This window comes from Microcella sp. (assembly GCF_019739195.1).
In the GTDB taxonomy this organism is placed as follows: Bacteria; Actinomycetota; Actinomycetes; order Actinomycetales; family Microbacteriaceae; genus Microcella.
This window is the reverse complement of record NZ_JAHHDS010000003.1, coordinates 398,249-513,591: the sequence shown is the minus strand read 5'-3', so window position 1 is coordinate 513,591 and position 115,343 is coordinate 398,249. Positions and strand designations below refer to the sequence as shown.

The window sequence follows — 115,343 nt, the reverse complement described above, 5'->3', positions numbered from 1 at the left end:
ACGGCGTCGAGGGCGGCGGGCCGCGCGTTCGTTGCCTCTGAGCGGATGCGCACCCACTCCTCGCGCGAGATCTCAGCCCCGATCACGCCTGCCACGCGAGCGAGGTATTCGTCAGGGTCGCTCGGGTCGCCGGCTTCGGCCTTCCACTCCAGGCCGCTGATCCACCATCGTCGGCGCAGCTCGTGCAGGTCGTGGCCGGTGATCTCGGTGAGCTCTGCCATGCGCGCGCGCCAGTCGTAGTCGTAGAGAACGTCGTCCATGTCGAACACGAAGAGCAGGGTCACGCCCCTCAGTCTGCCCCAGTACGATGAACGCATCATGACCGCCGTGTACGACTGCTCGATCGAGAGCGAGCTGCTCGAGGGTCTGCGGGCGGCACGTGGCGCCATCGGCCGGGGCGAGCTCGTCGTGCTGCCGACCGACACCGTCTACGGCCTCGCGGCCGATGCCTTCCGCGCCGAGGCCGTGCAGAGGTTGCTCGATGCGAAAGAGCGGGGCCGCGATGCACCGCCGCCCGTGCTCATTCCGGGCATCCCGACCCTCAACGCACTCGCCGAGAACGTGCCCGAGGCGGTCGAGAAGCTCGTGAAAGAGTTCTGGCCGGGCGGTCTCACCGTCATCGTCGAGGCCCGCGAGTCTCTGCTGTGGGATCTCGGCGAGACCAAGGGCACCGTCGCCCTGCGCATGCCCGACAACCGCCACGCCCTGCACCTGCTCGCCGACACCGGCCCCCTCGCCGTCTCAAGCGCCAATATCAGCGGGATGCCCGCCGCCCGCACCGCGGCTGACGCGCTGACGATGCTCGGCGACCGGGTAAGCGTGTACCTCGACGGCGGCACGGTCGGTGTCGAGGTCGAGCCGGGCGCCGACCAGGCCTCGACGATCGTCGACGCCACCAACCTGCATCTGCCCGAGGGCAAACTGCGCATCGTGCGGCAAGGCGTTATCCCCGCCGACGAGATCGCCCGCGTCGTCGGCGCGGAGCTTGTGGCGTGACTTTCTATCTGCTCGTCGCGCTCATCGCCGCGCTGGTGAGCTTCGCGGCGTCGTGGGCCGTGCTGCGGCTCGGTCACCGCTACAAGCTGTACCCGGGTATTCGCGATCGCGATGTGCACACCTCGCCCACGCCGCGCCTCGGCGGCATCGCGATCGTCGTCGGCATCGTCGTCGCCCTCTCGATCGCCTCGCAGATCAGCTGGTTCAACCTGGTCTTCGCCGATCCGTTCCCCGTCATCGCGATCGTGCTCGCCGCGCTCGTCATGCTGACCATCGGGGTCATCGACGATCTCTACGACCTCAACTGGATGACGAAGCTCGCCGGCCAGCTGCTCGTCGCTGGGTTTCTCGCCTGGTCGAGCCTGCAGCTGACGTCGTTGCCGATTGGGCCCAACAACGGCATCACCGTGCTCTCGCCGACGATGTCACTCTTCATTACGGTTCTCGCAGTCGTGCTCGTGATGAACGCTGTCAACTTCATCGACGGCCTCGACGGTCTCGTCGCAGGCGTCACGATCATCGCCGGCACGGTGTTCTTCATCTACAGCTATCTACTCTCGATCGACACGGCGCAGACCGCCTTCAACCTCGCCTCGCTCGTCATGGCCGTGCTGCTGGGCGCCACGGCGGGCTTTCTGCCGTTCAACTGGCACCCCGCGAAGATCTTCATGGGCGACGGGGGAGCCCTCGTCATCGGCATGCTCATGGCGGTGTCGACGATTTCGGTCACCGGTCAGATCACGCCCAACATCGACCCCAGTCAGCTCGTCACGGCGTTCCTGCCGCTCATGCTGCCCTTCGCCGTGCTTGTTGTGCCGCTGCTCGACTTCGGGCTCGCCGTGCTGCGGCGCCTGCGGGCGGGCAAATCTCCGTTCAGCGCCGACCGCAAGCACCTGCATCACCGACTTCTCGACATGGGGCACTCGCACTTTCATGCCGTGCTGATTTTCTACGGCTGGACCACCGTCGTGGCCTTCGGCACTCTGCTGTTCCTGTTCGTCGCCTGGTGGTGGGCGCTCACGGCGATCGTCATCGGGCTCATCGTCTGCACGGCGTTCACCCTCGCGCCCCTCAGCCGCCGCAAGCGCATCGAGGCGGCTGCGCAGTCGGCGCGCGACAACGAGATCACCCTCGCCCGGTTCGACCCGCTGGATGCTGCTGCCCCCGATGCCCTCGATGACAGCGAACTCTCCGATGAGTTGACCGTTCCCCACCAGGAGGAAACCCGATGACGAGCTCGACCGCATCCCGCCCCTCAGACCCGCGCCCCTCGAGTGCTGCCCCCGCGCTGCGCCTCTCGCTCATCTACGGGGGAGCCCTGACGTTCGCGATCGCGATCATTGGCAGCGTGGTCGGAGCGCTCGTCGCCGAGCTGCCCGGTCTGCTGAGCGCCCTCATCGGCGCCGGAATGGCGTTCGTGTTTCTCGGGCTCACCGCTGCGAGCATCCTCGTCGCTGATCGCGTGACCGGCAGCGACCTTCTCTCGCCCGCCTACTTTGGCATCGTGATCGGGTCGTGGATCCTCAAGTTCATCGCGTTCCTCGCTCTCGTGATCACTTTGCGCGATGCCCCCTTCGTCGAGCCGACGGTGCTGTTCGTGACGCTCGTCGTCGCTGTCGTCGGCGGGCTCGTGACCGACATCATCGCCGTCACGAGGTCGCGCGTGCCTTACGTGAGCGACGTGCGCCTGCCGAGCAAAGACGAGATTCCCGACCTGTGATCGGGGGCCCGTCGACCGGGTCTCGCGGGCCCTTCGACGCCTGAGGCACGGTTCATCGATCGCCCGTTCTCTTGGTAGGGTGGAACCACCGCCGCCAATCGCCGCGATGCCACTCGTATCGCCCCGATGCTGGAGACTCCCCTGAGCGCTGTTGCCTTGATCCCCATTCTCGCTTTCGCGACCGCTCCTGCGACAGACGCTCCGGAGTTCAAGGGTCCGTCGATCCTCGACTTCTTCCCGCCTGCCATCTTCTTCGAGGGCAACGAGTTCTTCGAGATGAACCGCATCATGCTGTTGCGGCTCGTGATCGTGGCGCTCATCTTCCTGCTCTTCTGGCTCGGCACGCGCAAGATGCAGCTCGTGCCCGGTCGCTTCCAGGGCACGATCGAGATGGGTCTCGAGTTTGTGCGCAAGAGCATCGTCGAAGACCTGCTCGGGCAGAAAGACGGCAAGCGCTTCTTGCCGCTCATCACCACGATCTTCTTCCTCGTGCTGTTCATGAATCTCACCGGCATCGTGCCCGGTATCAACATCTCGGCGAACTCGGTCATCGGCATGCCACTCGTGCTCGCGATCGCTGCGTACATCGCCTTCGTCTGGGCCGGGCTCCGCAAGCACCCGTGGACCTTCTTGCGCAACGCGCTCTTCCCGCCCGGGGTGCCGCCCGTGCTCTACATCATCGTGACCCCCATCGAGTTCGTCTCGATGTTCGTGCTGCGACCGGTCACGCTCACCTTGCGACTGCTCATGAACATGATCGTCGGCCACCTGCTACTCGTACTGTTCTTCTCGGCCACCGCGTTCTTCATGGTCGAGCTGGGCGGTTGGTGGATCGCCGCAAGCGCCGTGACGCTCGCGTTCGGCACCGCCTTCACCTTCTTCGAGATTCTCGTCTCGGTGCTGCAGGCCTACGTCTTCGCCCTCTTGACCACTGTCTACATCCAGCTCGCGCTGGCAGACGAGCACTAACGACCCGGAGCCGGGCAGCCGCTCGGCTCACTTCGCAACGGAAGGAAACACCCCTCGTGGACGCAAACACGGTTCTCGCCGAGATCAACGGCAACATCGCGACCGTCGGCTACGGCCTCTCGGCCATCGGTGCCGGTATCGGCGTCGGCATCGTCGTCGGCAAGACGATCGAGTCGGTTGCCCGCCAGCCCGAGCTGCAGGGCCGCCTGACGGTGCTCATGTACATCGGTATCGCCTTCACCGAAGCACTCGCGTTCATCGGTATCGCGACGTACTTCATCTTCACCAACTAAGAGAGCCCCTCATGCTCGCAGAGCTCATCATCGCGGCCGACGAGACGCCGAACCCGCTGCTTCCGGCGTGGTACGACATCGTCTACTCGCTCATTCCGTTCATCCTCGTTCTGCTGCTGTTCTGGCGCGTCGTGCTGCCGCGCATGCAGAAGACGCTCGACGAGCGAGCCGCGCTCATCGAGGGCGGCATCGAGAAGGCCGAGTCGGCTCAGGCCGAGGCGAAGGCTGCGCTCGAGGAGTACAACAAGCTGCTCGCCGAGGCGCGCGCCGAAGCTGCGACGATCCGCGAGAAGGCTCGCGCCGAAGGCGGCGTGATCCTCGCCGAGCTCAAAGAGCAGGCGCAGGCCGAGGCCGCCCGCGTCACGGCGACGGCTCAGCAGCAGATCGAGGCCGAGCGCCAGGCGGCTCTCGTCTCTCTGCGCGCTGAAGTGGGCACCCTCGCCCTCGACCTGGCCAGCGGTGTCATCGGCGAGAGCCTCACTGACGACAAGCGTGCTACCTCGCTCGTCGACCGCTTCTTGGCCGACCTCGAGAGCGACTCGACCGCATCGACGAAGGCGGCCAAGTAACGATGGGCTCTGCGACGCGCAGCGCGCTCGAGTCGGCGCGCACAGCTCTCTCGGCCGCGAAGGGCATCGACCTCGCTGCCGGAGAGCAGCTGCTCGCCGCCGCGCGCACGATCGGCTCGTCGCCGCAGCTGCTGAACGCCCTGTCGAACCCCTCGGCGAACTCCGCGGGCACGACGGCGCTCGTCGACACCGTGTTCTCTGAGCTCGGTGCTCCGGCACGCGGCTTGCTGCACACGATGGTCGCGAGCCGCTGGTCGAGCGGGGACGACCTGCTGGCCGGCATCGAGCAGATCGGCATCCGCGCGATCGCCGCGAATGCGCCCGCCGACGGCGTCATCGAGGCCGAACTGTTCGAATTCGGTCGTGCGGTCACCTCACACCCTGAGCTCGAGCTCGCGATTGGCAGCAAGCGCGGCACTGCCGCCTCGAAGCTCGCGCTCGTCACCGACCTGCTCGGGTCGCGTGCCTCGGCGCACAGCCGCGCAATTGCCGGCCACCTCGTGCAGCAGCCTCGCGGCCGCCGCATCGGTGAGCTCGTGCGCAGTGCCGCGACCACGGCCGCCGACACCGCGGGCAAGGGCATCGCGACCGTCACGGTCGCCGCGCCGCTCACGGCCGAACAGCGCACGAACGTCGCCGAGTCGATCGCGACTCGCTACGGTCGCGAGCACGTCATCAACCAGATCGTCGACCCGTCGCTCATCGGCGGCGTGCGCGTGCAAGTCGGTGATGAGGTCACCGACGGCAGCATCGCCGCACGACTCAACGACTTGAAGCTTCAGCTGGCCGGCTAGGTCCGGCTCACGACAACCAGCCGAGAGCCCGCACGGGTTCTCGAACGAAAAGGGAAGAACATGGCAGAACTGACGATCAGCCCGGATGAGATCCGCGACGCGCTGAAGAACTTCGCGAAGTCGTACGCCCCCGGCAAGGTGGCGGCGACCGAGGTCGGCCACGTCATCGACGCGGCCGATGGCATCGCGCACGTCGAGGGGCTTCCCGGCGTCATGGCCAACGAGCTCATCCGTTTCGCCGACGGCACCCTGGGTCTCGCCCAGAACCTCGACGAGAACGAGATCGGCGTCGTCGTGCTCGGCGAGTTCACCGGCATCGTCGAGGGCATGGAGGTCACTCGTACGGGCGAGGTGCTCTCGGTTCCGATCGGCGACGGCTACCTCGGCCGCGTGGTCGACCCGCTCGGCGCGCCGATTGACGGCCTCGGCGAGATCGCCACGGAGGGCCGCCGCGCTCTCGAACTGCAGGCGCCCGGAGTCATGCAGCGCAAGAGCGTGCACGAGCCCCTGCAGACCGGCATCAAGGCGATCGACGCCATGATCCCCGTCGGCCGTGGTCAGCGCCAGCTCATTATCGGTGACCGCCAGACCGGCAAGACGGCCATCGCTATCGACACGATCATCAACCAGAAGGCCAACTGGCAGTCGGGCGACACCAACAAGCAGGTGCGCTGCATCTACGTCGCCATCGGCCAGAAGGGCTCGACGATCGCCGCCGTCAAGGGCGCGCTCGAAGAGGCCGGCGCCATGGAGTACACGACGATCGTCGCTGCCCCCGCCTCCGACCCCGCGGGCTTCAAGTACCTCGCCCCGTACACGGGCTCGGCCATCGGCCAGCACTGGATGTACGGCGGCAAGCACGTTCTCATCATCTTCGACGACCTGTCGAAGCAGGCCGAGGCCTACCGCGCCGTGTCGCTGCTGCTGCGCCGGCCGCCGGGGCGCGAGGCCTACCCGGGCGACGTCTTCTACTTGCACTCGCGTCTGCTCGAGCGTTGCGCGAAGCTCTCCGACGACCTCGGCGCCGGCTCGATGACCGGCCTGCCGATCATCGAGACCAAGGCCAACGACGTCTCGGCCTACATTCCGACCAACGTGATTTCGATCACCGACGGCCAGATCTTCTTGCAGTCCGACCTCTTCAACGCCAACCAGCGCCCCGCTGTCGACGTCGGCATCTCGGTGTCGCGCGTCGGTGGTGACGCCCAGGTGAAGAGCATCAAGAAGGTCTCAGGAACCCTGAAGCTCGAGCTCGCGCAGTACCGCTCGCTGCAGGCCTTCGCCATGTTCGCGAGCGACCTCGACGCTGCCAGCCGTCGTCAGCTCTCGCGCGGCGCCCGACTCACCGAGCTGCTCAAGCAGCCCCAGTACTCGCCCTACCCGGTCGAAGAGCAGGTCGTTTCGATCTGGGCCGGCACGAAGGGCAAGCTCGACACGATCGACGTCGACGACGTGCTGCGCTTCGAGAGCGAGCTGCTTGACCACCTGCGCCGCAACACCTCGATCCTGACGACGCTGCGCGACACCAACGTGCTCGACGACGCCACTGAAGCTGAGCTCGAGAAGGCTGTCGACGCGTTCGTCGTGGCCTTCCAGGGCGGCGAAGAGGGCGGTGTGCACGCCGGCAACGAGCAGTTCGAGGCCGTCGAGGCCGAAGACATCAACCAGGAGAAGATCGTTCGCCGCAAGAAGTGACGTCGGCGCGCTGAGCGCGCCGCATCCTTCTCGACCGACTGATCATTCGAGCACCGACCAAGAAACGGAAACCAACCATGGGAGCGCAACTTCGGGTCTACCGGCAGAAGATTCGTTCTGCCCAGACGACCAAGAAGATCACGCGCGCGATGGAGCTCATCTCCGCCTCGCGAATCCAGAAGGCGCAAGCGCGCATGGCCGCCTCGGCGCCGTACGCGCGCGCCGTCACGCGAGCGGTGTCGGCTGTGGCCACGTACTCGAACGTCGACCACGTGCTGACCACCGAGCGCGAGAACCCCACGCGCGCGGCCGTCGTCGTCTTCACGTCTGACCGCGGCCTCGCCGGCGCGTTCAGCTCGCAGTCGATCCGCGAGGCCAATGAGCTGCGCACCCGACTCGAAGACGAGGGCCGCGAGGTCGTCATCTACGTCGTCGGGCGCAAGGCCGTCTCGTACTACGCCTTCCGTCGACGTGCCGTCGAGAAGCAGTGGACCGGCAACACCGACCAGCCCGAGTTCGCCACCGCGAAAGAGATTGCCGACACGCTCGTCGAGGCATTTGTGCTCGGCGGCGCACAGGGCGGTGTCGACGAGATCCACATCGTCTACAACCGCTTCGTGAGCCTCGTCACGCAGACGCCCGAGATCGTGCGCGTGCTGCCGCTCGAGGTCGTCGACGGTGTCGATGAGCCCGGCGACACCACCGTGCTGCCGCTATACGAATTCGAGCCCGAGGTCGATGATGTGCTCGACTCGCTCTTGCCGGTGTACATCGAGAGCCGCATCTTCAACGCGATGCTGCAGTCGGCCGCATCGGAGCACGCAGCCCGTCAGAAGGCCATGAAGTCGGCGAGCGACAACGCCGACAAGCTGATTCTCGACTACACCCGCCTGGCGAACAACGCGCGCCAGGCCGAGATCACCCAGCAGATCTCTGAGATCGTCGGCGGCGCCGACGCCCTCAGTACGAAGTAGCGCGGCTCACTCGCGCACCCAGACGCACAGCACAGACGATAGGAAGAGAAACCATGGCTACCGCAACCAAGAAGGCACCGGCCGCGAAGGCGGCTCCGGCAGGAGTCGGCCGCATCGCCCGCGTGACCGGACCCGTCGTCGACATCGAGTTTCCGCACGACGCGATCCCCGGCATCTACAACGCGCTCTCGACCACGATCACGATCGACGACGTGTCGACCGAGCTCGTGCTCGAGGTCGCTCAGCACCTCGGTGACGACCTCGTGCGCGCCATTGCGCTGAAGCCGACCGACGGTCTCGTGCGCGGGCAGGAGGTGCGCGACTCGGGCTCGCCGATCACGGTGCCCGTGGGCGACGTCACCAAGGGCAAGGTGTTCAACGTCACGGGCGACGTGCTCAACGGTGCCCCCGGCGAGAAGATCGAGGTCAGCGAGCGCTGGCCCATTCACCGCAAGCCCCCGGCATTCGACCAGCTCGAGTCGAAGACCCAGCTCTTCGAGACCGGCATCAAGGTCATCGACCTGCTGACCCCCTACGTGCAGGGTGGCAAGATCGGCCTCTTCGGCGGTGCCGGTGTCGGCAAGACCGTGCTCATCCAAGAGATGATCCAGCGCGTGGCGCAAGACCACGGCGGTGTCTCGGTCTTCGCGGGTGTCGGTGAGCGCACGCGTGAGGGCAACGACCTCATCCACGAGATGGAAGAAGCCGGCGTCTTCGACAAGACCGCTCTCGTGTTCGGCCAGATGGACGAGCCGCCCGGAACCCGTCTGCGCGTGGCCCTGTCGGCGCTGACGATGGCGGAGTACTTCCGTGACGTGCAGAACCAGGACGTTCTGCTCTTCATCGACAACATCTTCCGGTTCACTCAGGCCGGCTCCGAGGTGTCGACGCTGCTCGGCCGCATGCCCTCGGCGGTGGGCTACCAGCCCAACCTCGCCGACGAGATGGGTATTCTGCAGGAGCGCATCACCTCGACCCGTGGTCACTCGATCACCTCGCTGCAGGCCATCTACGTGCCCGCCGACGACTACACCGACCCGGCACCGGCCACGACCTTCGCGCACCTCGACGCGACGACTGAGCTCAGCCGTGAGATCGCGTCGAAGGGTCTGTACCCGGCCGTCGACCCGCTCACCTCGACGAGCCGCATCCTCGACCCGCTCTACATCGGCGACGACCACTACCGCGTCGCGACGACGGTCAAGCAGATTCTGCAGAAGAACAAAGAGCTGCAAGAGATCATCGCCATCCTGGGTGTCGACGAACTCTCGGAAGAAGACAAGATCACCGTCTCGCGTGCACGTCGCATTCAGCAGTTCCTGTCGCAGAACACCTACATGGCCAAGAAGTTCACGGGTGTCGAGGGTTCTACGGTTCCCCTGAAGGAGACCATCGAGTCGTTTGACGCGATCGCCAAGGGCGAGTTCGACCACGTGGCCGAGCAGGCCTTCTTCAACGTCGGCCCGATCAGCGACGTCGAAGAGCGTTGGGCGCAGATTCAGAAGGAGAACGGCTAGTCATGGCCGAGCTCACGGTGAGCGTCGTCTCGGCCGACCGAGAGGTCTGGTCGGGGCGCGCGAAGCAGATCGTGGCGCGCACCACCGAGGGTGAGATCGGAATTCTGCCGGGCCACGAGCCGCTGCTCGGAATCCTGAGCGCGGGTGAAGTGCGCATCACGCCCACCGAAGGTGCGGTCATCGTCGCGCAGGCTGAAGACGGCTTCCTCTCGGTCGAGAACGACACCGTCACGATCGTCGCGGGCGCCGCCGCGCTCGCGTAGTCCGTGCTCATCGCGATGGCCGGCCTTCCGGGGTCGGGCAAGAGCACGGTCGCTGAGCAGCTGGCGCGGCAGTGGGGCATCGCCGTCGTGTCGGTCGATCCTCTCGAGTCGGCCATTCTTCGCGCCGGTATCGACGACGACCAGCCGACCGGCCTCGCCGCGTACCTCGTGGCCGAGACGATCGCCGACGCGGTGCTGCGCGCCGGGCAAAGCATCATCGTCGACGCCGTGAACGCCGTTGCGCCAGCCCGCGACCAATGGGTGTTGCTCGCAGACCGTATCGGCGTCGAGGTGCGCTTCATCGAGACCTTCTGCAGCGATGCCGCCGTGCATCGTCAGCGGCTCGAAGAGCGTCGCCGAGATCTCGTGCACCTCGCGGAGCCCACGTGGCATGCCGTCGAGCAGAGCCTCGACGAGTACGACGCGTGGTCGGGCCTCGCTGGAGCGCGGCCGCGACTCACCCTCGACACCATGGCGCCGCTGCCCGAGCTCGTCGAACGCGCGGCGACGTTCCTGCGCTCCTGATGCAGATTCTGCTGCCGCCCTCGGAGACCAAGCGAGAGGGCGGAACGGGTCACCCGCTTGTCTTCGAGGCCCTGTCGTTCGCGTCGCTTACCGACACTCGTCGCGACCTCGTCGCGGCTGTCATCGAGTTGAGCGCCGATGACGAGCAAGCGGCCCGGGCCCTCAAGCTCGGCTCTACGTCGGCCGCTGTTGAGCTCGAGCGCAATCGCACCCTGCTGTCGAGCGGCACCATGCCGGCCATCGAGCGGTACACCGGAGTGCTCTACGACGCGCTCGATGTGCGATCACTGCCCGCTGCGGCCCGTCGACGGGCCTCGGCCTCACTCGTCGTGCATTCGGCGCTCTTCGGCCTTCTGCGGGCCGACGACCCGATTCCGGCGTACCGTCTCTCGCACGACAGCAGGCTTCCGGCACGGCCCCTCAAGCGTGCGTGGGGCGGAGTGATTTCAGAGGCACTCGCCGAGTTGCCAACACCGATCATCGATCTGCGGTCGGCCGGCTACGCGGCCCTGGGGGCTCTCCCCGAGCGTGCGAATGCTGTTGGGGTCTCGGTCGTCGCGGTCGGTGACGACGGCGTGGCGCGGGCGCTCAACCATTTCAACAAGAAGGGAAAGGGCGAGTGGGTGCGCGCTCTTCTGAACGCCGGAGCCCTTCCGAGAACGATCACTGCGCTGTGCACGAGATCGACCGCGCTCGGCTGGCCGCTGCGCCGCATCGATGAGCGGATGCTCGAGCTCATCGTGCCGGGAACTCTGCCTGCGCGCGCCAGCACCCGCTGACGTGGTCGTCGACAAGGCCCGCTGACTGCATGAGGGCGTAGGCGGTCGTCGGGCCCACGAACCGCAGCCCGCGATCTTTGAGTGCACGGGCGAGTGCGCGAGACTCGTCGGTCTGGGCAGGAATCTCGCTGAGCGAGTCGGGCCGTCGATCGCGCGCGGGCGGCTGGAACGACCAGATGAGCGCATCGAGGGCTCCGGGCTCAGCACTCGTCCACTCGTTCAGCACGCGGGCGTTCGCGATCGTCGCCTCGACCTTGGCGCCGTTGCGAATGATGCCGGCATCGCCGAGCAGACGCTCGACATCACGGTCGTCGAAGGCGGCGACGCGATCGATCTCGAAGCCCGCGAACGCGTCGCGAAAGCCGTCGCGTCGACGCAGGATCGTGATCCACGACAGGCCGCTCTGAAAAGCCTCGAGGCTAAGCTTCTCGAACAGGGCGCGGTCGCCGTGCAGTGGCACGCCCCACTCATCGTCGTGATATCGCTGATAGAGCGGGTCGTTGCCCGCCCAGCCGCAGCGCGGCCGGTCAGTAGCTGGGGGCGCAAGTTCGGCCGAGTCGGTCATCGGTGCGTGATGCCCTCGTGGTCGAGCAGCCAGACCTTCGTCGGAATGCCGTCGCCCGCGCTGTAGCCCGTGATGCGGGCATCGCTCGCGAGCACGCGGTGGCAGGGGATCAGCAGTGGCACGGGGTTCGCGCCGACCGCACCACCGACCGCACGGCCCGCGGTAGGCCGACCCGTGGCGCGCCCGAGCTCGCCGTAGCCGCGCACCGCGCCGAACGGAATCTCTTGCAACTGCTGCCAGATGGCCTGTTGAAACGGCGTGCCCACCACGCGCACGGGCACGGTGAACGAGCGACGTCGACCGGCGAAGTACTCGGCGAGTTCTTTCGCGGCGCGCGTGAGCACCGGCGTGGGCGCATCGGGAGCACCGTCGCTCGACAGCGCGCCCTGCGTGGCGATCTCGACCCGGGTGACGGCGCCGCCGTCGCCGTGCAGGGCAATGCGCCCGAGGGGCGAGTCGATCGTGAGCAGGCCTGCTGCAGAAGTCGTGGGGGGAGTCATGCACGTCAGGCTAGCGCTGGCGAGCATCCGGCCGCTGGCGGTTTCGAGACACGGGGATAGCCCTCGCTCAGGCGCGGCGGGGGAGGATAGGCATATGACATCGATGCCGCTGCGCCCTCTGGGCCGATCTGACCTGCTTGTCTCGGCCGTGGGACTCGGCTGCAACAACTTCGGCCGCCCCGGCAGCCCGACCGAGGAGCAGGCTGGCACCTCGCGCGTGCTGCACGCCGCGATCGACCACGGCATCACCCTGCTCGACACCGCCGAGATGTACGGCTACAGCCACGGCCGCAGCGAGACCATGATGGGCGTGGCGCTGGCCGGGCGCCGTGACCAGGTCGTGCTCGCGACCAAGTTCGGCAACGATGGCGCGAAGAACCCCGAGCTGCTTGATGTTCCTCACGGTTCTCGCCGGTACATTCGCGCCTCGGTCGAGGGCTCGCTGCGGCGGCTGCGCACCGACCACATCGATCTCTATCAGCTGCACACCCCCGACCCCGAGACACCGATCGACGAGACACTCGCTGCCCTGCACGAGCTCATCGATGCGGGGCTCGTGCGATACATCGGCCACTCGAACTTCTCGGCCGCCCAGCTACTCGAGGCCGAGGCCACGGCCACCACGAGCGAGCATCCGCGATTCATCTCGGCGCAGAACGAATACAGCCTGCTCGTGCGCGACGCCGATGCCGAGCTGCTGCCGGCCGCCGCGCAGACAGGCATCGGTCTGCTGCCGTACTACCCGCTCTACAACGGTCTGCTGACGGGCAAGTTCTCACGCGACGGCGGCCCCGTCGATACGCGCATCATGCGGCAGCGCCCGCACCTCGCGACCGACGCGCCGTGGGACCGCCTCGAGGCCTACGCCGCTTTCTGCGCCGATCGCGGCATCGGGATGCTCGAGGCGACGATCGGCTGGCTGCTGAGCCGCCCTGCCATGGGCTCGGTCATCGCCGGCGCGACGACGGTCGAGCAGATCGCCCAGAACTCGGCGGCTGCCGGAGCGTGGCAGCCGACTGCTGACGACCTCGGCGAGATCGACGACCTTTTCCCCCCGGTGGCCGCTCCGGCGCTCGACGACGAGGCGTGAATCGCTAGTCGCTTGTCTCGATCGGCTGCGGATCGATGTTGAGCGAGCGGTTGAGTGCTGCTGCCTGCTCGTTGAGCGCATCGAACTCGTCGAGCAAGGCGTTGTAGGCATCGATTGTCGCGTTCGTCGCGTCGATCTGGGCGTTGAGCGCCTTCTGGCGGGCGAGCAGGGCATCGCGATCGCGCTCGAACGCCGACTGGCTGGTGTAGCCGCCCGGCCGCTCGGCCCGCGCATTGAAGGCACTGATGTCTGCTTCAAGCGCGGTTGCGTCGCGCTCGGCGGCCTCGCGCTCGGCGTCGATCTGCGCCGCGAGGGCCTCGAGTTCGGCGCCCAACCGCTCGAGTTCGGTCTCGAGCTCGACGAAGATGGCCTCGATCTGCTTCCAGACGCCCACGACGACCGACCGGTCGTCGAAATACTCGGCGTAGTGAAGCTCGAGCGCCTCAGGAAGCTCGGCGATCTCGGTGCCGATGATGGCGTAGAGCTCGGGCACGCGCGAGGTCGGGTCGAAGGCCTCGTACGACGCGATGCGCTCGACCAGCTCGTGGTCGGGGCCGAGCTCGGCGAACACCGCCTCGAGCGGCGCCGCGAGGGCCAGCTGCTCGTCGGCGCTGAGCCTGTCCCACGCCGCATGCAGCATCTCGTGCGCGGCGACCACGACCTCGAAGGGCTCGAGGTCGGCATCGGTGATGTCGTAGAGAAAGATGCGCCCCTCGGCGAGCGTGAAGCAGCCGAGCACCCCGATGCCGGGCTCATCGCGCGAGCAGAACAGGTCGAAGCTTTCGGCTGGCACCAGCTCGGGAACGCTCGCGTAGAAGACGAAGCGACCGCGCTCGCTCATGTCGGCGTCGGTCGCGAGGGCCGAGATGGCGACCGGCGGATCGAAGCGGTGCACGGTGACAGCGTCGCCGACGAGTCGCGGGTTCGCAGCCGCCCAGCCCGCGCCCGCGAGTACCGCGCCCTGAGCGACGATGCCGACTGCGGCGAGGCCGATGAGCACGCCGCGCCCGATGCGCGAACCGCGCGAGCGCGCGGGCACGGCGGCAGAGTCAGCGAACGTCACGATGCAACGGTATCGGGCGACACCCGACTATCGGGCGAGCACGGCGATCGCCGCGTTGAGCGTCGTGGCGAACAGCGCCCAGAACCAGTACGGAATGAGCATCCACGCCGCCACTCGGCTGACATCGGAGAACCGGATGATCGCCGCGAGAATCGCGAAGTCGAGAGCGACGATGACACCGAGGGCGAACCACACACCGGCCGAGCCGATGAGGGCGCCGAGCCCGAAGAAGGCGGGACTCCACAGCGCGTTGAGCGTGAGCTGCACGATGTAGGCCCGCAATGCTCTCGTGCGCTCGACCGAGTCGGGTCGACGCCACACGAGCCACGCGGCCACGGCCATCGTGAGGTAGAGCACGGTCCAGACCGGACCGAAGACCTCGTTGGGCGGGTTCCACATGGGCTTCGGCGTGCTCTCATACCAGCCCGAGATCGCACCGGCAGAGGTGAGCGAGCCGAAGGCGGCGACCGCGGCGACGATGGCGACGAACCCGGCGAGGGCGAGCAGCTGGTGAGCACGCGACCCGGTCGGGGCGGTCGACGACGACACGATCATGGTCGATCGACTCGTCGTAGACACGGCACCTCCCTCGCGCTCCGCCGAGAGTAGATGCCGATGCTCCGAGCCTCCTGCGTGTCGACTGCGAGCCGAGCGAGCGAGATCAGTGCCCGATGAGCCCGCCCATGGCGCGAGCGATGAGCGACGCGCGTCCGGTCGCCCGCTCTTCGGCGTCGGCAGCCGTCATGGCGACGAGCCCTGCGTTCGCTCCGATGAAGCGCAGCGGCTCGGGCTCCCACGATGGCGAGCGATGGCCCACCCACGGCAGCCGCGTCAGCTCGGTATCGCGCCCTGTGACGAGATCGGCGAGGGTGCGGCCGGCGAGGTTCGTGGTCGACAGCCCATCGCCGACATAGCCGCCGGCGCCGCCGAGCCCCGAATCGGGGTCGTAGGTCACGCTCGCGTGCCAGTCGCGCGGCACCCCGAGCGGTCCGCCCCAGGCGTGCTCGACCTCGAGCGGCGGCAGCTGTGGAAAGAGCTCGTGCAGAGTGGCGACGAGGTGCTCGAATACGCGCTCGACGCGGTCGTACTCGCTGCGGATCGCGCTGCCCCAGTGGTACCGAGCGCCGCGCCCGCCGAAAGCGATGCGGTTGTCGGCGGTGCGCTGACCGTAGATGACGAGGTGCCGCCCGTCTGAGAAGGTCTGGCCGTGCGCGATGCCCATTGCCTGCCACACCTCGTCATCGAGCGGCTGCGTCGCGACCATAAGCGAGTAGAGCGGCAGGATGCGCCGCTTCGACTGCGCCACGGTGGCACCGTAGCCCTCGAGCGCGGTGATGATGTAACGGGCGCGCACGGCGCCGCGGTCGGTGCGCACCAGGCCCGGCTGCCAGCTCTCGACCGTCGTCTGCTCGTGGATGACCGCACCCTGCTGCTCGACAGTGCGAGCGAGCCCGCGCACGAGGGCGGCCGGATGCAGGCGGGCGCAGGCCGGGTCGTAGACCGCACCCCGGGCATCCCGTGCATGGACGCGCTCGGCGCCCCAGAGCTCGAGGGCATCGACGCCGTAGCCGCGCGCCACGTCGACCTCGTGCTGCGCGGCGCGCCACTGGGCATCGCTGCGTGCGAAGACGATCGTGCCGCCGCGCTCGTAGTCGCAGTCGATGCCCGCGGCAGCGGCCACCGCGCCGACCTCGTCGACCGTGGAGACCATCGCGCGCCGCATGGCGAGCGCGGCCTCGCGGCCGTGCTTCTTCTCGAGCGCGGTCGTCGATGCGGGGAACAGGGCGCTGCACCAGCCGCCGTTGCGACCCGACGCGCCGAAGCCCGCGATGTTCTTCTCGAGAACGGTGATGCGCAAGCCGGGATCGCGCTTGAGCAGTTCGTGCGCCGTCCACAGGCCGGTGAGACCTGCGCCCACGATGGCGACGTCGGTGTCGAGGTCGCCATCGAGGGCAAGGCGGGGCGTCAAGTCGTCCTCGACCGTGGCGTGCCAGTAGCTCAGGCCCCGGTAGTCGATGCTTCTACTCTCATCAGCGCGGCGGGCAGGGGAGTTCGTGCTCAGAGCAGTGTTCCCGCTTCGGTCAGCACGCGACGCAGAATGCCCTCGATCTCGTCGAACTCGGCCGGCCCGATCGTCAACGGGGGAGCGAGCTGAATGACGGGGTCGCCTCGGTCGTCGGCACGGCAGTAGAGCCCGGCGTCGAAGAGCGCCTTCGAGAGGAAGCCGCGCAGCAGGCGCTCGGACTCGGCCTCGTTGAAGGTCTCTTTCGTTTCTTTGTTCTTGACGAGCTCGATGCCGAAGAAGTAGCCCTCGCCACGCACGTCGCCGACGATCGGCAGGTCTTTCAGTCGCTCGAGAGCCGCACGGAACTTGGGCGAGTTCTCGCGCACGTGCTCGAGAATGCCCTCTTCTTCCATGATGTTCAGGTTCTCGAGGGCGACGGCGGCCGACACCGGATGCCCGGCGAAGGTGTAGCCGTGATAGAACGCCGTCTGCCCGTGCTTGAAGGGCTCGTAGAGCCGGTCGCTCACGATCATCGCGCCGAGTGGCGAGTAGCCGCTCGTGAGGCCCTTGGCCGAGGTGATGATGTCGGGCACGTAGCCGAGGGCCGTGCACGCGAACATCTCGCCGATGCGGCCGTAGGCGCAGATGACCTCATCGCTCACCAGCAGCACGTCGTACTTGTCGCAGATCTCGCGCACTCGGGAGAAGTAGCCGGGGGGAGGCGGGAAGCAGCCGCCCGAGTTCTGCACCGGCTCGAGGAAGACGGCCGCGACGGTGTCGGGGCCCTCGAACAGGATCGCCTCTTCGATGCGGTTCGCGGCCCACTGCCCGAACTCTTCGAGCGAGCCGTGGAAGCCCATCTCTTCGGCTCGGTAGTAGTTGGTATTCGGCACGCGGAAGCCACCGGGGGTGAGCGGCTCGAACATCTCTTTCATGCCGGGGATGCCCGTGATCGCGAGGGCGCCCTGCGGCGTGCCGTGGTAGGCGATGGCGCGCGAGATGACCTTGTGTTTCATGGGCTTGCCGGTGAGCTTGAAGTACTGCTTCGCGAGCTTCCAGGCAGACTCGACGGCCTCGCCACCACCGGTGGTGAAGAACACGCGGTTGAGGTCACCAGGCGCGTAGTCGGCAAGTCGGTCAGCGAGCTCGATCGCCGTGGGGTGCGCGTAAGACCAGAGCGGGAAGAACGCGAGTTCTTCTGCCTGCTTGCGTGCCGCCTCCGCGAGGCGCTCACGGCCGTGACCGACCTGTACGACGAAGAGGCCCGAGAGGCCGTCGATGTACTTCTTGCCGTGCGAGTCATAGACGTGGTGGCCCTCGCCGCGCACGATGATGGGCACGCCGTTGCCGGCCTCCATGCCCGACTGGCGGGCAAAGTGCATCCAGAGGTGGTCTTTCGCCTTCTGCTGCAGGTCTGCCTCGGTGGCGGCGTCGAGCGCGACGCCCGAGGGTGCCAGCGCGGTGTCGATGGTCATGGTGTGCTCCTTCACGGCCTTGTGGGCCTTGGCGTTCTTCTTGGTGCGGAAAATGCTCATCGGGTCCCCCAGTTGTAGAACTGCTTCTGCAAGCGCAGATAGACGAATGTCTCGGTCGAGTGCACGCCCTCGATAGTGCGGATCTGATGGTTGAGCAGATCGATCAGGTCGTCGTCGTTCTCGCACACGACCTCGGCGAGAATGTCGAAGCTTCCCGCGGTGAGCACGACGTAGTCGACGGCGCGAATGTTGCTGAGCTTCTCGGCCACATGGGCGGTGTCGCCGACGACGCGCACTCCGATCATGGCCTGCCGATAGAAGCCGAGCTGCATCGGGTCGGTCACGGCCACGACCTGCATGACGCCGGCGTCGGTGAGCTTCTGCACCCGCTGGCGCACGGCAGCCTCGCTCAGGCCGACGGCCTTGCCGATCTCGGCGTACGAACGGCGGCCATCCGTCTGCAACTGCTCGACGATCGCTTTCGAGACGTCATCGAGGTGCACGGGCTTGGAACGGGTGGCCATGAGGTGATTCTGTCAGTGATCGTCAGCCTTGACAAGCGATTCCGCAGATATTGCGGGTCTTGAACGACGAAATCCGTCGCCAGGTCTCCTTCACGAGCCCGGATGCCGCGCTATTGTGTCGGCATGACCGTACGCACTCTGCACAACGTGATCGGGGGCGAGGCCGTGCCGAGCGCGGCCGAGACCCACCTCGAGCTGATCGACCCCGCGACTGAGCAGGTCTATGCCCACGCGCCGGTCAGCACACCGGCCGAGATCGATGCCGCCTACGCCGCTGCTGACTCAGCGTTTCGCTCATGGGGGCGCACTACTCCGGCCGAACGTCAGCTCGCACTGTTCCGCCTCGCCGACGCCATGGCCGACCATGCCGAAGAATTCGCCGACCTCGAGTCGCGAGATACCGGCAAGCCGCGAGCGACGCTCGTCGCCGACGAGATCGATCAGTCGATCGACCAACTGCGCTTCTTCGCCGGAGCGGCACGCGATCTCGACGGCCGCTCGGCCGGTGAGTACCTTGCCGACCACACGTCGTTCGTGCGGCGAGAGCCGATCGGCGTCATCGGGCAGGTGACGCCCTGGAACTATCCGCTCAACATGGCCATCTGGAAGATCGCGCCGGCCATCGCGGCGGGCAATACCGTGGTGCTCAAGCCCTCAGACACGACACCGCTCGCCACGGTGCGCCTCGCCGAGCTCGCGGCGGGCATCCTGCCCCCCGGCGTTCTCAATGTCGTTCTCGGTGATCGCACCACAGGCGCGGCTCTGCTGCAGCACCCCACACCCCAGATGGTGGCGATTACCGGGTCGGTGCGTGCGGGCATGGAGGTCGCGAAAGCCGCCGCGAGCGACCTGAAGCGCGTGCACCTCGAACTCGGCGGCAAGGCGCCCGCGCTCGTGTTCGCCGATGCCGACCCGCAGAAGGTCGCCGAGGGTCTCGTGCTCGCCGCCTACTTCAACGGCGGTCAAGACTGCACGGCGGCGACCCGCGTCATCGTGCACGAGTCGGTGCACGACGAGCTCGTCGCGGCGCTCGTCGAGCGCGCTCGCAGTCATGGCCGCACCGGCGGCCCGCGCGAGGATGGCATGCTCTACGGCCCCCTGAACAACGCACATCAGCTGGAGAGGGTCAGCGGCATCGTCGACCGGCTGCCCGAGCACGCGCAGATCGTGACGGGCGGCGCTCGACAGGGAGACGTCGGCTATTTCTGGCCGGCGACGATCGTGACGGGCATGCGGCAGGACGACGAGGCGGTGCAGGAGGAGATCTTCGGGCCCGTGCTCACGGTGCAGACCTTCCGCACCGAAGAAGAGGCGCTCGCGCTCGCGAACGGAGTGCGTTACGCCCTCGCCGCCTCGGTGTGGACAAGCGACCACGGCCGCGCGATGCGGTTCAGCCGCGACCTCGACTTCGGCTGCGTGTGGATCAACACGCACATTCCCTTCGTGAGCGACATGCCGCACGGCGGCTTCAAGCACTCCGGCTACGGCAAAGACCTGTCGCACTACGGCTTCGAAGATTACACGCGCGTCAAGCACGTGATGTCGTACATCGGCGGATAGCGCAGCTGCGCGGCGGGGGGAGCGATCGTGGCGACTGAGAGCGGCGATCTCGACGACACCATCATTCGGCTCGTCGAGCCGGCGCCTCCGATCGCGCGGCCGTTGCCCGGCGGTGGCGAGTCAGGGCCCGAGCCGACGGTGCAGTGGTCGGTGAGGGTGCGGGGTACCTCGACGGTCGTCGCGCTCGACCGGCCGGTCGACATCGGCCGAAACCCGAGCCTCAGCCGCATCGACGAGCACCCCGCGCCTCGGCGCGTTGCCATCCCTGCCGATCGGGGCGAGGTATCGGCACGCCACGTGCGCGTCGAGCAGGTCGGCGAGACACTCGTCGTTCACGACCTCGGGTCGACCAACGGCGTGGTCGTACACTGGGCTTCGGGGGCATCACGACGCCTGCGTCGCGGCGAGTCGATCGCGGTGCTCTCTGACGCGGTCATCGCGCTGGCAGACGGGGTCGAGCTCGACTTCGTGAGCGAGGGCGATCCGACCAGCGGCTGAGCTCGCCCGCCCCGCACCCCACCCTTCGCCCAGAGACTCGGAGCCCATCGTGACCGCCCTCGGCCGCAGCAGCGTTCGTCACATCGTGACGATGCCCGACCACGGCGAGGCGATCGAGCTGTCGTGGCATGGCGTGACGCATACGGGATACCGCCGCACGGCCAATGAAGACAGTTACCTCGCCGACGTGCCGCTCTTCGCCGTGGCCGATGGCATGGGCGGGCACTCGCACGGCGACCGGGCGAGCGATGCCGTCGTGCGGCGCCTGCAGGCCTCTGTCGACACCGAGTTCATCGAGGCCGCCGCGATCGTCGATGCGCTCAACCTCGCGACCTGGGATATCCATCAGCTCGACGAAGCCGATCTCGGCATCGGTACCACCGTCACCGGCGCTGCGCTCTCGCTTGTCGACGGCCGCGCGATGCTCACGGTCTTCAACGTCGGCGACTCCCGCGTCTACAGGTTCGTCGGCAACGAGCTCACGCAAGTGACCACCGACCACTCGCTCGTGCAAGAGATGGTCGACGCTGGGCAGTTGAACGCCGATCAGGCCGACAACCATCCCGAGGCCAACGTCATCACGCGCGCCGTCGGGTTCTCGATCGAGCCCGAGATCGACATGACTCTCTTGCCGTTGCAGTCGGGGATGCGCCTGCTGCTGTGCTCTGACGGTCTCACGAAAGAAGTACCGCTCGAGCGACTGCGTCTTCACCTCGCCGCGAGGCTGAGCGCTCGAGAGACGGCGAACGCGCTGGTGGATGCTGCGCTCGCGCAGGGCGGACGCGACAACATCACCGTGATCGTCGTCGACGTGGTGCACGCTCCCGACGCCTGACCCGCCCACTCTCTACACTGAGGAGATAGCTGCGGGCTCGCTGCGGAAGGGGGGATTCCATGGCGCAACGCCGACCGTCGGAACCTCCTGTGCTGCCCGGATTCAGTCACGTTCGCCTGCTGGGCAGTGGTGGCTTCGCCGACGTCTTCCTGTACGAGCAGAACATGCCGCGGCGGCAGGTGGCGGTCAAAGTGCTGCTCTCGGCCGTCGTGACCGATCAGGTGCGGCAGATGTTCCAGGTTGAGGCGAACCTCATGGCGCAGTTGTCGTCGCACCCGGGCATCTTGACGGTCTATCAGGCGAGCATCTCGGCAGACGGCCGCCCCTATCTCGTCATGGAGCTCTGCTCGGCGAAGCTCGGCGCGAGGTACCGTACCGAGCAGATTCCGGTCGCTGACGTGCTGCGCATCGGCGTGCAGATCGGCAGCGCGATTGAGACAGCCCACCGCAGCGGAGTTCTGCACCGCGACATCAAGCCGTCGAACATTCTCACCACCGCCTACGGGCATCCGGTACTCAGCGACTTCGGCATCGCCTCGACCCTGGGCTCGGCCGGCTCGACCGACAGCGTCGGCATGTCGATTCCGTGGTCGGCGCCCGAAGTGCTGCTCGACGACACGTCGGGCTCGGTGCAGAGCGAGGTGTGGTCTCTCGGTGCGACCCTGTTCACTCTGTTGGCCGGCCGCTCGCCCTTCGAAGTGCTCGACGGTTCGAACAAAGCCGACGACCTCATCGGGCGCATCGCCCGCGCACGCGTGCCGTCGATCGACCGCGACGACGTGCCGGCGTCGCTCGAGGCCGTGCTCAAGCGCTCGATGAAACGCAATCCTGAGCAGCGGCAGCAGTCGATGCTCGAGTTGGTGCGCGACCTGCAGCGCGTCGAGGCCGAGCTCGGTCTTGTCACGACTCAAGCCGATGTCGCCATGGACGACTGGGCGCTCGCGACCATCGGCGACCCGGGTGACCGCACGATCGTGCGCGCCGTCTCGCCGCGAGCGCCAGGGTCGGCGGCCGATCGTCGTCGACGACGTCGCAGCGCGGCCGCCATCGCCGCACCCTTCGCCGAGACTCCCGATGAGGCACCCACGGCGGCGACCGCATCGGCACGCCGAACGAGACTGATCGCCGCCGTGCTCGTGCTGGTGTCGCTCGGTGTCATCGCGCTCGGAGCGACGGCGACCCTGCTGGCGATCCAGGGAGGAGACCGCGAGCTGCCGCGCGTCGCCAACGTCGACGCGCAGCTCGACGGCTCGGCGATCGTGTTCTCGTGGTCCGACCCGGGACTCGCGGTCGGAGACACCTACCAGGTGCAGCTCTCCGACGGCTCCGAGGCTTTCCAGCGCAGCAGCGAGTTCGTGGTGGCGGCGAATCCTGGCGACCGAGTCTGCGTGACCGTGCGCGTCGTTCGCGAAGGCCGACTGGGTCAGCCGAGCGACGAGAAGTGCGCCGAGACGGTGGGGGAGTGAGCGGATGATCCGCCGCTGGTTCTCCCGCCACCGCTCCGTTGCTCTGACCGCTGTCAGCACGGGCGTTGTGGCGACGGTCGTCGCGACGATCGCGATCATCTCGGCCGGGTTCGAATCGCAGCGCCTCGATCTCAACGATGGAGCGGTGTGGGTGGTCAACGAAGACCGCCAGGCAATCGGCAGAGCCAATGTGCAGATCGGCATGCTCGATTCGGTGATTCCGGGTGAAGGGTCGCGGCTCAGCGTGCTGCAGCGGGGAACTGATGTGATCATCATCGACGAGGCGAACGCCACGGCTGAGGTGGTCGACGCGGCTCGATCCGAGGTCGTCGAGTCTGTGGCACTGCCGCCGGACGAGCCCACGGTTGCCCTCGCAGCGGCCTCGGTCGTGGTGCACAGCGCCGGCACAGGAGAAACCTGGGTCACGCCGCGGCCGGCCTTCGAGTCTTTCGATCCGGCGACCGTGGCCGCGTTCCAGTTCGGGCCTCGCAGCGCGATCGCGACGACCGATCGTCTGGGCCTCGTCGCCGTGTCACCGGGTCTGGGCGAGGTCTACCGGGTCGCACCTGATCGCGCCGATCGCGTCGACGCGACGTGGTCGATCGATCTGCCGCAGACCGCCGAGGTGCAGGTCAGCATCGCGCAGGGGCGCTGGGCCGTGCTCGAGGTCGCGACCCGGCTGCTGCACACCGAGGCAGGGGTCATTGACCTGTCGACGGTCATTCCGCCCGGCGCGGCGCCCGTGCTGGCCGAGCCCAGCGACGACGCGGAGGCGCTGCTTGTTGCCCACCGGGGAGGGCTCGTGTCGGTCGCGCTTGACAGCGGTTCGCTCGACGAGATCGTCATCGATCGCCAGGGGAGCCCGGCACCCCCGGTCACCGTCGACGGATGCTCGTACGCGGCCTGGACCGACGGCCTCGCGTGGCGACGGTGCGGCTCGACCGTGCAGCAACTCGTGCTCGATCAGGTGCCAGCGGCGGGCGAACTCGTGCACGTCGTTCGCGATGACCGCGTCGTGCTCAACGATCGAGGCGCAGGAGCCGCATGGGCGGTTCAGGACGACGGCCGTTTGATCGACAACTGGGACGAGCTCATCGTCGATGAAGAAGATGAGCGTGAACAGCAGGTCGACCTGCTGGACACTCCACCCGAGCTGGAGCGCACGCAGCAGCCGCCCGTGGCTCTCGATGATGAGTTCGGTGCTCGACCGGGCCGCGCGAGCACCCTGCCCGTGCTGCTCAACGACAGTGATCCGAATGGCGACGTGCTCGTGATCAGCGAGGTCGATCAACTCGATGAGCGCGTCGGCAGGCTCGATGTCATCGCCGACGGGCAACTTCTGCAGCTCACGCTGGAGAGCTCGGCGGCCGGAAGCATCGCCTTCGCGTACACGATCACCGACGGCCGCGGCGGGTCTGACACCGCGATCGTGACGGTCACGGTGCGCAGCGCGGGCGAGAACTCGCCGCCCGTGCAGGCCAGGGTCAGCAAGACGACGGTCGCGCAGGGCAGTACGGCGACCTCGGCGGTGCTCGGCGACTGGATCGACCCCGACGGAGACCCCATCTATCTCGAGCAGGCCACGGTCGCGCCTCCCGACCGTGCCACCTTCCGGCCCGACGGTCGTGTGACCTTCGCCGAGAGCGGAGGAGTCGGCGAGCTGCGCACGGTCGTGCTCGCGGTCAGCGACGGCGCGGCCGTCGGCCTCGGTGAGCTCGCTGTGACAGTGCGCCCTGCTGGCCAGACGCCCATCATCGCCGAGCCGTTCGTCGTGCTGGCCTACGCCGGTCAAGAAGTGCGCATCGAACCTCTCGTGCACGTGCGGGGCGGCAACGGCACCGTCCGCTTGTCGGCCGTGCCGGAGAAGAGCGGTGCAACGATCACCCCGAGCCTCGATCGCGGAGTGTTCCGCTTCTCGAGCCTCGAGGTGCGCACGCACTACCTCGAGTACGTGGTGACCGATGGAACGACGACGGCGACCGGCATCGTCAGAGTCGACGTCGCTGCGCCGCCTGAGGCGGGCTCGGCACCGATCACGGTGCCGAAGACGCTTTTCGTTCGCACGCTGAGCAGCGCGACCATCGCCGTCGCGAGCGCCGATATCGACCCCGCCGGTGGCGTGCTCGTCGTCACGGGCGTTGTCGGCATCTCTCCGGCGAGCGGCATGCGGGCAGAAGTGCTCGATCAGCGCGATGTGCGCATCTCACTCGGCCGCCCGCTGACTGGCCCGCAGTCGGTCGAGTACCGCATCAGCAACGGGCTCGCCGAGTCGACGGGCACGATCACCGTGATCGAGATTCCGCGCCCCGATCGCCTGCAGCCTCCCGTTGCGATCGACGACACGATCACGGTGCGCGTCGGTGACGCGGTGAGCATTCCGGTGCTGGCGAACGACGAGCATCCTGACGACGAGCCGATCACCCTCAACCCTGTGCTGGTGCAGGGCCTTACGGGAGACTCGGGTCTGCTCTTCGTCGCGGGCGACCGTCTGCGCTACCTCGCCCCCGACCAGCCCGGAGACTTCACGGCCGTGTACGAGGTGCTCGGGCCGCTCGGGCAAGAGCGTGCGCAGGCGACGGTGCGCATCAGCGTGCGCGAGGTCAACGAGGCGACCAACCAGGCGCCCATTACCCGCACGGTCACCGCCCGGGTGATCGCGGGAGACACCGTGCGCATCGCGATTCCCGTCGACGGCATGGATCCCGATGGAGACTCGGTGCAGGTGATCGGGCAGGAGTCGAGCCCGCAGAAGGGCTCGGTCGTGGAGACCGGCCTCGACTTCATCGACTACCAGGCGGGCAGCTACGCGGCGGGCACCGACGAGTTCCGCTACACCGTGGTCGACGCGCTCGGTGCCCGGTCGACCGGCCTCGTGCGGGTCGGCATCAGTCCCCGGCTCGAGGGTGCGCGCAACCCCGTCGCGAACGACGACCAGGTGCTGATCCGTCCGGGATTCAGGGTGCTCGTGCCCGTGCTCGAGAACGACACTGATCCTGACGGCACCGCGTTGACGGTCACGGGTATCGAGGCCAACGACGAGGCCGTCGTTGCCGAGGTGGTCGACGGTCAGTTCGTGCGCGTGACGCCGCCGAGCACGCCGGGGCAGTACGGGCTCGTCTACACGATCGAGAACGAGCTCGCGGGTGCATCACAAGCGTTCGTCACAGTCACGGTCGGCCCGGATGCCCCGCTCTCTGCACCCGTCGCACGCGATACTGTGCTCTCGCTCACCGACATCCTCGACCGCGACGAGATCGCTGTCGATGTGCTCGCCCGTGTTTTCTTCGCCGAGGGCGATGTCTCCGACCTGGGTCTGCAGCTCGTGCCGGGTTACGAGTCGGGGGCGAGTGTGCAGCCTGATCGGCGCGTTCTCGTCACGGTCGGCGAGCAACGGCAGATCATCCCCTTCCAGGTCGTGCACCCGGCTGATCCCGATGTGCGTTCGACCGCGTTCATCTGGGTGCCGGGTACCGATGACGCGCTACCTCAGCTCGACCGGCGCGCCGAGCGCGTCGAGGTGATCAGTGAAGAGACCGTCACCATCGACATCAATGACTACGTGCTCGCCGTCGGGGGGGCGTCGGTGCGGTTGACCGACTCGGCGACCGTGAGCGCCACCCAGTCGAACGGTGACGGCCTCGTCGTCGACGACGACACTCTGCGCTTTACCTCGGCCGACCTCTACTTCGGCCCGGCCTCGCTGACTTTCGAGGTGACCGATGGCGAGTCAGCAGATGACCCGGAAGGCAGAGTCGCGACGATCGTTCTGCCGATCGACGTGACCCCTCGCGAGAACCAGCCGCCCGCGCTCGTCGGGGCCACGCTCGAGCTTGAGCCCGGGCAAGAGCGGCTTCTCGACCTCGTGCGTGTCACGGCCTACCCGTACCCCGATGACGTCGACGAGCTCGCCTATTCGATCATCGATGGCCCCACGCCGGGTCTCGAGGTCGAACTGTCGGGGCAGTCTCTGCTCGTGAGGGTGCCGCCGAGCACGCCCCGCGGCTCGACGACGGGCGTCACCCTGGGTGTGCGAGACGACGCCGCGCAGGGCACTGCGGGCCGCATCCAGGTCTCGGTCGTCGCCTCGACGCGCCCGCTCGCTCGACCCGCCCCCGACGCCATCATCGCGCCTCGCGGCGAGACGACGACGATCAGGGTGCTCGACAACGACCAGGCCACCAACCCGTTCCCCGGCCAGCCGCTGCGCGTCGTCGACGTGCGCGGCCTCGATCAGGGCAGCCTGCCGGCGGGGGTCAGCATCGTACCGAGCGCCGACGGTCAAACACTGCTCGCGACGATCAGCGAGACAGCCGCCCCCATCGACACGAATCTCGAGTACCAGGTGGCCGATGCGACCGCAGACCCGGAGCGCTTGGTGTGGGGCGCGGTGCGCATCTCGGTGCAAGATGTGCCCGACCCGGTCACGTCGCTACGCGTGCAGTCGTATGCCAATCGCAGCCTGACGATCGCGTGGTCGCCTGGCGCGTCGAACAACGCCCCGATCGAGCGGTTCGACGCGACCGTGACGCGAGTGAGCGACGGTTCATCGACCACGACGTCGTGCCCGTCATCGCCGTGCAGCGTACCCACGCCGGGCAACGGGCCAGACAACAGAGTGCGGGTGAGCGTCATCGCCGTCAACGCGCAGGGTCCGTCGGCGCCCACCGCGATCGCCGAGGCCGTCTGGAGCGACCTCGTTCCCCCCGCCCCGACGATCGTCGGGGTCTCGCCGCTCGACGGCGGATTGCGCATTGGCTGGAGCAAGCCCGGCCAAGACAGTGCTGCGAGCCCCATTCGCAGCTATCGCATCACGGTCGGCAGCGTCTCGCGCACGCTCACCGTCTCGGCCGATGATGCAATCGGGACCGTCTATTGGCTCAATGTCGTGGATGCCGGGGCGCTCGCCAACGGTACGTCGTACTCGGTATCGGTCAGTGCGCGCAACGACTCATTCGAACCCCTGACGAGTTGGAACGCCGCCACCACCTCAGGGGTGCCCGCGGGAGCACCGTTGGCCCTCACGGCGCCAAGCGCGGTCGGATCGACCACGGAGTCGGGCTCGGGCGACAACTCGGTGAGCGTCTCGTGGAACGGTGCCTTCGCCGCGAACGGCCGGTCGATCACGGCGTACTACCTCTGGATCTCCAGCAGCGGCACAGCGCCTGCCTGCACGGTGACGGGCGTCGAGTCGGGGGAGCCCACGCACTCTCCGCCCTCCGGCGTTACTCAGTTCGCACCGACGTCGACGTCGACGGTGGTCGACGGACTCGCGGTCGACACCACCTATCGCGTCGTGGTTTACGCCTACAACGGCCAGGGCTGCACCGCGAGCGCCGAGGTCACGGCGACGCCTCGACCACGGCCGACCGCTGTTTCGGGCATCACCACCACCGGCCCCGAGGCAGTCGACACGGGTCGATGGGACTTCAGGCTGACGGGCGTCTCGACCGCGGGCGGAGACCCGGTCGATGTCGTGCAGTACCAGTTGGTGGATGCGGTCTCGCTCGCGCCGATCGGTGACGTCTCGGCACCCACGGCGCTGCCGATTCTGCTCACAGCCGGCGGGCTGCAGTACGGGCGCGATCTCGCCGTCGAGGTGCGCGGCTGCCGGCAGTACGAAGAGCTGCTGTGCGGTGCCTGGTCGTCGGCGATCGCAGTCGGCGTCGCGGTGCGCATTGACCCCTCCGTGACGATCACCGAGAGCGGCGGACCCCCCGACGACCGCATCGTCGAGATCGCCTGGACCCCGATGGATGCTGGCGCCTACTCGAGCGTCGGCTACGAGTGCCTCGGCGGCATCGTGCAAGGGGATCCCGCCACGTCGCCGTGCACCATCGCAGCAGACCCACCCGACGATCCCCGACTGGTCATCACCGTGACCGTCGGCTCACTCACCTACACACGGGAGTATCGACCATGACCATGACCCCCGAGCAGGCGACCTGGTTCGCCGAAGTCGTCGACCGCATCGTCTCGAACGTCGAGCGGGTCGTGCTGGGTAAGGAGTACGTGATCAGGCTCGGCCTCACGGCCCTGCTGAGCGAAGGGCACCTGCTGCTCGAAGACGTGCCGGGAACGGGCAAGACGTCGATGGCGCGCGCACTCGCGCAGAGCATCCGGGGCACGACGACGCGCGTGCAGTTCACGCCGGATCTGCTGCCCGGCGACATCACGGGCATGACGGTCTACGACCAGCGCACGGGCGAGTTCGAGTTTCACCCCGGACCCGTCTTCGCCACGATCGTGCTCGCCGACGAGATCAACCGGGCGAGCCCCAAGACGCAGTCGGCCCTGCTCGAGGTCATGGAGGAGGGACACGTCACGATCGACGGCGTCACGCATCCTGTCGAGGCTCCGTTCCTCGTCATCGCGACGCAGAACCCGATCGAGCAGGCGGGCACCTACCGATTGCCTGAGGCTCAGCTCGACCGATTCCTCATGAAGACCGCGATCGGCTACCCCGACCATGCGGCCACCGTGCGCATTCTCGACGGCGCGGGCGGACCGCGGGCCGAGGTCGTCGAGCCGGTCGTCGGCCTCGATGCCGTGCGCGACATGATTGCCGTCGCGCGCACCGTTCACGTCGACCCCGTGATCACCGATTATGTCGCTCGACTGGTCGAGGCCACGCGCACGAACGCTGATGTGCGCCTCGGGGCGAGCGTGCGCGGGGCGCTGGCGCTCATCCGCTGCTCCAAGACGTTCGCGGCCATCAACGGCCGCCACTACGTGGTTCCCGACGACGTGAAGGCGCTCGCCGAGCCCGTGCTCGCGCACCGCCTCGGGCTCGACCCCGAGTCGGAGTTCGACGGCGTGACCTCCGGTGCGGTCATCGCCCAGGTGCTCGTCGAGACGCCGCCGCCGAGCGATCGGGTCGCCGTGTGACGACCCCGGTATCTGACCGCTCTCCTCGCACGACGTCGGGCGAGCGGCATCGTCGCGCGCCCGACGAGTCGACGCTCGCCTCGACGGTCACGACGGCACGCACGCGCATCGTGGGCGAGCGCACGGGGGTCGTGGCTGATCTCGTCGTCGTCGTCGTACGCGCCCTGCGCACGGTGCGAGCGGCACTCGCATCGGCCGTGCGCGCTGCCTCGTCGGTCATCACACCACTCGGCTGGACGGTCGCGGTGCTCATTCCGCTCATGCTTCTCGCGGGGTACGCCTGGGGCTGGGTCGAGCTCATCGTGCTCGGAACCATCGGGGCGACGCTCGCGGTCGTCGCTGCGCTTTACCTCGTCGGCCGGGTGCGGCTGGCGATCGAGCTGAGCCCGCCGCCCAGCCGGGTCGCGGTCGGCGATGAAGCGTCGGCCGTGCTGAGGGTGACGAACCCGACGGGTCGACGCTCGTTCGCCCAGGTGATCGACGTGCCCGTCGGCACCGTCATCGTGCCCGTGAGCATTCACGGTCTCGCGCCCGGTCACGTGGTCGAGCGCGAGCTGGCAGTGCCCACTCAGCGGCGCGGCCGCTTGGCCCTCGGGCCGGTGCGAACTCTGCGAGCCGATCCGATCGGCCTCGTGCGCCGTGAGCTGATCTGGACCGACCCGCTCGAGATCATCGTGCACCCGCGAACAATCGACATCCCGTCGACCTCGAGCGGCCTCGTGCGCGACCTCGAGGGCCAGCCGACGCGTGATCTGACGCCGAGCGATCTGGCCTTCCACGCCTTGCGCGAGTACGTGCCTGGTGACGACCGCCGCCACATCCACTGGAAGTCGACGGCGAAGACGGGTGCCCTCATGGTGCGCCAGTTCGAAGAGACTCGACGCAGTCACCTCGTGGTCGCACAGAGCATCGCGAGCATCGATTTCGGGTCTGACGCGGAGTTCGAGCTCGCCGTGAGTGTCACCGCGAGCCTCGGTGCTCGGGCGATTCGGGATGCTCGCGAGGTGTCGGTCGTCGTGAGCGCCGTCACGCCCGACTTCGCGAAGCGCGCCGTGGTCGCGCTGCGACCGCTGTCGACCCTGACGCCCACTCGATTGCTCGACGAGCTGGCGCTCGTCGAGCACGGCCCTGCGGCACTGGGAATCCTCGATGTGGCGCGGCTCGCCGGTGAGGGTACGAGAGGCGTCTCGGTGGCTTTCCTCGTCGTGGGTTCGACCGTGACCGCCGCGAGGCTGCGCACGGCCGCCGCGGGCTTTCCGCCGGCCGTCGCGGTCGTCGTGCTGCAGTGCGACCCGGAGCGCGTGCCCGGGCGGCGCCGACTCGGCTCTTTCTCGGTCGTCACGATCGGCTCGCTCACCGACCTTCGTCATGCGATGCGGGGCGGCGATTCCTGATGCGAGCATCCGCACCCCATCGCGCCGCGTCGAGACCGGCGACGCGTCGTCCGACCCCGCGCACCTCGGTGCTCGTCTCGGCGACCGTCTTCACGATCGCGGCGTGGAGCCTCATCGCGGCGGTGCTCTGGCCGATCTATCGCGACCCGTCCTTCGTCATTCTCGCGGTCGTCGCCATCGTCATCGCGACGACCCTCGGTCTAGTGTCGACGCTCGGGCACTGGCCGGCGTGGGGCGTGATCCTTGCCGCCAGCGCAGCCTTCGTCGTGGTCGGTGTTCCGCTCGCCGTGCCGTCGCGCACCGTGTACGGCGTGCTTCCCGAGCCGCAGGGCCTGCTCGACCTCGTCGCCGGGGTCGCCCTCGGCTGGCGTCAACTCGTCACGATTGACCTGCCGGTCGGCAACTATCAGGCGCTGCTGGTCCCCGCTCTCGTCATCCTGTTAATCGGGCCACTGCTGACCCTCTCGATCGCGCTGCGCACCGAGGTGGGCGAGCTCGCCGCAGCCGTGCCGCTGGCAGCGCTGCCGCTGGCGATCGGGCTCGGCCCCGAGCGAGTCGAGCTGCCGATCTCGACCGCGATCTCGCTGGCAGCGGTGCTGCTGCTGTGGATGGCGGTCTGGAGACGGCATCGGCGTCGCGCCTTACTCGGCGCGGCGGCCTCCGCTGCCGATTCGCGATGGGCTGGTACTCGAGCGATCGCCACCGCCCTTGCCCTCGTGCTCGTCGCCGGCGGCGCGGGCGCGGGGGCGGTCGCGATGCTGCCGCCGGCGGGGGAGCGCACGGTGTTGCGCACGGTCGTGGAGCGACCCTTCGATCCGCTCGAGCAGCCCAGCCCGCTCGCCGCCTATCGCGCCTCGTTCGCCGAGGAGGTCGTGGGGGCGCCAGCGTTGACCATTGCGGGGGCTCCGGCGGGCAGTCGCGTTCGCCTGGCCGTGCTCGACAGCTACGACGGGGTCGTGTTCGCGGTGGGGAGCGACAGCGTCGACAGCGAGTCTGGCCGGTTCGTGCGCATTCCGACGCAGCGCGACCTCACTGGCATCGACGGAGAACGGGTGCAGATCACTCTTCGACTCGAACGGGCGACCGGCGTCTGGCTTCCGATCATCGGCGAATTCGGCGCGATCGAGTTCGCGGGCGACGAGGCCGCCGACGTGCGCGACCAATTCGTGTTCAACGCCGTGACGGGCTCGGCCGCGCTCGTGGGCGGCGCCGACGCCGGTCTCGAGTACACCCTCGAGTCGGTCGTGACCGAGCGCGCGCCCGCGACGCTCTCGACGGCTGTGCCGGGTGACGCCGAGGTGCCCGGCATCATTGCGGTTCCGGAATCGCTGCGCGAATGGCTCGACGCCGTCGCCCCCGTCGACCAGGCTGCGGGTGCTCGACTGCAGCGCGCAGTCGCCGCTCTGCAGCGCGATGGCTACCTCAGCCACGGCGTGGCCGACGACGAGGCGCCGAGCCGCTCGGGCCATTCGATCGAGCGCCTCGATGAGCTCTTCACTCAACGACCGATGATCGGTGATGCCGAGCAATACGCCGCGGCCGCCGCCCTCATCGCCCGCGAGCTCGGATTCCCCTCGCGCGTCGTGCTCGGATTCGGGCCAATCGATGGCGGAGCAGAGGTCACGGTGCTCGAGGGCGAGCGCACGGCGTGGGTCGAGATCTCGACCGGGTCGTCGGGGTGGGTGCCTGTCGACGTCGTTCCTGATCGACGTGAACTGCCACCGATCGAGCCGGATGACCCGACTCCCGTCTCGCGGCCCCAGAACGCACCGCAGCCGCCCGTCGATGACCCGCCGGCCCTCGACGAGCTCGCGCCGCCCGAGATCGAGCAGGCCGATGATCCCGCGATCGACCCGTTCTGGCAGGCCGTGCTGACTGTCGTCTCCGTGCTCGGCTGGGTGCTGCTCGTCGCCGGACTCATCGCGTCGCCGATGCTCGGAGTCGTGGCGGCCAAGCTGCGGCGCCGCCGACGTCGCCGCACCGCAGCAGACCCCACCGCGCGCATCTTGGGCGGGTGGCGCGAGCTGATCGACGAGGCACGAGACTTCGGAGTCGAGCTGCCGCGGGCGGCGACCCGATCAGAACTGGCGACCGTGCTCGATCGACCACAGGCGCTCGTGCTCGCACGCGTCGCAGACCGCGCGGTGTACGCGCCCGAAGAGCCCACGAGCTCTGAGGCCGACACCGTGTGGGTCGCGGCTGACGCCGTGCGGGCATCCCTCGCCGATGGCCGCTCGCGACGCGACCGGTGGCGGGCCGCGATCTCGCCCGCGTCGCTGCGTCGGTATTCTGGGGCGATGCCAGCGTCGACGGGGGGCCGGAGGGCATGAACTGCCAGCACTGCGGTGCCGATCTGCCGCCCATCGCGATGTTCTGCGGCGAGTGCGGGCGATCAGTATCGGCGCGATCAGTCGTGCCCCCGGTCGACGGAAGGCCGGAAGCGCCGGTCAACGCGCGCATCGAGTTTGAGCCTGTCGCGGAGCCCGCGCCGGAGCCGGAGCCGGAGCCGGAGTCTGAGTCTGAGTCTGAGTCTGAGTCTGAGTCTGAGTCTGAGCCTGAGCCGGAACCTGAGTCTGAGTCTGAGCCTGAGCCGGAGCCCACACCGGAGCCCGAGCCCGAGCCGCCCCCGTCACCGGCAGTAGCGTGCACCGCGTGCGGCACGCCCGCAGAATCAGACGATCGATTCTGCGCCGGATGCGGCCAGCGGCTTGCCGCTGAGAGTGCCATCGCCGCTCCACCCGCCGGCGAAGGCGAGCGGTTCGTGCTGCAGTTCAGCACGGGCGAGAGCTACACCGTGATCGGGTCGGGGCTCGCCGGACGCAACCCTCGACCCGAGCCGGGCGAAGTGGTCGATCACGTGGTGACTATCGTCGACCCCGGGCGCTCCGTCTCCAAGACGCACCTCGAGTTCGGCCATAACGACGGCGTGTTCTGGATCAGCGATCGGCACTCCGGCAACGGCACGGTGATCCGAGAACCGGGCGCCGAGCCCCTGCCGTGCGTGCCGGGCCGGCGGTATCCGGTCGAGCGCGGAACCCGGGTCGACCTGGGCGATCAGTACCTGCTGCTCAGTTAGCGGCTCCTCCCCACCGTCCATCACCGCTGACTCCGGCACGAAACCGGCCGCCCACGAGGGCGAGTGCCTCGACGTGCGGTGTCATGGGGGCACGATGCCTCTGCCGCCGATGCCCGAGCCCCCTCGCCCGCCCAGCACTGCGCCTTTCCCGGTGGTCGCCGTGGTCGCACCCATGATTGGTGCCGTCGTGATCGGCATGGTGCTCGCCTCCCCGTTCATGCTGCTCTTCGCCGCGCTGGGTCCCATCGTCGCCGTCGCGGGCGTCATCGATGGCCGTCGGTCGGCTCGCCGACATCGCCGTGCCGAGGCCGAGCGGTTCGACCGCGAGTGCGCGCTGTTCGAGCAGGCGATCGATCATGCCCACGCGGTCGAGCGGCGCGAGGCCGAGCGCAGCACCCCGCATCCTCCCCGCTCGCTCGCCGACGGGGGAGCGGCAGCGGCGCTGCGCATCGGCACTGGGTTCGGCCGCAGCTCGGTCGCGATCGAGTCGGCGCATCGCGTCGGCGACTCCGATGACGATCGGCGCCTGGGGCGGATGCTCGCGCGAGCCCAGCAGAACCCTGAGCTTCCCGCCCTCATCGCTCGTGGGCACCTTGTGGTCGAGGGCAGTGGCCTTGTCGCCGAGGTGCTGTGCCGTCGACTCTCGCACGAGCCGGGGGTGACGCTGCATCGCGCCGCGCGCGGCGGTCATGCCGATGGGTCTGACGGGCCGCCCGTCGGTGCCTCCGTGATCACCGTGATCTCTGCGACCCTGGTCGAGGTGCGCGAGGCGGGCCGCCCGGTACGTCGGATGAGACCTGAATTCGTCACCGGGCGACAACTCGAAGCGGCTCGATCGTCGACAGCCTCTGAACGACGTCTGCCGACCGCTGTCTCATGGGGCACTCTCTCGCGGCATGGTGAAACCGCGACCGGCCTTGTCGGCGTGCCGATCGGCGTCGGCGAGTCAGGCGTCGTCGCGATCGACCTCGTCGGGTCGGGGCCGCACGCCCTCGTGGGCGGCACGACCGGCAGCGGCAAGAGCGAGCTGCTGCGCGCGCTCGCACTCGGCTGGGCCGCGGCCGAGCCCCCGAGCGCGGCGCAACTGCTGTTCATCGATTTCAAGGGCGGGGCCACCTTTGCGCGCCTGACCGAGCTGCCCCACTGCATCGGTCTCGTCACCGACCTCGACCCGGTCGTCGCGCAGCGGGCGATGCGCTCGCTGCGCGCTGAGCTGCGGCACCGGGAACGGGCACTGAGCGACGCCGGCGCACGCGACATTCGCGAGCGACCCGATCTGCTGCCCCGACTACTCCTGCTCGTCGACGAGTTCGCCACCCTGACCGCGACTTTTCCCGAGCTGCACGGTGTGTTCGCTGACATCGCGGCCCGAGGTCGCTCGCTCGGCATGCACCTGGTGCTGTGCACGCAGCACCCGGCGAGCGTCGTGCGCGACGCCATCGCGGCCAATTGCCCGGTCAGGCTCTCATTCCGGGTCACCGACGCCGCTTCCGGAGGCATTGTCGGTGAGCGCGCGCGAGAACTCATCGCTGCGCCGCCCGGTCGAGCGATGCTGGTGGGTGAGAACGGCACCCATCCCCTGCAGGCGGCCGTCATCGACGACGACGACATCGACCAGGTGCTCGAACGGTGGAGCGCGCACGAGGCGGGCGGCAGCACGTGGTGCCCGCCTCTCCCCGAGCGGCTCGCCGTCGATGACCTTCCCCCGAGCGAGCGCCCGTCGCCCGACCACGGCGATCCTGCACCGCCGCGCTCCCTGATCGACAGCATCACTTTCGGAGTACTCGATGATCCGGATGAGCGCGCACGGTACCGTGCGCAGTGGCACCCGCCCCGCGACGGTTGCCTCGTCGTGCTCGGCGCATCGAGCAGCGGCAAGTCAACGCTGCTCGCCGCACTCGCCGCAGGCGTCGGTGACGACACATCGTGCGTCGTGGTGCCGCCGACGCTTCCCGAAGCATGGTCTGTGCTCGAGCAGCTCTCCGTACGCCCGCCTGCGGCCACACTACTGCTCTGCGACGGCCTCGATCTTCTTCTGGCAGCCGCGGGCGACAGGTCGTCCGAGCTGCTAGCGCGATGGGATTCCGCGGTGCGAGCGATGCGAGCAGCCGGAGGTGCCGCGGCGGCATCTGCGTCGTCGTCGAGCGCTGGCAGCTCGGTGCTCGGCGGGCGCTTCGAGAGCCGTGTGCACCTGCGGTGCGCCGACGCAGACGAGCACGCGATGGCCGGAGCACCGCGCGGTCTCTTCGATCGCCGCGCACCGGCCGGGCGCGGGTGGTGGCGCGATCTGCAGCTTCAGGTCATCGAGCCCACCACGACGTTGCCAGCTGCTCGCGCCGCACCCGCACCGCCCTGGTTGCCCGACTCTGATCGCGACGCGATCATCATCGCGGCGCGCATCGACTCCGTTGCTGAGCGCATCGCGGTCGCGCAGCTTCCGCATCAGGTCATCGGCGACGTCTCGGCCGCCGCGGCGTCGACCGCACCGCCCGACCGCAGTGTGGCGATTCAGCCGCGCATCCTTCTTGCGACGCCCGCGCACTGGCAGTCGGCGTGGTCTTTGCTGAGTGCCGCTCGAACGCAGGTTCCGATCGCCATCATCGGTTGCGACGCGGCCGACGTGCGCAGCTTGCTCAGTCACCGCGACCCACTGCCGCCGATCGACCCGGGCCGCGCCGAGTTCTGGCTTGCGGAGCCGAACGGGTCGATCAGCCGCGCGGCCTCGCCGCTCGCCGCCGACCCGCCCCGTGAGAGTAGCCTTCGGCCTGCTCGCTAGGCCTAGTCGAGCACTGAGACGAGGGGCACCGAGGCGAGACCGTGTGCTGTACCGACAGGCTCATTGGTGACCGAGCCAGCGTGGGTGTTGAGACCGAGCGCCAGCGCGGCATCCGACCGCAGGGCGGCCTTCCAGCCGAGATTGGCGATCGCGCGCACATACGGCATGGTCGCGTTGGTGAGCGCGTACGTCGACGTCGCGGGCACCGCGCCCGGCATGTTCGCGACGCAGTAGAAGATGCTGTTGTGCACCTCGAAGGTCGGTTCGGCGTGCGTCGTGGGTCTCGAATCGGCGAAGCATCCGCCCTGGTCGACGGCGATGTCGACGAGCACACTGCCCGGCTTCATGCGTGAGACGAGCTCGTTGCTGATCAGCTTGGGAGCCTTCGCGCCGGGAATGAGCACCGAGCCGATAAGCAGGTCTGCCTGCATGGCGGCGCGCTCGATTTCGAAGCCGTTCGAGGCGATCGTCCGGATGCGTCCGCTGTACAGGGCGTCGAGCTCGCGCAGACGCTGAATGTTGGTGTCGAGCACCGTCACCTCGGCACCGAGGCCGACCGCCATCGCGACCGAGTTCGTGCCGGCGACACCGCCGCCGAGCACGACGACGTTCGCGGGGTGAGTGCCGGGAACCCCCGGTACCAGCAGGCCGGGGCCGCCGTTGGGGCGCAGCATGGCATTGGCGCCGACGATGGGGGCGAGGCGACCGGCCACTTCACTCATCGGAGCGAGCAGGGGCAGGGCGCGAGACGGCAGCTGCACGGTCTCATAGGCGATGCCGGTCACCCCCGCCGCGAGCAGTGCCTCCGTCAGTGCCTTCTCAGCCGCGAGGTGCAGATAGGTGAACAGAACGAGCCCGTCGCGGAAGTGCCCGTACTCCGAGGCCACCGGCTCCTTGACCTTGAGCAGCAGCTCGGCCTCGCCCCAGACGGTGTCGGCGTCGGGCACGATGCGTGCGCCCTGTGCGGAGTAGTCGTCGTCGGTGATCGACGAGCCCGTGCCGGCGCCCGCCTGCACGAGCACCTCGTGGCCGTGGCTCACCAGGTCGTGCACGCCAGCGGGCGTGATGGCGACTCGGTACTCGTTGTTCTTGACCTCGGCCGGAACGGCGATTCTCATGGCGTCTCCTCGCGGTGAATGCGCGCCGGAGAAGAGGCACCGCCGCGCTGCGTTGCTCGATCAGCGTAGCGCGCCGAAGCGATGGATTCCGCACCGTTCTTTACCTGGAAGTGCTGATTTCGTGACATTTGTGTTTCAGAATCGACGAATCGGGCCCTCAGGGGTGCGAGCACGACTAGGCGTATGACAGTATCGACCCACCGTCACCGCGCGGTATCGGACACCGTCGTACCGGCAATCGCTAGAAGGAGCCCGCCATGAACCGACCTCTTCCCGAAGACCCGATGATCCGCAGCCTCATCGCCCAAGCGAAGCGCGCGCAGGTGAGCCGCCGAACCATGCTGGCCGGTACCGGTGCCGGAGCGACCGCCCTCGCGCTCGCAGCCTGCACGACGGATGCTGCACCTGCGGGCCCTGCAGAAGACAACTCGGCGAACGACCCCACCCTCAACTGGGCCAACTGGCCGTTCTACATCGACGAGGACGACGACGGAAACTACCCCACCCTGCTCGCCTTCCAAGAGCAGTTCGGCATCGACGTCAATTACCTCGTCACGGTCGACGACAACAACTCGTACTTCGCCACGGTGCGCGACCAGCTCGCCCTCGGTCAAGACATCGGGGCCGACACCGTGTGCCTCACCGACTGGATGGTGAACCGCTGGATCCAGCTCGGCTACACACAAGAGCTCAACAAGGCCAACATCCCCAATGCCGCCAACCTCGTGCCGAGCCTGCAGAACCCCGCGTTCGACCCGGGCCGCGTGCACTCCCTGCCGTGGCAGGGCGGCTTCGCCGGCATCTGCTACAACGTCGAAGCGACGAGCGAGGTGCGGTCGGTGAGCGACCTGTGGCGTCCCGATCTCACGGGCCGCGTGGGTGTGCTCTCCGAGATGCGCGACACGATCGGCGTCATCATGCTCGAGAACGGCGTCGACATCTCGGGTGACTTCACGGCCGACGAGTTCAACGCTGCTCTCGACATCTTCCGCACCCAAGTCGAGTCGGGCCAGATCCGCAACGTGCGCGGCAACGCCTACACCGAAGATCTCGTCAACGAAGACACGCTCGCCGCGATCTGCTGGTCGGGTGACATCACCGTGCTCAACTTCGAGGCCGGTTACGAGAAGTGGAAGTTCCTGCTTCCCGAGGGCGGAGCCACGCTCTGGAACGACAACTTCCTCATCCCGATCGGCTCGCCGCGCAAGACGAACGCCGAGACGCTCATCAACTACTACTACGAGCCTGAGGTCGCTGCCGAGGTCGCCGCGTGGGTGAACTACATCACCCCCGTCGCCGGAGCACAGGAGGCCGCCGTGGCCATCGACCCCGAACTCGCGGAGAACCAGTTGATTTTCCCGAACGACGAGACCCTCGCGCAGTCGAAGATCTTCCGCGGCCTCACCGCGCAGGAGGAGAACGAGTACCAGGCCGCCTTCCAGGCGATCCTGCTCGGCGCCTGATCCCACCCCACCAGAAGGAGATCCACCGAGGTGACGAACAACGATGTTCCGCAGGGGGGTTTCGCTGAAGCAGGTGCTGACCTCGAGCTGGTCGGCATCACCAAGCGATTCCCAGGCTTCACAGCGATCGAAGAACTCGACCTGACCATTCCGGCCGGTTCGTTCTTCGCTCTGCTGGGGCCCTCCGGGTGCGGCAAGACGACCACCCTGCGGCTCATCGCCGGTCTGGAAGAGCCCACGGCGGGCCGAATCCTCATCGGCGGCAAGGACGTCACGGCGACGAAGGCGTTCCAGCGCCCCGTCAACACGGTGTTCCAGAGCTACGCGCTCTTCCCGCACATGACGATCCTCGAGAACGTCGCGTTCGGGTTGCGCCGACGGGGCATCAAGAACGCCGAGCCGCTCGCGCACGAGGCGCTCACGCTCGTCGAGCTCGATCACCTCGCCACTCGCAAGCCGGGGCAGCTCTCCGGCGGGCAGCAGCAGCGTGTCGCGCTTGCGCGCGCCGTGGTCAACCGACCCGCGCTGCTGCTGCTCGACGAGCCGCTTGGGGCCCTCGACCTCAAGCTGCGGCGTCAGATGCAGGTCGAACTCAAAGACATCCAGAGCGAGGTCGGCCTGACCTTCCTGCACGTGACCCACGACCAAGAAGAAGCCATGACCATGGCCGACACTGTCGCGGTCATGAACAAGGGCCGCATCGAGCAGATGGGCGCCCCGCAAGAGCTCTACGAACTGCCGCACACGGCCTTCGTCGCGAAGTTCCTCGGTCAGTCGAACCTCTTCACGGGAGACGTCGTGTCGAGCTCGAGCACATCGCTCGTGGTTGACGCCGGCGGCACCAAGATCGAGGTTCCGCTCGAACGCGCACAACGCCACAGCGGCCGCATCACCGTCGGTGTGCGACCCGAGAAGGTCAGCCTGCACGACAGCGCGCCGAAGGCCGACTCGGCGCGCAACGTCATCGGCCCCGGCCGCATCACCGATGTGTCGTTCAGCGGTGTGAGCACGCAGTACGAAGTGACGATGCCCCGTCACGGTGCGGTCACGGTGTTCGCGCAGAACACGTCGATCTCGACGCTTCACCACGACGGCGACGAGGTTTGGCTCAGCTGGTCGGTCGATCACGCCTTCGGGCTGGCCGACGAGGCCGAGAGCGAGCCGGTCTCGCGGTTCCATGCCGACCTCGACACCTCGATGATCGCGGTGCAGTCTCGCAAAGACCTCGAAGCGGAACTCGAGGGGGCCTAGGCCATGGCCTTCACCGCTTTCTCGAGCTCGACGGCGGTGGTCGAGCCGGTCGCTCGGCGCAAGAGCCCCATCGCGCTCTTCCTGCTGCTGCCCGGCATCTTCTACCTGATCCTGTTCTTCGTCACACCGCTGATCTCGCTCGTGATCACGAGCCTGCAAGAGCCCGACCCGGTGATCTTCGGCCAGTTCCAGAACGCCTTCAACTGGCAGAACTACGTCGTCGTGCTCGAGACCTACTGGCAGCAGGCGATCCGTTCGGCAGGCTATGCAGCGCTCGCCACACTCTTCGCGCTGCTCATCGGCTTCCCGCTCGCCTACTTCATCGGCATCACTCTGCGGCCGTACCCGTTGCTGCAGGCGCTCGCGCTCGTGCTGGTGATCGCCCCGTTCTTCATCTCGTTCCTGCTGCGCACCCTGGCCTGGAAGCAGATCTTCTCGACCGAGGGGCCGGTCTCGGGGATCCTGTCGTCACTGGGCGTTCTCGGTCCGGGTGAAGCGATCACGGGCACCGCGTTCTCGGTGATCTTCGGCCTCACCTACAACTTCATCCCGTTCATGACCCTGCCGATCTACGCGACGCTCGAGCGCTTCGACCTGCGCTTGATCGAGGCGGGCAACGACCTCTACGGCAGTCCGGCAACGACCTTCCGCACGGTCACCCTTCCGCTCTCAGCGGCGGGCGTCATGTCAGGAACCCTGCTCACCTTCATCCCCGCAGCGGGCGACTACATCAATGCCTCGCGCGAGTTCCTCGGCTCGGCCGACACGACCATGATCGGCAACGTGATCGAGACGAACTTCCTGGTGCTGCAGAACTTCCCGGCCGCGGCAGCGCTGTCGCTTGTGCTCATGGCCTTCATCTTGATTCTGGTCAGTCTCTACGTGAAGCGCAGCGGAACGGAGGAGCTGCTGTGAAGGGCTTCGGCAAGTACGCCATCTGGGTCTACTCGGCGATGGCGTTCGTCTTCCTGCTCATTCCGATCGTGTACACGATCGTCTTCTCGTTCAACGACGCCCGGCGCACGAACATCATCTGGCGCGGGTTCACGTTCGACAACTGGCTCAACGTGTGCGAGGCGCAGACGGTGTGCCAGGCATTCGGCAACAGCGTTCTCATCGGCGTCGTCGCGACCGTGATGGCCACGACTCTCGGCACCATGATCGCGATTGCTCTCGTGCGCTACCGGTTCCGGTTCCGCAACACCACGACGCTGCTGATCTTCCTGCCGATGACCACACCCGAGGTCGTGCTCGGCGCCGGTCTCGCGGCGCAGTTCTTGCAGGCCGGCGTTCCGAAGGGTCTGGGCACGATCATCCTCGCCCACACGCTGTTCTGTTTGAGCTTCGTCGTGGTGACGGTGCGCGCTCGGGTCGCGAGCCTCGACCCCGCTCTCGAAGAGGCGGGTCGCGACCTCTACGGCAACCCGCGACAGGTCTTCTGGCGCATCACCTTCCCGATGCTGCTGCCCGGTATCGTCGCGGCTGCCCTGCTGTCGTTCGCCTTGAGTTTCGACGACTTCATCATCACGAACTTCAACCGTGGTGCCGAAGTCACCTTCCCGAGCTTCGTGTACACGGCGGCCGCCCGAGGAATACCGGCAGAAGCGAACGTCATCGCTTCGGCCGTGTTCTTCCTGGCGATCATTCTCGTACTGGTATCGCAGTTCTCCGCGGCTGCCCGGCGACGCAAGCTCGCGAAGCAGGGCTGACGCAGCGCACCGCCCTCCCCGTCTGACCGCTCGTCGCACACGGACGGTCAGGAAGCACGGATGGTCAGAAAGCACTGACGGTCAGTCGTCCGATCTCTCGGCCGCCGGCGTGCACTCGCTGGCTTGTCTCCTCGATGAGCTCACGGGCCACCGCGCCGTCGATCGCGCCGACCGAGGCGAGCAGCGTCAGTGCGACCGGAGTGGTGGCGCGCATCGAACCGTCGAGCACCTTGACCGCCACGGCGACGCCCTCGCGGGTGCCGATGACGACGAGACCCTCGGTGCCGAGCTTGGCGAGGGCGCCCAGCCGCTCGATGACGACGGTGTTCGCCCGCCCGGCGCCGTCGATCGCCCAGGGCTCCGCGAGCACCGCCTCCATGACGCGGCGCGCCTCGGGTTCGTCGCCGCGCGTGAGCCGCGCGATGCCGCGAGCGAGTCCGGCGAGGCTCGTGGCTGCCATGGGAGCACCGCAGCCGTCGACGGCGAGGTGAGCCAGAGGCTGCGCGGTGAACTCCGCGACGACGTCGCGAATGAGCTCCTGAACCGGATGCTCCGTCTCGAGGTACTGCCCCGCGTCAGCGCCGAGCGCGTCGCTCGCGCGGAGTAGCCCTGCGTGCTTGCCCGAGCAGTTGTTCGTCAAGCGCGACGGCCCGAGGGCGGCCGCCTGCAGCGATGCACGCTGCTCGGAGCCGAGCGGCCACAGGGGAGGGCACTGCAGAGAGTTCTCGTTCCGGCCGTCGTGAGCGAGCATCCGTTCGACGATGGCGACATGCTCAGGGCTGCCGCAGTGGCTCGAGACCGCGAGCACGAGCTCGACGTCGGTGAACTGCGCCCCGGCACGCAGCATCGCGACCGCCTGCAGCGGTTTGAGCGTTGAGCGAGGGTAGATCGTCGCGGATACGTCGCCGACCGCGCGCAACACCGTGCCGTCGGCATCCATTACGGCGGCCGCACCGATGTGGCGCGATTCGACGAGTCCGCTGCGCTCGATGCGGGCGAGCTCGACCGAGTCCTCGACGTCGAGCGCCCGAGCACCCCCTTCAGACACTGCCGGCGTCAGGCTGAGAGGGCGTCGTCGAGCACGCTGATCGCCTCGCGCAGCAGCTCGTCGCTGATCGTGAGAGCGGGCAGGAAGCGGATGACGTTGCCGTAGGTGCCGGCGCTCAGCAGCAGCACGCCCTGTTGCGCTGCCGCGGCCACGGCGCGCGTGACGATGCCGGCGTCGGGCTCGTGCGTCTCGGGGTCGACGAACTCGATCGCGAGCATGGCGCCCATGCCGCGCACGTCGCCGATGCGCGGGTGCTTCGCCTTCAGATCGTGCAGCAGCGGCAGCAGTACCGACTCGATGTGCTGCGCGCGCCCGAGCAGATCGCGCTGCTCGATCTGCTCGAACACGGCGATCGCGGCAGCGCACGCGACGGGGTTGCCGCCGTAGGTGCCGCCGAGGCCGCCAGCGTGAGAGCTGTCCATGATGTCGGCGCGGCCGACGACGCCGGCGAGCACCATGCCGCCCGCGATGCCCTTGGCGGTCGTGATCATGTCGGGCACGAGGCCGAAGTGTTCGCTCGCGTAGTAGGCACCCGTGCGGGCGACGCCCGACTGCACCTCGTCGGCGATGAAGACGACGCCGTTCGCCGTGCACCATTCCTGCAGGGCCACGAGGTAGCCCTCAGCGGGAACAATGAACCCGCCTTCGCCCTGAATCGGCTCGGCGACGAGGCACGCGAGGTCGTCGGCGCCGACGCGCTTCTCGAGGTACGAGATCGTGCGCTTCGCCGCCTCGGCACCCGAGAGCCCGTCGTGGAAGGGATACGAGCTGGGGGCGTGGTAGATGTTGCTCGCGAACGGCCCGAAGCCCAGGTTGTAGGGCATGGCCTTGAAGTTCATGGCCATCGTGAGGTTCGTGCGGCCGTGGTAGCCGTGATCGAGCACGGCGACTCCGGCTCGGCCGGTGTGCTTGCGCGCGATCTTCACGGCGTTCTCGAGCGCTTCGGCGCCCGAGTTGACCAGCACGACCTTCTTGGCGTGGTCGCCGGGGGTGTGCTGCACGAGCAGCTCGGCAACGCGCACATAGGGCTCATAGGGCGTCACGGTGAAGAGCGTGTGAGTGACCTTGGCGACCTGGGCCTGCACGGCCGCGACGACGGCGTCGTTCGTGTGGCCTGCACCCATGACCCCGATGCCGCCACCGAGGTCGATGAAGTGGTTGCCGTCGACGTCGACGACGATCGCGTCGTGCGCCCGGTCGATGTAGACGGGCAGCGAGGTGCCGACGCCGGCGCTCACGACGGCGAGGCGGCGCTCGTGCAGGGCCTGTGAGGCAGGGCCGGGAATGGCGGTGACGACGCGGCGCTCTTGAGCGACGGTCGGGGCAGAGCCCTCGAATGACGGGGCTGCGGGCGCAGAAAGGGTGTCAGTCATGGTGGGATGAGTGTACTCCCGGCCTCTGCGTCGGGCCCGGGTGCGAGAGGAGCTTCCTGTGCACGATCGACACCACTTCGCGGTCGCCCTGCAGTGGACCGGCAACCGGGGCGAGGGCACGGCGACGTACCGCGCCTATGGCCGCGACCACCGCATCCACGCCGCAGGCAAGCGGCACGAGATCGAGGGCTCGAGCGATCGCGTGTTCCGCGGCGACGCCGACCGCTGGAACCCCGAAGAGATGGTGATCGCCGCTCTCTCGCAGTGCCACATGCTGAGCTACCTGCATGTCGCCGCGACGAACGGTGTCGTCGTCGTCGACTACCACGACGAGGCGACCGGAACGCTTCAGCAGGAGGGCGACGGCGGTCGGCTCATCGAGGCGACGCTGCGACCGGTCGTGACGCTGGCCGCACATCACGACGAGGGGGATGCGCGCCGGGCTGAGCAGCTGCATCATCGGGCGAGCGAGCTGTGCTTCATCGCCAACTCGGTGAACTTCTCCGTGCACCACGAGCCGACCACGGTGATCGAGGGCGCCGTTCCCGAGCTTGCGTAGGGTCGCCGTCGAGGCGAGTCCAAGGCAGGCCGTGGGAGGATGGCCGTTTCGTGCCCATACCGACGTGAGGAACCCCTCGTGCGCCGCCGTTCCGCTCTGCTCTCTTCCGGCCTCAGTGCCGCACTGCTCTTCTCGCTCGCCGCGTGCGCGCCCGGTGAGGCCCCGACCGGCGATGGCGACTGCGCTCCCGCCGGGGCAGCCTCCGACGCGATCAACGTCGACGGCGCGTTCGGCAGCGTGCCGACGATCGACTTCGAGGGTCCGCTGACGGCCGAGGCCACGCAGCGCACCGTGCTCGAGCAGGGCGAAGGCGACGCGGTCGTCTCGGGCGATATCGCACTCATCGAGTACTCGGTGTTCAACGGCGAGACGGGCGACGAGCTCGCCACGACGGGCTTCGCCGGCACGAACGCCGAACGATTCCCGGTCGACACCGAGAGCCCTCAGCTCGTCGGCTTCTCGCTTCTTATCGAGTGCGCGACGCCCGGCACGCGTCTCGCGGGCGTCATTCCGCCGGTCGACGGCTTCGGCGAGCAGGGCGTGCCCGAGCTCGGTCTCACGGGGTCTGAATCGCTCGTGTTCGTCATCGACGTCGTCAGCATCGTGCCGCCGCCCCTCGAGCGAGCCGAGGGCGAGTCGCAAGAGGCGCCCGAGGGCTTCCCGACCGTCGAACTCGCCGAGAACGGCGCGCCGACCATCACGCTGCCCGACAGCGAGCCCTTCACCGAGTTCGACCTTGCTGTACTCATCCTCGGCGACGGCCCGGTGGTTGAAGACGGTCAGACCGTGACGGTGCAGTACACCGGCATGAACTGGAACACCGGCGAGATCTTCGACTCAAGCTGGGAGCGCGGCGCCCCGACCGACTTCCCGACGAGCGGAGTGATCCAGGGCTTCCGTGACGCGCTCGTCGGTCAGACGGTCGGTTCGCAGATCATCGCGATCATTCCGCCCGACTTGGGTTACGGCCCGAGCGGCGGCACCCCCGACGGATCCATCGGCCCCGATGACGTCATCGTCTTCGTCGTCGACATCCTGGCTGCCTCCTAGAGGCGGGATGCTCGACGCGCGTCGGGCATGATGAGAACCATGCGCGACATCATCGTTCTGGGTTCCACGGGCTCGATCGGCGTGCAAGCGCTCGAGGTCATCGCGGCGAACCCCGATCGGTTCCGCGTGGTCGGGCTCGCTGCCGGCCGCAACCGCGAGCTTGTCGAGGCGCAGGCGCTCGAGCACGGCGTCGAGCACGTCGCGCTCGGTGCCGAGGCCGCGGCGCAGCTCGTGCGCGACGTGCACTGCGACGTGGTGCTCAACGGCATCACCGGGTCGGTGGGCCTCGCGCCGACGCTCGCGGCGCTGCAGGCGGGGCGCATCCTCGCACTGGCCAATAAAGAAAGTTTGATCGTCGGCGGGTCGCTCGTCACCGAGTTCGCTGCCCCCGGCCAGATCGTGCCGGTCGACAGCGAGCACTCGGCGATCGCGCAGGCACTGCTCGCGGGCGAGCATCACGAGGTGCGCAGGCTCGTGCTGACGGCCAGCGGCGGGCCGTTCCGCGGCCGCTCGCGCGCCTCACTCGAGGGCGTGACGCCTGCCGAGGCACTCGCTCACCCGACCTGGGACATGGGCAGGGTCATCACCACCAACTCGTCGACGCTCGTCAACAAGGGTCTCGAGGTCATCGAGGCGCACCTGCTGTTCGACGTGCCCTACGACCGCATCGAGGTCACGGTGCACCCGCAGTCGATCGTGCACTCGATGGTCGAGTTCATCGACGGCTCGACGATCGCGCAGTGCTCGCCGCCCGACATGCGCCTGCCAATCTCGCTCGGGCTCGACTGGCCTCACCGCGTCGGGGGAGTCGGGGCTCCGCTCGACTGGAGCACAGCATCCACCTGGAGCTTCGCGCCCCTCGACGTCGAGGCGTTCCCCGCGGTCGCCCTCGCGAAACGCGTGGGGGAGGCCGGCGCGACCTTCCCGGCCGTGTTCAATGCCGCGAACGAGCAGGCCGTGCATGCGTTCCACGACGGTCGCATCGGTTACCTCGACATCGTCGACACCGTGCAGGCAGTCGTCGATACCCACGAGCCGCACCGCATGACGCTCGAGGGCGTGCTCGAGGCCGAGCTCTGGGCGCGCCGCGCGGCAGATGAGCTCATCGCGGCGCGCGCATAGCCGCCGCCCAGCGGCCGCTGTGCGACCGGCGATAGAGTGACCGCTCGTGGAGACCGTGTTGCTGTACATCGTCGGCATTCTCGTCGTCGTTGTCGGGCTCATCATCTCGATCGCGCTGCACGAGCTCGGCCACTTCGTGCCGGCGAAGCTCTTCGGCGTGCGCGTCGGCCAGTTCATGATCGGCTTCGGTCGCACGATCGTGTCGTGGCGTCGAGGAGAGACCGAGTACGGCTTCAAGTGGATTCCGCTCGGCGGGTACATCTCGATGGCGGGCATGTATCCGCCGGTTGCGGGCCAGGCCGCGCGCACGGCGTCAACCGGTTTTTTCGAGACGCTCGTGCAAGACGCCCGCACGGCCTCGGCCGACACGATCGTCGAGGGCGAGGAGCACCGTACCTTCTACCAGCTCGCCGTCTGGAAGCGCATCATCATCATGCTCGGCGGCCCGATCATGAATCTGCTCATCGCGATCGTGCTCTACGCGGTCGTGCTGATGGGGTTCGGTATTCCGCAAGCGTCGACCACCCTCGGCAGCGTCTTCGAATGCGTGCTTCCCGCCACAAGCGAACGTCAGGAGTGCGAAGCCGGCGACCCTTTGGCACCTGGTGCCGAGGCGGGTCTGGAACCGGGCGATCGCATCGTGGCCATCGACGGGGTAGCCATCGAGTCGTGGGATGCGGTGCTGTCGATCGTTAGCGGCTCTGCAGGCGAGTCGCTTGATTTCACTGTGGAACGTGACGGGGTCGTATCGAGCACAACGCTCACGCCGTTGCTCACCGAACGTTACGTGTATGACGAGCAGGGGCTGATAGCGGAGGGCGCTGACGGGGAGCCGCTCACGCAGCGTGTGGGATTCATTGGAATTGGGGCGGCCAGCGAGACAGTGCAACAGTCGGTCACGACGGTGCTGCCGACGGTGGGCGACAACATCTCCCGCGTCGTGACCATCATCCTGAATCTGCCACAACGAATGATCGATGTCGCCAATGCAGCTTTCGGTCCGGAAGAGCGCGACCCCAACGGGCCGATCAGTGTCGTCGGCGTCGGCCGCATCGCGGGCGAGATCGCGAGCATCGACACGATTCCTGTGTTTGAGCGCATTTCGCTTCTTACAGGTACGCTCGCGTCGCTCAACGTCGCGCTCTTCGTCTTCAACCTCATCCCGCTGCTACCGCTCGACGGTGGCCACGTCGCGGGAGCACTCTTCGAAGGCGTGCGCCGATGGTTTGCGAAGCTGCGCGGTAAGCCCGACCCCGGGCCGATCGACACCGCGAAGCTCGTGCCTTTCACGCTTGGTGTTGTGCTCGTGCTCGGCGTGATGAGCCTGTTGCTGATCTACGCCGACATCGTGAAGCCGATCAGTCTCTTCTAGTCAGCGGTGCCTCAGGGCCTCTCGAGCAGCAACGCCTGACCCTGACCGCCTCCGCCGCACAACGAGATCGCGGCGCGCCGGGCGTGGCCCGCGTGCAGCATGTGCGCGGCGTGCACCGTGAGGCGGGCGCCGGATGCGCCGACCGGGTGCCCGATCGCGATCGCGCCGCCGTGCGGGTTCACGATCGCGGGGTCGACGCCGAGGTCGCGCGTCGACTGGATTGACACGGCGGCGAAGGCCTCGTTGATCTCGATGAGGTCGAGGTCGTCGACGGACCAATCGCTGCGGGCCAGCGCCGCGTGGATAGCACGGGCAGGCTGCCCGTGCAGCGAGTTGTCGGGGCCGGCCACTTCGCCCCAGCCGGTGATGCGCGCCAGTATCGTGGCGCCCTGCTCGCGCGCCCAGTCTTCACGGGCGACGACGACCGCGGCGGCACCGTCGCTCAATGGCGAAGCGTTGCCGGCCGTGATCGTGCCGTCGGCCGTGAACGCGGGCCGCAGTCGGCCGAGTGACTCGACGGTGCTGTCGGAACGCACTCCTTCGTCGGTGTCGACGATCGTGCTCGCGCCCCGCGCGGCGATCTCGACCCCGACGATCTCAGCGCCGAAGAGCCCCTGAGCGTGCGCCTCGTGAGCTCGAGTGTGCGACGCCGCGGCCACAGCATCCTGCTCCTCACGGCTGATGCCGAGCCTGCCGACGTGACGCTCGGTACTCTCGCCCATTGAGATGCCGTCGACGGCGTCGCGCAGGCCGTCGTGTGCGAGGTGATCGAGCGCCTCGACCGAGCCGTAGGCCCAGCCGAGCCGCGAACCGGGCAGCAGGTGGGGCGCGTTCGTCATCGACTCCATGCCGCCGGCGAGCACGGCGTCGGCCTCGCCCAGCCGGATGAGTCGTGCCGCATCGGCGATCGCGCGGGCTCCGGAAAGGCAGACCGAGTTCACGCTCGAGGTCGCCACGGCGGGGGCGATGCCGGCGCCGAGGGCGACCTGCCGGGCGGGGTTCTGACCGCAGCCGGCCGGCAGCACCTGGCCGAGAATGGCCGCGGTGATCGCGTCAGGGCTGAGCCCGCTCGCATTGAGGGCGCCTCTCGCGGCGGTGATGCCGAGCTCAACGGCGGTGAGGCGGGCAAGCGCGCCGCGCGCACGGCCCTGCGGGGTGCGGGCGGCCGCGATGATGACGACGTCGTTGTCGCTCATAAGTGACTCCGTTCCTGGATCGGTGCGGTTGACCTCGACCCTAGCGGCGCGCTCGCACTAGGTTGAGAGGCGAGCCCCGAGAAGGGGACGAGTCAGTGCCGACTCAGCGCCGACTCGTCGTGCGATCCCACAAGGAGACCAGCGATGACGATCGACAAGACGATGAGCGCACCAGCCGAGGCTGTCGCTGACATTCCCGATGGAGCGAGTCTTGCCGTGGGCGGCTTCGGTCTGTGCGGCAATCCCATGCTCCTCATCGAAGCGCTGCTGGCCCAGGGTGCCCGAGACCTGCGCGTGGTGAGCAACAACTGCGGCGTTGATGACTGGGGTCTGGGCGTGCTACTACGTGCAGGGCGCATCGCGAAGATGACGTCGTCATATGTCGGAGAGAACAAAGAGTTCGAGCGTCGGTTTCTCTCGGGCGAGCTGGAGGTCGAGCTCACTCCGCAAGGAACGCTCGCCGAGAAGCTGCGCGCTGGCGGATCAGGCATCGCTGCGTTCTACACCCAGACCGGTGTCGGCACCCAGGTCGCCGAAGGGGGTCTGCCGCGTCGCTATGCCGCGGACGGAAGCGTCGCTCTCGCCTCGCCTCCCAAGACGGTCACAATGTTCATGGTGCACGGAGAGCCGCGCGACTTCGTGCTCGAAGAGGCCATCACCACAGACTTCGCGCTCGTGCACGCGCAGCGCGGAGATCGGCATGGCAATCTCGTCTTCTCTCGGTCGGCCCGCAACTTCTCGCCTCTTGCCGCGATGGCAGGCCGCACGTGCATCGCGCAGGTCGAGCAGCTCGTCGAACCGGGCGAGCTCGATCCCGATGCCATTCACGTGCCCGGTGTCTTCGTCGATCGCATCGTCGAGGTCGGAGTCGGAATCGAGAAGCGCATCGAGCGCCGAACGGTGCTCGCTGCAGAGGAAGGACGCTGACATGCCGCTGACGCGAGCCGAGATGGCGGCCAGGGCCGCTCGTGAACTCGTCAATGGCTCCTACGTCAACCTGGGCATCGGGTTGCCCACGCTCGTGCCGAACTACGTGCCGGCGGGCGTCACCGTCGTTCTCCAGAGCGAGAACGGCATTCTGGGTGTCGGTCCGTACCCCAGCGAGGCCGCTGTCGACCCTGATCTCATCAACGCGGGCAAGGAGACCGTCACTGTGCTGCTCGGCGCCTCGTACTTCGACTCGGCGATGAGCTTCGGCATGATTCGCGGGGGCAAGATCGACGCCGCGATTCTCGGAGCGATGCAGGTGTCGGCCTCAGGTGATCTCGCGAACTGGATGATCCCCGGCAAGATGGTGAAAGGCCCCGGTGGCGCCATGGATCTTGTGCACGGCGCTCGCCGCGTGATCGTGCTCATGGAGCACGTCGCGAAAGACGGCTCGCCCAAGATCGTGAACGACTGCAGCCTGCCACTGACGGGCCGAGGAGTAGTCGATCGGATCATCACCGACCTCTGCGTCTTCGACGTCGGGTCCGAGGGACTCACCCTCGTCGAACTCGCGCCCGGAGTGACCGTCGACGACGTCGCGCGCGCTACCGAGCCTTCGTTCATTGCGGTTGCGTAGACTGCGCATCGTGCCCGCTGTGAATCTCGGAATGCCCAAGGTCCCTGAGACCCTCGCCCCCCGCCGCAAGACCCGCCAGATCAAGGTCGGCAAGGTCATGGTGGGCAGCGACCACCAGGTCAGCGTGCAATCGATGACGACGACGCCGACGACCGACATCAACGGCACGCTGCAGCAGATCGCCGAACTCACGGCCACCGGCTGCGACATCGTGCGCGTCGCCGTGCCGAGTCAAGACGACGCTGATGTGCTGCACATCATCGCCAAGAAGAGCCAGATTCCGGTCATCGCCGACATCCACTTCCAGCCCAAGTACGTCTACCAGGCCATCGACGCGGGGTGCGCCGCAGTACGTGTGAACCCCGGCAACATTCGCAAGTTCGACGACCAGGTGGCCGAGATCGCAAAGCGGGCGAAAGAGGCCGGGGTGAGCATCCGCATCGGCGTCAACGCCGGCTCGCTCGACCCGCGCCTGCTGCAGAAGTACGGCAAGCCCACCGCCGAAGCGCTCGTCGAGAGCGCGGTGTGGGAGGCGAGTCTGTTCGAAGAGCACGACTTTCACGACTTCAAGATCTCGGTCAAGCACAACGACCCCATCGTCATGGTGAAGGCCTACCGTCAGCTCGCGGAGCGGGGCGACTGGCCGCTGCACCTCGGGGTGACCGAGGCCGGCCCTGCCTTCCAGGGCACGATCAAGAGCGCCACGGCGTTCGGCATTCTGCTCGGCGAGGGCATCGGCGACACCATCCGCGTCTCGCTCTCGGCCCCGCCGGCCGAAGAGGTCAAGGTGGGCCTCAAGATTCTCGAGTCGTTGAACCTTCGCGAGCGCAAGCTCGAGATCGTGTCGTGCCCCTCGTGCGGCCGCGCTCAGGTCGACGTCTACACGCTCGCCGAAGACGTCACGAAGGGCCTCGAAGGCATGTCGGTGCCGCTGCGCGTCGCCGTCATGGGCTGCGTCGTGAACGGCCCAGGCGAAGCCCGCGAGGCCGACCTCGGCGTCGCGTCGGGCAACGGCAAGGGACAGATCTTCGTCAAGGGCGAGGTCATCAAGACCGTTCCCGAGTCAGAGATCGTCGCGACGCTCATCGAAGAGGCCAACCGCCTCGCGGCGTCGATGCCGGATGCTCCGGTCGGGTCGCCCGAGGTCGTCACCGCCTGAGAGGTGAACCGAGGTGTCCCCCCATCGGGGGACTGACCGTCGTCGCGCCCCGCTCACTACGCTGAACCCATCGGCCGGGGGAGCTGACTGGAGAGTGCCGGGGGGCTGGCACGAGATCTGCGCAAGATCGCTCAGGGGGGTTCTTCTCGTCGTGCAGGTTTCCCGCCGCGCGACTCATCGCGAGACGGGAAGGGCCTGCGAGCGATCCAAGCCCCCCTTGCCATCGCTCGCAGGCCTGTTTCTATTCTGGCCCCCAAACGGGGGTCAGGATGCACGCCACACGGTCGGCCTGTCGCAGACAAGTAGTCTGGGCCGGTGATCACGCGCCTCTCCACGCTCTTCCTCCGCACGCTCCGCGACGACCCCGCCGACGCCGAGGTGGCCAGCCACCGTCTGCTCGTCCGCGCCGGCTACATCCGCCGACAGGCGCCGGGTGTCTTCGCGTGGCTACCGCTCGGGCTCAAGGTGAGGCGCCGCATCGAAGACGTGATCCGCGACGAGATGGCGGCGGCAGGGGCGCAAGAAGTGCACTTTCCGGCGCTGCTGCCCCGCGAGCCCTACGAGGTGACGGGCCGCTGGACCGAGTACGGCGACGGCATCTTCCGCCTGAAAGACCGCAAGGGTGCGGACTACCTGCTGGCCCCCACCCACGAAGAGGTCTTCACGCTGCTCGTGAAAGACCTCTACAGCAGCTACAAAGACCTGCCGCTCGCGATCTACCAGATTCAAGACAAGTACCGCGATGAGGCTCGGCCCCGCGCGGGCCTTCTGCGCGGCCGCGAATTCTCGATGAAAGACGCGTACTCGTTTGACTACACCGATGCGGGTCTCGATGCTTCGTACCAGGCGCAGCGCGACGCCTACGAGCGCATCTTCACCCGATTGGGTCTCGAATACGTCATCGTGCAGGCCGATGCGGGCGCCATGGGCGGGTCGCGCAGTGAAGAGTTCTTGCACCCGACTGCCATCGGCGAAGACACCTTCGTGCGGTCGGCGGGCGGGTACGCCGCCAACGTCGAGGCCTACCGTTCTGCGGTGCCGGATGCCCTTCCGATCGACGGGCTGCCTGCGGCGGTCATCCACGATTCGCCCGGCACCCCCACGATCGCAACGCTCGTCGACCTCGCCAACGACCGCTACCCGCGTGACGACCGGCCGTGGACGGCCGCCGACACGCTCAAGAACGTCGTGCTGCGCCTCACCGCCGTTGACGGAACGAGAGAGCTCGTCATCGTCGGTCTGCCGGGCGATCGCGACGTCGACCTCAAGCGCGCCGAGGTGGCGTTCGCGCCGGCGGCCGTCGAGGCGGCGACCGATGAAGACTTCGCGAAGGCGAAGGGGCTCGTCAAGGGCTACATCGGGCCGTGGAGTCCGGGGGGCCCGGTGCTGGGCGAGCACTCGGCGACGAAGATCCGTTTCTTGCTCGACCCTCGGGTCGTCGACGGCACGGCCTGGGTGACGGGTGCCAATGAGCACGAGAAGCACGTTTTCCATCTCGTGGCGGGGCGTGACTTCGTCGGCGACGGCTGGGTCGACATCGCCGAAGTTCGCGCGGGTGACCCGGCCCCTGACGGCAGCGGCCCGGTCGAACTCGCGCGTGGCATGGAGATCGGGCACGTGTTCCAGCTCGGCCGCAAGTATGCCGAGTCGCTCGGCCTGCAGGTGCTCGACGAGAACGGCAAGCTCGTGACCGTCACCATGGGGTCATACGGCATCGGCGTGACGCGCATCCTCGCCGTCATCGCCGAGAACGCGCACGACGAGCAGGGCCTCATCTGGCCCCGCGAGGTCGCGCCTTTCGACATTCAGGTTGTCGCGGCCGGCCGCGACGAGGCCGCCTACACGGTCGCCGAGACCCTCGCGACCGAACTCGACGAGCGCGGCGTCGATGTGCTCTACGACGACCGCCCGAAGGTCTCGCCCGGCGTGAAGTTCGGTGATGCCGAGCTCATCGGCGTGCCGCTCATCGTCATCGTCGGCCGACGTGCCGCCGAGGGAATCGTCGAGTTCTGGGACCGCCGTACCGGCGAGCGCGACGAGATCGCCCTGCACGAGGTGCACGAGCGTCTGCGCGAGTCCGCCTGAGGGCGGCGGCCAGCCCTCCGATTCCGGTAGCGTAGGGGTTCGCACGGCACGACGCCGAGGGCGGCCGTGCGGTCTCTAATCGAATAGCGGAGGTACCGTCAGTGGACATCGACCTGAGCATCTTGAGGATGATGGAGCGTGAGCGGGAGATCCCGTTCGACGAGCTCGTGCAGATCATCGAGCAGGCCATTCTGACGGCCTACCTGAAGCACACTGATCACGACGACCACCGCGGAACCGACGAGCCGCAGCCGCGCGTCGAGCTCGACCGCAAGACCGGTCACGTGACGGTCTTTGTGCCCGAGTTCGACGACGAGGGCGCGCTCATCGGCGAGGCCCCCGACAGCCCCGACGACTTCGGCCGCATTGCCGCGTTCGCCGCGAAGCAGGTCATCAACCAGCGGCTGCGCGACATCGGTGACGACCGCGTGCTCGGCGAGTTCAAAGGCCGCGAAGGCGACATCGTTGCCGGGGTGATTCAGCAGGGGCCGAACCCGCGCATGATCCACATCGACCTCGGCACGATCGAGGCCATCATGCCGCCGGAGGAGCAGGTCGCTGGCGAGGAATACACCCACGGCAACCGCATTCGCGTCTACGTCACGAGCGTGTCGAAAGGTCTCAAGGGCCCGCAGATCACCGTCAGCCGCACGCACCCCTCGCTCGTGCGCAAGCTGTTCGCGCTCGAGGTGCCCGAGATCGCGAGCGGCGTTGTCGAGATCACAGCGCTCGCCCGCGAGGCCGGGCACCGCACGAAGATCGCGGTGCGCTCGCTCGAGCCGGGCGTCAACGCCAAAGGCGCGTGCATTGGCGAGCTCGGGCAGCGGGTGCGCGCGGTCACGAACGAGCTCGGCAACGAGAAGATCGACATCGTCGACCACAGCGACGATCTGGCCACCTTTGTCGCCAACGCGCTCTCACCGGCGAAGGTGTCGAGCGCCTTCGTACTCGACCCCTCGACCAAGGCGGTTCGTGCCCTCGTGCCCGACTACCAGCTCTCGCTCGCGATCGGCAAAGAGGGCCAGAACGCCCGCCTCGCCGCCAAGCTGACGGGCGCGAAGATCGATATCCAACCGGATTCAGTGATGGACGAGTAGCCCGGAGGTTGGATATCGATCTTCGCGCCGAAGCCCGAAACGCATCGCGTTTCGAGCGAGGGTCGGCGTGCGGAATGCAAGAGGGGTAACATGGAACCCGTCAGAACCTGCCTCGGCTGTCGACAGCGGGCGCCTCGATCCTCACTCGTGAGGGTGGTCGCGCGCGATGGAGCGGTCGTGGTGGATGCTCGGGCCCGGTTTCCGGGTCGGGGTGCGTGGGTGCACAGCACTCGCGACTGCGTCGAAATCGCCACTGAGCGGCGGGCCTGGGCCCGCGCGCTGCGGGTGGCGGGTCCGCTCGACGCAGCATCCGTTCTGACGACCATTTCATCATCCGAAGAAAAGGCTGATCGGCACATGGACAACTAATGAGCGGCTCGAAATGAGTTCCGTCCAGAACTAATGGTCTGCCCCTGCCTGGGTGCGGACCCAGACAGGAGAACAAGTGGCTGCCAAACCACGCGTGCACGAGATCGCGAGCGAACTCGGTGTAGAAAGCAAAGTCGCCCTCGAGAAGCTCAAAGAGCTCGGCGAATTCGTCAAGGGGCCGTCGTCGACGATCGAGCCCCCCGTCGCCCGCAAGCTGCGCGCGGCCCTCGAAGCAGAAGGCATCACGGCGCCGCCGAAGGCAGCCGAGAAGCCTGCAGCGAAGGCTCCCGCGAAGCCTGCGCCGGCGCCCGCCCCTGCACCTCCCGTCGACGCCGCTCCCGAGCCGGCCGCTGAGGCTCCCGCTCCCGCGGCTCCCACGGCGCCCGAATCCGGTGGCGACGCCGCTGCGCGCCCCGCTGCCGAAGCCGGTCAGCCGCGCCCCGGCAACAACCCCTTCGCCTCGCAGCAGGGTATGACGCGTCCGGGCACTCCTCGCCCCGGCAACAACCCCTTCTCGTCGACTCAGGGCATGCCCCGCCCCGGCGGCGGCGCCATCCCGCGCCCGAGCGCGCCGCGTCCGGGTGCTCCGCGTCCCGGCGCTCCGCGTCCCGACGGCGCAGGTCGCCCCGGCGGCCCGCGCGCTCCGTTCCAGCAGCGCACGGGTGGTCCCGGCCGTCCGGCCGGCGCTGGCGGCGGCTTCCGCCCGGGTGGCGCAGGCGGCCCGGGCGGTGCTCCCGGCGGCGGCTTCAGCGGCCCTCGCCCCGGTGGTGGCGGTCGTGGTCGCGGCCCCGGCGGTGGCACGGCTGGTGCCTTCGGTCGCGGTGGCGGCAAGTCGAAGGCGCGCAAGTCGAAGCGCACGAAGCGTCAAGAGTTCGAGATGCGGGAGGCCCCGTCGGTCGGCGGTGTCAGCGTTCCCCGCGGCGACGGCAAGACGGTCATCCGGTTGCGCCAGGGCGCGTCGATCACCGACTTCGCCGACAAGCTCGAGAACGCCACGGGCATGAGCTGCCCTCCCGGCAACCTCGTGACCGTGCTGTTCCACCTCGGTGAGATGGCCACGGCGACCGAGTCGCTCGACGGCGCGACCTTCGAGGTGCTCGGCGAAGAGCTCGGCTGGCGCATCGAGATCGTGTCTCCCGAAGACGAAGACAAAGAGCTTCTCGAGGCCTTCGACATCGACCTCGATCAGGAGGACGACGAAGACGACCTCGTCATCCGTCCCCCCGTGGTCACCGTCATGGGTCACGTCGACCACGGAAAGACCAAGCTGCTCGACGCGATTCGCGAAGCGAACGTCGTCGCGGGTGAGGCCGGCGGCATCACGCAGCACATCGGTGCGTACCAGGTCTGGACCGAGCACGAGGGCATCGAGCGCGCCATCACCTTCATCGACACCCCGGGTCACGAGGCATTCACCGCCATGCGTGCTCGTGGTGCGCAGGTGACCGACGTCGCGATTCTCGTGGTCGCGGCCGACGACGGCATCATGCCGCAGACGGTCGAGGCGCTCAACCACGCGCAGGCCGCCGGTGTGCCGATCGTCGTCGCCGTCAACAAGGTCGACAAAGAGGGTGCGAACCCCGCCAAGGTGCGTCAGCAGCTCACCGAGTTCGGTCTTGTGGCTGAAGAGTACGGCGGAGACACCATGTTCATGGACGTCTCTGCTCTGCAGAACATGGGCATTCGAGAACTGCTGGATGCTGTGCTGCTCACCGCAGACGCCGGCCTCGACCTGCGTGCGAACCCCGCCCGCGATGCCCGTGGTGTCGCGATTGAGGCGAAGCTCGACAAGGGTCGCGGCTCGGTCGCGACGGTGCTCATCCAGGCCGGAACCCTGCGCGTCGGCGACCCGATCGTGGCAGGCACGGCCTATGGCCGCGTGCGCGCCATGACCGACGAGAACGGCGAGAAGGTCGACGAGGCCTACCCCTCGCGTCCGGTGCAGGTGCAGGGTCTGTCGAGCGTTCCGCGCGCCGGCGACACCTTCATCGTCACCGACGACGACCGCACCGCCCGTCAGATCGCCGAGAAGCGCGAGGCCGCCGAGCGCAACGCCATGCTGGCCAAGGCTCGCAAGCGCATCAGCCTCGAAGACTTCACCAAGGCGCTCGAAGACGGCAAGGTCGAGTCGCTCAACCTCATCATCAAGGGTGACGTCTCCGGTGCCGTCGAGGCGCTGGAAGAGGCTCTGCTCAAGATCGAGGTCGATGACAGCGTGCAGTTGCGCATCATCCACCGCGGTGTGGGTGCTGTGACCGAGAGCGACGTCAACCTCGCGACGATCGACAACGCGATCATCGTGGGCTTCAACGTTCGCCCCGACACGAAGGCGCGCGAGCGTGCTCAGCGCGAAGGCGTCGACATCCGGTTCTACTCGGTCATCTACGCCGCTCTCGAAGAGATCGAGGGCTCGCTCAAGGGCATGCTCAAGCCTGAGTTCGAAGAGGTGCAGTCGGGTGTCGCCGAGGTGCGCGAGATCTTCCGCTCGTCGAAGGTCGGCAACATCGCCGGTGTCATCGTGCGCAGCGGCACGATCACCCGCAACGCCAAGGCGCGGGTCATCCGCGACGGCGTCGTGGTCGGCGACAACCTGGCCATCGAGTCGTTGCGTCGCTTCAAGGATGACGTGACCGAGGTGCGCACCGACTTCGAGTGCGGTATCGGCCTCGGCAAGTTCAACGACATCCAGATCGGCGACGAGATCGAGACGATCGAGATGAAGGAGAAGGTGCGCGCCTAGCACTGCGCCCTCCGGGCGCGCATGACGTGACCCGGTGCGGCCCGCTGATCCGAGCGATCGGCGGGCCGCATCCCTCAGCACCACCCGCACCACCCGCACCACCCGCAGCAGTCAGGAGCAGCTCATGGCAGGCAACCCCCGCGCTCGCAAGGTCGCCGACCGCATCAAAGAGGTCGTCGCGCAACGGCTCGACAAGGGCCTGCGCGACCCGCGCCTGGGCTTCGTGACGATCACCGATGTGCAGGTGACGGGAGATCTGCAGCACGCCTCGATCTTCTACACCGTGCTCGGCACCGAGCAAGAGCGCACTGACACTGCGGCGGCGCTGACGGCGGCGACAGGGATGCTCAGAACCGAGGTCGGTCGCAACCTCAACACGCGCCTCACCCCGTCGATCGAGTTCATCCTCGACGGCATCCCTGAGAACGCGGCCTCGATCGAAGCTCTGCTGCGCGAGGCGCGCGAGCGCGACGCGCAGACCGAGGCGGAGGCCGCGACGGCGCAGTACGCGGGCGACCCCGACCCCTACGTCAAGCCGCGCGACGTCGACGCCGAGCTCGATGAGCTCGATGACGATGAACTGCTCGACGACGACTCGGACGCCGCGGAGTCGCCCCGGCGCTAGTCGTCGAGTGCGGCGGCGTCGTCGGCGAGCAGCTGCCCGCGCAGGCCGCCGCCGAAGATGGCCACGGCGGCCAGGAACAGCACCGCGGCTTTGGCGATGAGCCAGGGAATCAGCAGGCCGGTCACCGCCAGCACGAGGGTCGCGAGAGACGCGACGACGACCATCGGCAGAGCCGCACGGTGTCCGCGAGCCCACGCAACGGGGCTCTCGAGCAAGTGGTCGCTACGGTAGCCGATCCATCGATTCGGCCGAAGGCGCCCGATGGCGCCGAGCCAGATGATGAGCGGAAACCCGATCGCGCCAGCGACGAGAAATACGCCGGTCAACTGCAAGGCATCTTCTCCGGTGATGTCCACGGTGCCAGCGTAGAGGCTCCGCCGATGGGCCAGAGTTCGGCCTGCTCATCTGCGCTCCTCTGAGCACGCTTTGTGCTCAGGTGAGCAGAGCCTTGCCGTGAGTTCGGGGATGTCAGTACAGTCACGTTCACCATTTGTCCATGGTTGTCTACAGACAAGGTGATCAATGTCGATCGCGGTTCTCGGTGGGTACGGCGTGGGTATCACCATGCAGCTCGCCCGCATGCCGCACGCGGGCGAGACAGTCTCGGGTGGTGTGCTCACCCGCGAGCATGGCGGCAAAGGATCGAATCAGGCCATTGCCATCGCTCGGTGGGGATCACGGCCGACCTTGATCACGGCGATCGGAGACGATGCCGACGGCCGAGCCGCGCGAGAGCTGTGGTCGCGCGAGGGTGTCGATGACGCAGCCGTCATCACTGTCGATGACGCGACGATGGCCGGCGTGATTCTTGTCGACGGCGAGGGCGAGAATCGCATCGCGATCGCTGCGGGCGCGCTCGACGCGTTGTGGGGTGCACGTGTCGAGCCGCTTGCAGCGACCGCATTGGAGGGGGCTTCTGCCCTCGTCATCTCTCTCGAAGTGCCCCACGACGCGGCGATGCGCTGCTGTGACGCGGCCCGACGCGCAGGCATTCCCGTCATCCTGAATCCCGCTCCGGCGACAGATGTGCCTCGTGAACTCTGGACCACCGCTGACATCCTGGTTCCGAACCAGACCGAAGCGAGGTCACTGCTCGGGCTCGAGGCCGTCGACCTCGACGACCTCGCCATCGCGGTCGCGCTTGCCGAGCACTGCTCGGGCGACATCATCCTGACGTGCGGCGCGGAAGGCGCCATCGTGGTCGACAACGGCTCAGTGAGCCGCATCACGTCGCCCAGCGCTGTCGTGGTCGACACGACCGGCGCCGGCGACACTTTTGTGGGCGTCTTCGCAGCCGAGTACTCCGCCGGTGCAGAGCTCAACGATGCTGTCACGATCGCCTGCCGCGCCGCAGCCTTCTCGGTCGAGCACCGCGGCGTCATCGCCGGCATTCCGCGACGCGACGAACTGGCGGGGGCCGCAGCATGAACGCCGAACTGGCTGCGGTTATCCAGCACACCCTGATCGCCGCCGACCTGACGGCCGACCGCATGGCGGCTCATGCCGAAGAGTGCGTCCAGTGGGGCTTTCAGGCCGCCATGGTTCCGGGTTCATGGGTGCGCGAGGTCGCCTCGGTGCTGTCAGGCACCGAGGTCGTTGTCGCTTCGGCGCTCGATTTTCCGATCGTCGGCATCACCACACCACGGGGCAAGGCCGCTGAAGCCGAGCAACTCGTGGCGGCCGGCGCTCAGCAGCTCGACATCGGGTGTCAGATCGGGTGGCTGAAGTCGGGCCGGTTCGACGCCTTTCGTGACGACATCGCGGGTGTCGTCACGGCGAGCGGCGTGCCCGTGAAGGTGATGCTCGAGCTTCCACTGCTGACGGCAGCCGAACGCGAGGCCGCGGTCGAACTCGCCATGGAAGCAGGGGCCGCCTACCTCAAAAATGCCAGCAGCGGTGCGGTCGAGATCGCGAACGTCGCGAGCATCGCATGGTTGTCGAGTCGGGTGCGCGACGGCGTGCTCGTCAAGGCATCGGGAGGCATCACGAGTGCCCATCAGGTGCGAGAGCTGATCGCCGCGGGTGCCGCGCTGGTCGGAACGAGTGCGGGCATCGAGATCGTCAGCGGTAGCGACGACACGACCACGAGGAGCTACTGATCATGGCCATCTTCGAGTGGAGAAAGGGAGCAACCAGCATCGACCGTGCGGGAGCGACGGCCCTGCACACTCAGATCTCTGATGCGATCCGGGCACGCATTGGCGCGGGCACCTGGCCGATCGGCCAGCAACTGCCTGCCGAACCCGATCTTGCAGCCGAGCTCAAGGTCAGCCGGGGCACCGTGCGTCGTGCCCTGTCGACGCTCATCGACGAGGGCCTGCTCACGCAGACCCAGGGCAGGGGCACCTTCGTGGTCGCGACTGCCGCGATTCCGAAGGCCGAGGGAGAGCTTCGGGGCATCGCCGAAGACTTCGCCCGTCAGGGTCTGCACCTCACCACGGTCGTGCTGCGCGCTGAGCTCGCCGTGCCCGACGTCGCCGTCGGTGCTGAACTGCATGTGCTCGCCGACGAGCCGGTCGTGTGCATTGAGCGGGTGCGCAGCGCCGATACGACCCCGATCGCCCTGCTCTACAACTTCGTTCGCGCCGACCTCGCCCCCGATCTCGAGAAGCTCGATCTCGTCGGCCGCACGCTCTTCGACCTGCTCGAGCTTCACTACGGTCTCGCCCTCGCCTATGCGCGGCGTATGTTCTCTGCTCGGGCGGCCACGGGCGACATCGCCCGCCACCTTCAGGTAGACGAAGGCTCTCCGGTTCTGCACCTCCGGCAGACCGCTTTTCTGGCGGACGGTCGCCCTCTGGAGCACTCCGAGGTCTGGATCGCGAGCGACGATGTGCACGTGAGCATGGTGCTCGAACGTCCGCAGGCGCACGAGGTGGCCTCATGACGATGAAGCTCATCATCGACTGCGACACCGGCTCTGACGACGCCGTCGCAATCATGGCAGCCGCGCTTCATCCAGCGCTCGACCTCATCGCCGTCACCACTGTCAATGGCAATGTGCCCCTCGAGAACACGACCGACAACACGCTCCGCGTGCTCGATGCGATAGAAAGCTCGATTCCCGTGCATGCCGGATGCCCTCGCCCACTCGTTCGATCCGACTTCCCGATTCCGCGCGATGTGCTCAACGCCGGGCGAGAAGAGTTCCAGAAGCGCCGACTCGATCTGCCCGACCCCGTGTCGACAGCATCTGAGCGAGGGGCCGTAGAGGTGCTCATCGAGCACTATCTGGGTCCCGATGGTCCAGAGACGACACTCGTGGCGGTCGGGCCCCTCACGAATATTGCGGCGGCGCTCGCTGCAGAGCCGCGCCTCGCCACCCGCATCCCTCGCTTGGTGATCATGGGTGGCGCGCGAGGGTGGGGCAACGTCACGGCGACGGCAGAGTTTAATTTCTGGGTCGACCCGGAGGCTGCCGCAGCGGTGCTCTCCGCGGGCATCGCTGACGTGCTGATCGTGCCGCTCGATGCGACCCATGACGCTGCGATCAGTCGTGATCACTGCGCTCGATTCGACGCCATCGGCACGCCGGGTGCTGTGGCCACCGCCTCATTGGTCCGCGGCCGCATCGACACGTATCCCGGTTCTGAGCACACTCCCATGGATGCTGCACCGGTTCATGATGCGTTGTGCATCGCGGCACTGCTGCGCCCCGCGGTGCTCACGCAGGTGATCAGCGCGGCCGTCACCGTCGAAACAGGCGGGCTTCACAGCGTCGGCTCACTGGTCATCGATGAGCGACCGTGGTCGCCCCTGCCGCACAATGCGCGCGTTGCGCTGCGTGCCGATGCTGATGTCTTCGCCGACACCCTCGCGGAAGCGTTCGACTCGTGATCTTCAGCGCCTGCTCATATTCCGTTGCACGCCCGGCAGCGGTCTTCGACTCCGTTCGTCCGAGTGCGCGAAAGGCGACCGCGTCCAGCGGCCGTCGTCGCGCACGGTCGTTCGAAGCGCTCCACAAGAGCGAATCCTGGTCGAGCGTCGATGGTGACGTCCCGACTTCTTCGAGTGCCGCGCGGCAGAGACGCCGCGCGGTTGTTCACCCCCGATTCGAAAGGCATGGATCATGACCAACGCCCCAGTGGCTTCTGCTCCGAAGAAGAGCAGTCGCTTCAACCGCAACAACCTGCCGACGACACTGATCGTCACGCTCATTCCGGTGTGCGTGGCCCTCAACATCGTCGGCGGCTACATCGCGTCTGCTCTGCGACTGCCGGTCTACCTCGACATGATCGGCACCGCGATCTCTGCGATCGTGCTCGGCCCCTGGTGGGGGGCGCTCGTCGGTGTTCTCACGAACACCGGCTCGGCGCTCATCACCGGTCCGGTGAGCTTGCCGTTCGCTCTCGTCAACGTCGTCGGCGCCCTGCTCTGGGGCTACGGCGTGCGCTCGTGGGGCCTCGGCCGCACGATCCCGCGGTTCTTCCTGCTGAACATCATCGTCGCTGTCGCGTGCACCATCGTGGCCGCGCCGATCATCGTTCTGGTCTTCGGTGGCGCGACCGGCGCGGGTGCTGACGCACTCACCGGCACGTTCCTCGCGGTCGGGCAGAATCTCGCGGGGTCTGTGTTCTCGTCGAACATTCTGACGTCTCTGGCCGACAAGATCATCGCGGGCTTCGTAGCACTAGCGATCATCGAAGCGTTGCCGAAATCGTTGACACAGAATCTCGACATAGTGAAGGCGACACCATTGAAAGGCGTGCTTCTTGCCGTCGCCGGTGTCGTCATCGGCGTGCTCATCGTCGTCGTGTTCCTCGCCATCAACGCTGGCGCATAGGCACGACCACAACCGTCCGGGCGCGCGACAACCGTCGCGCGCCCGGACGCAACGGAGGAATCATGACCGACCCCATCATCACTTTTGACAATGTCACCTACACCTATCCCGGCACAGAAGAGCCGGCACTGAACTCGATCGATTTCTCTGTCATGCCCGGCGAGTACGTGGCTGTGCTGGGACTCAATGGAGCCGGAAAGACCACGCTCGGCCTCTGCGTCAACGGAGTTGTACCGACGATGCTCGGCGGTGAGATGACCGGTTCGGTCACCGTCGCGGGTCTCGAGGTCGGCGAGTACGCCGTGCGAGAGATGGCGAAAGTCGTCGGCATCGTGTTCGACAACCCGGAGTTTCAGATGAGCCAGCTCTCGGTTGCTGAGGAGATTGCGCTTGGACTCGAGAACGCAGGCGTGCCCTATGAAGAGATGATCCGCATTATTCCCGAGACGCTCGAGCTTGTCGGCCTCGCTGGGTTCGAGAAGCGCTCGCCTCTCGGCCTCTCGGGCGGTCAGCAGCAGCGTCTCGCGATCGCCGCCGTCTTGGCGATGAGCCCGCAGATTCTCATCATGGACGAGCCGACGTCGAACCTCGACCCGATCGGCAAGCAAGAAGTGTTCGATATGGCGGCGACGCTGAACCGTGACAAGGGCATGACCGTCATCGTGATTGAGCACGAGGTGGAGGTCATGGCCCGTTATGCCGACCGTGTCGTCGTTCTCGACCACGGCCGTGTCGTCATGAACGGCACCCCTCAAGAGATCTTCAGCCGAGTCGACGAACTGGCTGCCCTGCACTTGCGCGTTCCGGAGAGCGCCGCCCTCGCCACCATGCTGAGCGAGCGCGGGCTGTGGAAGGGCGATGTTCCCACCCGCACAGAGACAGCCGTCAGCGCCATCAATACCCTTTTGGAGGCCCAGCGTGGCTAAGAAGATTCCCATGCCGTCGCCTGCCGAAGCCCGGTCGAACGCTCCCCACGCCATCGTGGTCAACGATGCCCACTACGTGTATCCGCACGGCAAGGTTGTCGCCCTCGATGGCGTGAGCGTGACCGTCGAGCACGGCGAGATTCTGGGCATCATCGGCCAGAACGGATCAGGCAAGACGACGCTCACCAAACTGCTCAATGGGCTCTTGAAGCCGTCAAGCGGAGAGGTGATGATCAACGGCATCTCGACGGCGGGCCGTACCGTGCAAGAGATGTCTGCTCACATCGGCTACGTGTTTCAGAACCCCAATCACCAGCTGTTCGCTCGCACCATTCAGGCGGAACTCGAGTTCGGGCCGACGAATATCGGCATCGAAGGCGACGAGCTCGCTGAGCGAGTGGCTCGTGCGGTCGAGTTCTTCGGGCTTCGAGATGTCATCGACGAGCACCCCTATCGCGTCAGCTTTCCGATCAGGAAGCTCGTCGGAATCGCCTCTATCGTCACGATGGAGCCTTCCATCTTGATTCTCGACGAACCATCGACCGGCCAAGATCACCAGACAACGTCGATCATCAACGACTTGATGGGCAAGCTTGCCGATCAAGGCACGACGGTCGTCTGCGTCTCGCACGACATGCCGCTGCTGGCGGATGTGGTGAAGCGCGTCATCGTCATGAAAGACGCGCAGATCATCGCAGACGCCTCGCCTCGAGAGGTCTTCGCCGACAAGACGCTGATGGCCCGCACGAACCTGCAAGCACCGCAGGTGACCGAGATCGCCCTGCAGACCGTTGTTCCGCACGGTGGCCCCGTGGCACTCACCCCAGCTGAACTCGTCGACGATCTCGTCGCCCGACTCGAACGCCAAGGCTAGGAGCCGCAATGTCTATGCAAGGAGCCCTGCCGGTCTCACTGATTCCCGGCGACTCGGTCATGCACCGCATTCACCCGTTGCCCAAGATGATCTGGGTCGTGCTCTACGTCGTCGTGGCCTTCATGACTCAGAACATCTTCCTGCTCTACGGCATGGCAGCATTCGCACTGTTCTTGGCGATCGTCAGCGGCGTCATCCGCCCCATGCTCAAGGCGGCGTTCATCATCGTGCCGATCGGCTCGTCTCTGCTGGCGCTGCAGCTCATGGCACCTGCCGTCGAGCAGCCGTGGACGCAGATCGCCGAATTCGGGCCGATCACGCTTTATGAAGACGGGCTGTATTACGGTCTCGTGCTGCTGGGGCGCATCGTCGCCTGCCTGCTGATGGCGCTCGTCGTGGTGATGACCACGCACCCGAGCGACCTGTTCACGACCCTGTCGAAGCTCAAGGTGCCGTACACGTTGAACTTCATGATGGCGATGACGCTGCAGTTGATTCCGGTCTTCCAGCGCGAGGTCGGCATCATTCTGAGTGCTCAGAAGTCTCGGGGCATGAAGGGCAACGGTTTTCAAGCAGTGCTTCCAAGCTTCGTGCCCGTCTTCGTGGGCGCGATCGAACGCGTGCAGCAGCTCTCGATCTCGCTGGAGTCGCGCGGGTTCGGGTCTGCAGGCCACAAGTCGTCGTATCGGCAGGTGAAAGGAAAACCGACCGACGTCATTCTCGCCCTCGTCGGAGTCGCGGGAGCAGCGACGCTGGGCACGATGTCGATCATGCGCGGCGGCTGGAACGTCAGCGAGCTGCTGGTGGTGGAGCCGGCGACGGCCGTCATCGTCTGGGTGGTCTCCGCCTCGCTCTTCCTCAGCATCATCCTGTTCGCGCTCATCCTGTCGTTCAAGCAGAGCTAGGAGGCTCACATCATGGCCGTCACGACACACGACGACCGGCAACACCACATTCAGGTCGCGCCAGGAGAAGTGGGCAGGTATGTGCTGCTCCCCGGCGACCCGGGCCGCAGCGAGCCGATCGCTCAGTACTTCGACGACCCCGTGCTCGTCGCTCGCAATCGCGAGTACGAGACGTGGACAGGCACGCTCGACGGCGAGAAGGTATCGGTGACATCGACGGGCATCGGATGCCCCTCAGCATCGATCGCCATGGAGGAGCTCGTCAAGGTGGGCGCTGACACCTTCATCAGGGTGGGCACCTCGGGTGCCATGCAGCCCGAGATCGCGCCGGGCGACCTCGGTGTCATCAGTGGCGCCATCCGCGACGAAGGCACGACTCTGCACTATCTGCCGGTCGAGTTTCCGGCCGTGGCCGATATCGATGTCACTCGCGCGCTTGCCGTCGGCGCTCGCTCGTTGGGGCACACGGTGCACGTCGGAATCAGTCAGTCGAAAGACTCGTTCTACGGCCAGCACGAGCCCGGTCGCATGCCGGTCGCCGGCAGACTCGCTGAACGCTGGTCGGCCTGGATGGCGGGTGGCGCAATTTGCTCAGAGATGGAGGCCGCGGCGCTCTACATCGTTGCGTCGACGTTGCGCGTGCGTGCGGGCGGCATCATGCTCATCCTCGGCCACCACGACCAGTCGCCGATGACCGAGGCGGAGCTGGCCAAGGGCTCGATGGATAACCTGCTGCCGCCGGCGATCGCGGGTCTTCGCGAACTGATCGCTCGTGATCGCGAGGCGGCGGCATGAGCGGCCTCGACGCTGATCTTCAGCATCACCTGCATCTGCGCCGCGGCGATGTCGGCCGCTACGTCTTGTTGCCGGGTGACCCCGGCCGCTGCGAGCCCATTGCTGCTCTGTTCGACGATGCCCGCCACGTCGCGAGCAACCGGGAGTACACGACATATACGGGAACCCTGGACGGCGTCGCCGTCAGCGTGGTCTCCACCGGTATCGGATGCCCCTCGTCGGCGATCGCTGTCGAAGAGCTCATCAAGCTCGGTGCCGACACCTTCATCCGCGTCGGCACGTCGGGGGCCATCCAGCCCGATACCCCCTCGGGCACACTCGCGATCGTGACCGCGGCCATTCGCGACGAAGGCACCTCGAGCCACTATTTGCCCATGGAGTTTCCGGCGATCGCCGACCCACTGGTCGTCGATGCGCTCACGGAGGCCGCACGCCGCACGGGCGCACCCTGGCAACGCGGTGTCACGCAGTCAAAAGACTCGTTCTACGGCGAAGTTGAACCCGAGCGCATGCCGATGGCGGCCATGCTCGCCGAGCGCTGGGCTGCATGGGTGGCGGGCGGGGCGATCTGCTCTGAGATGGAAGCGTCGACCATCTTTCTGATCAGTGCCATTCACCGTGCAAGAGCAGGCGGCATCATGCAAGTGCACAATGACGCCGTCGGCGGGGAGATCGACCAGAACCGCGAGCATCTTCTCGCCACGGCCGTGGAGTCGTTGCGCGTGCTGATCGCACACGATCGTTCGGGCGCTTCATGGCCTTGACGGCCGATTCGGAGCGACTCGCTCGAGTTGCTCCGGAGTACGTCGCTCGCATGCGCGAGCACCAGAAGCGCAACGTCACCCTGATGATCCTCGACGGGGCGGCATTCGCACTCGTGCTCTCGATGCTGAGCGAGACGACGATCATTCCTGCCTTCGTCGAAGGCTTGACGGGCAGTGCAGTGCTCGTCGGGCTCGTCGGAGCGATCTTCGCTCTCGGGCGGTATGCGCCGCAGCTGATCGGAGCGCACCTCGTGCTCGGTCGCGAGCGCCGCAAGCCTCTGTTCGTCACCATCATCGTCGGGCAGCGCATCGGAATTCTGGCCGTCGCGGCGAGCGCGCAGCTCGCGGGCACGCTCGACACCTCGCTCGTCGTCGTGCTGTTCTTGATCTCGTTCGGAATGTACGCGGCGCTCGCGGGCATCATCGGGCCCGTCTTCGGCGACTTCGTCGCGAAGGCGGTTCCGGTCGGGCGCGGTCTCTTCTTCGGCACTGTGCAATTGATCGGCGGGCTTCTCGGCTTCGGTGCGGCGCTCGTCGCCGAAAACGTCATTCGCGAGTACCCCTTTCCGGTGGGCAACCAGATTCTGTTCTGGGCGGCCGTCGCCGGCTCGTTGGTCTCGCTCGTGCTCGTGAGTTTCTTGAAAGAAGAGCGCCTGCCTGACCCCGCGCCGCGACCGGCGTTTACGCGAACGCTGGCGAGCATCCCGGGCATTCTGCGCACTGACCCCGATTACCGGCGCTACCTCGTTGGCCGCCTTCTCCAGGCGATCGCGGCGGGCGGCATGGGCTTCGTCGTCGTCGCAGGCTTGCAGGGCTCGACGCTGGTGCCCTCTGATGCAGCGCTGCTCGCCGCGGCGTTCATTTTGGCTCAAGCGGTGCTGGGTTTCGGGCTCGGCGCGCTCGGCAACGCCGTGGGCTGGCGAGCAGTCATGGTGACGGGCGGCGCACTCATGGCAGTCGGGTTCGCGGTCGCGGCCGTCGGCGGATCACTGACGGTCAGCATCATCGCCATGGCGATGCTCGGAGGGGCGAACTCACTCGTGTTTGTCGGCGACCAGAACATGTCGATCGAACTCGCCCCGCCGGGCGCGACGAGCGTGTACCTCGGGCTCACGTCGACCGCGCTGGGTCCCTTCTTCATCGCCGGTCCGTTGCTGGCAGGCGTGCTGTCTCCGGTGGTCGGCTTCACCCCGGTCTTCATCGCAGCAGCCGTGCTCGCGGGCGCGGGGGCCCTGCTGTGCCTGCGCGTGCGGGAGCCTCGCCATCGCGTTGCCACCGGCGAGCGCCACGACGAGGTGCTGCCATGACGATCGCGGCCGACGTCGAGCAGCTGAGAGTTCTTGCTCCAGAATTCGTCGCGGGTATGGAACGCCACCGGCGTCGCAACATGACGCTCATGGTGCTCGAGGGCGGCACGTTCGCCCTGGCGATGTCGCTCTTGAGCGAGACCACGATCATCCCCGCCTTCGTGCAGGCCCTGACCGGCAGTGCCTTCCTCGTCGGGCTCGTCGGCGCAGTGTGGGCGCTGGGCCGCTATCTGCCGCAGCTGGTCGGTGCCCACCTGGTGCTGGGCCGACGGCGGCGCAAACCGCTGTTTTTGACGATTGTCATCGCCGAGCGGGTGGCGATTCTGCTCATCGCGATCGCCGCCTCACTCGCGGGGGTGCTCACGACTGAGCTCGTGATCGTGCTGTTCTTTCTCGCCTTCGCGGCCTATTCGACGACCGTCGGTCTGCTGGGCCCTGTCTACGGAGACTTCATCGCCAAGGCGATCACCGTGGCGCGCGGATGGGTGTTCGGCCTCGTGCAGCTGCTCGGGGGCGTGCTCGGCTTCCTCGCCGCGCTCGGAGCCGAGCGGCTGCTGGCGACCTACCCTTTTCCGCTCGGAAACCAGATTGCCTTTTGGGCAGCACTAGGCCTCTCGCTGCTGTCGATCGTCTTCGTGGCGAATCTGGTCGACCACGAGTTTCCTGTCGCCGAGGCACGCCCGCCCTTTCGTCACACCCTCGCCGGTGTGCCCCGCATGCTCGCAGAGCACCGTCACTACCGTCGCTACCTCACGGCGCGCGCGGCCATGGCGGCCGCGACCGGGGGAGTCGGCTTCGTCGTGGTCGCTGGTCTCGCGGGGCCGTTGCAGGCGCCCGATGCGGCTCTGCTCGCGGCCGCATTCGTGCTCGCGCAGGCCGTCATCGGCTTCGGTCTCGGTGTGCTCGGAAATCGCACCGGCTATCGCGTCGTCGTGGTGGTCGGCGCGCTGCTTCTGGTGTGCGGGATGCTCACCGCAGCGGTCGCCGACAGCCTGCTTCTGTTCGCACTGGCCTGCGCGCTGCTCGGCGGTGCGAACTCGTTGACCTTCGTGTGCGATCCCAGCATGTCGATCGAGTTCGCGCCACCGGGCCGCACGAGCGTCTACCTGGGCACGACTCTGACGCTGCTGGCGCCGTTCTTCATCGCGGGGCCATTGCTCGCCGGGGCGCTCGTGCCGATCGTGGGCCCCACCACGATCTTCGTGAGCTGTGGGTTTCTGGCGGCGATCGGCGGCGTGCTCGCGCTCGCCTTCCGCGATCCGCGCGCGGGCGGCGCCCTCATGAGCAACGCCATCATCCAGCAGAAGGAGATTCTGTGACTCGACGCATGATCATCGATACCGACACGGCCGCTGACGACAGCTTCGCCATGCTGGTCGGGCTTCGCCACCCCTCGGCTCAACTCGAGGCTGTGACGATCGTCGCGGGCAACGTCGCGTTCGATCAGCAGGTTCAGAACGCCCTCATCACAATCGAGCAGGCCGGTCGGAGAGGCGAGGTGCCGGTGCACCTCGGCGCCCGAACGCCGCTGCTGCGCGAGTGGGTGGAGGCGAGCGCCCACGGTGATGGCAAGGGCAATCACGCGTGGCCCGTTCCGACACAGGCGCCGAGCGATGAGCGGGCCGCTGAGGCGATCGTGCGCATTGTCGATGAGAACCCGGGCGAGATCGACATCGTCGCGATCGGGCCGCTCACCAACATCGCGACGGCCGTGGCACTCGATCGCGATCTGCCGCGAAAGGCCCGCTCGCTCTGGATTATGGGAGGGTGCGAGAACTCGATCGGCAACATCACCGCGGCGGCCGAGTACAACTTCTATGTCGACCCTGAGGCCGCCCAGCTCGTGCTCGCTGCCGGATTCGAGACCACGATCGTCACCTGGACGCTCACGCTCGAGCGTGCACTATGGACGAGCGAGCAGCTCGAGCAGCTCGCCGCGCTCGGTACGCCGCTCGCCGAGTTCTTCCGCATTCTCGACACCCCGAACCTCGAGTTCAATCGAACCGTGGGCATCGACGGCAGCACGCATCCCGACTCGTTGACGGCCATGCTTCTCGTGCGCCCTGATCTCATCAGAGCGTCGCGGCAGCTCTACGTCGAGGTCGACACTCGACCGGGCCTCACCAGCGGGTACTCACTCATGGACGACCGCCCGACGCGCAATGCTCCGAACGCGACGGTCATCACCGACATCGACGCGGAGGGATTCTTCGCGGCCTACCGCGAATTGCTCTCTGCGGAATAGGAGGTGCGTCGAGTTCGGTCACTCAGGCCGACGGGCGCTCGCGCCGTTCGGGTGGTGATCGCCCAGGCGAGCGTTGCGACGTGCAGAGTCACGGCTCGCGCGGAATCGGTGAGGGCATCGGCCCCGAGCAGCGACTCGAGCCGATCGATGCGGTCGTAGAGCGTCTGGCGTCTGATGCCCAGCGCACGAGCTGCGGCTGTGCGGCTGCCCCCGGCGCGGAACAGCTCGATGAGAGTGCTCAGCAGTTCACTACCGCGTCGGGCGTCGAACTCGAGCACGGCACCCAGCTGCGCCGTGACGAAGTCGTCCAGGCCCCCTGCGTCGTCGATGGTGCGCAGCAGCCGGAACAGGGCGGTGTCTTCTGCCAGCATCACCGCGTTCTGCCCGAGCAAGGGCGCCAGGTTCGCGGCATCGAGGGCGGCTCGAAGAGACGAGGGCACGTCGCCCCACGTGTCGACGATCTCGCCTGCTGTGACCGAGCGGAAGAGTCCGCTCGGTGCCGTGGTCACTCGCGTCAGGGTGCTTCGCACCGAGTCGAGCGGCTGCGAGCGGTCCAGTGCGCTGATGAAGACGACGCTGGGGCCCACGCGCCCGATGATCGATGGCCCGAATGCTCGGGGCACCGTGTCGACGAGGTGCACATAGCCGTCGTCGATTCCGCGCCCTGGTGCGATGAAGCACGCCACGGCGACCACCGAGTTCGCCTGCCCGATCACGATGCCGAGAGAACGTGCGCGCGCCTCGAGCTCGGTCACCGAGATGTCTCCCGAGAGCAACGATTGCAGCAGCTGCTCGTGCGCATAGCGCCGTGTCGGCATCGTGGGGCCCGAGCGGGTCAACTCGAGCGCCATGGCCGCCGCACCACGGTCGATGATGACGCGGTGGTCGGCGGTGACCGCAGCTGCCGAGCGGATCGATCCGCGGCGCTCACCGAACACCTCGACCGGTCTCTCGAGCTCGCGTGCGTACTGCGGCACCGTTCCGGTCGCGGCGATCTCGCGGCCCTCGCTGTCGATGAACGCGGCAGGAGCCCCCGTGAGGTCATCGATCGAGCCCAGAATGCCGGCGACGCCGCCACCGTTGAGCAAGACCTCCATGAAACGGGTCGTCGCACGATCCGAGGCCCGCAACGACATCGACTCGGCGTCGAGAATCAAGCGGTGCGCGGCTTCGGTGATGTCGATGAACGGCACCACGCCGTCGAGCCGCACCAGGGCGACGGGCGACTCGCGCAGCTCGTCGATGATGGCAGGGGGAACCTCGCTGAAGGTTCTGCCGACTTCGAACAAGAGAGCGCCCACGTCGATCTCTCTGAGCGATCGGGCATAGGCGCGCAGCCGCGACTCGTTCGCACCGACGAGCCCGAGCCCCGAGGTCAACAGCGCCTCACCGCCCTTGAGCAGCGTGGCGATATCGAAGATCTCTGAGGTGTGCACCCAGCGCACTCCGCGATCGGGACTCCCGCTGACGATCTGGGGCGCTGCGGCTGCCAGCGCCGGCAGCGTCACGAGGTCATGCACGGTGAGAGCCACCCTTGCACCTTCGCGAAGGCTTGACAGGTTGTCCACCCATTGCACATATGAGCAGGTGAGACCAGACAATCTGTGCGTTGTTGTGACGGGAGCCTGTGAGCAGACTCAGAGCGAGCATCCAGTGCCGGATGCCCGCGAAAGGAGCCCGCTGTGGTCACCATGGAACCCGCCATCGCCGCCGTCAAAGGCGCGAGCACGCTCGTGCACGTGCCCGAGGGCTACTCGTGGATGGGCTGCGATGACTACGAGCGCGAAGCGCCGCGCCGCCGTGTGTATGTGCCCGAGTTCTGGATGGACAAGTATCCGGTGACCAACGACGACTATGCGGCCTATGTCGACAGTACGGGTGCTCGAGCGCCCTCGTACTGGCAGGGCGGCCGCATCCCGGAAGGGTACGGCGACCACCCCGTCATGGTGAACTGGCTGAACGCCTGCGAGTACGCGCGGTGGGCGGGCAAGCGTCTGCCGACCGAGGCGGAGTGGGAGAAGGCGGCGGGAGGCGGGCAAGGGCTGGTCTTTCCGTGGGGAGACCGGTTCGATGCCGACCGCGCGCTGACCTGGGAGACCGCGGCCGTCACGGGAGTGCACAGCGAACCGGTGACTGCGCGACCCCAGGGCGCATCACCCTACGGCTGTGAGCAGATGGTCGGCTTGGTCGAGGAGTGGGTCGACGACGTCTACCGCGGGTATGCGGGCAGCGGCTACGACTCGATCGGGTACCAGCAGGGCTATCGAGTGCTGCGCGGCGGCAGTTGGATCTTCTCGCAGACCCACGCCCGCATCACCTACCGGTGCTTCGAAGACGAAGACCTCTCTGACGAGCACTTCTGGGGGCTCGGCGGGCCCACCTTCCGCTGCGCGTCGACCGTGGCGCCTCAGCTCGAGGCTCGGGCATGAACGGCGAACTGAAGCCGGGCCACGACCTCGTGCGCATCCCGGCGGGAGAGTTCGTGCGCGGCAGCGACGAGTTCGACCTCGAGGCGCCCGAGCGCGTCGAGTATCTGCCCGCATTCGAGATCGACTGCTACCCCGTGACGGTCGAGCAGTACGCGCACTTCTGTGCAGCCACTGGTGCCCCCACGCCACCCGACTTTCCCGACGCGAACCGTCGAGCGGTCGAGCCCGAGCTACGGCGCCACCCCGTCGAGCGCGTGTCGTGGTTCGAGGCTTCGGCCTACGCCGCCTGGGCGGGCCTGCGCCTGCCTACCGAAGCCGAGTGGGAGCGCGCCGCGCGCGGCCAGCAGGGCCGTCGCTGGCCGTGGGGCGACACATTCGACGAGTCGAGAGCCGTGGTGTGGGACAACGCGAAGGCACTCGGCGTCACGACCGTGACGATCGACCGCTTTCCGGGCGGGGCGAGCGTCGAGGGTGTGCACCATCTCGCCGGAAACGTCGAAGAGTGGGTGAGCGATGCGTTGCGACCCTATGACGGCAGCTCGCACCGTTCACCGTCGGCCGACGGCACGTGCAGAGTGCTCCGCGGCGGTTCATGGTTCTACACGAACGAGTACGCCCGGGGCTCGTTCCGGCGCGGGGCGCTGCCCGACTTCACCGGGTACGACGGAGCCGGAGGGCCAGGGTTCCGATGTGCTCGCGACGTCGACGAGCAGGCCCCCTGACGCCTAGTGGTCGAGCTTGATGGCGCCGGTCGAGAAGATCGAGATGGCGATGAAGACGAGCGACGGCAACACGATCAGAGCCGCGAAGCCGCCGAAGAGCAGAACAGAGAACTTCTCCAGCCGAGTGAGCGCAGGGGCTCCGTCGTCGAGTGTCATGATCCGATGATACGTCAGCCCGAGTGGGAGCCGGGCAGGCCGTAGCCCTCGTCGACCGAGCCGATGGCGAGGCCGTCGGCGAGCAGGCCCGCGAGCGCGCGCTCGCGCTGCACCGAGTCGGGCCAGAGCTGCTCGATCACCTCGGCCGGCACGGGGGTGTCGCTGAGGCGCAGCTCGCGCATGATGAGCCCGCGCACCTGGCGGTCGCTGCCCTCGAAGCGCGTCTGGCGGGGTGCGGCCGGACCCTCGTACTCGGGGTAGCCGGCCGCGCGCCAGGCGCACAGCTCGGCGATCGGGCAGGCCGCGCACTTCGGGCTTCGGGCGACGCACACCGTCTGGCCGAGCTCCATGGCGCCGGCGTTGAACGCCCGCGCGTCAGCAGGGTCACTCGGCAGCAGCGCCTGCATCGTGGCGAGGTCAGCGCGAGTGCGTGCGGGCCCGGCTTCGCCCAGACCAGTAACGGCGCGGGCCAGCACCCGGCGAGTGTTGACGTCGACGACCGGCACGGGCTTGCCGTAGGCGAACGCCGCGACGGCGCGGGCGGTGTAGTCGCCGATTCCGGGCAGGGAGAGAAGAGCATCCACGTCATCGGGCACGACCCCGCCATGCTGCTCGCTGATCGCGACGGCCGCGGCATGCAGACGCAGGGCGCGGCGCGGATAGCCGAGGCGGTCCCACGCGCGCACGGCCTCGGCGGGGGAGTCAGCAGCGAGCGCGTCAGGGGTGGGCCAGCGTGCGAGCCACTGCTCGAGCCGGGGAATCACCCGTGCGACCGGCGTCTGCTGCAGCATGATCTCGCTCACGAGCGTGCCCCACGCGCTGAACCCGGGCCGCCGCCACGGCAGGTCGCGCGCGTTCTCGGCGAACCACGCGATGACGCGGGGCGGGATGCTCGCACGCCGCTGTTCGTTGCCCGTGGTCTGCACGGCCTCCACGCTACGGCGTGCGGGGCAACTCTCAGCGCGCGCCCCTAGCGTGGCGACATGAAGATGCTCGTGACCGGGGCGACCGGCTACATCGGCGGGCGCCTGGTGCCGCGCCTGCTCGATGCCGGCCACGAGGTGCGCGTATTCGTGCGCGACCCGGTGCGGTTGCGCGACGTGCCGTGGGCGGGTGACGTCGAGGTCGAGGTGGGTGACCTGAGTCGCTCCGCCGACGTCGAGCGCGCAGTCGCCGGAATCGATGTTCTGTACTACCTCGTGCACTCGATGAGTAGCGCGGGCGACTTCGAGCGCACCGAGCGGCAGGTGGCCTCGACGGTGGCGCGCGCCGCGGCCGCGGCGAAGGTGGGCCGCATTGTCTACCTCGGCGGCCTGCACCCCGACGGCCCGCTCTCGGCCCACTTGCGCAGCCGCAAAGAGGTCGGCGACATTCTCATGGCGAGCGGCGTGCCGACGGCGGCGCTGCAGGCCGGAGTAGTGATCGGTTCGGGCTCGGCGAGCTTCGAGATGATCCGGCACCTGACCGAGGTGCTGCCGTACATGCCGGCCCCGAAATGGGTGCGCAATTTCATTCAGCCGATCGCGGTGCGGGATGTTCTCCACTACCTGGTCACAGCCGCCACTTTGCCGGCCGACGTCAACCGGGCCTTCGATATCGGAGGCCCCGATGTGCTGCGCTACGGGCAGATGATGAACGGCTACGCAGTGGAGGCCGGCCTCAAGCAGCGCCCCATCGCGAGCCTGCCGGTGCTGACGCCCTACCTGGCGAGCCAGTGGGTGAACCTGGTGACGCCGATTCCGCGCGCGCTCGCGGTGCCGATTATCTCGAGCCTGCAGTACGACGCAGTGCGCAGCGAGCACGACATCGACGACTACATCGAGCCGCCCGCCGCCGGGCTCACGGGCTATCGGCTCGCCGTGCGCTACGCGCTCGCCAAGATGCGCGAGGGCGAAGTCGAGACGAGCTGGCAGAACTCGACCGTGCAGGGTGCGCCGAGCGACCTGCTGCCGAGCGACCCCGAGTGGAGCGGCCACACCGTCTTCACCGACCGGCAGGAGGCCGAGTCGTCGGCCCCGCCCGAGGCGCTCTGGCGCGTGGTCGAGGGCATCGGCGGCGACAACGGCTGGTACTCGCTGCCGGTGGCCTGGGCGGCACGCGGCTGGCTCGACAAGCTCGTCGGGGGAGTCGGGCTGCGGCGCGGCAGACGTGACCCCGATCGACTCGCCCAGGGCGAGGCGCTCGACTTCTGGCGTGTCGAGCGGCTTGAGCGCGGGCGCTTCTTGCGGCTGCGTGCCGAGATGAAGCTGCCCGGGCGCGCGTGGCTCGAGTTCACGGTCGAGAAACGACCGGGCGGGCGCTCACGGCTCGTGCAGCGCGCCATCTTCTTTCCGTCCGGGCTCGGCGGGCGGCTCTATTGGGCGGCGGTCTTCCCCTTCCACGGCATCATCTTCTCGGGCATGGCGCGGTCGATCGCGGCAACGGCGGCAACGACTCGTGGCCGCTCGCTCGGCGGCTCACGAGCAGCGAACGACGTTCAGGTCACAGAACGGTAACGGGCTGCGCTAGCATGGCTGCACCGTAATGACGCGGTGACCGTCTGAAAGCGAACGCGATGCCCCTGACGCGCACGATCGACCGACCTCGTCGATACTCAGTGCGCCGCAGCGCGGCCGCCTTCACCGCCACCCTGGCCCTCGTGGCCGTTCTCACCTTCGACCACACGGCGGCCACCGTGCACGCCGCGCAGCCGCTCGGCTCGTTCGGGCTCAACGACGGAGTGCCGCTCACGGTCGCCCACCGCGGCGACCCGGCCGCGGCCCCCGAGAACACCCTGCCGGCCTTCGAGGCCGCACTGCGCAGCGGAGCCCAGGTGCTCGAACTAGACCTGCAGGCGACAGCCGATGGCCACGCGGTGCTCTTTCACGATGACCTACTCGACCGCACCACGAACGGCAGCGGCCCGATCGCCGACCGCACGCTCGCCGAGCTGCAGGCTCTCGACGCGGGCAGCTGGTACGGCAGCGCGTGGGCGGGCACGGGCATCCCGACCTTCACCGAGTTTCTGCCGCTGCTGCAGTCGTCGAACGCGCGCGCGCTCATCGAGTTCAAAGGCGTCTGGACCCCCGATGAGCTGCGCCCCGTCGTCGCCGCCATCTACCGCGCCGGCGTGCAAGACCGCGTCGTGCTCGCGAGCTTCGAGACGCCGACGCTGCTCGACCTGTGGCGTGAGGCCCCGTCATTACCGCGCGCGATCATTGTGCGGCGACTGCCCGACGACCCCGTGGCCTTCGCGGCCGCGCACGGGGCGTCAACGGTGGTGACGAGCCTGCGGTCGTTTCAGGTCGAGCCAGAGGCCGCCGAGCGCCTGCGCGCCGCGGGCCTCACCATCATCGTCTACACGCTCAACCGCGCCGACCTCTGGCAGCAGGCGGTCGATCTCGGCGTCGACGGCGTGGTGACGGATGCTCCCCGCCGGCTCGCGCAGGTGCACGCCGCGGCGCGCGGGTAGTCAGCGACGCCGCACAAGTGCTTCGTAGATCGCGATGCCCTCGAGGAACGACGAGATGCGGATGCGCTCGTTCTTGGCGTGCAGGCACGCGCGCTCTGCCGCGCTGAGTCTGAAGGGCGCGAAGCGATAGACGTGATCACTGATTGCGGTGAAGAAGCGCGAGTCGCTCGCCTGCATCATCACGTAGGGGCTCACGAGCAGGCCGGGCACACGTTCGTCGATCGCCGCGACGAGGTCGTTCCACTCGGGCCCTGACGAGGGGGAGACGGGGGAGGGCTCGCTCGGCAGCAGCACATCGATGAGCACCAGGTCGTCGTCGATTGCGCGCCGCACCTCGTCGACCGCTTCGGCCACGCTCGACCCGGGGGCGATGCGCATGTTGACGGTCGCTTCGGCGTGCTCGGGCAGCGCGTTGGCGGCATGCCCGGCCCGCAGTTCGGTGACGGCTCGGGTCGTGCGCAGCAGGGCAGTCGTCTCGGCACCGCGCCGCAGCAGCACGCGCGTGAGCAGCGGCGCGAAGGCGTCGACGTGCCCGAACACGAAGCGCAGGGGCTGCTTCGTGCGCGCGCCGAGCGTGCGGATCATCGCCCGCATGGTCGGGTCGAGCCGCGCTTTCGCCGGTGAACCGTTGAGCCGCAGAATGGCGCGAGCCAGGCGCTCGGTCGCCGCGAACGGCGGCGGGCTCGAGGCGTGACCGCCCTGCTGCTCGACGCGCAGCGTGAGCGTCGTGATGCCCTTCTCGGTCACGCCGATGAGCGCGGCCGGCTCGTCGAGCCCCGGAAACACGTCGCGCACGATCGCGCCGCCCTCATCGACGACGAGGGAAGGGCGGATGCTCTGCTCACGCAGCGCCGCCACGATCGCCTGCGCACCGGTGCCCGCGACTTCTTCGTCGTGGCCGAACACGAGCAGCACATCGTGCCGCGGCGTGAAGCCGGCCTCGAGCAGCCGGTCGACCGCTTCGAGCAGAGCGACGAGCGAGCCCTTGTTGTCGATCGCTCCGCGGCCCCAGACCACCTGCTCGCCCTCGTGCTCAAGCACCTCCGCCGCGAACGCGGGGTGGGTCCAACCTTCATCGGTCGCCGGCACGACGTCGTAGTGCGCCATGAGCACGGTCGGCGAGCTCGCACCGGAAGGATCGCTGCCGCGCCAGCGGTAGAGCAGCGAGTAGGGCACGTCGCCTTCGGGGTCGGTGCCGTGGCGCTCGACGGTCAGGGCGTCGTGCACGCGGGGGTACTGCGTGGGTAGCTCGGCGATGAACTGCTCGAACGCGTCCCGATCGGCGCGCGGGCCGGGGCCGGTCGTCGGGCGAGAAATGGTGGGGATGCGCACGAGCACGCGCAACCGCTCGATCGCGCGGGCATCGGCGGCAGCATCCGTCATGCATTGAGCCTATGGCGGGGCCCGCCGAGCAGGTAACGTGCCAGAATGCGCCGTTTGCCGATCGCCCTCGTCGCGGGTGCCGTCATGATCGTGCTCGCGATCGTCGCCGCCGTCGTGCTGCTGCCCCGGGTTCTGCCGACCACGCTCTCGAGCGGCCCGGCCCCGCAGCTGGCGGCCGCCGCGATCTCGAACGGCCCGCTGCGGGCCGACGTCAACGCGTTCACGTTCGACTCGTTCCATGCCGACTACGTGCTCGGCCGTGACGAGACGGGGCACGCGACGCTGACGACGACCGAGACGCTTGTCGCCCGTTTTCCTGACTTCGATCAGAACCGCGGCATCCGTCGATCACTGCCCGCCACCTATCAGGGCCACACGACCAACCTGCAGGTCGTCTCGGTGACCGACGAGAATGGACAGCCGCGGCCATTCGAGGTCAGTTCTGACACGGGCCGCGTCGACATCGTCTCGGCGGTGCCCGAAGGCAGCTACACCTACGGCGTGCAGACCTACGTCATCACCTACACGCAGCGCGACGTGGTCGACTTCTTCAGCAGCACGCAAGCGCAAGAGTTCTATTGGAACACCAACGGCACCGACTGGGCCCAGCCGTTCGCGAGCGTCTCGGCGACCGTGACGCTCGACGACGGACTCGCCTCCGCACTGCTGCCCGGCCGGGTGTTCTGCTACGTCGGCTACTCGGGTTCGACCGACCAGTGTGAGATCTCGGTCGACGGAGCGGTGGTGTCGACCGAGCCCGTCGCGCTCTTCCCCTACCAGAACGTCACCGTGGCGCTCGGCTTCGCCGACGGCACTTTCGAGCTCTTCGACACCTCGCTCATGGCCTCGCCCTGGGGCTGGCTGCTGCTGCTGAGCGCAGCGCTCGCCGTCGGTGCGGCCCTCGCGGCGATCGTGCTGCGCCTGACCGTGCATCGGGATGCTCGCGGCAGGCCCGTCATCGTCGCCGAGTATCTTCCTCCGCGGGGCATGAGCCTGCTCGACGCCTCGGTTCTCACCGGGCATCGCACGCGAGCCGTGGCGAGCCAGCTCGTCGACTTCGCGGTGCGCCGCGTCATCACGATCATCGAGGTGCCCGGCGGGTGGTTCTCGCTGCGGTCAACCTGGCGGCTCAGGCTCGAATCGGCGTTGGGCGTCGAGGGTGAAGAGAAGAGCCTGCTCAGCTACTTCTTCCCCGGGCTCGTCGGGGGAGACGAGCACACCCTGAAGGCGCAGAATACGACGCTGAGCACGAAGATTCAGAAGCAGCTGAGTCGCATCTCGACCTCGATGGTGAAGCGCGGATGGCGGCGCACCATTCCGGGCCGGCACTCTGGTTGGCTGAGCCTCGCCGTCGTGGGCTCGACGATCGGCGCGTTCGCCTCGGTCATCACCCTGACCGACGAGGGCAGGGCAGATGGTGACTCGATCTTCCTCGTGATCCCGCTGACTTTCTTGTGTTTCTTCGTCGTGGCGAAGTGCCTCTACCGGCACCCGCTCACGGCCGAGGGTGCCGAGCTTGCCGATCACATCAAGGGGCTCAACGAGTACATCCGACTCGCGGAGGCCGACCGCCTGCGCGTGCTGCAGTCGCCGCAGGGCGCCCTGCGCGAGCCGGTCGACGTGAACAGCCCCGAGCAGCGCCTGAAACTCATCGAACGGCTGCTGCCCTGGGCGGTGATGCTCAAGCAAGAGCGCGAGTGGGCAAAAGAGCTCGGCGAGTTCTACGCCGAGGGGCAGAGCCCGGCCTGGTTCTCGAGCTCGCGAGCGTTCTCGGTGAGCGCGTTCTCGGCCGGAGTCGGGTCAGTCGCCTCGACACTGTCGTCAAGCTATTCGGGCTCGAGCTCGTCGGGTGGTTCGTCGGGCGGAGGGTCGTCGGGCGGTGGCGGTGGCGGTGGAGGCGGCGGCGGAGTGTAGACTTCTGCTCAAGCGCTTCCGCCCACCGGCCGTTCCTCGACCGGGTCAGGGCGACGAAAGCGCGGCACGTGCAGTCGTCGAGTTCGCGCACTTCTAGCGAGCCCGAGGCGGTTCTGCAGATCATGCAGGGCCGCGGTTCGTACGGAGCATCCACGCTCCGCACCGTTCGAGGAGGGGCATGGCCCAGACCGGCCAGCGTCAGAGAAAAGGGTCGTCGTCGAAGCAGTCGTCGACGCGTCGTCGTCGACCGCTCGACGAGCAGGGAATCATTCCGATTCTCGCCCGCGCCGTGCGCGAGGTCGAGAACGCCGCCGAGCGCGGCGCCAAGGTGAGCCCGTCGAATCGCACCAAGTTCCAGGTGGCTGCGCTACTCGTGCGCGAAGAGCGCGCCCGGGTGAAAGACGACCGCGAGGTGCCCGACAGCGAGCGCGCTGAAGTGCTCAAGCGCCTCGACGGTCTCGCGAGCATCATGGCCAAGACGGCCGCCCGCGACACCTCTCTCATCGCTCTTCTCGCCCCGGAAGCGAAGGTCTCTGACGCCGCGAAAGCGCTGCGCCGCGACATGCTGCTCGCCTCCGGCGCCGAGCTCGAGCCCGATGATCTGCTCATCGTCTCAGAGCCTGAGCCGGTGGCCCCCGAGGTGGCGAAGCAGGTCGTGCCGAAGTCGGTCAAGCAGGCGCAGCTCGCCAACCCCTTCTTGGCTCCCGACCTTTCGGCGCTGAACCCGCAGCCGGTCTCTATGGCGGGTCGCCTCGCCAATTGGGAGCTCATCGAGCCTCTCTTCCGCTCGTTCGAGTACGGCGCGGGCGGCCAGTCGGCGTCGATGCCGCTGCCCGATCCCGGGTCTCTCGTCACGCCCGGCGGCATGGATCTCATGCTCCACCAGTCGAAGCTCATCGAGGCGGTGCGTCGCGGGCACCGCACGTTCCTGCTCGCCGATGAGCCGGGGCTCGGCAAGACGGCCCAGGCGCTCATGGCGGCGAACGTCGCCAACGCCTTCCCGCTGCTCGTCGTCGTGCCCAACGTCGTGAAGACGAACTGGGCGCGCGAGGTGCAGCGCTGGATTCCGCAGCGGTCGGCGACGGTCGTGCACGGCGACGGCGATGATCTCGATGCCTTCAGCGATGTCGTGATCGTCAACTACGAGATTCTCGACCGCCACGTCGGCTGGCTCGGCCGGTTCGGCTTCAAGGGCATGGTCGTCGACGAGGCGCACTTCATCAAGAACGCCACGTCGCAGCGCACGCGTCACGTGCAGGCGCTCGCGCAGAACGTGCGGGTGCTGCACCCGAAGGCGCTCATGATGGCGCTCACGGGCACGCCCCTGATCAACCAGATCGAAGACTTCAGAATGATTTGGAAGTTCCTCGGTTGGATCGACGACAAGAAGCCGCTCGGTCGCCTGATGTCGTCGCTGGAAGACACCGGTCTCACGCCGGCTGATCCGGGCTTCTTCGCCGCCGCGCGCCAGTGCGTCATCGAGATGGGCATCGTGCGCCGCAAGAAGGTGGATGTCGCTGCTGACATTCCCGCTCGCCGCATCGCCGACATCCCGGTCGAGCTCGACGACGACGTGGCTCGGTCGATTCGGGCGTCGGAGGAGGCGCTCATCAACCGCCTCGTCGATCGCTACCGCCGCGTTGTGGCGGCCCGCGATGTGCCGCCGGTCGGCATCGACCGCGAGCTCGTGCGGCTCGTCGCGACGGCCGAGCTCGAAGAGTCGAAGCAGGCCGCCAACGGCGACAACGTCTTCACCATGGTGCGCAAGATCGGCACGGCGAAGGCCGTGCTCGCCGCGGACTACACGGCGCAGCTGGCCCGCAACGTCGGCAAGGTGGTCTTCTTCGCGAAGCACATCGATGTGATGGATGCCGCCGAGGCGCACTTCGCGAGCGTCGGCATGCGGTCTGTCAGCATTCGAGGCGACCAGTCTCCGAAGGCGCGGCAGGAGGCGATCGACGGCTTCACGAACGACCCCGAGGTCAGCGTGATCGTCTGCTCGCTGTCGGCCGCGGGTGTCGGTGTGAACCTGCAGGCGGCGTCGAACGTCGTGCTCGCCGAGCTCTCGTGGACCTCAGCAGAGCAGACCCAGGCGATCGACCGCGTGCACCGCATCGGTCAAGAGCTGCCCGTCACCGCGTGGCGCATTCTCGCCGCGCAGACGATCGACGCGCGCATCGCCGACCTCATCGACGCGAAGGCGGGCCTCGCGGCGCGTGCGCTCGACGGGTCGGACGAGCAGGTCGCCGCCGAGGGCACCGTGCAGGTGCAGGCACTCATCGCGCTGCTCACCGACGTGCTCGAGCAGCGCGCCGCTGCCTAAGCCCGCAGGGCGGCGCAGTAGTCGGCCTGCCGGAGGGCGACCGATCGACTGACGGCCTGCCGGTCGCCGCTGCGAAAGTCAGCGGTGCTCCAGTGAATGACGGGCGGCAGCGGAGTCTCGATTCCCCAGCGTCGCGCCAGCAACTCGGGGCTCGGTACACGATCGCGGTTGCCAGGCACACACACGTGCAGCGGTTGAGGGATGTGAGGCGTCATTCCGAGGTCACGTTCGCCGTGAGACGCATGCAGTTGCAGGGCGCTGATGCACGCCAGTGGCCCGCCGAACCTCCACGCGAGCCGGGAGACCTGCGGCACTGAGGGTGCGCAATGCCAGCCTTGGCGCACGGCCTGAAGCGACTGGTAGTGGCGGTACATCTCGAGCGTGGTCGCATCGACTCCGACGTTGCGTAATTCGCTCGTGGAGACGATGCCGCCGCGCCGCGCGAGCAGCCTCAGAACCGGGAACGCGAGATTGCCTGTGCCGAGCGGAGGCCCGGAGTACCGGCGAGTCAGTCTGAGCATGAAGACAGTGTCACTCTCCCTGCGGCGACATCAGGCCCCAGTCGGCCAATTTCCGACAGGGGCGCAGTTCAGCCTCACCGTGGAGGAGTGACCGCGTGCGAGACGAGTGGGTGCATCACCCCGAGAGACTCGTGAACCCAAGGAAGAACAGGATCGGGTGACGCTGTGCTTCCTTGAGTTCACGAGTCGCTGAGTGGGTGCACCGGGTCACCTGCGCTCGACGTCACAGAAACGTGGGCTTCCGCAGGGCGGTGAGCGGGTGGGGCGGGGGGCTCAGCGGTGCACGGCGCGCTCGGGCGCGGCGAGGGCGGCGACGGCAGCGAGAGGGATCGGCAGCCATGACGGTCGGTTGCGCGCCTCGTACATCGCCTCGTAGACCGCCTTGTCGAGCTCGAACGCGTCGAGGAGAGCGCGGTGGGCAGGCAGGTCGATGCCGCTCGCGGCCGCGTACCCTTCCAGGAATGACTCGCGAGCGGTGCGCGCCCACTCGGCGCGCGCCGGCTCGCCGAGCACCGCGACAGGGTCTGCAACAGCGGCGGCCGCCGAGATCGCGGCCGTGTTGCGCAGCGAGCCCACCACGTAGTCGAACGACCGCAGCATGCCGGCGATGTCGCGCAGGGGTGAGTCGACGCGCGCCCGCTCGGCGAGGGGCCGCAGGGGCTCGCCCTCGAAGTCGACGAGCAGCCACTCGCCCGAGGGGCGCCGCAGCACCTGGCCGAGGTGGAAGTCGCCGTGGATGCGCTGCAAAGGCGGCCACGCCGCCTCGCGCGCGGCGTCGTAGACCGCCTCGATCGCCGGACGCAACTCGCGCAGCTCGGGCACATCAGAGGTCGCGATCGCCAACCGCTGGTACCAGCCCGCCACGAAGCCCACGATGTCGCCGAGCGACGCCTGGCGTGACGGCAGGCACTCGGCGAGCGCTGTGTGCACCTCGGCGGTGACGCGGCCGAGCCGTTCGGCATCGTCTGCCCACGACTCGTCGGCGGCCGCCGCTTCGAGCGCGAGCGGCCAGCCGTCGCGCACGCCAGGCACGAACTCTTGCGCGAACGCGATGTGGCCCGTTGACGGCTCGTCAGAGTGCGTGTGCGAACCGAGCGGGTCGACCCACGTCGCTTCGAGCGAGCCGAGCATGCGCGGCACCGAACGATTGCCGGTGGCGGTGAGCGCAGACTGCAACACGACGTCGGGGTTCTCGCCCGCGTGCACGAGGCGGAACAGCTTCACGACGAGCGGCGCATCGTCGCCCGCATCGAAGATGATCGAGGTGTTCGACTGCTCGCCCGTGTGCACGCGCGACGACTCATCGGCCCGCTGCACGCCCAGCCGGGCGAGCAGCTCGTGCGTGTAGGTCTCGTCGTGCGCGGCGTCGAACAGGTAGTCGTCGTTCTCATCGCGTCCGATGAACGTGCGGCCCGAGCCGCGCGGAATCGTCGATCGCAACACGAGCGGCACGTGGTAGAGCGACGGCGGATTGTTGGCCATGTCGCGCACCAGCAGAACGACGATGCGAGCATCCGGGTCGGCGCACGGCCACTCTTCGCGCCCGACCTCGGCGAGCTCGGGAATGCGCCCCTTGCCCGCGTACCACCGCTGGCGAGACATCCAGTCGGTGAGGCACTCCAGCGTGCTGTGCATACTTCGACCCTACACACGGCGCGTGAGGCGGCACTCAGGTGCGTCGGGCGTGCAAGAAGCCATTCATCGCTGCCGTGAGCGCAGCATCCACCGCCATCGGCACGCCATCGACCGCCCGCACGGGGGCGGCATGCCGCACGCTCGAGACCAGCCACGCCGCGTCGGCAGCGCGAAGGTCATCGGGGGTCAGCGGCTCGACGACGGCCTCGAGACCCCACTGAAATGCTGCGGAGAACAGGTCTGCCTGCGTGGTTCCGGGCAGAATGCCGAGATCGTCGGGCGGCGTCGACCAGCGCTCGCCGCGCTGCACGATGACAGTCGACGTGGGCCCCTCGAGGAGCAGGCCGTCGGTCGAGACGAAGACGACGTCATCTGCGCCGCGCCGCTGCGCCTCACGAACGGCCGCGCGATTCACCGCGTAGGAGAGGGTTTTGGCCCCCGCAAGAAGCCAGGGGCTTGACTGCGCTACGTCGCTGCGGTACCCGCGGTCGAGCAGCACGACGCTCAGCCCTTCGGTGCGGTCGCGCCGAAAGTCGGGCGACACAGCGCCGTAGACCCAGCCCGTCGGCAGCGGCTGCCCTTCGACCCCGCGCGAGAGCACGGTCTTCACCCAGGCTTCGTCGTGGTCGGCGAAACGTTCGGCCACGGCGATGATGGCATCGCGCCAGATGCCGCGATCGGGTGCAGGCAGGTCGAGCATGCGCGCCGAGCGCTCGAAGCGCGTGAGGTGCGCCTCGAGCGCCTGCGGGTTGCCCTGCACGACGCTGAGGGACTCGAAGATGCCGTCGCCGCGCGTCGCCGCGACATCCATGACGGCCAGTTGCGGATGCTCGGCATTGGCCTCGACAAGGTGCGGAGCCGCGTCGGCCCCCGAGTGCACGACGAGCAGCAGGTGCGCAGAAGTCATGCGCTGAAGGTATACCCGCAGTCGTCGCTGCGGCACTCGAAGCCCGGCGGGTCTGCGTCATGCACGACACCGCCCAGGGCGATCTCGCCGCGCAGAGCTGCGCGAATGTGGGACGGCTCGGGATAGCCGTAATGCAGGGGGAGTGCTCCGTCGGTTCCGCATCGCGGACACGTCGCCACTCCCGGCCCAGGGGCGGTGTCGTTCATATGCTCAGTGCACACCACTGCACCGACAAAGGTGCATCAGTGTCACGTTTCCTACATACGCAAAGCGCCAATGGCGCGCAACGCGTCAGCGCAAGTCTGCGCGCACAACGGGTATCTCTCCGGTGTTGCGGCGGCCGTGCCCGACCCCGCGCACACCGCGTGTGTGCACTCGATTGATGACGACCGCGAGGGCGGCCAAGACGATGATGAACGCGGCGATGCCAACCACGTAGGTGACGACGCCCATGACCCCGTTCGGGCCGTCAGGCTCGAGGAACGGGTAGGGGTACCACCCCGTGAACTCACCGCGCAGCATCGTGACGCCGACCCAGATGAGCGGGTAGCTCACGGCAAGCCAGAGAGTCTTCCAGCCGATGCGCACACGCCCCGGCGTGAGCAGCCAGTCGAGGGCAATGTAGATCGGAATCCACACGTGCAGCGACTCGTTGGGCCAGACCGGGCCCACGTAGCCGTCGGCGTTCGGCACATCGCGCAGCAGCAGGTTGTAGACGACGCCCGTGACGATGGCGTACGAGAACACGCTCGCGCGAATGGCCGTGTAGAGACGGGTGTCGCGATCGAGCCGCAGGGCCATGATGCCGCCGGCGATGAGCACGACGATGTTGATCATCGCGGTCTGAATGGTGAAGAACGCGAAGTACTCGGTCGGCTCGAAACGGCCCACGGAGATCTGATCGGTGATCTGCGTGATCAGCGCGGCAAGAATGATCAGACCGGCGACGAGACTGATGATTCCGGCGATGTGTCGAAGGGTGGAAAGACGGGCGGCTGCGGCTTTTTCGCCGAGGGGGGAGGGCGCACTCACTTGATCGACGGTAGCAAGATTCGTCAATGCGCACGCATCTTTTTGGCGAGCATCCCTCGTCTGATCGGGTTTTCTGCGCTCGAGTTCAGTTTTTGACGGGGGCGGCGAGGGCCGTGTCGCTGTCGGTCACGCCGAGCACATCGAGCAGCCAGGCGATCTCGATGGCGCGCTGCTTCCACGCCGAGTAGCGGCCGCTCACGCCGCCGTGCCCGGCCTCCATCTCGCAGCGCAGCACGGCGTCGGCGCCGACATCGCGCAGGCGCGCGACCCACTTGGCCGGCTCGACGTAGAGCACGCGCGTGTCGTTGAGGCTCGTGACCGCGAGAATGCGCGGGTAGTGCTGCTCGGTGACGTTCTCGTAGGGCGAGTATGCCTTCATGTAGGCGTAGACCTCGGCGTCGTGCAGCGGGTTGCCCCACTCGTCCCACTCGATCACGGTGAGCGGCAGCTCGGGCATGAGGATGCTCGTGAGTGGATCGACGAACGGCACGTCGGCGAGAATGCCGGCGAACAGCTGTGGAGCCAGGTTGGCGACGGCGCCCATGAGCAGCCCGCCCGCGCTGCCGCCCTCGGCGACGAGCCGGTCGGGTGCCGTCACGCCGGTGTCGACGAGGTGCTGTGCCACGGCCACGAAGTCGGTGAACGTGTTCGTCTTGGTGAGCGTCTTGCCGTGCTCGTACCAGGCACGGCCGAGCTCGCCGCCGCCGCGCACGTGCGCGATCGCGAAGACGACGCCGCGGTCGAGCATCGACAGGCGCGGGATGCTGAAGCCGGGGTCGATCGAGGCTTCGTAGCTGCCGTAGCCATACAGATGCAGCGCGTTCGGCTCAGCCTTCTCGTCGCCATCGAGTCGCGGTGCCAGCCCCTTCTTCCACACGAGCGAGATGGGCACGCGCGTGCCGTCGGGGGCGACGGCCCAGTCACGCCGCTCGGTGTAGTCAGCCGACGAGTATCCGCCGAGCACGGGCTGTTGCTTGAGCACGGTGACCGCGGCGGCCCCGTCGGCGAGCCGCGCGACGTCGAGACTTGCCACGGTCGAGGGCTCGGTGAAGCTCGCGTAGCCGATGCGGAGCGTGGGCTGATTCCACTCGGGGTTGCCGCGGGCGCCGATGCTGAGCAGCTTGGCATCGTCGGCGAGCGGCACGACGATGTCGCTGAAGGTGAGCGGTGAGCCATCGAGGTGCGCGATCGCCGTGGCCGGCAGGCCGTCGCGCCGGTAGTCGAGCACCAGGAAGCGCGAGAAGGCATCGATGCCCTCGACCCGACGACCGGCCTCGTGCGGGATGAGGGTCTCGGGCGGCGCGAGGGGAGCATCCGTCGGCACCGCCACGATCTGGAAGTCGGGAGCGCTGTCATTGTGGGTGATGAGCCACAGGTCGCGCCCGTCGATCACGGCATGGTCGAGGTCGTACTCGACTCCGGCACGGCGCGGCCAGACGATCTCGAACTCGCCCTCGGGGGTCGACGCATCGAGCGCGCGGGCTTCGCTCGTGATGCTGCTCGAGGCCTCGATCACGAGGTAGCGGCGACTGCGGGTGAGGCCCGCGCCCACCCAGAAGCCGTCATCGGGCTCGTGGAAGACGGCGACGTCGTCGGCCGGGTCGGTGCCGACGCGGTGCCGCCACACGGTGTCGGGTCGCCACGAGTCGTCGACGGTCGAGTAGAAGACGTAGCGCCCACTCGGGTCGAAGAAGGCCCCGCCCGCGGTCTGCTCGATCGTGTCGGGTAGCGTCTCGCCCGTAACGAGACTGCGGACGCGCAGGGTGTAGCGCTCGTCACCCTCGGTGTCGACCCCGAACAGCAGCCAGTTGCCGTCATCGCTCACGTCGAGCGAGCCGAGCGAGAAGAAGTCGTGCCCCTCGGCTTCGACGTTGCTGTCGATGACGATCTGCTCGCCGTCGCGCGGCTGGCTCGGGTCGGGCAAGGGCGGCGGGGGAGCCCAGGCGGCGGGGTCGTCGGGGTTCGCGGGGTCGATCGGCGCTGCGGGCACACGGCACTGGATGCCGTACTGCAGCCCTTCGACCGTGCGGCCGTAGTACCACCAGTCGCCTTCCCGCACGGGAATGCCCATGTCGGTCTCTTGCGTGCGGGCCGTGATCTCGCCGACGATGGCGTCGCGCAGGCCCTCGAGGTGCGACATGCGAGCATCTGCGTAGGAGTTCTCGGCCGTGAGGTGAGCGATGACCTCGGGGCTCTCCTTCTCGCGCAACCACTCGTAGGGGTCGATCACGACGTCGCCGTGGTGCTCGCGGCGGGTGGGCTTCTGGGCAGGGCGGGGTGCGGGCAGCGGGTGTGTGTCGGACGAGTGCTCGGGGGCGTGTTTCACTCCACCAGCGTAAGCGGCGCCACATGATGACTCATCTTCGCCCAGATGTCCAGGGGGTGGTGCGGCTCGACCCGCTCTTCTAGCGTGGCCCGCTGACAGTCATGCCGCTGTGCACGCGACCCCCGCGATGGCACGGCACCGTGAGTCGCCGCCGTCGCCGTCTCTCTGAGCCCTGACCCCGCTCTGCGCCAGTACCCAGCGAAAGAGAAGACCCATGGTGACCACCCCGACACGACCTGAGCCCGCAGTCGGCCGACGGTACTCGATCGACGAGCCAGTGGCGCACACGCCCGTGAACGCGTCGATCAACTCGCCTTCGGTGCTGCTGTTCATCGTGCTCGCCCTGCTCGGTGCGCTCGCGTACTCGATCTTTCTCCTCAACCCCGAGAACAGGGGCGATCTGCTGCCCTTCGTGCTCGTGATCATCGCCGAGGTCGTGCTGATCAGTCATGCGCTCGTCTCGCTGTGGACGATTCTGTCGGGCGGCCAGGACCCCCGCGGCTTCGCGTTTCATCGCACGCAGCGCGAGATCGTGCAGTCGGTGAACTCGCTCGGCGAACGCCCCCATGTGGTTCCGCAGAGCGAGCCGCTGCGCATCGACGAAGCACCCGTCACGATCGATGTCTTCATCACGGTGTATGGCGAGCCGCTCGAGGTGATCGAGCGCACGGCGACGGCGGCGCTCGCCATGCACGGCCAGCACGAGACCTGGATTCTCGATGACGGGCGCTCTGACGATGTGCGCGAACTCGCGGCGCGGCTCGGAGCCCGTTACATCAGGCGACTCAGCAGCAACGGCGCCAAGGCGGGCAACGTGAACCACGCCCTGAGCGTGACCTCCGGAGAGTACTTCGCCATCTTCGACGCCGACTTCGTACCCGCCCACGACTTTCTCATCGAGACCGTGCCGTTCTTCGTCGAAGAGAAGGTGGCGTTCGTGCAGACGCCGCAGACCTACGGCAATCACACGACCCTCATCGCTCGGGGTGCGGCGTTCATGCAATCGCTCTTCTACCGGTTCGTGCAACCGGGTCGCAATCGTTTCAACGCCGCGTTCTGTGTCGGCACCAACGTCGTCTTCCGGCGCACGGCCATCGACAACGTGGGGGGCATCTACACCGACTCGCTCTCCGAAGACGTCTGGACCTCCCTCATGCTGCACGAGCGCGGGTGGACATCGGTCTACATTCCGATCACTCTCGCGGTCGGCGACGCCCCGGAGACGATCGAGGACTACACGAAGCAGCAGATGCGGTGGGCGACCGGAGGGTTCGAGATTCTGCTGACCCACAACCCGCTCAGCCGGCGGCGGCGGCTCACCCCTGATCAGCGCATCCAGTACCTGGTGACCGCGACGCACTACCTGATCGGCATCGTGCCCCTCATGCTGCTCATGGTGCCGCCTCTCGAGATCTTCTTCGATCTTCGGCCGGTCAACCTGGGGGTCACGCCCTTCGAGTGGTTCGCCTTCTACTTCGGCTTCTACGGGCTTCAGATCTTGCTGGCCTTCGCGACCATGGGGTCGTTCCGCTGGGAGACGCTCATGCTCGCCGCCGTGTCGTTTCCGATCTACCTGCGCGCGCTCATCAACGTCATCACCGGCCGACGTAAGAGCTGGCACGTCACGGGCGGCGCCCGGAAGCGGCAGTCGCCGTTCAACTACATGGTGCCCCAGACGCTCTTCTTCGTCTTCCTCGCCCTGACGTCGGTGGTCGCCATCTACAAAGACCTGGGCAACGGTGCCCTGACGCTCGCGACCGCCTGGAACGTCACCAACACCCTCATCATCTGCGCGTTCATTATCACGGCAGTGATCGAGGCGCGGCGCATCCGCCTGGCCGACAGGGCCGCGCGACGTCGCAGCGTTCGCATGGCCGCCACCGCACGCTCAACGAAGGAAGTGACCTCATGACCTGGTCGACCCGTTTTCGCCTGTTCTTCGGCACCATTCTCGTCGTCGCTCTCGTCGCGGCCCTCACGGTCGCGCTCTCGCAGCGCAAAGGTGAAGCCACGGCGACCTCGGCGCAGATCGACGCCGTCAACTACGGCGTCGGCAGCGATTATCCCGGCCCCGTAGTCGAACAGTTCGTCTCGCGCGGCGACCTTGTGAACCCGGGCGACCCGATCGCAACGATTCAGAGCAACGACCTGCTGCGTGACCTGAACGACGACCTGGTGGTGCAGTCGACGGAGGTCTACCGCGTCAATGCCGACGGCACCCTCACGGTGACCTCGGCTGTGACGGGCATTGTGCTGGATGTCGAGGTTCCGCAGGGTGCCTATGCGCCGGCCGGTGCGTCGATCGCCTCCATTGCCGCTACCGAGACCCTGTCGGTGACCGCCGAGTTCCGCCTCACCCCGACTGACTTCGCACGTATCTACGAGGGCGCTCAGGTCGTTGTTGCGCTGCCTGACGGCACTCAATTGATCGGCGAGGCTGGCCCGGTCGAGACGACGACCGCTGACGGCGACGCGATCGCTGTCGTGACGGTGCTCATCGACCAGCGGCAGTTCGACGAGCTCGACAACTTCATCCTGCCCGGCACCCCGGTCAACGCGACTATGGACCTGCGCAACGACGACGCCCTGGCCGCCTTCACCGATGCCGTTCGCGAGTTCATCGCCGATGTGCGCACCGCCCTCGACCTGTGAGCGCGGCGATGAACGAGCGCCGCATGGCCACCGCCCTCACCATCGCGCTGACGATGGTGCTGTCGGGGTGCTCCGCAGCCGCGCCGCCGGACGACGCGCCGGCGGCGGACGATGGCCGCGTCGTGCTGCCTGACTCCGAGATCGCCCAGTACCTCGATGAGGTGCCGCGTGACTCGCTCGCATCCGTATCGATGCAGCGCCTCGCCGACGACCTGGTGCCGCCCACCAATCGCTGGTTCAGCGGCATGGTGTTCGGTGATGAACCGCAGCCGGTCTTTCCGCTGCCACTGTCGTTCGCGCTCACCGACGGCGGGTTCTCCTTCGGCGTGCCTTCGGTGACCACGCAGCCGGGCCTGATCGCGGCGCCCGCGGTCGCGCACATCGCGGTCGATGTCGGCGCTGCTCAGACGCTCGTCACCGGGTTTGACGAGGTCTCGGTCGCGACCGCCATGCTCGACGACAGCGACGTCGAGCTCGGTACCGTCACGATCGCGCGCGGCTCGCCCATCGTGGGCTATCGCGCTGCGGTCGAGCACGAACTCGAACTGGGCGCGTCGTTCGAACCCGCGGACGAACCGGGCGTGTGGCGCGCACGCGTCGTCGACGCTGAGTATGCGCTCGTCGCTGCCGATGGTGAGCTCGACGGGCAAGGGCGCACGCTGCGCCTGCCCGAGGGCGCCTCGGCCACGTGGGCAGTCGTGCCCGAGGGCTCGAGTGTCGACGACATCGCACCGCTCGCGTCGAGCCCGATCGTCGGTGTCGACGTGCAGTACAGCGTCGACGGAGACGAAGCCCTGACAACGTTGAGGTATCGCACCGCCGACGATTCGCCCACGATCATCGGGGCACTGCCTCACCAGCGCGAGAACGACGTGGCCACCGATTGTGCGCTAGGCGAGGTGCTGACGACGTACGGGTCGATGACCCTGTGGGGCGGCTCTGAGCTGTCGTACTCGGTGCCGGTCTCGGCGGGGTCAGACGTCGAGACGTTGAGCAGTCTCGATCTGAGCGGAATCTCCGAGGCCGAGCGAGATGAACTTGTCGAGGTTCTCAAGCTCGAGGCCTCCACGATTCCCGACCTGCCCGCGGACACGTACTTCGGTGGCAAGGCTCTCGCCCGCATCGCCACGTTGTTGTCTCTCGCGCACGAGCTGCAGCAGCCCGGCATCGCTGACGACCTGCGCGAGCGGCTGGTGGGAGAACTGCGCACGTGGGCTGAACTCGACGGCTGCGAGTCTCGTGCTGACCGCTGCTTCGTCTACGACCCCGAGTTGCGCGGCATCGTCGGCCAGGTGCCATCGTTCGGCTCTGACGAGTTCAACGACCACCACTTCCACTACGGCAGCTTCATCTACGCGGCCGCCGTGGCCTCGCTGACTGACGAGGGGCAGGTCGACGAGCAACTCGTCGACGAGCAACTCGTCGACGAGCTGCGGCCGATGATCTCGCTGCTCGCTGCAGATATCGCGAGCTCGGGTGGCGAGAGTCTTCCGACCCGTCGCGCGTTCGACCCGTACTCGGGCCACTCGTGGGCGTCGGGCTTCTCCCCGTTCGCCGACGGCAACAACCAGGAGTCGAGCTCGGAGGCCGTCGCGGCGCACCATTCGCTCGCGCTGTGGGGCGCCGTCGCCGGCGATGCGGCCCTGGAAGAGCAGGCGCGGTGGATGCTCGCCCTCGAGTCGCACTCCGCCCGCACCTACTACACGCAGTTCGATACGACCACGCAGCCGTACGACGGCTTCGACCGCTCCGTCGTCGGCATCGTGTGGGATGGCAAGCGCGACTACGGCACCTGGTTCAGTCCCGAACCCGCGGCCATTCTGGGCATTCAACTGCTGCCCATGCGGCCGGGCACCTCGGCGTCGCTCGCGGGCGATCCGGAGCGCATCCTCGCCAATATCGATGAGGCTACCGCGCAGGGGCCGGCGCCGCAGTTCGCCGACTACCTGCTCATGTACCAGGCGCTCGCGGGCAGCGAGCAGGCCGAGCTCGCGCTCGAGGCCGCACGCGACCTGCCGCTGTCGAGCATCGACGACGGCAATTCGCGCAGCTACCTGCTGGCGTTCATCATGGCGCAGCGATGACGGCGGCACGGCGGCGCAGCGGCATTATGAACCACTCTCGCCGACTCGTCCAGGGGGTGGTGTGCTCCGCGCCGCCCGCCTACCTTAACTAGCTTTCCAGGGGGTGTACTCATGAACAAACAGCTCGAAGCGCCGCAGCAGACGACATCTCGACTCAGTGTGGCCCTCGCCATCATCGCGTCGACGATCTTCGTGCTCGCCACGGCAACGATCGTGGTGCTGCTGAACTTCTTGCCGCCGGGTGATCTGGGGTTCGAACCGGCTTTCGCCCACTGAGAACCCTGTTCATGGTGGGGCCCTAGGCTGGCCCCACCATGTCTGATTCACCTCTGGCCGCCAACCCTTATGAGGTGCTGGGGGTCTCGCCGACGGCGTCAGACGACGAACTCAAACGGGCGTACCGGGTAGCGCTTCGCAAAGCCCACCCCGATACGGGCGGCTCGGCTGCGCAGTTCGACGCCGTGCAGCGGGCGTGGCAGCGGGTCGGCTCGCCGTCAGCGCGCAACGCCTACGATTCGGGGGCGGATGCTGGCTCTGTGTCGCGCGCCTGGTCGCAGTCGGGCGGCGGGGCTTCGGGCCCGCAGCGCTACGACTCGCGGCCTTCGGCGAAGTCGCACGGCCACCCCGGCGGGTGGTATCGCGAGCAGTACCTCGACCACATCCGCGAGTGGGTGGGTCGCGGAGCCGACCTGCCCGACCCTTTCGACGATGCCCTCGTGCGCTCGGCACCCCGGCAGATCCGTCACCTGCTCGCGGCGGCGATCGCCGAAGAGCGCTCGGCCGCGGCCTTGGCGACCCTCGGCATGGGTTTCACGATCTGGCACGACGTGCTTGCCGGGTCGACGCGCGACGACAAGCTCGACCACGTCGTGCTCGGGCCGACGGGCTTATGGGCGGTCTTGAGTGAAGACTGGGGCACCGCGGTGTCGGTCAAGCGCGGCGAGGTCATCGGCGAGGGCCTGGCGCCCGGCGAGAAGCCGCTCGCACTGCTGGGCTCGAGGGCGCGCGTGCTCGCGCGGGCGGGGCGCGTGAAGTTCTCGGCCCTTGCAATCGTCGTCGAAGACGATCAGGCCGCGCAGTCGCTCACTGAGCTCGGCACCGTGCGGGGGGCCCAGGGCCTGCTGCTGCAGCGCTCGCGCCTCGTCAACGCCATCCGCACGGGGCTGCCCGGGGTCGGAGTCGGCGGCACCGACCTGTTCGAGGTGCGCACGCGGTTGCAGTCGGCCGTGCGCTTCGTGTGAGGGGTGCAATGAGACGTCGGCATCGCGAAGAGAGTCAGTCGTGCGGATGGTGAATCCGCACGACTGACTCCTCGCAAGTGCGCGGTCGCTACTCGGCAGTGAAGAAGAACGGGTCTCCGAAGAGCGTCGAGACCGCCCAGGTACCGCCTGCGGCGTTCTCGGTGGGGATGAGGATGACAATGTTGCCCGTGCCCGATGCGCCGGTGAACAGGTCGTTGATGTCCATGAAGGTCGGGGCGGGCGCGACTGCGAATGAGTCGCTCTCAGTGTGTGTGGTTCCTGCCGCGGAGACGAACTCGATAGTGAAGTCGACCCACGGAAGACCGCTCTCGTCTCCGATGTAGGTGACCGTCACCGGCACGAGCGCGTACTGGAAGCCCTCGGGCGGCGCCTCGTTGAACTGGTTCTCGGCCAGCACGAGCGCGGTGGCATCGAGCGTCGACGGCCCCATGGTCAGCTCATAGATCGGCTGGCCGAACTCGGAGACCTCGATGGTTGTTCCGAGCGGTGCGGGGTTGTCCCGAGTTCCTTGCTCAGCCTCGGCGGGCTCTTCGGGGGCCTGAGGCTCTGCATCAGTCTGTTCTTCATCAATGATTGATGTGTCGTCACGCACGTCGTTCACTGCGTTGGTGAAACCGGTCACGTAGACCACGATGAAGACAATCGAGAGCAGGAGTGCCAGCCCCGAGACGATGACGCCGCTGAGGGGCAAGCCCTTCGAGGTTGCTTTCGAGAGGGCCACAATTCCGAGGACCAGACCTACGACGGCGAGGATCGCCGAGAACACGTTGAGCACGGGAATGGCGACACCGAGAAGCGCCACGATGCCGATGATGAGTGCCGTGATGGCCATGCCCTTGCCGGGCGTTGAGGCCGACGCGACGGGCGCTGTGTAAGCGGGCGTCTCGACGGCAGGGGGTGGGGTGGTGCTGTCGGGCGTTTCTGAGGTGGGTTCTTCATTCATGAATCTGACTTTAGGGGGGAGGCCAGACATTCGGATATCCCTCACTTGGGGGCTCTCGTTGAGAACCTTGATATTCTGGCTAGGAAACAACGCCAGACTGCGACTGCTGGAAGCGAGCTGATGAAGCCGATCAATATTCTGGATGCCCGCAACAGCCTCTCGAAGCTCGTTGCCGCGGCCGAGAACGGCGATGATGTCGTGATTGCGAAGCGCGGCCGACCGGTAGTGCGCCTGGTGCCGGTCGAGCAGCCGCGCTTCACGGGAGGAGCGCTCGCGGAGCGGCTCGTGCGCAATCCGCCGCCCAGCTCACGCAGTGCTGCCGAGATCGACGCCGACATTCTTGATGCTCGCGAGAGCTGGGGCTCGTAGGACGTGATCTATCTTGACTCGTGCATCCTCATCTATGCGGTCGAAGACGACGGCGAGCGGGGGCGCACCGCACGACAGGCGCTTGCCGACCACGCTGACGACGAAATCGTGATCTCGCCGCTTGTGGTCATGGAATGCCTCACGGGGCCGCTGAAGCGTGGTGATCTGGCGCTTGTCGACTACTACCGCGCGACACTTGACGCCACGGGTCGAGCGCCGTTCGATGAGGAGGTCTTCGTGCGGGCCGCTGAGTTGCGCGCTCGTCACAGTCTCTCGACACCGGATGCCCTGCACCTGGCCGCAGCGCAAAAGGCTGGCTGTTCTGCACTGTGGACCAATGATCGTCGGCTCGAGCGCGCCGCGCACGGGCTCGCCGTGGCGATCGTCGAGGCGCAATGATCGCGCGGGTCGCGGGGGTCGACCTGGCGGCGGAGGCGGCGGGCACGGCGCTCGCGGTGCTCAGCGCTAGTGGGGGAGCCCTCGCGCTCGAGTCGCTGCAGCTCGGCGTCGACGACGAGACCATCGTGCGGGCGACCCGCGAGGTCGAGCTGATCGGCATCGACTGCGCCTTAGGCTGGCCGCGCGACTTCGTCGACTTCGTGTCGCGGCACTCGGGCGCGGTCGAGACAGCTGCCGCGGTCGGCGGCGTTCAGCCCGCCGGCCCCACGGCTGCGCTCGCGGGTGCGAACGACCCGGCAGCACTGCCGGCGACGGGCGACCTGGCCTGGCGCCGCCGACTGGCGTACCGCGAGACCGACCGCGTCGTCACCGAGCGCACGGGAGCGCGGCCTCTGAGCGTCGCGACCGACCGGCTCGGCATGACCGCGCTGCGCTGCGCCGTGCTGCTGCAGCGTCTTGCCGCCGATGGTCGGGTCGCCAACCGTTCGGGAGCGCATCCGAGCGCCGTCGTCGAGGTCTACCCCGCGATGGCCTTGCGCGTGTGGGGGCTCACGGCTGCGGGCTACAAGCAGTCGACGGATGCTCGCCGCGCCCTCATCGCCGACCTTGAGCAGTCCGCCCCCTGGCTTGAGCTCGGCGAGCACCGCACCCGCATGACGACCTCGGCCGATGCACTCGATGCGGTGCTGGCCGCGCTGGTTGCGCTCGCGCACGTACGGGGTGCGAGCATCCCGCCTGACCCCCATCAGCGGGCGCTCGCCGAGGTGGAGGGCTGGATCGCGATTCCGACCGTCTCGCTCGACCAGCTCGGCGCGGTAGCCTAGAGGTTTGGGGGATACCCGCGTTTTGCGGAGCCCCTGTGAGGGAGTGCTGGGTGGCTGGGTCGTCGACGGAAGAGTGCATTCACGGTTTCGAGCCGGGAATGTGCGCCAGTTGTTTTCCCCCCGCTCCGCCTGCGGTTCCGCTGCCGGTGAAGCGCACGCCTCGCACGGCCGCGCGCAGCCTGCGCACCCCGGCCCCGGGCGCCACAGGCAAGGCCGCCGAGGTGCGTCCGCCGGCGTTGCCGCACCGCATTTTCCACGTGACCCACATCTCGAACCTGCCGCTCATTCTCGAGGCCGGCGAGTTGCGGCCGTCGGCGACCGCTGAGCCCGCGCTGCGCCTGGCGAGCGATATCACGCACGAGTTGCGCGCGTCGGCGCCCGTGACTGACGAGGTGAGCGTGCACGACTGTGTGGCGTTCTCGCTGAGCCCGCTCGCGACCTGGTGGGGCGAGGTGCAAGACGGGGCCGCGGGTCCGACCTGGAGCGATGAAGCGCGCGCCGCATCGACCGTCGACTTCGTCGTGCTGGGTGTCGACATCGAGGCTGTCGCGAACGAGCTGGTGGTCTCTGACGGCGACGCTGCGGCGAAGCTGACGCGTCTCGGTTCGGGCCCCGAGGGTCGTGACCGGATGCTCGCTCGCGCTGCATCGTCCCCCTGGGCTCTGCAGGCCGCAGAGGCGCTGTTGCCCGGCTCGGTGCCGCTCGACCGCGTCGCTCTGGTGGCGGTCGCGAACGACCGCCGCCGCGACGAGGTGCGTGCGCTGCTGAAGTCGGCGGGTGCCACGGCCAAGGTCGCGGTGTATCCGCCGTGGTTCGTGCCGCACGTCGGCGAGTAGAGCGACCGCGGTCTGCCGCACTCTTTACGGTCGTCGGCCTCGCAGGTAGCCTCGGGGGCACGTGACCCGAGGAGGCATCATGACCGACCACGATTCGACTGCCGCGGCAAGCCCGCCGCCCGCCGACAACGGCGAGACGTCGGTGAAGCCGAAGAGTCGCGCGCCGCTCGTCTGGACCATCGTCGTGTTGCTGCTCGCCATCATTGCCCTGATCATCGCAGCCGTGCTCGGTCTGTTTTCGCCCGCCGCAGAGCCCGAGGCCGAGCCGACGGCGACTCCGGAAGAGACGGTCGAGCCCGAGCCCGAACCGGAGGAGACTCTCGCCGGCTACGTCACGCCTGAAACGTGGTGCACGGCGGTGCGGCACACGCCCGCCCCCGATTTCGCCGACAGCCCGTCGTTCATCTGGTGGGCGACTGTTCTCATGACCGACGACGGCGAGCTCGCCGCTGAGGGCACTGAACTCGAGTTGCTCGTGCCGGGCACCGACGCAGATCCCCTCGAGGCGACGGTGGGCGAGTTCGGGGTGGTCGAGGTAGTCGTGCCGATCAGCGCGTATGGCATCTACGAAATTTTCGAGATGTTCGAGGCCGGCGACGGCCGTATCGTGCCGCCGCCGTTCGTGGGCGTCGAGGTCACGGAGGCCCCGTTTGGCCCCGAGTGCGAGGGCCCGGAAGAGCCCGCGCTCGACGACCTGATTCTCGAGTCGGAGTTGCTCGGCTAGGGCCGCTCGCTCGACGGCAAGAAGCTGTCAATTCCTTGCGTTTCGGCGTTGGAGTCGGGAAGGTGGAAGGTACAGGACTCCCGACACGACACGAAGCGAGGAATCTCATGAGCTCGACCATCGCCCACGACCGCGCACTGCGGCCCCTGGTTCCCCTCATCGTCGGCCTGCTCGCCGTAGCCCTCACCGGGTGCGCGAGCGCTGATGCCGACACTGAGACCTCGTCGACTGACCCCGAGGTTTCGACGCCGACAGACGGGGATGGCGACGAGAACGCGGACAACGGCGATGCTGCGGATGCCGACCTCGGCACGATCACCGCGGGCACGTCGACGTACACAGTCATCGACAGCGTCAACTGCGAGCCGCTGCAGTCGAGCGATCTCGTCACCGAGACGTTCAATGCGATCGCGATTGGCCAGTCGAGTGACGGCGATGAGGTGCTGTTCTTCGCCTACACGCAAGAGCAGTCGGGCGTGAACGCGAACTTCGTCGACTATCAGGGGCCCGAAGGCACGTGGTCGTCGCAGGGTGGCAACGCCACGTTCACGGTGAACGGCGGCACGCTCTCGGGGGCGAGTCTCGTCGTGAACGAGGGTGAGACAGAGTCGCTGATGCTGCAGTTCACGTTCACGATTCCTGACGAACTCGTCGAGTGCTGACGGGCGGGGTTGTCTGCTGAGGCTGTGTGCCGTTCGCGGCACATGCCACGAGCGGCACACTCCCGCAACAGAGAGCGCCTGCCGCGATTGGCCAGGTCCACACCCTCTGCATAGAATCGGCCTCATGTCGTCGGTGACCCGGAGCGCACCGGCGCTCAGTCTCAAGAACTCGCGCGTTGCTCGTGCTGCCGTGGCCGCTGCTGCGATCGCTGTGATGGTGAGCCCTGCTCTGCCGATGCAGGCCGTCACGGCCGCGGCGGCCCCCGGCGACACCATCACGGTCACCTTTCCCTACCTGCCGAGTGGGGTGCAGACCGAGTGGACCGTGCCAGCAGGCGTCAGCGAGGTCACGGTCGAGCTCGCGGCGGGCTCGGGGGCGAGCGTGACCCCCGCCACCGGCGGACCGGGTGGTGCCATCACCGCTCGCGTACCTGTGACGCCGGGGCAGACCCTGCTCGTGCTCATCGGCCCTCAAGGCGTGACGACGCCGCTCATGACCGGCGGTGAAGGCAGCGCGGTCGCGACGGCTGACGGTGACCTGCTCGTGGTCGCCGGTGGTGGCGGAGCATCCTTCCGCTGCGCCGCGTCAGGAGTCACCAACGAAGTGTGTGGCTCAGGCGGGGCCGGCGGGTTCTCGGCGCAATCCGGCTCCGCCCCGGGCGAGGTCGCCTCGCCCCCGCCGCAGAGCGCCGCCACGACGAGCGGTCCTGGGGTGAGCGGAGACGTGGTTGTCAACGGCGTCCCGACTGGCCCGATTGGCTACAACCAGCCGTCACCCAATCCGGCGGCGGTCGTTGCTGGTGTCGTCACGACGGCTCCACCTACCGACCCGTCTTCCGCGTCGGAGCCGGTCGAAGGTCTCAGCGCTGGCGGCGGAGGCGGCTACTACGCCGGCGGTCAAGGAAAATCGCAATACAACGCCTCTCTCGACCCCACTCTCGAGGCGGTCAACGGCGGAGGCGGTGGTGGCGGATCCGGCTTCCTCATCGCCAGCGCCACGCAACTGAGCCTCGCCAACAATGTCGGCAACGGATTCGCCTCGATCAGCTACGTCGAGCCCGCGGCGTCCGAGCCTGACTCTGAGCTCGCCGCGACCGGCACCGCCATCGAGCTCGGCGTTGCGGGTCTCGCTGCGCTCGCGCTGGTCGTTCTCGGGGCCATCGTTGTGTGGCGCGGCCGCCGGGCCGACACGGTCTCATAGCCAGACGCTCGAGGGGGCCAACCGCGTCGCGTGGCACACCCGCGACATAGGCTCACCTCATGGCCCGCATGATTCCGCCGACGATCGGCGACGACGCCCCGCCGGGGGAACATGCGGTCTTCGCGGCACTCCGCGCCGCGCCCGAGGACTGGGTTGTCTTCCACTCGCTCGAGATCGCCCACCACGTCAGCCAGGTGCAGGGCGAAGCCGACTTCGTCGTCGTCGCGCCCGGGCACGGCGTGCTCGTCATCGAGGTCAAGTCGCACGAGAGCATCGAAGCCGACGGCGACGGACGCTGGCGCTATGGCAACCGCGACTGGGTCACCCGCAGCCCGTTCGAGCAGGCCTCGGGCGCGCAGCACTCCATCATCGAATACCTGCAGTCAAAGGGCGCCGGGCCGGTCGGCTACCCGATCTTTCACGCCGCGTGGCTCACGCAGCTGAGCAAGAGCAAGATCACCCCCAGCATCGGCTGGCACGACTGGCAGTTGCTCGATGCCGCCGATCTGGTGGGTGACAAGGCGCCCAGTGCGATCATCCGCACCCTGAACAAAGCCAGCGCGCACCTCTCCGAGACCATCAGCGGATACCGCCGCGTCGCCGCCCAACCCGACGCCCCGCACACCGACCGCATCGTCGAGCTGCTGACTCCACGTTTCGTCGCCGAGCTCAGCGCGAAGGAGCTCGCCCGCCGACGCGAGAAGGAGCAGGCCCAGTTCACCGACGAGCAGGTGAAGATTCTCGACGTGGTCGGAACCAACCCGCGGCTGCTGGTCGAGGGGCCCGCCGGCTCGGGAAAGACGTGGGTGGCGGCCGAGGCCGCGCGCCGAGCATCCGGAAACAAACAGCGCACCCTCGTCGTCGTGTTCAATCGCCTCATCGAAGCCCGGCTCGCTGAACTGTGCGGTGAGGGGGTGGAGGTGCGGCGCATCCACTCGCTGATGGCGCAGGTGGTCGACCGGCACGCGGGGCGCAACGAGGCGCGGCGCAAGCTCGAGAGCGGGCGCGTCGAGCCCGAGTGGTACGACCAGACCCTGCCCGAGCAGGCGCTCGAGGCGGCGCTCGAGCTGGGGCCTCAGTTCGACTACCTCGTCGTCGACGAGGCGCAAGACGTGGCCCTCGAGCAGTACCTCGACGTGCTCGACGCACTGCTCGTGGGCGGGCTCGAGCGCGCGCCGGTCTTCATCACCGGAGACTTCGACCACCAGGTCATCTACCGCCGCCACGAAGCAGGCGATGAGGTTCCGGATGCTCGTGCCACCGTGCTGCGCCGCATCCCAGGTCTCGTCACCCTGCAGTTGCGGTCGAACGTGCGCACGACCCCCGAGGTGGCGCGTTTTGTGGCCGAGCTCATCGGCGAGCCGACCCTCTACAGCGAGCACCGCCGCAGCGACGACGACCAGGTCTCGGTCGAGCGCCACACCTTCACCACCATGGATGAGCAGCAGCGCCTGCTCGCCGACGCCGTGGAGCGCATCCTGTCGGAGCCGTTCACGGTGCGCGAGCTGGTCATTCTGTCGCCCTACGCCCGCGAGCGCTCGGCTGGCGGCCAGGCTATCGCCGACCCGGCGGCGGATGCCCGCCTCACCTCACGCCTCGGCGCCAGCATTGGCGACGCGACGCGCATTCGGTGGGGGAGCATCCATGAGTTCAAGGGCCTTGAGGCGCCCGCGGTGATTCTGACCGATGTCGACCTGTCGAAGGAGTACCACCGCGATCTGCTCTATGTGGGGGCGTCGCGCGCGACCGATCGGCTTGTGGTGCTCGAGCAGGTGCAGTGACCGTGAGTTGGTCGGCGGTTGCCGAGTCAGATCGCGACTTTGGCGCTGACGAGCCGGTTGAGGCTTACCCCTTGTTCGGTTGCCTCGATGGCGAGCGCGCGGTGTAGCGCGGGGGGAATGCGCAGGCGGAATTCGCCGCTGAACTGCCGCTCTGCGAGAGGTTCGGGCACCGGTTCACCCGACGCCAGCAGGTCGTCGACGACCTCGGCGACGAGGGCGCGGAGTCCGAGCAACGCTGCCGCAGGGTCGGGTGCTAGCCACGAGAGGGATCGAAACTCGACGACGGTCGCAACATACTCACGGTCGTCCGGCGACCACGAGACGCGGTAGGTGTAGTGATCGTCACGCATCGTTGTCCTCCGTCGTGTCTTCTTGCCTGGCTGCGACCAGCTGATCGATCGCGGCGAGCACCTGACGAACTTGGTACGACTTTGCGGCCCCGTGGTCGTTCTGGATGTTGACGCGAGGGTCTCCCGGCCACGGGGTTGCAAAGATGCGGTGGCTACCGGACGACAGCCGCGGCGGCCCGAAGTAGTGCTGGCACACCGTTTCGAGGTCGCGAAACTTCACTGCGGCGGGCGAGGTGCGCATCCGCTGCACGACGCGATCGATCTTTCGTTGTGGTGTCACTAATGGTACCGCCTTGTGGCTCGTGTGGCGATACCGTGCCACACCGAGTGAGTCTCGAACTCAGCCGGGGTGCGCCCCCTCTATTGGGTTCATGTCGCTTCGACTGGGGAGGAGCACCGTGGTCTATCTGAGCGTGATCGTTCCGGTGAACGAGTCGAACTGCGCAACTGTGCCAAACACCTTGCCTGTCAAGGTCAGCAGGTAGCCGCCAGCTGGGCCAGCGGAGTAGCCAGCGTCGAAGTGGCTAATCGACCCGATAGCGACGAGACCATCGGCGGTGGTGTGCGGGTAGCTGGCCGTGCTTGTCGCCAAGGCGGGCAATGCGTCGCCGCTAGCGATAGGGCCGATGAGTGCACTTGCCCTGGTCAACACCTCGGTGAGGTACACCCGCTCCTCTTCGACTGACGCGATCCTTATGTCCGCGTCAGCTAGGGGGCCGAGAAGAACGGGCGATGTGCTCTCGTCTGCAGGTTGTTCTTGCAGGGCGGCGCGAGTCGCGTCGTGCAACGTCGGAAAGGACGTATGCCACGTCGTGTTCGCCACGGTGAAAAACGTAGACACGAGCGCGAGAGCGCCCAGCGCGATGCCCATGGTCGAGAGCACACGCCGCCACCCGGTTCGATGAGCACCTCGGGGCCACGTCGCGACTCCGACGATGATCGCGAGCAAGCCGATGGTCGACAGAACGACAGTGCTTGATCCATCAGCGTTTGGCGTAGCGAATGCACCAACGGCAACGGCTGCGACTCCGAGAATTGTCGCAGTCATCGGGCCTGCGGTCTTGCCTCTGCTCGGCGGTCGCGCTCGATTGCGTGGAAGCTCGACGGGATCGCTATCCCAGCCAACGGGTGTCCAGTCGCGGGGCCCTGGTTCGTGCCGAATTGGCTCTGAGGGCATTGCACCATCATGTCGAGATATCGAGGCGATGTCGACATTCACCAGCATGGCCGAGCACGTTGGGCACCTCTGGGTAAGGGCAAGACTCTCTGTTGCCGCGAAGCCTAGTGAGCTACGGTACTTGGGTACCACGATACCGAGGAGTCTCACCATGGCCACCGCGCCGCTCAAGGTCTCGCCAGAAACCGATCGAATTCTGAACGAGGCCTCGCACTACTTCGGCCGCACGAAGAAAGACCTGGTCGACATCTCGGTTCGCGAGTATGTCGAGAACCACCGAGCCGAACTCGCTGCCGCCGTGCGTGCGTCCCTTGCGCGCCTCGACGGAACCCTGCCAGAGATGGTGTCTGAGATCACCGGCTTATCGCGCGCTGAGCTCGACGAACTCGGCGGATTCGATGACGGTGGTGCCCGCTAGTTCTTGGGCACCATCGACCCTGAGAGTGCGGGAGCGCCGTCAGGCGCCGATCTTGTGTTCCGCCAGCAGCAGGTGCACGGCTTCGCGCACGAGTTCGCTTTGCTTCTTGCCGGTGCGTTGCTCTAAGAGCTTGAAGGCCGCGAAGTCTTCGTCGGAGATTCTGGCTCGCACGGTGGGGGATTCTCCACTGGGTGCGCCCACGCGGCGCCGACCCGGTCGCAGCGCCCGCTGCAGGGCTTCCTCGCTGCCATACTCTCGCAGCAAAAATGCTCGGCCTTCCGCAGCCGCCGCGTCGCCCGTCAGAACCGAGCTCGGTGCCGGGAGTGGCGTCGCGGGGTCGGTGAGACGAGCGGCGAGTTCGTCGTAGTTGGTGTCAACCATGGGGGTTCTCCTCTCGGTAACGGCGGAACTTCGGGCCGAGTTGCATTGCATGGAATATGGAGGCCTCGCGGCCGTCGGTGAACTGGTTGACCAAAATTTCTAGTTCGCGGTCGGTTTGTGCATGCTCGGGCCCGATGTACAAACGGATCTCGCCGCCGTCGTCGTTCGGCCCCAAGTCAGCAACGTAGGTCGCATGCAAGATTGCGTGAATCTGGTCGTGACGCGCAACACCGTGCTTGTCGCTTGACGTCTCCCAACGAGGCGGCATGAATCAACGGTACACTTAATGCGGCTACAGTTACAGGCTACAGTTACAGGCTACAGAACCGTGGCCCAGGCATGCCGGCCTGAGCCGGTCTCTGCGGCCCGGTCGTGAACTCGACGAGCACCACGTCGCCCGACGAGGCGAGGCACAGCAAGTCGATGGATCCGGATGCCAGCGACGTCTCACGCCCAATGACGAGCAGGTCACCGTCGAGCCCGAGGTCGTCGGCGGGGATGAGCTGCGGATTCATCTTCATGACCTCCTGCAGGTGATGTTCGCTCGGCGCAGGCGACTCGACGAGATCAAAGTGCTCGCCAGCGCGCTCCACCAGAAAACGACGGGGCATGGATGCTCCTTCCGTGGTGAGCCCGAGGCTACCGGGTTGCACCGACAATGTGACAGGCGACGCAGTCGCGGGCCGTGGCAACAACTCTCGATTCCTTCTGCGGCCCTCGGTGCACTCACAACGTCGCCCGATGCGTCGAGAATGAGAGTCAACCCCGAGAGTTCCTGTGCCATCCCGGGGCCCGGGGTTCTCGCGTTAGGGCACGACTGTTGACCGGCAGAATCGATCGCGTTGATGGGCGTCGGAAATGCGGCAGGGACGTTTCAGCGCTGTTCGATGACTCCTGCGGCAAAGTCGAGCGCTGCGGGGGTGCCAACCTGCATGCCCGTCATGGTGATCGTGTAGGTCCCGTCGGGCCGTACCTCGAACCCGGTCCGAATCCAGCTGCCGCCTCCGACCATTACAAAGCCGTCGCTATCGAGGTAGGTGGAGCCGGTCGGGCTCACGTAGAGCGCTTCCGGCGCGCTCTCGCCGTATGACTGGCCAATGAGGAAGACCACCGGGCCCATTTCTTGCGTCAGTTATCACGGGGCGTGCGAGGGTGTTTTTCAGAGTGTGGGGGCGTCCGGTGTGAACCCGTACTTCGGTCATCGACGTACTCCTGAGTGTTGCTCTAGACGGTCACGCGTCGGAGCGTTTGTGACATCGTCGTGACAATGGATTGGTCGCCAGTGGGCCAGGCTTGAGTCGGGCTAAGTGCGAACACCGACATTTGTCCAAGCTCGTAGGTCGTTGAGTGCGACGCCGATCGTGGTAAGCGAGGCTCGCATTTCGTCGTGTACCGGCGCTTCGCCCGCGGGGTCCTCGATCGTGAGAATTGCCGCGAAGCGAACGCCCTGCTCCGGCAGCAACTCAGACGCCCGAGTGAGGTAACCGATCTCGAGAAGCCAGTCTGAAGATCTGCCCACGCCCCGCATGGTTCGTTCGAATGACTTAATCGGGAACCACTTGCCGAGCTCCGTCATGAGCGTGCGCTCGTTTGCATATGTGTACCCGGAGAAGAATTCGTGACTCGGGCGAACCTGGCTCCCGAAGGAACCGCTGCGAGGGTCGAGCTGCTTCAGGGATCCGTCGAGGTTTATGCGCACGGCCTCGCTCCCGTGCGCATGGTTCAGTTTCGGTTGTGAAACGAGCGTCAGCTTGATGGTGCCGCGGCACTTCCCGTCCGTCGAAGTTAGTGAGTCGGGCCACCGGAATGGGAACATGACGCGTTTTCTCGGCTGGATGATGTCGCTGAGAACGATCGTCATGCGGTGGGCGGCGCCGTCGAGGGTCTCGCTTACCGATGGGAGCAGGCCGCGGCCGACAAAGGATGTCGCGAGGTCGGCAATGGTTTCTGAGCGCCGCAAGACGGGCGGTAGTTGCGCATGGTGAGTGGCGAGGCCGAGTAGCACCTCGCGAGGAACGTCCCCGGTGATTGCCTCGTCGAGCGAAGCGAGATAGCGGGCAACTAGCGGCGAAGCGAAGCTCGTTCCCTCCACCTCGATGATGTTCCCGACGGAGTTCAGAGCTCGAAGCCCCGATGAGTCGCCGCGGTTCACTCGGACTCCGCCGCCAGGTGCGGCGAAGTCCGGCTTCAGCGCCGATGGCACGGGCGATGCGCGACGCGTGTACCTCGTCGGCGCCCCTTCAATCCCCGTGGCCATTCCAGGAGGATTCGTTGCACCGACGCTTACGTTGGCGATGCTTTCAGCGGGCACGCCAAGTCCATCGCGTGCTCGGCTTCGCGCAATCATCGCTACGACGTCGCCTTCCGCGCTGGGCCACTCCTCACGAATCTCGGTCTCGGGAAGATTGCCGACCGATATGACGAATATCACGTCGAGATCGTTCGCGATTTGGTCCAATTCCCGGGCGATGGGCGAGAAGAAAGACGAGCCGGGCGCTCGTCTGAAGTTGTAAGACAGGTTGAACACGCGGACGCCCTGCTCAGACTTGGCGCGCTGGACGCTCTCGCGAAGGACGTCGATGAAGTCCTCCAGCGGCGTCGGGTAGTAGTCGGCCACATACTCTTCGGCAGGAAATAAGCCGAGGTCGTAGACCCGGCAATCCTCTGCCACGTCAAGCAGAGAGGGATTGAGGTCGGCTCCGATCGCAATGAGTGATGCAATGGAAGTGCCGTGGACCACTCTTCGAACCGACCGATGCTCGGGTGCGATGTAGTCGTTGTGCCCCACAATCCAACCCGCGGTGCCGGGGTCCTGCCAATCGATACCGCCGTCGATCACGCCGATGACGGGTCGAGCTGCGCCATCTCGTCGCGGAGAGCCCTGATGTTGGCCGATGACTGGCTCGGTGTCGTCAGATACGGCGGCCGGGGCATCCCCGAGCGCCACGCGCTTGACTAGCGCGCTTGCCTCGAGACGCGCGAGTTCCTCGCGGAAGGCGCTCGAGTCGATCGCTCGAGATCGGACCGCTGCGACCCCTTGTGGCCTTGGGCGCTCGAGCGCGGGCTGTGCGCCGAGCACAGCGCGTGCCGCGCCAGAGAGCTCGAACAGCGAGCTGAAAGTTGGAGTGCGCGTAGCGAGTTGCCTAATACCCTCGATAGCTTCGTCGCGAAGCGACCCGTGCGCCGGAATGTCGAAGAGCTCGACTTCGGCACGGGTGGACGGGTTTTCGCTGAGCCACTCCTCTGCTTCGTCGAGCGTGAAACCGCGCGCGTCTGCCGGCGACCACTCTCGGATGTTCTGTATGGCTCCGACCTCAGTGCGCATTGGGCTCGGAGCGTATCGCTGCACCCCGAGCGTGTCGACCCGCCAAGCAACGTCGGTCTCCGCGCTTTCGACGAGTTGAAGGATCTTCCGAAGGTTCGCTGGAGTCACCGCGAAGATGAGCTCGCCATAGTCGTCCGTTCCCACATGGGATGCGCGCGTCTGTCTGAACAAGCTTTGAAACGGGCGATGAGATTTCGCAAGGGCGTCGGGCCGCATCAGGACCGTGACGTTCACGCGCCTCGAGTGAGCACTCTTGGAGATGAGCACGCGGATCACCCGAGCAATCTCGTCGCGGTGGAGCGAGAACTCGTGGTCTTGGTCGCGGTAGAAGTCCTTGCGTGCGCCTCCGCCGTTTTGGCGTGCGCGGTCTTCGCGGAACGACTCTGGCCTTAGCACTACTTGAATCGGGCCGTCCGGCATGTCACACCTTTGCCTCGTTGAGCCAGCGCCCGATTGTCTTTCGATCCTTACCAGCTAGCGCGGCGAGTTCGGTCTGGCCGAGGGACGCTGGAGGCTCTCGTAGCACCTCGACCAGCGCCTGGACCGTGTCGTCAGCTCCTCGAACGCCGCGCATCCCAGTTGCTTGAATCGCGTTTTGAAGTGTACCGAGGTGAGAGCTGCTCGACTGGTGCTGGAGTACAGACATCTTCAAGAATGCGAGCGTCAGTGTTCGAACATCAGCACCCGAACGGCCCTGAGTGAGCTGTGCGATCGCGCGGGCTACGGTGTCGGCGTCCTCGAGCCCACTAAGGCTCAGGTGCGCGATTTCGAAGCGCCCATCGTAGCTTGGCAGGCCTAGTTCAATCTGGTGTTCGAAGCGACGCCAGACGGCCGAGTCGAGAAGGCGCTCGTGGTTCGTGACGGCGATGGTTAGGCCGAACTGCGTCCGCTTGTCTAGGTTCTGCAAGAGAGCGTTAACGACGCGCTTGATCTCGCCGACTTCGTTGACGTCATCACGGATCTTCGCGACCGCATCGAACTCGTCAAGGATGAGCACGCTGTCGTACCGGTTACAGAAGTCGAACAGCGCGCCGAGGTTGCGGGCAGTGTTGCCCAGAAGTGAGGAGATCAGACCGTCGAGTCGCGCGACCACAGCTGGTCGACCGAGGCGCGAAGCGATCGCGAGTGCAAGTGTTGTTTTTCCCGTGCCAGGCGGCCCGTAGACGAGTAACGATTGGCTAACTGGAAGCCCGAGTTGCGTAAGTTCGACCTCGTGTTGCCACTCGCCGATCAGCGAGTCGTATGCCGCTTGCGCCTGTGAAGGAAGAACGGGCAGCATCTCCCCCCGCTCCGGCATGACGATTTCGCAAAGGGGGGCACCGGACTCTCGATCAACCGGGAGGGTCGCCTTTGCGGTGAGCCGTTGGCCCGCTGACGGCGCAAAGGTGACGCCGGAAGGTTGTAGATTCATCGGCTCGACCGCCTGACGACTCTTGCTCCGCGTGACGAGAGCGCGGAGTTTCTTCGCGTCGCCCTCCTCGCCGGCCTCAGCCAGGCGATCTGCGAGTCGTTCGACCTGGTGACTGATCGCCTCGGCGTTGCCCGCGAGAGCGGTGCGGGCGAGCGCCTGCAATACGTCGAAGTTCTCCATGTGCACCACCTTACGTCCATCATGGGTCAATCTATCGACTTGATGGGACATGCACGCAGATTCCTGGGACATGGCTCGAGCGACTTGGTACAGGAGGCTGGTCTAATGGACCTTTATGCCTTCTGATGTCGGGGCCACTCGCTAGATTCGACCTTGACCACCTGGCCGGAGGAGACGAGACGTGGCGCGGATTCATGAGCTACTAGCGCAACTGCGGGCATCGGCGCCCGCACTCGCGGCGGACATCGAACGTGAGGTCAATGCGCTCGCGGACCGTCGTGTATTCGGATTGAACTTCGAACGGCACGCGCCGGAGGCGGTGGAGCTGCCGGGGCGCCGGGTGCGGGTTGGGGACAAAGTGCGCGTGCTTGCTCCGCGTGGTCAAGCGCCGACGTATATGAATCGGGCTCTGTTCCGGGTCGCGTCGATCGAACGGAGCGACCTGGGCCGGCTCGCGTCGCTAGTGCCTCTTGGGCCAGAGTTCGAAGCCACCGGCGAGGCCGACATCGCACTCACTGTCGTCGTCGATGACCTCGTGGTCGTCGCTGAGTTCCGTGATCCGATCTACCCGGGACTGGTCTCGACCGGCACGGTGGAGCGCGGAGGTGGGTCGCATGGCCAACCGGGCGACAAGCCGTATCACGCGGTCATCAACGCCGAGAACTTTCACGCTCTTCAAGCCTTGCTCTTCACCCACCGCGGCAAGGTCGACGCGATCTACATCGACCCCCCTTACAACTCCGGCGCGAAGGATTGGAAGTACAACAACGATTACGTCGAGGCGGACGACTTGTATCGCCACTCAAAGTGGCTTGCGATGATGGAGCGTAGGTTGCTGCTCGCGAAGGAGCTCCTCAATTCCGAGGAGTCAGTTCTAATAGCTGCGATTGACGAGAAGGAGTATCTCCGGCTCGGGCTGCTCCTGCAGCAAGTGTTTCCAGAGGCGAACATCCAGATGATCTCCTCGGTCATCAGCCCGAGCGGCGCGGCCCGCAATCGAGAGTTCACTCGCGTGAACGAGTTCATTTTCTTTGTGATGCTTGGCACCGCCGCGCCGGTGAAGACACCTGACGACATGCTTCTCACGGAGAACCGCACAATTAAACAGAACCGCTCTCCTATCTGGAATCAACTTCGTCGACTTGGAGCCGGCCCGGCACGCACTGATTCGCCCAGCAAGTTCTATCCGGTGCTAGTCGACCCATCTAGCGGCGCCATTCTCGGCTCTGACGCGCCTCTTCCATTGGGGTCTTCGCGAGACACGTACGCAGCCCCACTGGGTACTGAAGCGGCATGGCCGACACAGACTGATGGTTCAGACGGGCGTTGGGAACTGAACCGCGGCTCCTTTGAGACTCGACTCAAGGCCGGCCAAGTCCGGACTGCTGGGCGTGGAAAGCAAGGCCACTGGAGTATCCAGTACCTACGGAATGCGCAGATCGAACGGCTAGCCAGTGGTGAGCTGGAGACTGTCGGCAAGGCTCCTCAAGGGTGGCTTGAGATCGACTACGCGCCGGATCGTCCGCGCGAGTTGTATGCCAAGACGGTGTGGAACAAGTCCTCGCATGACTCCCGAACATACGGTTCCTGGGTTTTACGAGAACTGCTCCCCAAGCGTTCATTCCCTTTCCCCAAGTCTCTTTACGCTGTGGAGGACGCCCTCCGGTTCTTTATACGCGATAAGCGTTCCGCCATCGTTCTCGACTTCTTTGCCGGGTCTGGTACGACCGCACATGCGGTCATGCGTCTGAACAAGCAGGACGATGGTCGCCGCGTCTCGATTTCGGTGACAAACAACGAGGTCGGTGCTGTCGAGCAGTTGAATCTGCGTAAGCAGCACTTCCGTCCTGGTGACGCCGACTGGGAGTCGTGGGGCATCTGCGAATACATAACGAAGCCGCGAATTCGTGCAGCGATCGAGGGGAAGACGGCGGACGGAACGCTGATCAAGGGGGAGTACAAGTTCACTGACGTCTTCCCGATGGCCGACGGATTCGACGAAAATGTCGAGTTCTTCACCCTCACCCATGAGGCGCCGCTGCGAGTGCAGTCGAATCGAGAGTTCTCGAGAATCGCCGCTTTCCTCTGGCTACGCGCAGGGTCGCGGGGGCGGCGGATCGATTCGCTCGCGGATGGCTGGGACGTCACGGACAATTATGGGGTGCTTGAGGATCTCGACCGAACCGACGACTTCCTGGTGGCGATGGCAGCTGCGCCAACCGCGCATATTGCGTACATCGTCACAGATGAGGATCGGCTATTCGAAGCAGTAACTCGCGACTTACCGACCGGGGTCGAGCCAGTCCGGCTTTACCAGTCCTACCTTTCAAACTTCGAGATCGACGCGATGCGGAATGCCCGATGAAATTCTCACTGAAGGACTATCAACGCGACGCCGTCATCCAGGTTCTTGACAACCTTGAGCGCGCCAAGAAGAAGTACCACGAGTACCACAAAGAGACCTCTTTCACCCTTACCGCGACGACGGGCGCCGGCAAGACCGTAATGGCCGCTGCGGCGATCGAGGCGCTCTTCTATGGAAACGACGAGCTCAATTTTGACCCCGACCCGGGCGCGGTGGTGATCTGGTTCTCGGACGACCCGAACCTCAACGATCAGACCCGCATGCGGCTCATGCAGGCCTCCGAGAAGCTAGACCACAGCCGACTCGTGACTATCGAGTATCCGTTTTCCATGCCGCAGCTCGAGGCGGGCAAGGTGTACTTCTTGAACACCGGAAAGCTCACCGCAAACTCAAGACTCACGCAGAAAGCTGCCCGAGCTCGCGCTGTTGAGGCGACCGGGCAGTCGTCCTTCCTCGCCCCTGACGACCTTGCGTGGACGATTTGGGAGACGCTCGCGAACACGATCGACGATGACGGGCTGTCTGTCTACTTGGTCATAGACGAAGCCCACCGCGGCTTCAACACAAGGGCGAGCAGGGACAAGCCGACGATAGTTAAGGGCCTCGTCGACGGCACCGAGACCGGTCTGCCAATCCCGGTCGTTTGGGGAATCTCCGCAACGAGCAAGCACTTCGACGAGGCAATGAGCGAGGCAGACCTGGCCGCCGAACGGGAACAGCTGCCAGCCGTCACCGTCGACCCTGCCCGCGTCCAAGCGTCCGGCCTCATCAAGGACAAGATCGTCCTCGATATCCCGGCCGAAGCCGGCAACCTTGAGACCGCGCTCGCGACTCACGCCGCCCAGAAGCTCAAGTATTCAGCCGACCGCTGGGGGAAGTACCTCGAGGCTCAGGC

107 protein-coding genes and 1 pseudogene (2 of these 108 running past the window's edge) are annotated in these 115,343 nt (G+C 67.2%); 76 read left to right on the top strand and 32 right to left on the bottom strand.

All coding sequences use genetic code 11. The features are described from left to right. On the bottom strand, positions 1–284 hold the beginning of the coding sequence (locus KL788_RS04175) for an HAD family hydrolase (RefSeq protein WP_293168778.1). The gene continues 340 nt to the left of window position 1, outside the view; only the first 284 of its 624 coding nucleotides appear in the window; it begins with the start codon at positions 282–284; the stop codon falls past the left edge of the window. A 34-nt stretch (positions 285–318) separates the two neighbouring features. Between KL788_RS04175 and KL788_RS04170 the strand changes: the two genes are divergently transcribed. The 13 genes from KL788_RS04170 to KL788_RS04110 all read left to right on the top strand — a co-directional run bounded on the left by KL788_RS04170 (position 319) and on the right by KL788_RS04110 (position 11,094). Beyond that, positions 319–996 (top strand): L-threonylcarbamoyladenylate synthase, encoded by a 678-nt coding sequence (locus KL788_RS04170; RefSeq protein ID WP_293168776.1) that lies wholly within the window; start codon positions 319–321, stop codon positions 994–996. Continuing rightward, positions 993–2,228 (top strand): MraY family glycosyltransferase, encoded by a 1,236-nt coding sequence (locus tag KL788_RS04165; protein ID WP_293168774.1) that lies wholly within the window; start codon positions 993–995, stop codon positions 2,226–2,228. Before KL788_RS04170 ends, KL788_RS04165 begins: the two co-directional genes overlap by 4 nt. Beyond that, positions 2,225–2,716, top strand: coding sequence for a hypothetical protein (locus KL788_RS04160; protein WP_293168772.1), 492 nt, complete (start codon positions 2,225–2,227; stop codon positions 2,714–2,716). Before KL788_RS04165 ends, KL788_RS04160 begins: the two co-directional genes overlap by 4 nt. 126 nt (positions 2,717–2,842) lie before the next feature. Continuing rightward, positions 2,843–3,685: a F0F1 ATP synthase subunit A gene (atpB, locus tag KL788_RS04155; RefSeq protein WP_293168771.1), complete on the top strand. Its 843-nt coding sequence runs from the start codon at positions 2,843–2,845 to the stop codon at positions 3,683–3,685. Between the two features lie 56 nt (positions 3,686–3,741). Then, a complete protein-coding gene (gene atpE / locus KL788_RS04150; RefSeq protein ID WP_047569154.1) occupies positions 3,742–3,978 on the top strand; it encodes an ATP synthase F0 subunit C in 237 nt (78 codons plus the stop codon). Positions 3,979–3,989: 11 nt separating this feature from the next. Beyond that, on the top strand, positions 3,990–4,547 hold the full coding sequence (locus KL788_RS04145) for a F0F1 ATP synthase subunit B (RefSeq protein ID WP_293168767.1): 558 nt from the start codon (positions 3,990–3,992) through the stop codon (positions 4,545–4,547). A gap of 2 nt (positions 4,548–4,549) precedes the next feature. Then, entirely contained in the window at positions 4,550–5,341 is a 792-nt protein-coding gene (locus tag KL788_RS04140; protein ID WP_293168765.1) for a F0F1 ATP synthase subunit delta, read from the top strand. 60 nt (positions 5,342–5,401) lie between these two features. Further along, positions 5,402–7,036, top strand: a complete 1,635-nt coding sequence (gene atpA / locus KL788_RS04135) for a F0F1 ATP synthase subunit alpha (protein WP_293168763.1) — start codon at positions 5,402–5,404, stop codon at positions 7,034–7,036. Positions 7,037–7,113: 77 nt separating this feature from the next. Then, positions 7,114–8,010: a F0F1 ATP synthase subunit gamma gene (locus tag KL788_RS04130; protein WP_293168761.1), complete on the top strand. Its 897-nt coding sequence runs from the start codon at positions 7,114–7,116 to the stop codon at positions 8,008–8,010. A gap of 53 nt (positions 8,011–8,063) precedes the next feature. After that, on the top strand, positions 8,064–9,527 hold the full coding sequence (gene atpD / locus KL788_RS04125) for a F0F1 ATP synthase subunit beta (RefSeq protein WP_293168759.1): 1,464 nt from the start codon (positions 8,064–8,066) through the stop codon (positions 9,525–9,527). Between the two features lie 2 nt (positions 9,528–9,529). Next, positions 9,530–9,790, top strand: a complete 261-nt coding sequence (locus KL788_RS04120; protein WP_293168758.1) for a F0F1 ATP synthase subunit epsilon — start codon at positions 9,530–9,532, stop codon at positions 9,788–9,790. Positions 9,791–9,793: 3 nt separating this feature from the next. Next, the gene (locus KL788_RS04115) at positions 9,794–10,315 is read left to right on the top strand and encodes an AAA family ATPase (protein WP_293168756.1); all 522 of its coding nucleotides are present in this window, start codon (positions 9,794–9,796) and stop codon (positions 10,313–10,315) included. Then, complete coding sequence (locus tag KL788_RS04110; RefSeq protein WP_293168755.1) at positions 10,315–11,094, top strand: YaaA family protein; 780 nt, start codon at positions 10,315–10,317, stop codon at positions 11,092–11,094. Before KL788_RS04115 ends, KL788_RS04110 begins: the two co-directional genes overlap by 1 nt. On the opposite strand, the gene KL788_RS04105 is transcribed toward KL788_RS04110, so the two are convergent. Beyond that, a complete protein-coding gene (locus tag KL788_RS04105) occupies positions 11,051–11,659 on the bottom strand; it encodes a DNA-3-methyladenine glycosylase I (RefSeq protein ID WP_293168754.1) in 609 nt (202 codons plus the stop codon). The genes KL788_RS04110 and KL788_RS04105 overlap by 44 nt on opposite strands. Further along, positions 11,656–12,159, bottom strand: coding sequence for a methylated-DNA--[protein]-cysteine S-methyltransferase (locus KL788_RS04100; RefSeq protein ID WP_293168753.1), 504 nt, complete (start codon positions 12,157–12,159; stop codon positions 11,656–11,658). Before KL788_RS04100 ends, KL788_RS04105 begins: the two co-directional genes overlap by 4 nt. 94 nt (positions 12,160–12,253) lie before the next feature. Here KL788_RS04100 and KL788_RS04095 point away from each other — a divergent pair, with 94 nt between their 5' ends. Continuing rightward, positions 12,254–13,249, top strand: coding sequence for an aldo/keto reductase (locus tag KL788_RS04095; protein WP_293168752.1), 996 nt, complete (start codon positions 12,254–12,256; stop codon positions 13,247–13,249). 4 nt (positions 13,250–13,253) lie between these two features. Here KL788_RS04095 and KL788_RS04090 read toward each other — a convergent pair whose 3' ends face one another. The 5 genes from KL788_RS04090 to KL788_RS04070 all read right to left on the bottom strand — a co-directional run bounded on the left by KL788_RS04090 (position 13,254) and on the right by KL788_RS04070 (position 18,316). Continuing rightward, the gene (locus tag KL788_RS04090) at positions 13,254–14,312 is read right to left on the bottom strand and encodes a hypothetical protein (protein WP_293168751.1); all 1,059 of its coding nucleotides are present in this window, start codon (positions 14,310–14,312) and stop codon (positions 13,254–13,256) included. Between the two features lie 27 nt (positions 14,313–14,339). Further along, entirely contained in the window at positions 14,340–14,891 is a 552-nt protein-coding gene (locus KL788_RS04085) for a TspO/MBR family protein (protein ID WP_293168750.1), read from the bottom strand. A gap of 82 nt (positions 14,892–14,973) precedes the next feature. Next, entirely contained in the window at positions 14,974–16,281 is a 1,308-nt protein-coding gene (locus KL788_RS04080; protein ID WP_293168749.1) for an NAD(P)/FAD-dependent oxidoreductase, read from the bottom strand. 89 nt (positions 16,282–16,370) lie between these two features. Next, positions 16,371–17,792 (bottom strand): aspartate aminotransferase family protein, encoded by a 1,422-nt coding sequence (locus KL788_RS04075; protein ID WP_293168747.1) that lies wholly within the window; start codon positions 17,790–17,792, stop codon positions 16,371–16,373. 56 nt (positions 17,793–17,848) lie between these two features. Then, a complete protein-coding gene (locus KL788_RS04070; protein WP_293168745.1) occupies positions 17,849–18,316 on the bottom strand; it encodes an Lrp/AsnC family transcriptional regulator in 468 nt (155 codons plus the stop codon). A gap of 123 nt (positions 18,317–18,439) precedes the next feature. On the opposite strand from KL788_RS04070, the gene KL788_RS04065 reads away from it, so the two are divergent. From KL788_RS04065 to KL788_RS04020, 11 genes and pseudogenes are all read left to right on the top strand, one after another. After that, complete coding sequence (locus KL788_RS04065; protein ID WP_293168744.1) at positions 18,440–19,876, top strand: gamma-aminobutyraldehyde dehydrogenase; 1,437 nt, start codon at positions 18,440–18,442, stop codon at positions 19,874–19,876. Between the two features lie 27 nt (positions 19,877–19,903). Next, positions 19,904–20,374 (top strand): FHA domain-containing protein, encoded by a 471-nt coding sequence (locus tag KL788_RS04060; RefSeq protein WP_293168742.1) that lies wholly within the window; start codon positions 19,904–19,906, stop codon positions 20,372–20,374. Between the two features lie 49 nt (positions 20,375–20,423). Then, positions 20,424–21,209, top strand: coding sequence for a PP2C family protein-serine/threonine phosphatase (locus KL788_RS04055; protein ID WP_293168740.1), 786 nt, complete (start codon positions 20,424–20,426; stop codon positions 21,207–21,209). A 59-nt stretch (positions 21,210–21,268) separates the two neighbouring features. Further along, on the top strand, positions 21,269–22,675 hold the full coding sequence (locus tag KL788_RS04050; protein ID WP_293168738.1) for a serine/threonine-protein kinase: 1,407 nt from the start codon (positions 21,269–21,271) through the stop codon (positions 22,673–22,675). A 4-nt stretch (positions 22,676–22,679) separates the two neighbouring features. Then, the gene (locus KL788_RS04045) at positions 22,680–28,595 is read left to right on the top strand and encodes an Ig-like domain-containing protein (protein WP_293168736.1); all 5,916 of its coding nucleotides are present in this window, start codon (positions 22,680–22,682) and stop codon (positions 28,593–28,595) included. After that, entirely contained in the window at positions 28,592–29,560 is a 969-nt protein-coding gene (locus KL788_RS04040; protein ID WP_293168734.1) for an AAA family ATPase, read from the top strand. Before KL788_RS04045 ends, KL788_RS04040 begins: the two co-directional genes overlap by 4 nt. Continuing rightward, on the top strand, positions 29,557–30,954 hold the full coding sequence (locus KL788_RS04035) for a DUF58 domain-containing protein (RefSeq protein WP_293168732.1): 1,398 nt from the start codon (positions 29,557–29,559) through the stop codon (positions 30,952–30,954). The genes KL788_RS04040 and KL788_RS04035 overlap by 4 nt, the downstream gene beginning before the upstream one ends. Next, positions 30,954–33,284, top strand: a complete 2,331-nt coding sequence (locus tag KL788_RS04030) for a transglutaminase-like domain-containing protein (protein ID WP_293168730.1) — start codon at positions 30,954–30,956, stop codon at positions 33,282–33,284. Before KL788_RS04035 ends, KL788_RS04030 begins: the two co-directional genes overlap by 1 nt. Next, positions 33,281–33,346: pseudogene (locus KL788_RS14090) on the top strand (zinc-ribbon domain-containing protein); the annotation flags it as partial. The gene KL788_RS04030 and the pseudogene KL788_RS14090, both read left to right, overlap by 4 nt. Positions 33,347–33,715: 369 nt before the next feature. Further along, the gene (locus KL788_RS04025) at positions 33,716–34,030 is read left to right on the top strand and encodes an FHA domain-containing protein (protein WP_293168728.1); all 315 of its coding nucleotides are present in this window, start codon (positions 33,716–33,718) and stop codon (positions 34,028–34,030) included. Positions 34,031–34,139: 109 nt separating this feature from the next. Continuing rightward, a complete protein-coding gene (locus KL788_RS04020) occupies positions 34,140–36,806 on the top strand; it encodes an FtsK/SpoIIIE domain-containing protein (protein ID WP_293168726.1) in 2,667 nt (888 codons plus the stop codon). A gap of 2 nt (positions 36,807–36,808) precedes the next feature. On the opposite strand, the gene ald is transcribed toward KL788_RS04020, so the two are convergent. After that, complete coding sequence (gene ald, locus KL788_RS04015; protein ID WP_293168724.1) at positions 36,809–37,924, bottom strand: alanine dehydrogenase; 1,116 nt, start codon at positions 37,922–37,924, stop codon at positions 36,809–36,811. A gap of 257 nt (positions 37,925–38,181) precedes the next feature. Between ald and KL788_RS04010 the strand changes: the two genes are divergently transcribed. The 4 genes from KL788_RS04010 to KL788_RS03995 are packed head-to-tail and all read left to right on the top strand — an operon-like array spanning position 38,182 to position 42,347. Next, on the top strand, positions 38,182–39,387 hold the full coding sequence (locus KL788_RS04010; RefSeq protein WP_293168722.1) for an ABC transporter substrate-binding protein: 1,206 nt from the start codon (positions 38,182–38,184) through the stop codon (positions 39,385–39,387). Between the two features lie 30 nt (positions 39,388–39,417). Beyond that, complete coding sequence (locus KL788_RS04005) at positions 39,418–40,638, top strand: ABC transporter ATP-binding protein (protein WP_293168720.1); 1,221 nt, start codon at positions 39,418–39,420, stop codon at positions 40,636–40,638. A gap of 3 nt (positions 40,639–40,641) precedes the next feature. Further along, on the top strand, positions 40,642–41,553 hold the full coding sequence (locus KL788_RS04000; RefSeq protein WP_293168718.1) for an ABC transporter permease: 912 nt from the start codon (positions 40,642–40,644) through the stop codon (positions 41,551–41,553). Then, the gene (locus tag KL788_RS03995) at positions 41,550–42,347 is read left to right on the top strand and encodes an ABC transporter permease (RefSeq protein WP_293168716.1); all 798 of its coding nucleotides are present in this window, start codon (positions 41,550–41,552) and stop codon (positions 42,345–42,347) included. Before KL788_RS04000 ends, KL788_RS03995 begins: the two co-directional genes overlap by 4 nt. A 64-nt stretch (positions 42,348–42,411) precedes the next feature. Here KL788_RS03995 and KL788_RS03990 read toward each other — a convergent pair whose 3' ends face one another. Continuing rightward, the gene (locus KL788_RS03990; protein WP_293168714.1) at positions 42,412–43,395 is read right to left on the bottom strand and encodes an asparaginase; all 984 of its coding nucleotides are present in this window, start codon (positions 43,393–43,395) and stop codon (positions 42,412–42,414) included. Between the two features lie 8 nt (positions 43,396–43,403). Next, entirely contained in the window at positions 43,404–44,768 is a 1,365-nt protein-coding gene (gabT, locus tag KL788_RS03985; protein ID WP_293168712.1) for a 4-aminobutyrate--2-oxoglutarate transaminase, read from the bottom strand. 58 nt (positions 44,769–44,826) lie between these two features. Here gabT and KL788_RS03980 point away from each other — a divergent pair, with 58 nt between their 5' ends. The 4 genes from KL788_RS03980 (at position 44,827) to KL788_RS03965 (ending at position 48,871) form a co-directional block, all read left to right on the top strand. Next, complete coding sequence (locus tag KL788_RS03980; protein ID WP_293168710.1) at positions 44,827–45,327, top strand: OsmC family protein; 501 nt, start codon at positions 44,827–44,829, stop codon at positions 45,325–45,327. A 78-nt stretch (positions 45,328–45,405) separates the two neighbouring features. Beyond that, positions 45,406–46,377, top strand: a complete 972-nt coding sequence (locus KL788_RS03975) for an FKBP-type peptidyl-prolyl cis-trans isomerase (protein WP_293168708.1) — start codon at positions 45,406–45,408, stop codon at positions 46,375–46,377. Between the two features lie 39 nt (positions 46,378–46,416). Continuing rightward, complete coding sequence (gene dxr, locus KL788_RS03970; RefSeq protein WP_293168706.1) at positions 46,417–47,499, top strand: 1-deoxy-D-xylulose-5-phosphate reductoisomerase; 1,083 nt, start codon at positions 46,417–46,419, stop codon at positions 47,497–47,499. A gap of 46 nt (positions 47,500–47,545) precedes the next feature. Then, a complete protein-coding gene (locus KL788_RS03965) occupies positions 47,546–48,871 on the top strand; it encodes a M50 family metallopeptidase (protein ID WP_293168704.1) in 1,326 nt (441 codons plus the stop codon). Between the two features lie 11 nt (positions 48,872–48,882). Here KL788_RS03965 and KL788_RS03960 read toward each other — a convergent pair whose 3' ends face one another. After that, positions 48,883–50,067 (bottom strand): acetyl-CoA C-acyltransferase, encoded by a 1,185-nt coding sequence (locus KL788_RS03960; protein WP_293168702.1) that lies wholly within the window; start codon positions 50,065–50,067, stop codon positions 48,883–48,885. A gap of 144 nt (positions 50,068–50,211) precedes the next feature. Here KL788_RS03960 and KL788_RS03955 point away from each other — a divergent pair, with 144 nt between their 5' ends. The 8 genes from KL788_RS03955 (at position 50,212) to rbfA (ending at position 59,706) form a co-directional block, all read left to right on the top strand. Then, positions 50,212–50,994 (top strand): CoA transferase subunit A, encoded by a 783-nt coding sequence (locus KL788_RS03955; RefSeq protein WP_293168700.1) that lies wholly within the window; start codon positions 50,212–50,214, stop codon positions 50,992–50,994. Between the two features lies 1 nt (position 50,995). After that, positions 50,996–51,631 carry a 3-oxoacid CoA-transferase subunit B gene (locus KL788_RS03950; RefSeq protein WP_293168698.1) on the top strand — a complete coding sequence of 212 codons (636 nt, stop codon included), beginning with the start codon at positions 50,996–50,998 and terminating at the stop codon, positions 51,629–51,631. A gap of 10 nt (positions 51,632–51,641) precedes the next feature. Further along, entirely contained in the window at positions 51,642–52,790 is a 1,149-nt protein-coding gene (gene ispG / locus KL788_RS03945) for a flavodoxin-dependent (E)-4-hydroxy-3-methylbut-2-enyl-diphosphate synthase (RefSeq protein WP_293168697.1), read from the top strand. Between the two features lie 315 nt (positions 52,791–53,105). Beyond that, positions 53,106–54,875 (top strand): proline--tRNA ligase, encoded by a 1,770-nt coding sequence (locus KL788_RS03940; RefSeq protein ID WP_293168695.1) that lies wholly within the window; start codon positions 53,106–53,108, stop codon positions 54,873–54,875. A 101-nt stretch (positions 54,876–54,976) separates the two neighbouring features. Then, a complete protein-coding gene (gene nusA / locus KL788_RS03935) occupies positions 54,977–55,972 on the top strand; it encodes a transcription termination factor NusA (protein ID WP_293168693.1) in 996 nt (331 codons plus the stop codon). Positions 55,973–56,062: 90 nt separating this feature from the next. Beyond that, positions 56,063–56,341 carry a YlxR family protein gene (locus KL788_RS03930; protein ID WP_293168692.1) on the top strand — a complete coding sequence of 93 codons (279 nt, stop codon included), beginning with the start codon at positions 56,063–56,065 and terminating at the stop codon, positions 56,339–56,341. Positions 56,342–56,417: 76 nt separating this feature from the next. Further along, positions 56,418–59,081, top strand: coding sequence for a translation initiation factor IF-2 (infB, locus tag KL788_RS03925; RefSeq protein WP_293168690.1), 2,664 nt, complete (start codon positions 56,418–56,420; stop codon positions 59,079–59,081). Positions 59,082–59,205: 124 nt separating this feature from the next. Next, positions 59,206–59,706, top strand: a complete 501-nt coding sequence (gene rbfA / locus KL788_RS03920) for a 30S ribosome-binding factor RbfA (RefSeq protein ID WP_293168688.1) — start codon at positions 59,206–59,208, stop codon at positions 59,704–59,706. On the opposite strand, the gene KL788_RS03915 is transcribed toward rbfA, so the two are convergent. Next, positions 59,703–60,062 carry an SdpI family protein gene (locus KL788_RS03915; protein WP_293168687.1) on the bottom strand — a complete coding sequence of 120 codons (360 nt, stop codon included), beginning with the start codon at positions 60,060–60,062 and terminating at the stop codon, positions 59,703–59,705. The genes rbfA and KL788_RS03915 overlap by 4 nt on opposite strands. Before the next feature lie 166 nt (positions 60,063–60,228). On the opposite strand from KL788_RS03915, the gene KL788_RS03910 reads away from it, so the two are divergent. The 13 genes from KL788_RS03910 (at position 60,229) to KL788_RS03850 (ending at position 72,305) form a co-directional block, all read left to right on the top strand. Continuing rightward, positions 60,229–61,134, top strand: coding sequence for a ribokinase (locus KL788_RS03910; protein ID WP_293168685.1), 906 nt, complete (start codon positions 60,229–60,231; stop codon positions 61,132–61,134). After that, entirely contained in the window at positions 61,131–61,805 is a 675-nt protein-coding gene (gene deoC / locus KL788_RS03905) for a deoxyribose-phosphate aldolase (protein ID WP_293168684.1), read from the top strand. Before KL788_RS03910 ends, deoC begins: the two co-directional genes overlap by 4 nt. A 2-nt stretch (positions 61,806–61,807) precedes the next feature. Next, the gene (locus tag KL788_RS03900) at positions 61,808–62,593 is read left to right on the top strand and encodes a GntR family transcriptional regulator (RefSeq protein ID WP_293168683.1); all 786 of its coding nucleotides are present in this window, start codon (positions 61,808–61,810) and stop codon (positions 62,591–62,593) included. Further along, positions 62,590–63,543 carry a nucleoside hydrolase gene (locus KL788_RS03895; RefSeq protein WP_293168681.1) on the top strand — a complete coding sequence of 318 codons (954 nt, stop codon included), beginning with the start codon at positions 62,590–62,592 and terminating at the stop codon, positions 63,541–63,543. Before KL788_RS03900 ends, KL788_RS03895 begins: the two co-directional genes overlap by 4 nt. 232 nt (positions 63,544–63,775) lie before the next feature. Further along, positions 63,776–64,489 (top strand): ECF transporter S component, encoded by a 714-nt coding sequence (locus tag KL788_RS03890; protein ID WP_293168679.1) that lies wholly within the window; start codon positions 63,776–63,778, stop codon positions 64,487–64,489. 62 nt (positions 64,490–64,551) lie between these two features. Continuing rightward, entirely contained in the window at positions 64,552–65,415 is an 864-nt protein-coding gene (locus KL788_RS03885) for an ATP-binding cassette domain-containing protein (protein ID WP_293168677.1), read from the top strand. A gap of 10 nt (positions 65,416–65,425) precedes the next feature. After that, complete coding sequence (locus tag KL788_RS03880; RefSeq protein WP_293168675.1) at positions 65,426–66,289, top strand: energy-coupling factor ABC transporter ATP-binding protein; 864 nt, start codon at positions 65,426–65,428, stop codon at positions 66,287–66,289. A gap of 8 nt (positions 66,290–66,297) precedes the next feature. Then, positions 66,298–67,194 carry an energy-coupling factor transporter transmembrane component T family protein gene (locus KL788_RS03875; protein ID WP_293168673.1) on the top strand — a complete coding sequence of 299 codons (897 nt, stop codon included), beginning with the start codon at positions 66,298–66,300 and terminating at the stop codon, positions 67,192–67,194. Between the two features lie 12 nt (positions 67,195–67,206). After that, positions 67,207–67,989 (top strand): nucleoside phosphorylase, encoded by a 783-nt coding sequence (locus KL788_RS03870; protein WP_293168671.1) that lies wholly within the window; start codon positions 67,207–67,209, stop codon positions 67,987–67,989. Continuing rightward, entirely contained in the window at positions 67,986–68,753 is a 768-nt protein-coding gene (locus KL788_RS03865) for a nucleoside phosphorylase (RefSeq protein WP_293168669.1), read from the top strand. Before KL788_RS03870 ends, KL788_RS03865 begins: the two co-directional genes overlap by 4 nt. Next, complete coding sequence (locus KL788_RS03860; protein ID WP_293168667.1) at positions 68,744–70,060, top strand: MFS transporter; 1,317 nt, start codon at positions 68,744–68,746, stop codon at positions 70,058–70,060. The genes KL788_RS03865 and KL788_RS03860 overlap by 10 nt, the downstream gene beginning before the upstream one ends. Next, positions 70,057–71,379 carry an MFS transporter gene (locus KL788_RS03855; protein WP_293168665.1) on the top strand — a complete coding sequence of 441 codons (1,323 nt, stop codon included), beginning with the start codon at positions 70,057–70,059 and terminating at the stop codon, positions 71,377–71,379. Before KL788_RS03860 ends, KL788_RS03855 begins: the two co-directional genes overlap by 4 nt. Continuing rightward, entirely contained in the window at positions 71,376–72,305 is a 930-nt protein-coding gene (locus KL788_RS03850; protein ID WP_293168663.1) for a nucleoside hydrolase, read from the top strand. The genes KL788_RS03855 and KL788_RS03850 overlap by 4 nt, the downstream gene beginning before the upstream one ends. Here KL788_RS03850 and KL788_RS03845 read toward each other — a convergent pair. Beyond that, positions 72,278–73,837: a PucR family transcriptional regulator gene (locus KL788_RS03845; RefSeq protein WP_293168661.1), complete on the bottom strand. Its 1,560-nt coding sequence runs from the start codon at positions 73,835–73,837 to the stop codon at positions 72,278–72,280. The genes KL788_RS03850 and KL788_RS03845 overlap by 28 nt on opposite strands. A 159-nt stretch (positions 73,838–73,996) precedes the next feature. Between KL788_RS03845 and KL788_RS03840 the strand changes: the two genes are divergently transcribed. Beyond that, positions 73,997–74,734: a formylglycine-generating enzyme family protein gene (locus KL788_RS03840; protein ID WP_293173149.1), complete on the top strand. Its 738-nt coding sequence runs from the start codon at positions 73,997–73,999 to the stop codon at positions 74,732–74,734. Then, positions 74,731–75,456, top strand: coding sequence for a formylglycine-generating enzyme family protein (locus KL788_RS03835; RefSeq protein WP_293168659.1), 726 nt, complete (start codon positions 74,731–74,733; stop codon positions 75,454–75,456). Before KL788_RS03840 ends, KL788_RS03835 begins: the two co-directional genes overlap by 4 nt. A 3-nt stretch (positions 75,457–75,459) precedes the next feature. Here the strand turns inward: KL788_RS03835 and KL788_RS03830 are convergent, their stop codons facing one another. Both KL788_RS03830 and KL788_RS03825 read right to left on the bottom strand, forming a co-directional pair. Then, on the bottom strand, positions 75,460–75,612 hold the full coding sequence (locus tag KL788_RS03830) for a hypothetical protein (RefSeq protein WP_293168657.1): 153 nt from the start codon (positions 75,610–75,612) through the stop codon (positions 75,460–75,462). A gap of 14 nt (positions 75,613–75,626) precedes the next feature. Next, complete coding sequence (locus tag KL788_RS03825) at positions 75,627–76,538, bottom strand: A/G-specific adenine glycosylase (RefSeq protein ID WP_293168655.1); 912 nt, start codon at positions 76,536–76,538, stop codon at positions 75,627–75,629. A gap of 57 nt (positions 76,539–76,595) precedes the next feature. Here KL788_RS03825 and KL788_RS03820 point away from each other — a divergent pair, with 57 nt between their 5' ends. Both KL788_RS03820 and KL788_RS03815 read left to right on the top strand, forming a co-directional pair. Continuing rightward, positions 76,596–78,107 (top strand): SDR family oxidoreductase, encoded by a 1,512-nt coding sequence (locus KL788_RS03820; RefSeq protein ID WP_293168653.1) that lies wholly within the window; start codon positions 76,596–76,598, stop codon positions 78,105–78,107. Positions 78,108–78,166: 59 nt separating this feature from the next. Then, entirely contained in the window at positions 78,167–79,063 is an 897-nt protein-coding gene (locus tag KL788_RS03815; RefSeq protein WP_293168651.1) for a glycerophosphodiester phosphodiesterase, read from the top strand. On the opposite strand, the gene KL788_RS03810 is transcribed toward KL788_RS03815, so the two are convergent. After that, positions 79,064–80,446, bottom strand: coding sequence for a M20/M25/M40 family metallo-hydrolase (locus tag KL788_RS03810; protein WP_293168649.1), 1,383 nt, complete (start codon positions 80,444–80,446; stop codon positions 79,064–79,066). Between the two features lie 45 nt (positions 80,447–80,491). On the opposite strand from KL788_RS03810, the gene KL788_RS03805 reads away from it, so the two are divergent. Next, complete coding sequence (locus KL788_RS03805; protein ID WP_293168647.1) at positions 80,492–82,360, top strand: DUF2207 domain-containing protein; 1,869 nt, start codon at positions 80,492–80,494, stop codon at positions 82,358–82,360. Between the two features lie 178 nt (positions 82,361–82,538). Continuing rightward, positions 82,539–84,683, top strand: a complete 2,145-nt coding sequence (locus KL788_RS03800) for a DEAD/DEAH box helicase (RefSeq protein ID WP_293168645.1) — start codon at positions 82,539–82,541, stop codon at positions 84,681–84,683. Here KL788_RS03800 and KL788_RS03795 read toward each other — a convergent pair. The 5 genes from KL788_RS03795 to KL788_RS03775 all read right to left on the bottom strand — a co-directional run bounded on the left by KL788_RS03795 (position 84,680) and on the right by KL788_RS03775 (position 91,104). Beyond that, a complete protein-coding gene (locus KL788_RS03795; protein WP_293168643.1) occupies positions 84,680–85,204 on the bottom strand; it encodes a hypothetical protein in 525 nt (174 codons plus the stop codon). The genes KL788_RS03800 and KL788_RS03795 overlap by 4 nt on opposite strands. Before the next feature lie 273 nt (positions 85,205–85,477). Beyond that, a complete protein-coding gene (locus KL788_RS03790) occupies positions 85,478–86,839 on the bottom strand; it encodes a maltokinase N-terminal cap-like domain-containing protein (protein WP_293168641.1) in 1,362 nt (453 codons plus the stop codon). 34 nt (positions 86,840–86,873) lie between these two features. Then, positions 86,874–87,746 (bottom strand): aminodeoxychorismate lyase, encoded by an 873-nt coding sequence (locus KL788_RS03785; protein ID WP_293168640.1) that lies wholly within the window; start codon positions 87,744–87,746, stop codon positions 86,874–86,876. 291 nt (positions 87,747–88,037) lie between these two features. Continuing rightward, the gene (locus tag KL788_RS03780) at positions 88,038–88,778 is read right to left on the bottom strand and encodes a Pr6Pr family membrane protein (protein WP_293168638.1); all 741 of its coding nucleotides are present in this window, start codon (positions 88,776–88,778) and stop codon (positions 88,038–88,040) included. An 85-nt stretch (positions 88,779–88,863) separates the two neighbouring features. Next, entirely contained in the window at positions 88,864–91,104 is a 2,241-nt protein-coding gene (locus KL788_RS03775; RefSeq protein ID WP_293168627.1) for a S9 family peptidase, read from the bottom strand. A 214-nt stretch (positions 91,105–91,318) separates the two neighbouring features. On the opposite strand from KL788_RS03775, the gene KL788_RS03770 reads away from it, so the two are divergent. The 5 genes from KL788_RS03770 (at position 91,319) to KL788_RS03750 (ending at position 97,081) form a co-directional block, all read left to right on the top strand. Next, positions 91,319–93,016: a glycosyltransferase family 2 protein gene (locus KL788_RS03770; protein ID WP_293168626.1), complete on the top strand. Its 1,698-nt coding sequence runs from the start codon at positions 91,319–91,321 to the stop codon at positions 93,014–93,016. Further along, positions 93,013–93,756 (top strand): HlyD family efflux transporter periplasmic adaptor subunit, encoded by a 744-nt coding sequence (locus KL788_RS03765; RefSeq protein ID WP_293168625.1) that lies wholly within the window; start codon positions 93,013–93,015, stop codon positions 93,754–93,756. The genes KL788_RS03770 and KL788_RS03765 overlap by 4 nt, the downstream gene beginning before the upstream one ends. 23 nt (positions 93,757–93,779) lie before the next feature. Beyond that, positions 93,780–95,840: a glycosyl hydrolase gene (locus tag KL788_RS03760; RefSeq protein WP_293168624.1), complete on the top strand. Its 2,061-nt coding sequence runs from the start codon at positions 93,780–93,782 to the stop codon at positions 95,838–95,840. A 111-nt stretch (positions 95,841–95,951) separates the two neighbouring features. Further along, positions 95,952–96,116 carry a hypothetical protein gene (locus KL788_RS03755; RefSeq protein ID WP_293168623.1) on the top strand — a complete coding sequence of 55 codons (165 nt, stop codon included), beginning with the start codon at positions 95,952–95,954 and terminating at the stop codon, positions 96,114–96,116. A gap of 38 nt (positions 96,117–96,154) precedes the next feature. Then, the gene (locus KL788_RS03750) at positions 96,155–97,081 is read left to right on the top strand and encodes a DnaJ domain-containing protein (protein WP_293168621.1); all 927 of its coding nucleotides are present in this window, start codon (positions 96,155–96,157) and stop codon (positions 97,079–97,081) included. Positions 97,082–97,169: 88 nt separating this feature from the next. On the opposite strand, the gene KL788_RS03745 is transcribed toward KL788_RS03750, so the two are convergent. Then, positions 97,170–98,045 carry a DUF4190 domain-containing protein gene (locus KL788_RS03745; protein WP_293168619.1) on the bottom strand — a complete coding sequence of 292 codons (876 nt, stop codon included), beginning with the start codon at positions 98,043–98,045 and terminating at the stop codon, positions 97,170–97,172. Positions 98,046–98,165: 120 nt separating this feature from the next. Between KL788_RS03745 and KL788_RS03740 the strand changes: the two genes are divergently transcribed. From KL788_RS03740 to KL788_RS03705, 8 genes are all read left to right on the top strand, one after another. After that, complete coding sequence (locus tag KL788_RS03740) at positions 98,166–98,414, top strand: type II toxin-antitoxin system Phd/YefM family antitoxin (RefSeq protein ID WP_293168618.1); 249 nt, start codon at positions 98,166–98,168, stop codon at positions 98,412–98,414. Positions 98,415–98,417: 3 nt separating this feature from the next. Next, entirely contained in the window at positions 98,418–98,813 is a 396-nt protein-coding gene (locus KL788_RS03735; RefSeq protein WP_293168617.1) for a type II toxin-antitoxin system VapC family toxin, read from the top strand. Beyond that, a complete protein-coding gene (locus KL788_RS03730) occupies positions 98,810–99,637 on the top strand; it encodes a DUF429 domain-containing protein (protein ID WP_293168615.1) in 828 nt (275 codons plus the stop codon). Before KL788_RS03735 ends, KL788_RS03730 begins: the two co-directional genes overlap by 4 nt. Positions 99,638–99,783: 146 nt before the next feature. Beyond that, the gene (locus tag KL788_RS03725; RefSeq protein ID WP_293168613.1) at positions 99,784–100,473 is read left to right on the top strand and encodes a DarT ssDNA thymidine ADP-ribosyltransferase family protein; all 690 of its coding nucleotides are present in this window, start codon (positions 99,784–99,786) and stop codon (positions 100,471–100,473) included. A gap of 79 nt (positions 100,474–100,552) precedes the next feature. Beyond that, positions 100,553–101,197, top strand: a complete 645-nt coding sequence (locus tag KL788_RS03720; protein WP_293168611.1) for a hypothetical protein — start codon at positions 100,553–100,555, stop codon at positions 101,195–101,197. A 107-nt stretch (positions 101,198–101,304) separates the two neighbouring features. Further along, positions 101,305–101,859, top strand: a complete 555-nt coding sequence (locus KL788_RS03715; protein ID WP_293168609.1) for a hypothetical protein — start codon at positions 101,305–101,307, stop codon at positions 101,857–101,859. Between the two features lie 124 nt (positions 101,860–101,983). Beyond that, on the top strand, positions 101,984–103,060 hold the full coding sequence (locus tag KL788_RS03710) for a glycine-rich protein (protein WP_293168608.1): 1,077 nt from the start codon (positions 101,984–101,986) through the stop codon (positions 103,058–103,060). 59 nt (positions 103,061–103,119) lie between these two features. Beyond that, positions 103,120–104,841: a nuclease-related domain-containing DEAD/DEAH box helicase gene (locus KL788_RS03705; protein WP_293168606.1), complete on the top strand. Its 1,722-nt coding sequence runs from the start codon at positions 103,120–103,122 to the stop codon at positions 104,839–104,841. Between the two features lie 26 nt (positions 104,842–104,867). Here the strand turns inward: KL788_RS03705 and KL788_RS03700 are convergent, their stop codons facing one another. The 3 genes from KL788_RS03700 to KL788_RS03690 form a co-directional block, all read right to left on the bottom strand. After that, positions 104,868–105,191, bottom strand: coding sequence for a type II toxin-antitoxin system HicB family antitoxin (locus KL788_RS03700; protein ID WP_293168604.1), 324 nt, complete (start codon positions 105,189–105,191; stop codon positions 104,868–104,870). After that, positions 105,184–105,471 carry a toxin HicA gene (locus tag KL788_RS03695; RefSeq protein WP_293168602.1) on the bottom strand — a complete coding sequence of 96 codons (288 nt, stop codon included), beginning with the start codon at positions 105,469–105,471 and terminating at the stop codon, positions 105,184–105,186. The genes KL788_RS03700 and KL788_RS03695 overlap by 8 nt, the downstream gene beginning before the upstream one ends. 123 nt (positions 105,472–105,594) lie before the next feature. Then, a complete protein-coding gene (locus tag KL788_RS03690; RefSeq protein WP_293168601.1) occupies positions 105,595–106,062 on the bottom strand; it encodes a hypothetical protein in 468 nt (155 codons plus the stop codon). 457 nt (positions 106,063–106,519) lie between these two features. Here KL788_RS03690 and KL788_RS03685 point away from each other — a divergent pair, with 457 nt between their 5' ends. Beyond that, a complete protein-coding gene (locus tag KL788_RS03685) occupies positions 106,520–106,786 on the top strand; it encodes a hypothetical protein (RefSeq protein WP_293168599.1) in 267 nt (88 codons plus the stop codon). Positions 106,787–106,825: 39 nt separating this feature from the next. Here KL788_RS03685 and KL788_RS03680 read toward each other — a convergent pair whose 3' ends face one another. The 6 genes from KL788_RS03680 to KL788_RS03655 all read right to left on the bottom strand — a co-directional run bounded on the left by KL788_RS03680 (position 106,826) and on the right by KL788_RS03655 (position 112,083). Next, positions 106,826–107,167 carry a ribbon-helix-helix domain-containing protein gene (locus KL788_RS03680; RefSeq protein ID WP_293168597.1) on the bottom strand — a complete coding sequence of 114 codons (342 nt, stop codon included), beginning with the start codon at positions 107,165–107,167 and terminating at the stop codon, positions 106,826–106,828. After that, positions 107,160–107,435 carry a hypothetical protein gene (locus KL788_RS03675; protein ID WP_293168595.1) on the bottom strand — a complete coding sequence of 92 codons (276 nt, stop codon included), beginning with the start codon at positions 107,433–107,435 and terminating at the stop codon, positions 107,160–107,162. Before KL788_RS03675 ends, KL788_RS03680 begins: the two co-directional genes overlap by 8 nt. Positions 107,436–107,478: 43 nt before the next feature. After that, on the bottom strand, positions 107,479–107,778 hold the full coding sequence (locus KL788_RS03670) for a hypothetical protein (protein ID WP_293168593.1): 300 nt from the start codon (positions 107,776–107,778) through the stop codon (positions 107,479–107,481). Between the two features lie 263 nt (positions 107,779–108,041). Further along, on the bottom strand, positions 108,042–108,278 hold the full coding sequence (locus KL788_RS03665) for a hypothetical protein (RefSeq protein ID WP_293168591.1): 237 nt from the start codon (positions 108,276–108,278) through the stop codon (positions 108,042–108,044). 192 nt (positions 108,279–108,470) lie between these two features. Next, positions 108,471–110,912 (bottom strand): S8 family serine peptidase, encoded by a 2,442-nt coding sequence (locus KL788_RS03660; RefSeq protein WP_293168590.1) that lies wholly within the window; start codon positions 110,910–110,912, stop codon positions 108,471–108,473. Between the two features lies 1 nt (position 110,913). Beyond that, entirely contained in the window at positions 110,914–112,083 is a 1,170-nt protein-coding gene (locus tag KL788_RS03655; RefSeq protein ID WP_293168589.1) for an AAA family ATPase, read from the bottom strand. Positions 112,084–112,264: 181 nt separating this feature from the next. On the opposite strand from KL788_RS03655, the gene KL788_RS03650 reads away from it, so the two are divergent. Both KL788_RS03650 and KL788_RS03645 read left to right on the top strand, forming a co-directional pair. Then, entirely contained in the window at positions 112,265–114,448 is a 2,184-nt protein-coding gene (locus tag KL788_RS03650) for a site-specific DNA-methyltransferase (RefSeq protein ID WP_293168588.1), read from the top strand. Further along, positions 114,445–115,343 carry the start of a DEAD/DEAH box helicase gene (locus KL788_RS03645; RefSeq protein ID WP_293168587.1) on the top strand. It continues 1,720 nt past the right edge of the window, so only the first 899 of its 2,619 coding nucleotides appear in the window; it begins with the start codon at positions 114,445–114,447; its stop codon lies beyond the right edge, outside the window. The genes KL788_RS03650 and KL788_RS03645 overlap by 4 nt, the downstream gene beginning before the upstream one ends.

Coding starts and splice junctions, on each gene's coding strand:
- KL788_RS04170 (WP_293168776.1), top strand. CDS start 319: ATGACCGCCGTGTACGACTGCTCGATCGAGAGCGAGCTGCTCGAGGGT.
- KL788_RS04160 (WP_293168772.1), top strand. CDS start 2,225: ATGACGAGCTCGACCGCATCCCGCCCCTCAGACCCGCGCCCCTCGAGT.
- atpB (WP_293168771.1), top strand. CDS start 2,843: ATGCTGGAGACTCCCCTGAGCGCTGTTGCCTTGATCCCCATTCTCGCT.
- KL788_RS04145 (WP_293168767.1), top strand. CDS start 3,990: ATGCTCGCAGAGCTCATCATCGCGGCCGACGAGACGCCGAACCCGCTG.
- KL788_RS04140 (WP_293168765.1), top strand. CDS start 4,550: ATGGGCTCTGCGACGCGCAGCGCGCTCGAGTCGGCGCGCACAGCTCTC.
- atpA (WP_293168763.1), top strand. CDS start 5,402: ATGGCAGAACTGACGATCAGCCCGGATGAGATCCGCGACGCGCTGAAG.
- KL788_RS04130 (WP_293168761.1), top strand. CDS start 7,114: ATGGGAGCGCAACTTCGGGTCTACCGGCAGAAGATTCGTTCTGCCCAG.
- atpD (WP_293168759.1), top strand. CDS start 8,064: ATGGCTACCGCAACCAAGAAGGCACCGGCCGCGAAGGCGGCTCCGGCA.
- KL788_RS04120 (WP_293168758.1), top strand. CDS start 9,530: ATGGCCGAGCTCACGGTGAGCGTCGTCTCGGCCGACCGAGAGGTCTGG.
- KL788_RS04110 (WP_293168755.1), top strand. CDS start 10,315: ATGCAGATTCTGCTGCCGCCCTCGGAGACCAAGCGAGAGGGCGGAACG.
- KL788_RS04105 (WP_293168754.1), bottom strand. CDS start 11,659: ATGACCGACTCGGCCGAACTTGCGCCCCCAGCTACTGACCGGCCGCGC.
- KL788_RS04100 (WP_293168753.1), bottom strand. CDS start 12,159: ATGACTCCCCCCACGACTTCTGCAGCAGGCCTGCTCACGATCGACTCG.
- KL788_RS04095 (WP_293168752.1), top strand. CDS start 12,254: ATGACATCGATGCCGCTGCGCCCTCTGGGCCGATCTGACCTGCTTGTC.
- KL788_RS04075 (WP_293168747.1), bottom strand. CDS start 17,792: ATGACCATCGACACCGCGCTGGCACCCTCGGGCGTCGCGCTCGACGCC.
- KL788_RS04070 (WP_293168745.1), bottom strand. CDS start 18,316: ATGGCCACCCGTTCCAAGCCCGTGCACCTCGATGACGTCTCGAAAGCG.
- KL788_RS04065 (WP_293168744.1), top strand. CDS start 18,440: ATGACCGTACGCACTCTGCACAACGTGATCGGGGGCGAGGCCGTGCCG.
- KL788_RS04050 (WP_293168738.1), top strand. CDS start 21,269: ATGGCGCAACGCCGACCGTCGGAACCTCCTGTGCTGCCCGGATTCAGT.
- KL788_RS04045 (WP_293168736.1), top strand. CDS start 22,680: ATGATCCGCCGCTGGTTCTCCCGCCACCGCTCCGTTGCTCTGACCGCT.
- KL788_RS04040 (WP_293168734.1), top strand. CDS start 28,592: ATGACCATGACCCCCGAGCAGGCGACCTGGTTCGCCGAAGTCGTCGAC.
- KL788_RS04030 (WP_293168730.1), top strand. CDS start 30,954: ATGCGAGCATCCGCACCCCATCGCGCCGCGTCGAGACCGGCGACGCGT.
- KL788_RS04020 (WP_293168726.1), top strand. CDS start 34,140: ATGCCCGAGCCCCCTCGCCCGCCCAGCACTGCGCCTTTCCCGGTGGTC.
- ald (WP_293168724.1), bottom strand. CDS start 37,924: ATGAGAATCGCCGTTCCGGCCGAGGTCAAGAACAACGAGTACCGAGTC.
- KL788_RS04010 (WP_293168722.1), top strand. CDS start 38,182: ATGAACCGACCTCTTCCCGAAGACCCGATGATCCGCAGCCTCATCGCC.
- KL788_RS04000 (WP_293168718.1), top strand. CDS start 40,642: ATGGCCTTCACCGCTTTCTCGAGCTCGACGGCGGTGGTCGAGCCGGTC.
- gabT (WP_293168712.1), bottom strand. CDS start 44,768: ATGACTGACACCCTTTCTGCGCCCGCAGCCCCGTCATTCGAGGGCTCT.
- dxr (WP_293168706.1), top strand. CDS start 46,417: ATGCGCGACATCATCGTTCTGGGTTCCACGGGCTCGATCGGCGTGCAA.
- KL788_RS03960 (WP_293168702.1), bottom strand. CDS start 50,067: ATGAGCGACAACGACGTCGTCATCATCGCGGCCGCCCGCACCCCGCAG.
- KL788_RS03955 (WP_293168700.1), top strand. CDS start 50,212: ATGACGATCGACAAGACGATGAGCGCACCAGCCGAGGCTGTCGCTGAC.
- KL788_RS03950 (WP_293168698.1), top strand. CDS start 50,996: ATGCCGCTGACGCGAGCCGAGATGGCGGCCAGGGCCGCTCGTGAACTC.
- KL788_RS03930 (WP_293168692.1), top strand. CDS start 56,063: ATGGAACCCGTCAGAACCTGCCTCGGCTGTCGACAGCGGGCGCCTCGA.
- rbfA (WP_293168688.1), top strand. CDS start 59,206: ATGGCAGGCAACCCCCGCGCTCGCAAGGTCGCCGACCGCATCAAAGAG.
- KL788_RS03910 (WP_293168685.1), top strand. CDS start 60,229: ATGTCGATCGCGGTTCTCGGTGGGTACGGCGTGGGTATCACCATGCAG.
- deoC (WP_293168684.1), top strand. CDS start 61,131: ATGAACGCCGAACTGGCTGCGGTTATCCAGCACACCCTGATCGCCGCC.
- KL788_RS03900 (WP_293168683.1), top strand. CDS start 61,808: ATGGCCATCTTCGAGTGGAGAAAGGGAGCAACCAGCATCGACCGTGCG.
- KL788_RS03895 (WP_293168681.1), top strand. CDS start 62,590: ATGACGATGAAGCTCATCATCGACTGCGACACCGGCTCTGACGACGCC.
- KL788_RS03890 (WP_293168679.1), top strand. CDS start 63,776: ATGACCAACGCCCCAGTGGCTTCTGCTCCGAAGAAGAGCAGTCGCTTC.
- KL788_RS03885 (WP_293168677.1), top strand. CDS start 64,552: ATGACCGACCCCATCATCACTTTTGACAATGTCACCTACACCTATCCC.
- KL788_RS03880 (WP_293168675.1), top strand. CDS start 65,426: ATGCCGTCGCCTGCCGAAGCCCGGTCGAACGCTCCCCACGCCATCGTG.
- KL788_RS03875 (WP_293168673.1), top strand. CDS start 66,298: ATGTCTATGCAAGGAGCCCTGCCGGTCTCACTGATTCCCGGCGACTCG.
- KL788_RS03870 (WP_293168671.1), top strand. CDS start 67,207: ATGGCCGTCACGACACACGACGACCGGCAACACCACATTCAGGTCGCG.
- KL788_RS03865 (WP_293168669.1), top strand. CDS start 67,986: ATGAGCGGCCTCGACGCTGATCTTCAGCATCACCTGCATCTGCGCCGC.
- KL788_RS03860 (WP_293168667.1), top strand. CDS start 68,744: ATGGCCTTGACGGCCGATTCGGAGCGACTCGCTCGAGTTGCTCCGGAG.
- KL788_RS03855 (WP_293168665.1), top strand. CDS start 70,057: ATGACGATCGCGGCCGACGTCGAGCAGCTGAGAGTTCTTGCTCCAGAA.
- KL788_RS03840 (WP_293173149.1), top strand. CDS start 73,997: ATGGAACCCGCCATCGCCGCCGTCAAAGGCGCGAGCACGCTCGTGCAC.
- KL788_RS03835 (WP_293168659.1), top strand. CDS start 74,731: ATGAACGGCGAACTGAAGCCGGGCCACGACCTCGTGCGCATCCCGGCG.
- KL788_RS03830 (WP_293168657.1), bottom strand. CDS start 75,612: ATGACACTCGACGACGGAGCCCCTGCGCTCACTCGGCTGGAGAAGTTC.
- KL788_RS03820 (WP_293168653.1), top strand. CDS start 76,596: ATGAAGATGCTCGTGACCGGGGCGACCGGCTACATCGGCGGGCGCCTG.
- KL788_RS03815 (WP_293168651.1), top strand. CDS start 78,167: ATGCCCCTGACGCGCACGATCGACCGACCTCGTCGATACTCAGTGCGC.
- KL788_RS03810 (WP_293168649.1), bottom strand. CDS start 80,446: ATGACGGATGCTGCCGCCGATGCCCGCGCGATCGAGCGGTTGCGCGTG.
- KL788_RS03805 (WP_293168647.1), top strand. CDS start 80,492: ATGCGCCGTTTGCCGATCGCCCTCGTCGCGGGTGCCGTCATGATCGTG.
- KL788_RS03800 (WP_293168645.1), top strand. CDS start 82,539: ATGGCCCAGACCGGCCAGCGTCAGAGAAAAGGGTCGTCGTCGAAGCAG.
- KL788_RS03795 (WP_293168643.1), bottom strand. CDS start 85,204: ATGCTCAGACTGACTCGCCGGTACTCCGGGCCTCCGCTCGGCACAGGC.
- KL788_RS03790 (WP_293168641.1), bottom strand. CDS start 86,839: ATGCACAGCACGCTGGAGTGCCTCACCGACTGGATGTCTCGCCAGCGG.
- KL788_RS03785 (WP_293168640.1), bottom strand. CDS start 87,746: ATGACTTCTGCGCACCTGCTGCTCGTCGTGCACTCGGGGGCCGACGCG.
- KL788_RS03770 (WP_293168626.1), top strand. CDS start 91,319: ATGGTGACCACCCCGACACGACCTGAGCCCGCAGTCGGCCGACGGTAC.
- KL788_RS03765 (WP_293168625.1), top strand. CDS start 93,013: ATGACCTGGTCGACCCGTTTTCGCCTGTTCTTCGGCACCATTCTCGTC.
- KL788_RS03760 (WP_293168624.1), top strand. CDS start 93,780: ATGGCCACCGCCCTCACCATCGCGCTGACGATGGTGCTGTCGGGGTGC.
- KL788_RS03755 (WP_293168623.1), top strand. CDS start 95,952: ATGAACAAACAGCTCGAAGCGCCGCAGCAGACGACATCTCGACTCAGT.
- KL788_RS03750 (WP_293168621.1), top strand. CDS start 96,155: ATGTCTGATTCACCTCTGGCCGCCAACCCTTATGAGGTGCTGGGGGTC.
- KL788_RS03745 (WP_293168619.1), bottom strand. CDS start 98,045: ATGAATGAAGAACCCACCTCAGAAACGCCCGACAGCACCACCCCACCC.
- KL788_RS03740 (WP_293168618.1), top strand. CDS start 98,166: ATGAAGCCGATCAATATTCTGGATGCCCGCAACAGCCTCTCGAAGCTC.
- KL788_RS03730 (WP_293168615.1), top strand. CDS start 98,810: ATGATCGCGCGGGTCGCGGGGGTCGACCTGGCGGCGGAGGCGGCGGGC.
- KL788_RS03720 (WP_293168611.1), top strand. CDS start 100,553: ATGACCGACCACGATTCGACTGCCGCGGCAAGCCCGCCGCCCGCCGAC.
- KL788_RS03715 (WP_293168609.1), top strand. CDS start 101,305: ATGAGCTCGACCATCGCCCACGACCGCGCACTGCGGCCCCTGGTTCCC.
- KL788_RS03710 (WP_293168608.1), top strand. CDS start 101,984: ATGTCGTCGGTGACCCGGAGCGCACCGGCGCTCAGTCTCAAGAACTCG.
- KL788_RS03705 (WP_293168606.1), top strand. CDS start 103,120: ATGGCCCGCATGATTCCGCCGACGATCGGCGACGACGCCCCGCCGGGG.
- KL788_RS03700 (WP_293168604.1), bottom strand. CDS start 105,191: ATGCGTGACGATCACTACACCTACCGCGTCTCGTGGTCGCCGGACGAC.
- KL788_RS03690 (WP_293168601.1), bottom strand. CDS start 106,062: ATGGGCATCGCGCTGGGCGCTCTCGCGCTCGTGTCTACGTTTTTCACC.
- KL788_RS03685 (WP_293168599.1), top strand. CDS start 106,520: ATGGCCACCGCGCCGCTCAAGGTCTCGCCAGAAACCGATCGAATTCTG.
- KL788_RS03680 (WP_293168597.1), bottom strand. CDS start 107,167: ATGGTTGACACCAACTACGACGAACTCGCCGCTCGTCTCACCGACCCC.
- KL788_RS03675 (WP_293168595.1), bottom strand. CDS start 107,435: ATGCCGCCTCGTTGGGAGACGTCAAGCGACAAGCACGGTGTTGCGCGT.
- KL788_RS03670 (WP_293168593.1), bottom strand. CDS start 107,778: ATGCCCCGTCGTTTTCTGGTGGAGCGCGCTGGCGAGCACTTTGATCTC.
- KL788_RS03660 (WP_293168590.1), bottom strand. CDS start 110,912: ATGCCGGACGGCCCGATTCAAGTAGTGCTAAGGCCAGAGTCGTTCCGC.
- KL788_RS03655 (WP_293168589.1), bottom strand. CDS start 112,083: ATGGAGAACTTCGACGTATTGCAGGCGCTCGCCCGCACCGCTCTCGCG.